The sequence below is a fragment of the Enterobacter cloacae complex sp. R_G8 genome, assembly GCF_024599795.1.
Classification (GTDB): domain Bacteria; phylum Pseudomonadota; class Gammaproteobacteria; order Enterobacterales; family Enterobacteriaceae; genus Enterobacter; species Enterobacter dissolvens.
The window spans coordinates 1,316,834-1,432,176 of the sequence record NZ_CP102246.1 but is presented as its reverse complement, the minus strand read 5'-3'; the positions used below and the strand labels follow the sequence as shown (position 1 = coordinate 1,432,176).

Annotated in this window: 105 protein-coding genes, 1 tRNA gene, 3 rRNA genes, 1 other RNA gene, 1 pseudogene and 1 other annotated feature (2 of these 112 running past the window's edge); of the genes and pseudogenes, 54 read left to right on the top strand and 57 right to left on the bottom strand. The window is 54.8% G+C overall.

The window, feature by feature from the left end:
- The 6 genes from lepA to rseD all read right to left on the bottom strand — a co-directional run.
- Positions 1 to 914, bottom strand: partial view of a translation elongation factor 4 gene (gene lepA / locus NQ842_RS06885; protein WP_063427688.1) — the 5' portion only. Its footprint begins 886 nt before the window's first position; the window shows 914 of its 1,800 coding nt (coding positions 1-914); its start codon is at positions 912 to 914; the stop codon falls past the left edge of the window.
- A 185-nt stretch (positions 915 to 1,099) separates the two neighbouring features.
- The gene (gene rseC / locus NQ842_RS06880; protein ID WP_014832924.1) at positions 1,100 to 1,576 is read right to left on the bottom strand and encodes a SoxR-reducing system protein RseC; all 477 of its coding nucleotides are present in this window, start codon (positions 1,574 to 1,576) and stop codon (positions 1,100 to 1,102) included.
- On the bottom strand, positions 1,573 to 2,526 hold the full coding sequence (rseB, locus tag NQ842_RS06875; RefSeq protein ID WP_046888189.1) for a sigma-E factor regulatory protein RseB: 954 nt from the start codon (positions 2,524 to 2,526) through the stop codon (positions 1,573 to 1,575). Before rseB ends, rseC begins: the two co-directional genes overlap by 4 nt.
- The gene (rseA, locus tag NQ842_RS06870) at positions 2,526 to 3,176 is read right to left on the bottom strand and encodes an anti-sigma-E factor RseA (RefSeq protein WP_257256659.1); all 651 of its coding nucleotides are present in this window, start codon (positions 3,174 to 3,176) and stop codon (positions 2,526 to 2,528) included. Before rseA ends, rseB begins: the two co-directional genes overlap by 1 nt.
- Before the next feature lie 31 nt (positions 3,177 to 3,207).
- A complete protein-coding gene (gene rpoE, locus NQ842_RS06865; protein ID WP_006176728.1) occupies positions 3,208 to 3,783 on the bottom strand; it encodes an RNA polymerase sigma factor RpoE in 576 nt (191 codons plus the stop codon).
- A complete protein-coding gene (rseD, locus tag NQ842_RS06860) occupies positions 3,780 to 3,860 on the bottom strand; it encodes a rpoE leader peptide RseD (RefSeq protein WP_225738807.1) in 81 nt (26 codons plus the stop codon). Before rseD ends, rpoE begins: the two co-directional genes overlap by 4 nt.
- 349 nt (positions 3,861 to 4,209) lie before the next feature.
- Here rseD and nadB point away from each other — a divergent pair, with 349 nt between their 5' ends.
- The gene (nadB, locus tag NQ842_RS06855; protein WP_257256658.1) at positions 4,210 to 5,829 is read left to right on the top strand and encodes an L-aspartate oxidase; all 1,620 of its coding nucleotides are present in this window, start codon (positions 4,210 to 4,212) and stop codon (positions 5,827 to 5,829) included.
- Here the strand turns inward: nadB and NQ842_RS06850 are convergent.
- The gene (locus NQ842_RS06850; RefSeq protein WP_047360372.1) at positions 5,814 to 6,551 is read right to left on the bottom strand and encodes a tRNA1(Val) (adenine(37)-N6)-methyltransferase; all 738 of its coding nucleotides are present in this window, start codon (positions 6,549 to 6,551) and stop codon (positions 5,814 to 5,816) included. The genes nadB and NQ842_RS06850 overlap by 16 nt on opposite strands.
- 132 nt (positions 6,552 to 6,683) lie before the next feature.
- Here NQ842_RS06850 and srmB point away from each other — a divergent pair, with 132 nt between their 5' ends.
- Positions 6,684 to 8,012, top strand: a complete 1,329-nt coding sequence (gene srmB / locus NQ842_RS06845) for an ATP-dependent RNA helicase SrmB (RefSeq protein ID WP_014832929.1) — start codon at positions 6,684 to 6,686, stop codon at positions 8,010 to 8,012.
- Between the two features lie 52 nt (positions 8,013 to 8,064).
- Here srmB and grcA read toward each other — a convergent pair whose 3' ends face one another.
- Positions 8,065 to 8,448 (bottom strand): autonomous glycyl radical cofactor GrcA, encoded by a 384-nt coding sequence (grcA, locus tag NQ842_RS06840; protein WP_013098327.1) that lies wholly within the window; start codon positions 8,446 to 8,448, stop codon positions 8,065 to 8,067.
- Between the two features lie 313 nt (positions 8,449 to 8,761).
- Here grcA and ung point away from each other — a divergent pair, with 313 nt between their 5' ends.
- Positions 8,762 to 9,451, top strand: coding sequence for a uracil-DNA glycosylase (gene ung / locus NQ842_RS06835; RefSeq protein WP_046888187.1), 690 nt, complete (start codon positions 8,762 to 8,764; stop codon positions 9,449 to 9,451).
- Between the two features lie 38 nt (positions 9,452 to 9,489).
- Here the strand turns inward: ung and NQ842_RS06830 are convergent, their stop codons facing one another.
- On the bottom strand, positions 9,490 to 10,575 hold the full coding sequence (locus NQ842_RS06830; protein WP_014832931.1) for a tRNA/rRNA methyltransferase: 1,086 nt from the start codon (positions 10,573 to 10,575) through the stop codon (positions 9,490 to 9,492).
- 204 nt (positions 10,576 to 10,779) lie between these two features.
- Here NQ842_RS06830 and trxC point away from each other — a divergent pair, with 204 nt between their 5' ends.
- From trxC to NQ842_RS06800, 5 genes are all read left to right on the top strand, one after another.
- Positions 10,780 to 11,199, top strand: a complete 420-nt coding sequence (gene trxC / locus NQ842_RS06825; protein WP_013098330.1) for a thioredoxin TrxC — start codon at positions 10,780 to 10,782, stop codon at positions 11,197 to 11,199.
- Positions 11,200 to 11,269: 70 nt separating this feature from the next.
- Positions 11,270 to 11,968, top strand: a complete 699-nt coding sequence (gene tapT, locus NQ842_RS06820; protein ID WP_083045681.1) for a tRNA-uridine aminocarboxypropyltransferase — start codon at positions 11,270 to 11,272, stop codon at positions 11,966 to 11,968.
- A 35-nt stretch (positions 11,969 to 12,003) separates the two neighbouring features.
- Positions 12,004 to 14,667, top strand: a complete 2,664-nt coding sequence (pat, locus tag NQ842_RS06815; protein ID WP_050860375.1) for a protein lysine acetyltransferase — start codon at positions 12,004 to 12,006, stop codon at positions 14,665 to 14,667.
- Positions 14,668 to 14,777: 110 nt separating this feature from the next.
- Positions 14,778 to 16,133 carry a CDP-diacylglycerol--serine O-phosphatidyltransferase gene (gene pssA / locus NQ842_RS06805; protein WP_043951680.1) on the top strand — a complete coding sequence of 452 codons (1,356 nt, stop codon included), beginning with the start codon at positions 14,778 to 14,780 and terminating at the stop codon, positions 16,131 to 16,133.
- 45 nt (positions 16,134 to 16,178) lie between these two features.
- The gene (locus tag NQ842_RS06800; RefSeq protein WP_014832935.1) at positions 16,179 to 16,502 is read left to right on the top strand and encodes a YfiM family lipoprotein; all 324 of its coding nucleotides are present in this window, start codon (positions 16,179 to 16,181) and stop codon (positions 16,500 to 16,502) included.
- On the opposite strand, the gene NQ842_RS06795 is transcribed toward NQ842_RS06800, so the two are convergent.
- From NQ842_RS06795 to rluD, 8 genes are all read right to left on the bottom strand, one after another.
- Positions 16,499 to 17,794, bottom strand: coding sequence for an MFS transporter (locus tag NQ842_RS06795; protein WP_257256657.1), 1,296 nt, complete (start codon positions 17,792 to 17,794; stop codon positions 16,499 to 16,501). The genes NQ842_RS06800 and NQ842_RS06795 overlap by 4 nt on opposite strands.
- 261 nt (positions 17,795 to 18,055) lie before the next feature.
- Positions 18,056 to 18,171 (bottom strand): 5S ribosomal RNA (rrf, locus tag NQ842_RS06790).
- A gap of 69 nt (positions 18,172 to 18,240) precedes the next feature.
- Positions 18,241 to 21,144: ribosomal RNA gene (locus NQ842_RS06785) — 23S ribosomal RNA — on the bottom strand.
- A 182-nt stretch (positions 21,145 to 21,326) separates the two neighbouring features.
- Positions 21,327 to 21,402, bottom strand: a tRNA-Glu gene (locus tag NQ842_RS06780).
- Positions 21,403 to 21,486: 84 nt separating this feature from the next.
- Positions 21,487 to 23,026 (bottom strand): 16S ribosomal RNA (locus NQ842_RS06775).
- Together the 16S, 23S and 5S rRNA genes with 1 tRNA gene alongside form the textbook arrangement of a ribosomal RNA operon.
- Before the next feature lie 429 nt (positions 23,027 to 23,455).
- Entirely contained in the window at positions 23,456 to 26,029 is a 2,574-nt protein-coding gene (clpB, locus tag NQ842_RS06770; protein WP_013098336.1) for an ATP-dependent chaperone ClpB, read from the bottom strand.
- A 129-nt stretch (positions 26,030 to 26,158) separates the two neighbouring features.
- On the bottom strand, positions 26,159 to 26,890 hold the full coding sequence (gene yfiH, locus NQ842_RS06765; RefSeq protein ID WP_257256656.1) for a purine nucleoside phosphorylase YfiH: 732 nt from the start codon (positions 26,888 to 26,890) through the stop codon (positions 26,159 to 26,161).
- Positions 26,887 to 27,867 (bottom strand): 23S rRNA pseudouridine(1911/1915/1917) synthase RluD, encoded by a 981-nt coding sequence (gene rluD / locus NQ842_RS06760; protein ID WP_050861025.1) that lies wholly within the window; start codon positions 27,865 to 27,867, stop codon positions 26,887 to 26,889. The genes yfiH and rluD overlap by 4 nt, the downstream gene beginning before the upstream one ends.
- 131 nt (positions 27,868 to 27,998) lie before the next feature.
- Here rluD and bamD point away from each other — a divergent pair, with 131 nt between their 5' ends.
- The 4 genes from bamD (at position 27,999) to pheA (ending at position 30,767) form a co-directional block, all read left to right on the top strand.
- On the top strand, positions 27,999 to 28,736 hold the full coding sequence (gene bamD / locus NQ842_RS06755; RefSeq protein ID WP_257256655.1) for an outer membrane protein assembly factor BamD: 738 nt from the start codon (positions 27,999 to 28,001) through the stop codon (positions 28,734 to 28,736).
- 269 nt (positions 28,737 to 29,005) lie between these two features.
- The gene (gene raiA / locus NQ842_RS06750) at positions 29,006 to 29,347 is read left to right on the top strand and encodes a ribosome-associated translation inhibitor RaiA (protein WP_008502470.1); all 342 of its coding nucleotides are present in this window, start codon (positions 29,006 to 29,008) and stop codon (positions 29,345 to 29,347) included.
- A 103-nt stretch (positions 29,348 to 29,450) separates the two neighbouring features.
- Positions 29,451 to 29,576: a sequence feature (Phe leader region), on the top strand.
- Entirely contained in the window at positions 29,452 to 29,499 is a 48-nt protein-coding gene (pheL, locus tag NQ842_RS06745) for a pheA operon leader peptide PheL (RefSeq protein WP_100249759.1), read from the top strand. It overlaps the preceding feature by 48 nt.
- Before the next feature lie 30 nt (positions 29,577 to 29,606).
- The gene (gene pheA, locus NQ842_RS06740; protein ID WP_014832939.1) at positions 29,607 to 30,767 is read left to right on the top strand and encodes a bifunctional chorismate mutase/prephenate dehydratase; all 1,161 of its coding nucleotides are present in this window, start codon (positions 29,607 to 29,609) and stop codon (positions 30,765 to 30,767) included.
- Here the strand turns inward: pheA and NQ842_RS06735 are convergent.
- The 3 genes from NQ842_RS06735 to aroF are packed head-to-tail and all read right to left on the bottom strand — an operon-like array spanning position 30,764 to position 33,899.
- On the bottom strand, positions 30,764 to 31,636 hold the full coding sequence (locus tag NQ842_RS06735) for an SMP-30/gluconolactonase/LRE family protein (RefSeq protein ID WP_014832940.1): 873 nt from the start codon (positions 31,634 to 31,636) through the stop codon (positions 30,764 to 30,766). The genes pheA and NQ842_RS06735 overlap by 4 nt on opposite strands.
- 60 nt (positions 31,637 to 31,696) lie before the next feature.
- Positions 31,697 to 32,818 carry a bifunctional chorismate mutase/prephenate dehydrogenase gene (gene tyrA, locus NQ842_RS06730; RefSeq protein WP_063411446.1) on the bottom strand — a complete coding sequence of 374 codons (1,122 nt, stop codon included), beginning with the start codon at positions 32,816 to 32,818 and terminating at the stop codon, positions 31,697 to 31,699.
- A gap of 10 nt (positions 32,819 to 32,828) precedes the next feature.
- Positions 32,829 to 33,899, bottom strand: a complete 1,071-nt coding sequence (aroF, locus tag NQ842_RS06725) for a 3-deoxy-7-phosphoheptulonate synthase AroF (RefSeq protein ID WP_014832942.1) — start codon at positions 33,897 to 33,899, stop codon at positions 32,829 to 32,831.
- A gap of 214 nt (positions 33,900 to 34,113) precedes the next feature.
- On the opposite strand from aroF, the gene NQ842_RS06720 reads away from it, so the two are divergent.
- From NQ842_RS06720 to NQ842_RS06705, 4 genes are all read left to right on the top strand, one after another.
- Entirely contained in the window at positions 34,114 to 34,488 is a 375-nt protein-coding gene (locus NQ842_RS06720; RefSeq protein WP_014832943.1) for a DUF2799 domain-containing protein, read from the top strand.
- Between the two features lie 199 nt (positions 34,489 to 34,687).
- The gene (locus NQ842_RS06715; protein ID WP_074163165.1) at positions 34,688 to 35,176 is read left to right on the top strand and encodes a YfiR family protein; all 489 of its coding nucleotides are present in this window, start codon (positions 34,688 to 34,690) and stop codon (positions 35,174 to 35,176) included.
- Entirely contained in the window at positions 35,169 to 36,389 is a 1,221-nt protein-coding gene (dgcN, locus tag NQ842_RS06710; protein ID WP_257256654.1) for a diguanylate cyclase DgcN, read from the top strand. Before NQ842_RS06715 ends, dgcN begins: the two co-directional genes overlap by 8 nt.
- 12 nt (positions 36,390 to 36,401) lie before the next feature.
- Positions 36,402 to 36,887 (top strand): OmpA family protein, encoded by a 486-nt coding sequence (locus NQ842_RS06705; protein WP_014832946.1) that lies wholly within the window; start codon positions 36,402 to 36,404, stop codon positions 36,885 to 36,887.
- 2 nt (positions 36,888 to 36,889) lie between these two features.
- Here the strand turns inward: NQ842_RS06705 and NQ842_RS06700 are convergent, their stop codons facing one another.
- The 7 genes from NQ842_RS06700 to ffh all read right to left on the bottom strand — a co-directional run bounded on the left by NQ842_RS06700 (position 36,890) and on the right by ffh (position 42,326).
- Entirely contained in the window at positions 36,890 to 38,260 is a 1,371-nt protein-coding gene (locus NQ842_RS06700) for a PepSY domain-containing protein (RefSeq protein ID WP_257256653.1), read from the bottom strand.
- A gap of 37 nt (positions 38,261 to 38,297) precedes the next feature.
- Positions 38,298 to 38,702, bottom strand: coding sequence for a DUF2946 domain-containing protein (locus tag NQ842_RS06695; RefSeq protein WP_257256652.1), 405 nt, complete (start codon positions 38,700 to 38,702; stop codon positions 38,298 to 38,300).
- A gap of 132 nt (positions 38,703 to 38,834) precedes the next feature.
- Positions 38,835 to 39,182 (bottom strand): 50S ribosomal protein L19, encoded by a 348-nt coding sequence (gene rplS / locus NQ842_RS06690; protein WP_002914145.1) that lies wholly within the window; start codon positions 39,180 to 39,182, stop codon positions 38,835 to 38,837.
- Positions 39,183 to 39,225: 43 nt separating this feature from the next.
- Entirely contained in the window at positions 39,226 to 39,993 is a 768-nt protein-coding gene (gene trmD, locus NQ842_RS06685; RefSeq protein WP_010434154.1) for a tRNA (guanosine(37)-N1)-methyltransferase TrmD, read from the bottom strand.
- 31 nt (positions 39,994 to 40,024) lie between these two features.
- Positions 40,025 to 40,564, bottom strand: coding sequence for a ribosome maturation factor RimM (gene rimM, locus NQ842_RS06680; protein ID WP_043951682.1), 540 nt, complete (start codon positions 40,562 to 40,564; stop codon positions 40,025 to 40,027).
- A gap of 15 nt (positions 40,565 to 40,579) precedes the next feature.
- Positions 40,580 to 40,828, bottom strand: coding sequence for a 30S ribosomal protein S16 (rpsP, locus tag NQ842_RS06675; protein WP_003863133.1), 249 nt, complete (start codon positions 40,826 to 40,828; stop codon positions 40,580 to 40,582).
- A gap of 136 nt (positions 40,829 to 40,964) precedes the next feature.
- The gene (gene ffh / locus NQ842_RS06670; RefSeq protein WP_013098351.1) at positions 40,965 to 42,326 is read right to left on the bottom strand and encodes a signal recognition particle protein; all 1,362 of its coding nucleotides are present in this window, start codon (positions 42,324 to 42,326) and stop codon (positions 40,965 to 40,967) included.
- A 166-nt stretch (positions 42,327 to 42,492) separates the two neighbouring features.
- Between ffh and NQ842_RS06665 the strand changes: the two genes are divergently transcribed.
- Together NQ842_RS06665 and NQ842_RS06660 are read left to right on the top strand one after the other, a co-directional pair.
- A complete protein-coding gene (locus tag NQ842_RS06665; RefSeq protein WP_014832951.1) occupies positions 42,493 to 43,284 on the top strand; it encodes an inner membrane protein YpjD in 792 nt (263 codons plus the stop codon).
- Between the two features lie 17 nt (positions 43,285 to 43,301).
- Positions 43,302 to 44,588: an HlyC/CorC family transporter gene (locus tag NQ842_RS06660; protein ID WP_028028086.1), complete on the top strand. Its 1,287-nt coding sequence runs from the start codon at positions 43,302 to 43,304 to the stop codon at positions 44,586 to 44,588.
- A gap of 52 nt (positions 44,589 to 44,640) precedes the next feature.
- On the opposite strand, the gene grpE is transcribed toward NQ842_RS06660, so the two are convergent.
- Positions 44,641 to 45,234, bottom strand: coding sequence for a nucleotide exchange factor GrpE (gene grpE / locus NQ842_RS06655; protein ID WP_014832953.1), 594 nt, complete (start codon positions 45,232 to 45,234; stop codon positions 44,641 to 44,643).
- A gap of 122 nt (positions 45,235 to 45,356) precedes the next feature.
- On the opposite strand from grpE, the gene nadK reads away from it, so the two are divergent.
- From nadK to bamE, 3 genes are all read left to right on the top strand, one after another.
- The gene (gene nadK, locus NQ842_RS06650; RefSeq protein WP_013098356.1) at positions 45,357 to 46,235 is read left to right on the top strand and encodes an NAD(+) kinase; all 879 of its coding nucleotides are present in this window, start codon (positions 45,357 to 45,359) and stop codon (positions 46,233 to 46,235) included.
- Positions 46,236 to 46,320: 85 nt separating this feature from the next.
- Complete coding sequence (gene recN, locus NQ842_RS06645) at positions 46,321 to 47,982, top strand: DNA repair protein RecN (protein ID WP_257256651.1); 1,662 nt, start codon at positions 46,321 to 46,323, stop codon at positions 47,980 to 47,982.
- A gap of 138 nt (positions 47,983 to 48,120) precedes the next feature.
- A complete protein-coding gene (gene bamE, locus NQ842_RS06640) occupies positions 48,121 to 48,459 on the top strand; it encodes an outer membrane protein assembly factor BamE (RefSeq protein WP_003863121.1) in 339 nt (112 codons plus the stop codon).
- Positions 48,460 to 48,567: 108 nt separating this feature from the next.
- Here the strand turns inward: bamE and NQ842_RS06635 are convergent, their stop codons facing one another.
- Positions 48,568 to 48,855, bottom strand: a complete 288-nt coding sequence (locus NQ842_RS06635; RefSeq protein ID WP_003863119.1) for an RnfH family protein — start codon at positions 48,853 to 48,855, stop codon at positions 48,568 to 48,570.
- The gene (locus NQ842_RS06630) at positions 48,845 to 49,282 is read right to left on the bottom strand and encodes a type II toxin-antitoxin system RatA family toxin (RefSeq protein WP_014832955.1); all 438 of its coding nucleotides are present in this window, start codon (positions 49,280 to 49,282) and stop codon (positions 48,845 to 48,847) included. Before NQ842_RS06630 ends, NQ842_RS06635 begins: the two co-directional genes overlap by 11 nt.
- 156 nt (positions 49,283 to 49,438) lie before the next feature.
- Between NQ842_RS06630 and smpB the strand changes: the two genes are divergently transcribed.
- From smpB to NQ842_RS06615, 3 genes are all read left to right on the top strand, one after another.
- The gene (smpB, locus tag NQ842_RS06625; RefSeq protein ID WP_008502505.1) at positions 49,439 to 49,921 is read left to right on the top strand and encodes an SsrA-binding protein SmpB; all 483 of its coding nucleotides are present in this window, start codon (positions 49,439 to 49,441) and stop codon (positions 49,919 to 49,921) included.
- An 89-nt stretch (positions 49,922 to 50,010) separates the two neighbouring features.
- Positions 50,011 to 50,374: a transfer-messenger RNA gene (ssrA, locus tag NQ842_RS06620) on the top strand.
- A 167-nt stretch (positions 50,375 to 50,541) separates the two neighbouring features.
- Positions 50,542 to 51,735 (top strand): integrase domain-containing protein, encoded by a 1,194-nt coding sequence (locus NQ842_RS06615; RefSeq protein WP_257256650.1) that lies wholly within the window; start codon positions 50,542 to 50,544, stop codon positions 51,733 to 51,735.
- A gap of 29 nt (positions 51,736 to 51,764) precedes the next feature.
- Here NQ842_RS06615 and NQ842_RS06610 read toward each other — a convergent pair whose 3' ends face one another.
- The 3 genes and pseudogenes from NQ842_RS06610 to NQ842_RS06600 form a co-directional block, all read right to left on the bottom strand.
- Complete coding sequence (locus tag NQ842_RS06610; RefSeq protein WP_257256649.1) at positions 51,765 to 52,424, bottom strand: hypothetical protein; 660 nt, start codon at positions 52,422 to 52,424, stop codon at positions 51,765 to 51,767.
- Positions 52,424 to 53,281: a hypothetical protein gene (locus tag NQ842_RS06605; RefSeq protein WP_257256648.1), complete on the bottom strand. Its 858-nt coding sequence runs from the start codon at positions 53,279 to 53,281 to the stop codon at positions 52,424 to 52,426. The genes NQ842_RS06610 and NQ842_RS06605 overlap by 1 nt, the downstream gene beginning before the upstream one ends.
- Positions 53,282 to 53,659: 378 nt before the next feature.
- Positions 53,660 to 53,998, bottom strand: a pseudogene (locus tag NQ842_RS06600) (phage polarity suppression protein); the annotation flags it as partial.
- 494 nt (positions 53,999 to 54,492) lie between these two features.
- Between NQ842_RS06600 and NQ842_RS06595 the strand changes: the two are divergent.
- The gene (locus NQ842_RS06595; protein ID WP_125366270.1) at positions 54,493 to 55,293 is read left to right on the top strand and encodes a DUF4225 domain-containing protein; all 801 of its coding nucleotides are present in this window, start codon (positions 54,493 to 54,495) and stop codon (positions 55,291 to 55,293) included.
- On the opposite strand, the gene NQ842_RS06590 is transcribed toward NQ842_RS06595, so the two are convergent.
- Entirely contained in the window at positions 55,274 to 55,585 is a 312-nt protein-coding gene (locus NQ842_RS06590) for a hypothetical protein (protein WP_219280969.1), read from the bottom strand. The two genes, NQ842_RS06595 and NQ842_RS06590, sit on opposite strands and share 20 nt — an antisense overlap.
- A 457-nt stretch (positions 55,586 to 56,042) precedes the next feature.
- Here NQ842_RS06590 and NQ842_RS06585 point away from each other — a divergent pair, with 457 nt between their 5' ends.
- A complete protein-coding gene (locus NQ842_RS06585) occupies positions 56,043 to 56,435 on the top strand; it encodes a hypothetical protein (protein WP_257256647.1) in 393 nt (130 codons plus the stop codon).
- A 146-nt stretch (positions 56,436 to 56,581) separates the two neighbouring features.
- Here NQ842_RS06585 and NQ842_RS06580 read toward each other — a convergent pair whose 3' ends face one another.
- The 3 genes from NQ842_RS06580 to NQ842_RS06570 all read right to left on the bottom strand — a co-directional run bounded on the left by NQ842_RS06580 (position 56,582) and on the right by NQ842_RS06570 (position 59,312).
- The gene (locus tag NQ842_RS06580) at positions 56,582 to 57,628 is read right to left on the bottom strand and encodes a bifunctional transcriptional activator/DNA repair enzyme AdaA (RefSeq protein WP_257256646.1); all 1,047 of its coding nucleotides are present in this window, start codon (positions 57,626 to 57,628) and stop codon (positions 56,582 to 56,584) included.
- Positions 57,612 to 58,388 carry an isocitrate lyase/phosphoenolpyruvate mutase family protein gene (locus tag NQ842_RS06575; RefSeq protein WP_257256645.1) on the bottom strand — a complete coding sequence of 259 codons (777 nt, stop codon included), beginning with the start codon at positions 58,386 to 58,388 and terminating at the stop codon, positions 57,612 to 57,614. The genes NQ842_RS06580 and NQ842_RS06575 overlap by 17 nt, the downstream gene beginning before the upstream one ends.
- 138 nt (positions 58,389 to 58,526) lie before the next feature.
- Positions 58,527 to 59,312, bottom strand: a complete 786-nt coding sequence (locus tag NQ842_RS06570; protein ID WP_257256644.1) for a nucleotidyltransferase domain-containing protein — start codon at positions 59,310 to 59,312, stop codon at positions 58,527 to 58,529.
- A 306-nt stretch (positions 59,313 to 59,618) separates the two neighbouring features.
- Here NQ842_RS06570 and NQ842_RS06565 point away from each other — a divergent pair, with 306 nt between their 5' ends.
- The 5 genes from NQ842_RS06565 (at position 59,619) to NQ842_RS06545 (ending at position 62,981) form a co-directional block, all read left to right on the top strand.
- Positions 59,619 to 59,945: a hypothetical protein gene (locus NQ842_RS06565; protein ID WP_257256643.1), complete on the top strand. Its 327-nt coding sequence runs from the start codon at positions 59,619 to 59,621 to the stop codon at positions 59,943 to 59,945.
- 628 nt (positions 59,946 to 60,573) lie between these two features.
- Positions 60,574 to 61,008, top strand: coding sequence for a hypothetical protein (locus NQ842_RS06560; protein WP_257256642.1), 435 nt, complete (start codon positions 60,574 to 60,576; stop codon positions 61,006 to 61,008).
- Position 61,009: 1 nt separating this feature from the next.
- On the top strand, positions 61,010 to 61,396 hold the full coding sequence (locus NQ842_RS06555) for a hypothetical protein (RefSeq protein WP_257256914.1): 387 nt from the start codon (positions 61,010 to 61,012) through the stop codon (positions 61,394 to 61,396).
- Between the two features lie 411 nt (positions 61,397 to 61,807).
- Positions 61,808 to 62,197: a hypothetical protein gene (locus NQ842_RS06550; RefSeq protein WP_014832970.1), complete on the top strand. Its 390-nt coding sequence runs from the start codon at positions 61,808 to 61,810 to the stop codon at positions 62,195 to 62,197.
- A gap of 226 nt (positions 62,198 to 62,423) precedes the next feature.
- Entirely contained in the window at positions 62,424 to 62,981 is a 558-nt protein-coding gene (locus tag NQ842_RS06545; protein WP_192544551.1) for a YceI family protein, read from the top strand.
- Here NQ842_RS06545 and NQ842_RS06540 read toward each other — a convergent pair.
- Genes NQ842_RS06540 through NQ842_RS06530 form a run of 3 tightly spaced genes read right to left on the bottom strand, consistent with a single transcriptional unit; the run spans position 62,976 to position 64,826 of the window.
- The gene (locus NQ842_RS06540; RefSeq protein ID WP_014832972.1) at positions 62,976 to 63,764 is read right to left on the bottom strand and encodes an anti-sigma factor; all 789 of its coding nucleotides are present in this window, start codon (positions 63,762 to 63,764) and stop codon (positions 62,976 to 62,978) included. The genes NQ842_RS06545 and NQ842_RS06540 overlap by 6 nt on opposite strands.
- Positions 63,761 to 64,291, bottom strand: coding sequence for an RNA polymerase sigma factor (locus NQ842_RS06535; protein WP_014832973.1), 531 nt, complete (start codon positions 64,289 to 64,291; stop codon positions 63,761 to 63,763). The genes NQ842_RS06540 and NQ842_RS06535 overlap by 4 nt, the downstream gene beginning before the upstream one ends.
- 7 nt (positions 64,292 to 64,298) lie before the next feature.
- A complete protein-coding gene (locus NQ842_RS06530) occupies positions 64,299 to 64,826 on the bottom strand; it encodes a tetratricopeptide repeat protein (protein WP_014832974.1) in 528 nt (175 codons plus the stop codon).
- Positions 64,827 to 65,589: 763 nt separating this feature from the next.
- On the opposite strand from NQ842_RS06530, the gene NQ842_RS06525 reads away from it, so the two are divergent.
- The 5 genes from NQ842_RS06525 to NQ842_RS06505 all read left to right on the top strand — a co-directional run bounded on the left by NQ842_RS06525 (position 65,590) and on the right by NQ842_RS06505 (position 81,851).
- Entirely contained in the window at positions 65,590 to 76,230 is a 10,641-nt protein-coding gene (locus NQ842_RS06525; RefSeq protein ID WP_257256641.1) for a BapA/Bap/LapF family large adhesin, read from the top strand.
- Between the two features lie 83 nt (positions 76,231 to 76,313).
- Positions 76,314 to 77,717, top strand: coding sequence for a TolC family outer membrane protein (locus NQ842_RS06520; protein ID WP_257256640.1), 1,404 nt, complete (start codon positions 76,314 to 76,316; stop codon positions 77,715 to 77,717).
- Positions 77,714 to 79,906, top strand: a complete 2,193-nt coding sequence (locus tag NQ842_RS06515; RefSeq protein WP_257256639.1) for a type I secretion system permease/ATPase — start codon at positions 77,714 to 77,716, stop codon at positions 79,904 to 79,906. The genes NQ842_RS06520 and NQ842_RS06515 overlap by 4 nt, the downstream gene beginning before the upstream one ends.
- 10 nt (positions 79,907 to 79,916) lie before the next feature.
- A complete protein-coding gene (locus NQ842_RS06510; protein ID WP_257256913.1) occupies positions 79,917 to 81,086 on the top strand; it encodes an HlyD family efflux transporter periplasmic adaptor subunit in 1,170 nt (389 codons plus the stop codon).
- Positions 81,087 to 81,413: 327 nt separating this feature from the next.
- Positions 81,414 to 81,851 (top strand): hypothetical protein, encoded by a 438-nt coding sequence (locus NQ842_RS06505; RefSeq protein ID WP_047361489.1) that lies wholly within the window; start codon positions 81,414 to 81,416, stop codon positions 81,849 to 81,851.
- A gap of 245 nt (positions 81,852 to 82,096) precedes the next feature.
- On the opposite strand, the gene NQ842_RS06500 is transcribed toward NQ842_RS06505, so the two are convergent.
- On the bottom strand, positions 82,097 to 82,828 hold the full coding sequence (locus NQ842_RS06500) for an AraC family transcriptional regulator (protein WP_257256638.1): 732 nt from the start codon (positions 82,826 to 82,828) through the stop codon (positions 82,097 to 82,099).
- A 98-nt stretch (positions 82,829 to 82,926) separates the two neighbouring features.
- Between NQ842_RS06500 and NQ842_RS06495 the strand changes: the two genes are divergently transcribed.
- Positions 82,927 to 83,346 carry a nuclear transport factor 2 family protein gene (locus NQ842_RS06495; protein WP_257256637.1) on the top strand — a complete coding sequence of 140 codons (420 nt, stop codon included), beginning with the start codon at positions 82,927 to 82,929 and terminating at the stop codon, positions 83,344 to 83,346.
- A gap of 88 nt (positions 83,347 to 83,434) precedes the next feature.
- Here the strand turns inward: NQ842_RS06495 and NQ842_RS06490 are convergent, their stop codons facing one another.
- Together NQ842_RS06490 and NQ842_RS06485 are read right to left on the bottom strand one after the other, a co-directional pair.
- A complete protein-coding gene (locus tag NQ842_RS06490; RefSeq protein WP_014832985.1) occupies positions 83,435 to 84,616 on the bottom strand; it encodes a PLP-dependent aminotransferase family protein in 1,182 nt (393 codons plus the stop codon).
- A gap of 19 nt (positions 84,617 to 84,635) precedes the next feature.
- Positions 84,636 to 85,523: a LysR family transcriptional regulator gene (locus NQ842_RS06485; protein ID WP_096928721.1), complete on the bottom strand. Its 888-nt coding sequence runs from the start codon at positions 85,521 to 85,523 to the stop codon at positions 84,636 to 84,638.
- A gap of 97 nt (positions 85,524 to 85,620) precedes the next feature.
- Between NQ842_RS06485 and NQ842_RS06480 the strand changes: the two genes are divergently transcribed.
- On the top strand, positions 85,621 to 86,223 hold the full coding sequence (locus NQ842_RS06480) for a short chain dehydrogenase (protein WP_046888502.1): 603 nt from the start codon (positions 85,621 to 85,623) through the stop codon (positions 86,221 to 86,223).
- On the opposite strand, the gene NQ842_RS06475 is transcribed toward NQ842_RS06480, so the two are convergent.
- The 5 genes from NQ842_RS06475 to NQ842_RS06455 all read right to left on the bottom strand — a co-directional run bounded on the left by NQ842_RS06475 (position 86,217) and on the right by NQ842_RS06455 (position 90,999).
- Positions 86,217 to 86,951, bottom strand: coding sequence for a bifunctional 2-polyprenyl-6-hydroxyphenol methylase/3-demethylubiquinol 3-O-methyltransferase UbiG (locus tag NQ842_RS06475; protein ID WP_014832988.1), 735 nt, complete (start codon positions 86,949 to 86,951; stop codon positions 86,217 to 86,219). The genes NQ842_RS06480 and NQ842_RS06475 overlap by 7 nt on opposite strands.
- A gap of 74 nt (positions 86,952 to 87,025) precedes the next feature.
- Positions 87,026 to 88,024, bottom strand: coding sequence for a transketolase family protein (locus tag NQ842_RS06470; protein WP_276591039.1), 999 nt, complete (start codon positions 88,022 to 88,024; stop codon positions 87,026 to 87,028).
- Positions 88,024 to 88,869: a transketolase gene (locus NQ842_RS06465; RefSeq protein ID WP_047361484.1), complete on the bottom strand. Its 846-nt coding sequence runs from the start codon at positions 88,867 to 88,869 to the stop codon at positions 88,024 to 88,026. Before NQ842_RS06465 ends, NQ842_RS06470 begins: the two co-directional genes overlap by 1 nt.
- 12 nt (positions 88,870 to 88,881) lie before the next feature.
- Positions 88,882 to 89,631, bottom strand: a complete 750-nt coding sequence (locus tag NQ842_RS06460; RefSeq protein WP_014832991.1) for an SDR family NAD(P)-dependent oxidoreductase — start codon at positions 89,629 to 89,631, stop codon at positions 88,882 to 88,884.
- Between the two features lie 36 nt (positions 89,632 to 89,667).
- A complete protein-coding gene (locus tag NQ842_RS06455; RefSeq protein WP_014832992.1) occupies positions 89,668 to 90,999 on the bottom strand; it encodes an MFS transporter in 1,332 nt (443 codons plus the stop codon).
- A 216-nt stretch (positions 91,000 to 91,215) separates the two neighbouring features.
- Here NQ842_RS06455 and NQ842_RS06450 point away from each other — a divergent pair, with 216 nt between their 5' ends.
- Entirely contained in the window at positions 91,216 to 92,136 is a 921-nt protein-coding gene (locus NQ842_RS06450) for a LysR substrate-binding domain-containing protein (RefSeq protein ID WP_014832993.1), read from the top strand.
- 94 nt (positions 92,137 to 92,230) lie between these two features.
- Here NQ842_RS06450 and NQ842_RS06445 read toward each other — a convergent pair whose 3' ends face one another.
- The 6 genes from NQ842_RS06445 to NQ842_RS06420 form a co-directional block, all read right to left on the bottom strand.
- Entirely contained in the window at positions 92,231 to 93,610 is a 1,380-nt protein-coding gene (locus NQ842_RS06445; protein ID WP_257256636.1) for an amidohydrolase family protein, read from the bottom strand.
- Between the two features lies 1 nt (position 93,611).
- Positions 93,612 to 94,568, bottom strand: a complete 957-nt coding sequence (locus tag NQ842_RS06440) for a carbamate kinase family protein (protein WP_096928716.1) — start codon at positions 94,566 to 94,568, stop codon at positions 93,612 to 93,614.
- Positions 94,565 to 96,118, bottom strand: a complete 1,554-nt coding sequence (locus tag NQ842_RS06435; protein WP_182381160.1) for a xanthine permease — start codon at positions 96,116 to 96,118, stop codon at positions 94,565 to 94,567. Before NQ842_RS06435 ends, NQ842_RS06440 begins: the two co-directional genes overlap by 4 nt.
- Positions 96,119 to 96,129: 11 nt before the next feature.
- On the bottom strand, positions 96,130 to 97,545 hold the full coding sequence (locus tag NQ842_RS06430) for a DUF1116 domain-containing protein (protein ID WP_046889268.1): 1,416 nt from the start codon (positions 97,543 to 97,545) through the stop codon (positions 96,130 to 96,132).
- Complete coding sequence (fdrA, locus tag NQ842_RS06425) at positions 97,545 to 99,086, bottom strand: acyl-CoA synthetase FdrA (protein WP_257256635.1); 1,542 nt, start codon at positions 99,084 to 99,086, stop codon at positions 97,545 to 97,547. Before fdrA ends, NQ842_RS06430 begins: the two co-directional genes overlap by 1 nt.
- Before the next feature lie 106 nt (positions 99,087 to 99,192).
- A complete protein-coding gene (locus tag NQ842_RS06420) occupies positions 99,193 to 99,798 on the bottom strand; it encodes an ankyrin repeat domain-containing protein (protein ID WP_046889270.1) in 606 nt (201 codons plus the stop codon).
- 318 nt (positions 99,799 to 100,116) lie between these two features.
- Between NQ842_RS06420 and NQ842_RS06415 the strand changes: the two genes are divergently transcribed.
- Complete coding sequence (locus NQ842_RS06415; RefSeq protein WP_014833000.1) at positions 100,117 to 101,046, top strand: LysR substrate-binding domain-containing protein; 930 nt, start codon at positions 100,117 to 100,119, stop codon at positions 101,044 to 101,046.
- Here NQ842_RS06415 and NQ842_RS06410 read toward each other — a convergent pair.
- The gene (locus NQ842_RS06410; protein WP_014833001.1) at positions 101,043 to 101,201 is read right to left on the bottom strand and encodes a YqaE/Pmp3 family membrane protein; all 159 of its coding nucleotides are present in this window, start codon (positions 101,199 to 101,201) and stop codon (positions 101,043 to 101,045) included. The genes NQ842_RS06415 and NQ842_RS06410 overlap by 4 nt on opposite strands.
- Positions 101,202 to 101,379: 178 nt before the next feature.
- On the opposite strand from NQ842_RS06410, the gene NQ842_RS06405 reads away from it, so the two are divergent.
- Both NQ842_RS06405 and NQ842_RS06400 read left to right on the top strand, forming a co-directional pair.
- Positions 101,380 to 101,901 (top strand): rhodanese family protein, encoded by a 522-nt coding sequence (locus tag NQ842_RS06405; protein ID WP_014833002.1) that lies wholly within the window; start codon positions 101,380 to 101,382, stop codon positions 101,899 to 101,901.
- Positions 101,902 to 101,980: 79 nt separating this feature from the next.
- Positions 101,981 to 102,160: a hypothetical protein gene (locus NQ842_RS06400; RefSeq protein ID WP_014833003.1), complete on the top strand. Its 180-nt coding sequence runs from the start codon at positions 101,981 to 101,983 to the stop codon at positions 102,158 to 102,160.
- 38 nt (positions 102,161 to 102,198) lie between these two features.
- On the opposite strand, the gene stpA is transcribed toward NQ842_RS06400, so the two are convergent.
- Entirely contained in the window at positions 102,199 to 102,603 is a 405-nt protein-coding gene (gene stpA / locus NQ842_RS06395) for a DNA-binding protein StpA (protein ID WP_014833004.1), read from the bottom strand.
- A gap of 478 nt (positions 102,604 to 103,081) precedes the next feature.
- Here stpA and alaE point away from each other — a divergent pair, with 478 nt between their 5' ends.
- Positions 103,082 to 103,531 (top strand): L-alanine exporter AlaE, encoded by a 450-nt coding sequence (gene alaE / locus NQ842_RS06390; RefSeq protein ID WP_014833005.1) that lies wholly within the window; start codon positions 103,082 to 103,084, stop codon positions 103,529 to 103,531.
- A gap of 32 nt (positions 103,532 to 103,563) precedes the next feature.
- On the opposite strand, the gene NQ842_RS06385 is transcribed toward alaE, so the two are convergent.
- Positions 103,564 to 103,908 carry a DUF2002 family protein gene (locus NQ842_RS06385; RefSeq protein ID WP_013098417.1) on the bottom strand — a complete coding sequence of 115 codons (345 nt, stop codon included), beginning with the start codon at positions 103,906 to 103,908 and terminating at the stop codon, positions 103,564 to 103,566.
- A 160-nt stretch (positions 103,909 to 104,068) separates the two neighbouring features.
- Here NQ842_RS06385 and NQ842_RS06380 point away from each other — a divergent pair, with 160 nt between their 5' ends.
- The 11 genes from NQ842_RS06380 to emrA all read left to right on the top strand — a co-directional run.
- On the top strand, positions 104,069 to 104,395 hold the full coding sequence (locus tag NQ842_RS06380; protein ID WP_014833006.1) for a DUF883 domain-containing protein: 327 nt from the start codon (positions 104,069 to 104,071) through the stop codon (positions 104,393 to 104,395).
- Between the two features lie 245 nt (positions 104,396 to 104,640).
- Entirely contained in the window at positions 104,641 to 104,880 is a 240-nt protein-coding gene (gene nrdH, locus NQ842_RS06375; RefSeq protein ID WP_013098419.1) for a glutaredoxin-like protein NrdH, read from the top strand.
- Positions 104,877 to 105,287: a class Ib ribonucleoside-diphosphate reductase assembly flavoprotein NrdI gene (nrdI, locus tag NQ842_RS06370; protein WP_046889272.1), complete on the top strand. Its 411-nt coding sequence runs from the start codon at positions 104,877 to 104,879 to the stop codon at positions 105,285 to 105,287. Before nrdH ends, nrdI begins: the two co-directional genes overlap by 4 nt.
- Positions 105,260 to 107,404 (top strand): class 1b ribonucleoside-diphosphate reductase subunit alpha, encoded by a 2,145-nt coding sequence (gene nrdE, locus NQ842_RS06365; protein WP_257256634.1) that lies wholly within the window; start codon positions 105,260 to 105,262, stop codon positions 107,402 to 107,404. Before nrdI ends, nrdE begins: the two co-directional genes overlap by 28 nt.
- Before the next feature lie 9 nt (positions 107,405 to 107,413).
- Positions 107,414 to 108,373 carry a class 1b ribonucleoside-diphosphate reductase subunit beta gene (gene nrdF, locus NQ842_RS06360; protein ID WP_257256633.1) on the top strand — a complete coding sequence of 320 codons (960 nt, stop codon included), beginning with the start codon at positions 107,414 to 107,416 and terminating at the stop codon, positions 108,371 to 108,373.
- A 333-nt stretch (positions 108,374 to 108,706) separates the two neighbouring features.
- Complete coding sequence (proV, locus tag NQ842_RS06355; RefSeq protein WP_014833010.1) at positions 108,707 to 109,909, top strand: glycine betaine/L-proline ABC transporter ATP-binding protein ProV; 1,203 nt, start codon at positions 108,707 to 108,709, stop codon at positions 109,907 to 109,909.
- A complete protein-coding gene (gene proW, locus NQ842_RS06350) occupies positions 109,902 to 110,966 on the top strand; it encodes a glycine betaine/L-proline ABC transporter permease ProW (RefSeq protein WP_196372725.1) in 1,065 nt (354 codons plus the stop codon). The genes proV and proW overlap by 8 nt, the downstream gene beginning before the upstream one ends.
- A 12-nt stretch (positions 110,967 to 110,978) precedes the next feature.
- Positions 110,979 to 111,974 (top strand): glycine betaine/L-proline ABC transporter substrate-binding protein ProX, encoded by a 996-nt coding sequence (gene proX / locus NQ842_RS06345; protein ID WP_047361474.1) that lies wholly within the window; start codon positions 110,979 to 110,981, stop codon positions 111,972 to 111,974.
- A 188-nt stretch (positions 111,975 to 112,162) separates the two neighbouring features.
- Positions 112,163 to 113,347, top strand: a complete 1,185-nt coding sequence (locus tag NQ842_RS06340) for an MFS transporter (protein ID WP_050861352.1) — start codon at positions 112,163 to 112,165, stop codon at positions 113,345 to 113,347.
- A gap of 314 nt (positions 113,348 to 113,661) precedes the next feature.
- The gene (gene mprA, locus NQ842_RS06335) at positions 113,662 to 114,192 is read left to right on the top strand and encodes a transcriptional repressor MprA (protein ID WP_014833014.1); all 531 of its coding nucleotides are present in this window, start codon (positions 113,662 to 113,664) and stop codon (positions 114,190 to 114,192) included.
- A 128-nt stretch (positions 114,193 to 114,320) separates the two neighbouring features.
- Positions 114,321 to 115,343: the 5' portion of a multidrug efflux MFS transporter periplasmic adaptor subunit EmrA gene (gene emrA, locus NQ842_RS06330; RefSeq protein ID WP_014833015.1), read on the top strand. Its footprint extends 150 nt past the window's final position; only the first 1,023 of its 1,173 coding nucleotides appear in the window; its start codon is at positions 114,321 to 114,323; its stop codon lies beyond the right edge, outside the window.

Here is a 115,343-nt window from a genome sequence, read left to right as displayed (position 1 = left end):
TCAGAGCTGACCGGGAACAGACCCGCATACACCTGTGGTTTTACCTTTTTGAAGCCAGGCAGCGCTTTATCTGCCGGGTTACGCGCACCGGTCAGGGTATCGCCCACTGGCGCACCGAGAATGTCTTTAATGGCACAAACCAGCCAGCCCACCTCGCCGCATTTCAGCTCGGTACGGTCAACCTGTTTTGGTGTGAAGATCCCGAGACGGTCTGCGTTGTAGACCTGGCCGGTACTCATCACTTTAATTTTGTCGCCTTTACGCATGGTGCCGTTTTTAATACGCACCAGCGAGACCACGCCCAGGTAGTTATCGAACCATGAGTCGATAATCAGTGCCTGCAGTGGGGCATCCGGATCACCTTCTGGTGGCGGAATATCACGCACCAGACGTTCCAGCACATCGGTAACGCCCACACCGGTTTTGGCCGAGCAACGCACGGCATCGGTCGCGTCAATCCCGACGATATCTTCAATCTCTTCCGCCACGCGCTCAGGGTCAGCGGCAGGCAGGTCGATTTTGTTCAGAACCGGCACCACCTCGAGATCCATTTCCATCGCGGTGTAGCAGTTTGCCAGGGTCTGGGCTTCTACGCCCTGCCCCGCATCCACCACCAGCAGTGCGCCTTCACAGGCTGCCAGCGAGCGTGAAACTTCATAGGAGAAGTCAACGTGGCCTGGGGTGTCGATAAAGTTCAGTTGATAGGTTTCACCATCAGCCGCCTTATAATCGAGCGTGACGCTCTGCGCTTTAATGGTGATACCACGTTCGCGTTCCAGGTCCATGGAGTCCAGAACCTGGGCTTCCATTTCACGATCAGACAGGCCACCGCAAATCTGGATAATACGGTCAGACAGCGTCGACTTACCGTGGTCAATGTGAGCAATGATCGAAAAGTTACGTATGTTCTTCATATAGTTAAATAATTATGCCTTACGAATTCCTGGAGGCCGCTGTTCTTAGCCTGACGTTTTTCAGTGCGAAAACGCAGCATTCTACACTACATCCCCGTTACCTGGAAATGCACTTAGCGCCAGGTATAGCGTGAAGAAATGGCGTTTTCTTTTTTAAGATGTAAATAATGATAAAGCCCGATGGATCACCGGGCCTCAGAGGAGAGCGTCTCAACACGAAGTTGGTCTGGTGCCAGCCCTACGCTGAGAATAACAGGCTGCCACGCTTCGCGGGCTGCAAGCCTGGGGGAGAAGCCTTTGGCAAGCCAAAAACCTCCCACACCACCCAATGCGGCTCCGCACATGGCGGCCACATCGGTACCAAACAGTGTCTGAAATACGCCGCCCATCACAAAGAGCCCCACCAGCGGGGAGAGGTAAACCAGCATTGCGGAACCCAGCAGGCTGCCTTCGGCAATGCCCAGCTCCACTTTCTGTCCAGCCACCAGCGGTTGTTCGCTCGGCACGGTAAGGGTGTGCGACGTTTGCGGCCCAAGCTTATTCAGCACACGACTGCCGCAACCGGCTCTGGATGCACAACTATTACATGAGGCTTTCACATCACAGCTTACCAGCGCAATCCCCTCCTGCCATGATACAACCGTAGCCCACTCTTTAATCATTGCGCAGCCCTGAATTTAATGCTGTCGGAAATTCGCTTCGCCGTTTGCGGCGGTAATTCACCGACAATGGTGATCTCTGCGTTGTCACGTACCGTGGTGCTGACAGTCCGACGTCCGGTACGCAGCATTTGTTCTGAACTGTTTGCCGTCGCGCGATTGATGTTCACCGAGAAGCTGAACAACCCATCTGAGTAGAGGCGAGATTCAACCGGTGTTTCAATGGTAGGCAGTTGACGGCGGCTACTTGAGACTTCAGTAAAGCCTTGCGGGATCCAGGAAGGGACCCAGTTGAAATTCACGGAATCTCCGGACGGAACGGAAAGCAATGGCGGCAGGCTGGCTTTCGCCAGATTCTGCATGCTGTTACCCACCTGATTGTTGACGCTAAAGGAGATCACGCGGAACTGTTCCAGCGTCTCACCGTCGCGGTCAAGCAGGTCTACGCGCATAGGGAGCTTGGTTTCAGCATCAACCCAGACAATGTAGCTGTAACGCGTCCCGTCGCGGGCGACAACGCGGATCACTTCACACAGTCTGTCGGCGATGCGCGTCCGCCCTACCGAAATAAAATCGTAGTAAGGGGCCAGACGCTTGAAGTCGGTGTAGATCAGCGATGGCAGGGAATCAACAATATAGTCGCCATTGAGCGTGAAAGGTTCCAGGCCTGGCTCGAAATAGCTAATTTCGTTACCACGCTGGACGACTTCCCGACGCGGGCCATCCATCTGTAAAAGTTGCGCGAGCGGCTGATTATCAAGACGGGCATGGCGATAGCGTAACGACTCGACACCCTGCTTATTGATGCTGATAAATGCCAACTCGTAGTTGAGTGACTGGCTGGCCAGATTCATTTGCTGCAACAACGCCCCGGATGAAACATCAGCCGAGGCGTTGGCAGAGAAGAACAGGCTACCCGCCATCAAAGACATGGCGAACCAAAGTTGCTTCATTACTGCGATTGCGTTCCTAAAGTTTGGTTTCCTGGCACCTGCACAGCAGCCTGCTGGGTTTGTGCCTGCTCAAACTGAAGCTGTTCAGAGTGCAGACGACGCTGCAACTCATAATCCTGCAACATCGCATTAATGCGACGGCGCTGCTCCTGAACCTGCTGTTGCTGACCGCCGCTGGCGGAGGCATCAGCCGGTACACCCAAACTTACCGGGCTGGCTTTGCCCATCATCGGCAGTGTGTTGAACACTGGCGCTTCTGGCTGCTGATTAGTTTCAGACTGAGTATTATAGTGCTGGACGCCAACGATAACTGCAAGCGATACGCATGCGGCCACACCCATTTGGGTAAGTTGACTGGCCCACGGGCGCACCTTCTGCCAGAACGGCATTTTCTGCCACTGGTGAGGCGCGGGTTGAGCTTCAGGAATCAGCGGAGTGGTCTGATGAACAGGCTCATTCTCGATGGCCGCCATCACGCGGGCTGAGATATCGAAATGGAGAACCTCGCCGGTGTCACCGCGAAGGGTGTCACGGATGAGATGGTAGCTCTCCCAGGTCTCTTGCATTTCGGGAGAATGAGACAGCTCGTTGAGCAGCTCACTATCCAGCGTTTCACCATCAATTAAAGCGGAAAGTTTTTCTTTCTGCATGCCTAATACCTTTTCCAGTATCCCGCTATCGTCAACGCCTGATAAGCGGTTGAACTTTATTATCAATAGCTTCTCGCGCACGGAAAATTCGAGAACGTACCGTGCCGACCGGACAATCCATGATAGCGGCTATCTCTTCATAGCTCAGACCATCAAGCTCCCGTAACGTAATTGCCATGCGTAAATCTTCCGGGAGCGACTCGATCGTGCGAAAAACAATTTGTCTCAGTTCTTCTGACAACATTAAGTTCTCAGGGTTCGAAATTTCTTTCAGCGCGCCGCCACTTTCGAAGTTTTCAGCGTCGATTGCGTCCACATCACTTGAAGGCGGACGACGGCCCTGAGCGACCAGATAATTCTTTGCCGTATTGACCGCAATACGGTACAGCCAGGTATAAAAAGCACTATCTCCCCGGAACGAGTCCAGCGCACGATAGGCCTTAATAAAAGACTCTTGTACTACATCAGGCACATCACCTGACGGTACATAGCGGGAAACCAGACTCGCCACCTTATGCTGGTAGCGCACCACCAGTAGGTTAAAGGCTTTCTGATCTCCCTTCTGGACCCGTTCAACCAGGACCTGGTCCGTTAACTGCTCGCTCATCCGAGGTAATGTCTCCCCAAACCTAAATTCCACGCGCTATCGAAACGCCACTCTACAAATCCCGCACTTTTGAGCAAGCACCGAGTTTGAGTGTCTATTCTTCAATAAGTTCCGTAACGCCTTTGTTTTTGTTCATCGCGTCACAGACTGTTTATTTTCTCTCATTATAAGTCTGTTCACGATACACACCCACTTTCTGACTTCAAACATCTCATTTCCGGTCAGAAGAGTATCTCAACCCAGGCTTTATTTCACCACAAAATCTGAAGCTAACGATCTGCTTCGCAAAATATTTTCCTTCTTTTACACGCCAGAAATCTGAACCGCTGCGTTTAGTCATTGCAACGAGGATTAAAAAAAACGTGCGATATCTCGCATTCAAGTGCTATTCTGCCCAGACACTGTTTAGTAAATTAAACAAGAATAATGAATACAACACCTGAACTTCATTGTGATGTACTGATCATCGGCAGCGGCGCTGCGGGTCTCTCGCTGGCGCTGCGTCTGGCTGAGCACCAGAACGTAATTGTTCTGAGTAAAGGGCCGATGAGTGAAGGTTCCACATTTTATGCCCAGGGCGGGATCGCCGCCGTGTTTGATGAAACGGACAGCATTGCGTCACATGTTGAAGACACGTTGGTTGCCGGGGCGGGGATTGTGGATGAACATGCTGCGGAATTCGTCGCCAGCAATGCACGTCACTGCGTTCAGTGGCTTATTGACCAGGGCGTACTGTTTGATACTCAGGTTCAGCCAAACGGTGAAGAGATCTATCACCTGACCCGGGAAGGCGGACACAGTCATCGCCGGATCCTGCACGCTGCGGATGCCACCGGGAAAGCGGTGGAAACGACGCTGGTCAGTAAAGCGCTCAGCCATCCTAATATTCGGGTGCTTGAACGCAGTAATGCCGTTGACCTGATTATTTCCGACAAGATTGGCCTGCCTGGCACACGCCGCGTGGTGGGGGCCTGGGTCTGGAATCGTAATAAAGAGAAGGTGGAAACCTGCCAGGCAAAAGCCGTGGTGCTGGCCACAGGTGGCGCCTCCAAAGTGTATCAGTACACCACCAACCCGGACATCGCCTCCGGTGATGGTATCGCCATGGCCTGGCGCGCCGGCTGTCGTGTCGCCAACCTTGAGTTCAACCAGTTTCACCCGACCGCCCTTTTCCATCCTCAGGCGCGCAACTTCCTGCTGACAGAAGCCCTGCGCGGTGAAGGCGCGTATCTGAAGCGCCCGGACGGCTCACGTTTTATGCCGGACTTTGACCCGAGAGGCGAGCTCGCGCCACGTGATATTGTCGCCCGCGCTATCGATCACGAGATGAAACGCCTTGGCGTAGATTGCATGTATCTGGATATCAGCCACAAACCGGCTGAGTTTATTCGTCAGCATTTCCCGATGATTTATGAAAAGCTGCTCAGCCTGGGGATTGATTTGACGCGTGAGCCGGTACCGATTGTGCCAGCCGCTCACTATACCTGCGGTGGCGTCATGGTTGACGATCATGGCCGTACGGATGTGGATGGTTTGTATGCCATTGGCGAGGTGAGCTATACCGGTCTGCATGGCGCGAACCGCATGGCGTCCAACTCATTGCTGGAGTGTCTGGTTTATGGCTGGTCTGCAGCGGTGGATATCACTAAACGCATGCCGTATGCCCGCCAGGCTGAGCACTTACCGGCCTGGGACGAGAGCCGCGTGGAAAACCCGGATGAGCTGGTTGTTATCCAGCATAACTGGCATGAGCTTCGGCTATTTATGTGGGACTACGTTGGCATTGTACGCACAACGAAACGTCTTGAGCGTGCTCTACGCCGTATCACAATGCTGCAGCAGGAAATTGATGAGTATTATGCCAACTTCCGCGTCTCCAACAATCTGCTGGAGCTGCGGAATCTGGTGCAGGTTGCCGAGTTGATCGTTCGCTGCGCGATGATGCGTAAAGAGAGCCGGGGCTTACACTATACTCTGGACTATCCTGATCCGTTGCCGGAATCCGGTCCGTCGATACTCTCCCCGCAGCGTCACATAAACAGATAAAACGCCTGGGTCAGGGCAGTGTAATCGTCGGAGTAACGCTGGTCTGGCCCACGGATAACCATCCTGTCGTTAAAGCATTCCCCCTCTTTTGGCGAGAGCGCCAGCAGTACCCTGTGCGGCAAACGCCCTTCCGTATCCGAGATATCGGTACGCAGTCGTAAGTTCCAGCCTATCTCGCGGGCAATATCAATAAAGGTATTGCCGGTACTTTCGGGAAGCACCACGCAGAAGAAGCCTTCCTCTGAGATCAACTCCGCCGCGCTGGTCAGCAGTGCTTTATGATCGAGCGAACCGGTATAGCGAGCCTGTTCTCGCTCAGGCGTACCACACTCCACACCGGGTGCGTAGTAGGGAGGATTACTGACGATCAAGTCGTAACGCGCCGTTTGCTCTGGTGCCCAGGCCAGCACGTCTGCGCATTCAACCTTTATCCGGCTTGCCCATGGGGATTCGCGGGCATTTTCACTCGCCTGCCCTGCGGCCTGCGCATCCAGTTCAACCGCATCAATCGTGACAGGCTCTTCCGTGCGCTGCGCCAGCATCAGTGCCAGCAGCCCACTGCCGGTACCAATATCCAGAATACGCTTTACCCCTGCGACAGGCGCCCACGCTCCCAGTAGAATACCGTCTGTACCGACTTTCATTGCACAGCGATCGTGAGCGACAAAAAACTGTTTAAACGTAAAACCATCGCGGCGCAACTGCGCTTTGAGTTGAGACATGTCAGGGCAACCTTCTAAGTGAAACTGGAGTAGCATAGGGGAAAGCGAAGTGGCCGAAAAGCGATATCCATACAAACAGATGAAGATTACAGCCGTAACGTCTATAATCAGCGCCCCACACAGAGGTAGAACATGACTGTAACGACTTTTTCCGAACTTGAACTCGATGAAAGCCTGCTCAATGCACTTGAGAGCAAAGGCTTTACACGCCCGACCGCCATTCAGGCAGCGGCCATTCCGCCTGCGCTTGAGGGCCGCGATGTGCTCGGTTCTGCGCCAACCGGCACGGGGAAGACAGCAGCCTACTTGCTGCCTGTGTTGCAGCATCTGCTCGATTTTCCACGTAAAAAATCAGGCCCGCCGCGTATTTTGATCCTGACGCCTACCCGTGAACTGGCAATGCAGGTTGCCGATCACGCACGCGAGCTGGCAGCGAATACCCATCTGGATATCGCTACGATCACCGGCGGCGTTGCGTATATGAACCACGCCGAAGTGTTCAGCGAAAACCAGGACATCGTCGTTGCAACGACGGGCCGTTTGCTGCAGTACATTAAAGAAGAGAACTTTGACTGCCGTGCGGTAGAAACCCTGATTCTGGACGAAGCCGACCGTATGCTGGACATGGGCTTCGCGCAGGATATCGAACATATCGCCGGTGAAACGCGCTGGCGTAACCAGACAATGCTGTTCTCAGCCACCCTCGAAGGGGATGCGATCAAAGACTTTGCAGAGCGTCTGCTGGAAGATCCGGTGGAAGTGTCAGCAACGCCATCTACCCGTGAGCGCAAGAAGATCCACCAGTGGTATTACCGCGCAGATAATCTTGAGCACAAGGTTGAGTTGCTGAAACACCTGCTTAAGCAGGAAGACGCCACCCGCACCATCGTGTTTGTGCGTAAGCGTGAGCGTGTGCATGAGCTGGCTGAAATGCTGCGTAATGCCGGGATCAACAATTGCTATCTCGAAGGTGAGATGGCGCAGGTGAAACGTACCGAAGGCATTAAGCGTCTGACCGATGGCCGCGTTAACGTGCTGGTCGCAACAGACGTTGCCGCGCGCGGGATCGACATCCCGGACGTGAGCCATGTGATCAACTTCGATATGCCTCGCAGCGGAGATACCTATCTGCACCGCATTGGCCGTACCGGTCGTGCAGGCCGCAAGGGTATTGCCATTTCTCTGGTCGAAGCACATGACTACCTGCTGTTGCAGAAAATTGGCCGCTATGTCGACGAGCCGCTGAAAGCGCGCGTCATTGATGGACTGCGTCCGACCACGCGTGCACCGAGTGAAAAAATGACGGGCAAACCGTCCAAGAAAGCGCTCGCGAAACGGGCGGAGAGAAAAGAGAAAGAAAAAGAGAAGCCGCGCGTGAAGCAGCGTCACCGCGATACCAAAAACATTGGTAAACGTCGCAAGCCAAGCGCTGCAGCGTCAGAAACGAAAACTGAAGAGTAAAAAAAGCCGGGAAATGTCCCGGCTTTTTGTTCCACCCCCGTGGCTAAAAACCTTACAGGCTTTCAGTAAAGGTACGCGCGATAACGTCGCGCTGCTGTTCCGGGGTCAGAGAGTTGAAACGCACCGCATAGCCAGACACGCGGATAGTCAGCTGTGGGTATTTTTCTGGGTGCTTAACCGCATCTTCCAGCGTTTCACGACGCAGTACGTTTACGTTCAGGTGCTGACCACCTTCCACACGCACTTCTGGTTTCACTTCCATCGGGATTTCACGGTATTCAATTTCGCCCAGTTTGTTAACCGGTACAATTTCATCTTCCGCAAAACCTGCTTTTGCTACCACACAGCGTGCTTCGTTTTTCTCGCTGTCCAGCAGCCAGAAAGAGTTGAGCAGATCGTCATTTGCAGCTTTAGTAATCTGGATACCTGTAATCATGTGTTGCCTCCCTTAGGCTACATTAACGGGTGTCGGCCTCTTGCGGCCAATTGGTAAAACCATTGTTTCTTGTGTGTATATATATCATTCACACCAAGGCTATTTATTGATTTAAATCAACAAAAACCCTAACCACACAAAGAGTGTGGTCTGAATTTATTGTTTCAGATCAATTTCACAGCCTACCAATTCAACTCAGCCTGCATATATTCAACATAAATTGAGTGACTTACGTGTATTTTCAACCTGTAATTTTGCACCCGGGAATTTAACGGTTAAGCTAGTCCCAGATTGAGATTCGCAGGAGAGCGAGATGACGACACCTTTAACCTGGCATGACGTGCTGGCAGAAGAAAAGCAACAGCCTTATTTTATCAATACCCTCAGCACCGTTGCGGCTGAACGTCAGTCCGGACAGACGATTTACCCGCCCCAGAAAGATGTGTTCAACGCATTCCGCTACACCGAACTGAGTGATGTGAAAGTGGTCATTCTCGGTCAGGATCCCTATCATGGCCCAGGGCAGGCACATGGACTGGCATTTTCCGTCCGTCCTGGCGTAGCTATCCCCCCTTCTCTGCTCAATATGTATAAAGAGCTTGAGGGAACCGTGCCAGGGTTTACCCGACCAAACCACGGCTATCTGGAAAGCTGGGCGCATCAAGGCGTGCTGTTACTGAATACCGTCCTGACCGTCCGCGCAGGGCAAGCCCACTCTCATGCCAGCCTTGGATGGGAGACCTTCACCGATAAAGTGATCAGTCTGATCAATGAACATCGCGAAGGAGTGGTGTTTTTACTGTGGGGATCGCATGCGCAAAAGAAAGGGGCGATCATCGATCGTCAGCGTCATCACGTGCTGAAAGCGCCGCACCCGTCACCGCTGTCTGCACACCGCGGTTTCTTTGGCTGTAATCACTTTGTTCTGGCGAATGAGTGGCTGGAAAAACGTGGCGAAACGCCGATTGACTGGATGCCCGTGTTACCGGCAGAAAGCGAATAGGATATGAATGTGCCGGGCTGGCCCGGCACATAAAAAGCTTATGCTTTGTTCTGACGCCACCATTCCGCCAGCAGCACGCCGGTCGCGACGGAAACGTTCAGACTTTCCACATTGCCTGTCCCGTCAATAGAGACGCTCAGATCCGCACTCGAGAGTGCCGCGTCTGACAGACCATCGCGTTCCTGACCTAACACCAGCACCATCTTACGCGGCAGTGTCGCTTTAAACAGCGGCGTACCGGCATGGCTGGAGGTCGTCACAATGGAATAGCCCGCTTTACGGAACTGTTCAATGGCATCAAGGACGCTGTCGCCGGTGATCGGCTGAACGTGTTCGGCACCGCCTTCCGCAGTACGGATCGCGGCACCGGATTCCAGCAGCGCAGCATCCTGCAGCAGTACCCCTTTAACGCCGAAGTGCGCGCAGCTGCGCATCATGGCACCCAGGTTATGCGGGTTGCCCACATCTTCCAGCGCCAGCACACAGTCATCGGCTTCCGCCTGGCTGACCCACTGCTGAACGGTAGTACCGTTACGTTTTTTGATCAGGAAGCAGACACCGCCGTGGTGTTCAGTCCCGGACGCTTTCGTCAGCTCAGCATCATCAACCACATGGTAGGCTTTGCGGTTCGCGGCCATCCAGCGCAGCGCTTCTTTAAAGCGCGGGGTGACGCTCTGGATAAACCAGGCACGAACGATACACTCAGGACGGCTCTGGAACAGGGCCTGGCAGGCGTTCTCGCCATACACGCGTGTCTCTTCCGCACGCTGACGGCGCAGCACTTCCGGATCGATAAAGCTTTTACCGCTGATGCCGCCGTGATCGGCTTTTTCCGGCGTCTCATCGCCAGGCGCGCGGGACACGGTACGCCATGGTGACGAACCTTCGCGCACAAAATCATCGCGTTTGCGATCGTCACGCTTGCGGTCATCACGTTTGCGGTCATCACCGCGGTTATTTCTGTCATCGCGGGCGGGGCGACGGCCACCGTCTGCACGAGAGGACGCCGGACGCCCGCCACCTTTTCCGGTACGCGGATTTTGGGTGCGTTTATCAGAGTCATCATCACTGCGGACATACATCACTTTGACCTTGCCGCTTTTATTTTTCATTTCGTCGTTCATGCTTTTCTCCACCAGCGCTGCGCGAAGCGCGCAGATTACCCGATGTGCAAGCGCATAGCCATAATTTCGTACAAAAGCCTGTGACTATTGTTCTCATTGAATAAAACGCATTGTCGTTTCAAACAGGCTCATTGATAATATGTAACATATTAGAAACATTATCGGCATACTGCCGCTGTCCCATGGTTCTATCAGAGGTTAGTTATGAATACCGTATGTGCCAACTGTCAGGCTCTTAACCGCATTCCGGACGATCGGATCGAGGATGGTGCGAAATGCGGGCGTTGTGGCCATGAGTTGTTTGATGGCGATGTGATTAACGCTACAGGTGCTACGCTGGACAAACTCCTCAAGGACGATCTCCCGGTGGTTGTCGATTTCTGGGCACCATGGTGTGGCCCGTGCCGTAACTTCGCGCCAATCTTCGAAGATGTCGCCGAAGAGCGCAGCGGGAAGATGCGTTTTGTGAAGGTGAATACGGAGGCCGAACGCGAGCTCAGCGCCCGTTTTCGTATTCGTAGCATTCCGACCATCATGATTTTCAAAAATGGTGAAGTCATCGACATGCTCAACGGCGCGGTACCCAAAGCGCCGTTCGAGAGCTGGTTGAACGAGTCGCTGTAACATTCACGGGGCACATCTTGTGCCCCGTTCCCGCCTCTGCGAAAATGGGGTTTTTCCTGCCCTTTCGCCCATGACTGATAACGCTGTACTTCAATTACGCGCCGAACGCCTTGCCCGCGCGACTCGCCCTTTTCTCGCTCGTGGCAACCGCATCCGTCGCTGCCAGCGCTGCCTGCTGCCGTTAAAAGTGTGCCTGTGCGACACGCTGGTACCGGCCACGGCGGAAAGCCGTTTTTGCCTGGTCATGTTTGATACCGAACCGATGAAACCCAGCAATACGGGCCGTCTGATCGCCGATATTCTGCCTGACACCGCCGCGTTTCAGTGGTCGCGCACTGAGCCGCCTCAGGCCCTGCTCGACTTAGTGGCAAGCCCGGACTATCAGCCGATGGTCGTTTTCCCCGCTTCTTATGCAGGCGCCGACCGTCAGGTACTTTCAGCTCCGCCATCCGGAAAACCGCCGCTGTTTATTATGCTGGACGGCACCTGGACGGAAGCGCGGAAAATGTTCCGCAAAAGCCCTTACCTTGATGCGCTGCCGGTTATTTCTGTCGACCTCTCTCGCGTGTCGGCCTACCGCTTACGTGAAGCCCATGCCGACGGACAATACTGCACCGCCGAAGTGGCGATTGCCCTGCTGGATCTGGCGGGTGATACCGAGGCGGCTGGGGCATTGGGCAGCCATTTCTCCCGTTTTCGCGAACGCTATCTGGCGGGAAAAACCGTTCATAAGGGCAGTGTCACAGCAACCGGGACAGAAAACGTTTAAAATCATCAGGTCGCTTGCATTCACAGGAGGCCTGCATGAGCCAGCGAGGGTTAGAAGCGCTACTACGTCCTAAATCCATAGCCGTTATCGGCGCATCAATGAAACCGGATCGCGCAGGCTACCTGATGATGCGCAACCTGCTGGCCGGCGGATTTAACGGCCCCGTCATGCCCGTTACACCGACTTATAAGGCCGTTCAGGGGGTGCTTGCGTGGCCTGATGTGCAGAGCCTGCCTTTCGTACCCGATCTGGCCGTACTTTGTACGAATGCGAAACGTAACCCGGAATTGCTGGAATCGCTCGGCAAAAAAGGGTGTAAGACCTGCATTATCCTCTCCTCTCCTCCTGAACAGCAACCCGAGCTTCTGGCGTGCGCCAGCCGCTATCAGATGCGTATTCTTGGGCCGAACAGTCTGGGGCTGCTCGCTCCCTGGCAAGGACTGAATGCCAGCTTTTCTCCAGTGCCGATCCGTAAAGGCAAACTTGCGTTTATTTCGCAGTCGGCTGCGGTATCCAACACGATCCTCGACTGGGCGCAGCAGCGTGAGATGGGGTTCTCCTACTTTATCGCCCTGGGTGACAGCCTGGATATCGACGTGGATGAACTGCTGGATTTTCTGGCGCGCGACAGTAAAACCAGCGCGATCCTGCTGTATCTAGAACACCTCAGTGACGCCCGTCGTTTTGTATCGGCCTCGCGCAGCGCGTCACGTAATAAACCCATCCTGGTCATTAAGAGCGGACGAAGCCCTGCAGCACAGCGCCTGCTGCATTCCCACTCCGGGATGGATCCCGCCTGGGATGCCGCGATCCAGCGTGCAGGTCTGCTGCGGGTACAGGATACGCACGAGCTTTTTTCCGCCGTCGAGACGTTGAGTCATATGCGTCCGTTACGCGGGGAGAAGTTGATGATTGTCAGTAATGGCGCAGCCCCAGCGGCTCTGGCGCTGGACGAACTGTGGTTACGTAATGGCAAGCTGGCCACGCTCGGTGAAGCGACGCTTCAGCGCCTGAGAGAGACCCTGCCCGCAAGCGTAGCTCCCGGCAATCCCCTCGATTTACGCGATGATGCCAGTAGCGATCGCTATATCAAAGCCATCTCCATTTTGCTGGATAGTCAGGATTTTGACGCGCTGATGATTATCCACTCCCCCAGCGCGGTCGCTCCCGGCAGTGAAAGCGCGAGAGCGCTCATTGAGGCGGTGCGTAACCATCCACGTGGTAAATACGTCACTCTGCTCACCAACTGGTGCGGTGAGTTCTCTTCGCAGGAGGCCCGACGCCTGTTCAGCGAAGCCGGGCTGCCAACATACCGTACACCGGAAGGTACCATTACCGCCTTTATGCATATGGTGGAGTACCGCCGTAACCAGAAGCAGTTGCGGGAAACGCCAGCATTACCCGGTAATCTGACGGCGAATTCCGTCGACGTTCACCGGTTGTTGCAACAGGCTATCGATGAAGGTGCAACATCGCTTGATACTCATGAAGTGCAACCCATTCTTGGTAGTTATGGGATGCAGACCCTGCCGACCTGGATCGCCAGCGACAGCGCTGAAGCGGTGCATATTGCCGAACAGATTGGCTATCCGGTCGCGCTTAAGCTTCGCTCACCGGATATTCCACACAAATCCGATGTGCAGGGGGTGATGCTGTACCTTCGAACCGCAGCAGAAGTTCAGCAAGCGGCAGATGCTATTTTCGACCGCGTAAAAATGGCCTGGCCACAGGCAAGGATCCACGGACTGCTGGTGCAAAGCATGGCAAACCGCGCGGGCGCACAGGAACTGCGGGTGGTTGTGGAACACGATCCGGTTTTTGGCCCGCTCATCATGCTGGGCGAAGGTGGCGTTGAATGGCGCCCTGAAGAGCAAGCCGTGGTGGCCTTACCGCCTCTGAACATGAACCTTGCTCGCTATCTGATTATTCAGGCCATCAAAAGCAAAAAAATCCGTGGCCGGAGCGCCCTGCGTCCGCTCGATATTGCGGGGTTAAGCCAGTTCCTGGTGCAGGTCTCTAACCTGATAGTCGATTGCGCGGAGATCCAGCGGCTGGACATTCATCCTCTGCTCGCCTCCGGCAATGAGTTTACGGCGCTGGACGTCACGCTGGATATCGCACCATTCGAAGGCGACAGAGAGAGCCGTCTGGCGATCCGTCCTTATCCTCTGCAGCTGGAAGAGTGGGTGGAGATGAAGAACGGTGAGCGTTCGCTGTTTCGCCCGATTTTGCCGGAAGATGAACCGCAGCTGCGGACGTTTATCTCTCAGGTCACGAAAGAGGATCTTTACTATCGCTACTTCAGCGAAATCAACGAATTTACCCATGATGATTTAGCCAATATGACCCAGATCGACTACGATCGAGAAATGGCCTTTGTCGCCGTTCGTCGTTCCGACAACGGTGATGAGATCCTTGGCGTGACGCGTGCTATTTCAGATCCGGATAACGTCGATGCGGAATTTGCTGTGCTGGTGCGCTCCGATCTTAAAGGCCTGGGCCTTGGGCGGCGGCTACTGGAAAAACTCATCAGTTATACGCGCGATCACGGATTGTTACGCCTGAATGGCATTACTATGCCAAACAATCGCGGTATGGTGACCCTGGCGCGAAAACTCGGTTTTGACGTTGATATTCAGCTGGACGAGGGTATTGTTGCCCTCTCCCTCAGTCTGAAATCGCCGGATAAACCCGAGTAAGCTACTGGAAATGTTACCCACTTTGGACGGGACTGGTGGTATCATTGTCCGCTTATGTTGTTTGCATGGTACAGACAACCCTTCAATGAACAGAGAAGAAACGCACTGTGATGTTGTCAAAATTTAAGCGTAATAAACATCAACAACACCTTGCTCAACTACCGAAGATTTCTCAGTCAGTTGATGATGTAGAGTTCTTTTACGCTCCCGCTCATTTTCGGGAGACGCTTCTGGAAAAGATTGCCAGCGCCACGCGACGCATTTGCATTGTGGCACTCTATCTTGAACAAGATGAAGGTGGGCGCGCGATCCTGAATGCGCTCTACGAAGCCAAACGTCAGCGTCCTGAACTGGATGTTCGCGTGCTGGTTGACTGGCACCGCGCTCAGCGTGGCCGTATTGGCGCTGCCGCCTCAAATACAAACGCAGACTGGTATTGCCGCACAGCGCAGGAAAACCCTGGCGTTGATGTCCCCGTTTACGGGGTGCCGGTGAATACCCGTGAAGCGCTTGGCGTACTGCATTTCAAAGGATTCATCATTGATGACAGCGTCCTTTACAGTGGCGCGAGTCTGAATGATGTTTACCTCCATCAGCTCGATAAGTATCGCTACGACCGCTACCATCTGATTCGTAATCCGCAGATGGCTGACATTATGTTTAACTGGGTCGATAAGCATCTGGTACATGGCCGTGGTGTGAATCGCCTTGACGATCCCCATCGCCCGAAAAGCCCGGAAATCAAAAACGACGTTCGCGCGTTCCGCCAGGAGCTGCGCGATGCGGTGTATCATTTCCAGGGGGATGCAAACAACGAAGAGTTGTCGGTTACGCCTCTGGTGGGGTTAGGCAAATCCAGCCTGTTGAACAAAACGATTTTCCACCTGATGCCATGTGCGGAGCAGAAACTCACTATCTGTACGCCGTACTTTAACCTTCCCGCCGTGCTGGTGCGCAATATCATTCAGCTGCTGCGCGACGGTAAAAAAGTGGAAATTATTGTCGGTGATAAAACGGCTAATGACTTTTTCATTCCTGAAGATCAACCCTTCAAAATCATCGGCGCCCTGCCCTACCTTTATGAGATTAACCTGCGTCGTTTCCTCAGTCGCTTGCAGTATTACGTGAATACCGACCAACTGGTGGTACGTCTCTGGAAAGATGAAGATAACAGCTACCATCTCAAAGGGATGTGGGTTGATGATGAATGGATGCTGCTGACCGGCAACAACCTGAACCCTCGTGCCTGGCGTCTTGATCTGGAAAACGCGATTCTGATCCACGATCCACAGCATGAACTGGCCGCGCAGCGTGAACGTGAGCTGGAACTTATTCGTACACATACGACGGTGGTTCGTCATTACCGCGAGCTACAGAGCATTGCCGATTATCCGGTGAAGGTCCGTAAGCTTATTCGCCGTTTACGTCGTATCCGTATCGACCGTCTTATCAGCCGTATTCTGTAATATCCAGGCCCTGCCACTCGCAGGGCTTTTTTTATGGAGCTGTTGATGCGTCTTCCTTTGTTACTCATGACCCTCTGTTTAACCGGCTGTAGCCATATGGCGAACGATAGTTGGTCCGGCCAGGATAAAGCGCAACACTTCCTCGCATCCGCGATGTTGTCCGCTGCCGGTAATGAGTATGCCCAGCACCAGGGATATAGCCGGGATCGTAGTGCAGCAATCGGCCTGATGTTCTCAGTCAGCCTTGGGGCATCTAAAGAGTTGTGGGATAGCCGCCCCTCAGGGAGCGGCTGGAGCTGGAAAGATTTTGCCTGGGATGTCGCCGGTGCTACGACCGGCTATGCCGTGTGGCAGATGGCGCATTATTAAAGACGAATACCTTTCCCTTTACGATGCAACATCAGGGATACGATAAAGGCCAGCGCCCCCATGATCGTCACATACCAGAAGAATGTCGTTTCGCTTCCCCATGATTTCAGGGACAGCGCAACGTACTCTGCTGATCCACCAAACAGGGCATTGGCGACCGCATAAGAAAGCCCTACCCCCAAAGCACGCACCTGTGCCGGGAACATCTCGGCCTTGAGTATCCCGCTGATCGAGGTATAAAAACTCACAATCACCATCGCCAGCATCACCAGAGCAAATGCGGCATAAGGGGATGAAACATGCTGAAGCGCGGTTAAAATGGGGACGGTACATAAGGCGGACATGCCCCCAAAAATCAGCATCGATGTACGACGGCCAATCTTATCCGAGAGTGCACCGATAATCGGCTGGATCAGCATAAAGACGAACAGCGCGACGGTCATGATGACGCTGGCGACGTTGGCGTGCATACCTGTGGTGTTCACCAGATACTTTTGCATGTAGGTGGTAAAAGTATAAAAACTGAGTGAACCACCGGCGGTGAAACCCAGAACCATCAGGAAGGCTTTGCGATTTCGCCACAGTCCTTTAAACGATCCCGCTTCCTTCAGCGTCCTGACCTCTTTTTGCGAGGTTTCGTCTAACTGACGGCGCAGCCAAAGCGCCACGATCGCCAGTGCAGCCCCCATCGCGAAAGGAATTCGCCATCCCCATTCATGAAGCTGGCTGTCTGAGAGGATCTGCTGCAGGATCACGACAACCAGAATGGCCAGCAGCTGACCACCAATGAGCGTGACGTACTGAAAAGAGGCATAAAAACCCTTCCGACCTTCAAGTGCAATTTCACTCATGTACGTGGCGCTGGTGCCGTACTCTCCCCCAACGGAGAGTCCCTGGAATAAACGAGCCAGCAATAAAAGGGCGGGAGCCCAGGTTCCGATAGCGTCATACCCCGGCAGACAGGCGATGATAAGGGAACCAAAACACATCATGCAGACCGAGATCAGCATGGAGGTTTTACGCCCGCGACGGTCTGCGATACGGCCAAACAACCAGCCGCCAATCGGCCGCATTAAGAATCCTGCTGCAAATACACCTGCCGTTTGCAGTAGCTGCGTTGTGGTGTTTCCTGACGGGAAGAAAATATGTGCGAAGTAAAGTGAACAGAATGAGTAGACGTAAAAGTCGAACCATTCAACCAGGTTACCGGATGAGGCACTAACAATTGCCCATACCCTTCTTCGGGTATCACTGGCAACCAGCGTCCCGTTCGATGTAATGCTTTCGGTCATTATGATTATACTCCTGCCATAAACAACGGCATGTTGAGTTCTGAAGGAACTCAATACCTTGTAAATTAAATGTTATTATTTTGTTATAAATAACATTGCGAGGGAGATCACAAATTTCGTTAGCAAGGTAAGTTCCAGGAGAAAGCCCAGGAGGGGAATAGTGCGGTCTGATGCCCTCACCCCGCTCCTCTTCCGCAGAAAGAGGGAGAAACAAAAGCAAAAAACCCCGCACCTTACGGTACGGGGTTCTTCTTAATTGATGCCTGGCAGTTCCCTACTCTCACATGGGGAGACCCCACACTACCATCGGCGCTACGGCGTTTCACTTCTGAGTTCGGCATGGGGTCAGGTGGGACCACCGCGCTAAAGCCGCCAGGCAAATTCTGTTAATCTGTATCAGGCTGAAAATCTTCTGTCTCTCACCGCCGAAACAGCTTCGGCGTTGTAAGGTTAAGCCTCACGGTTCATTAGTATCGGTTAGCTCAACGCATCGCTGCGCTTACACACCCGACCTATCAACGTCGTCGTCTTCAACGTTCCTTCAGGAGACTTTAAGTCTCAGGGAGAACTCATCTCGGGGCAAGTTTCGTGCTTAGATGCTTTCAGCACTTATCTCTTCCGCATTTAGCTACCGGGCAGTGCCATTGGCATGACAACCCGAACACCAGTGATGCGTCCACTCCGGTCCTCTCGTACTAGGAGCAGCCCCCCTCAATTCTCCAGCGCCCACGGCAGATAGGGACCGAACTGTCTCACGACGTTCTAAACCCAGCTCGCGTACCACTTTAAATGGCGAACAGCCATACCCTTGGGACCTACTTCAGCCCCAGGATGTGATGAGCCGACATCGAGGTGCCAAACACCGCCGTCGATATGAACTCTTGGGCGGTATCAGCCTGTTATCCCCGGAGTACCTTTTATCCGTTGAGCGATGGCCCTTCCATTCAGAACCACCGGATCACTATGACCTGCTTTCGCACCTGCTCGAGCCGTCACTCTCGCAGTCAAGCTAGCTTATGCCATTGCACTAACCTCCTGATGTCCGACCAGGATTAGCTAACCTTCGTGCTCCTCCGTTACTCTTTGGGAGGAGACCGCCCCAGTCAAACTACCCACCAGACACTGTCCGCAACCCGGATTACGGGTCTACGTTAGAACACCAGCCATTAAAGGGTGGTATTTCAAGGTTGGCTCCACGCAGACTGGCGTCCACGCTTCAAAGCCTCCCACCTATCCTACACATCAAGGACCAGTGTTCAGTGTCAAGCTATAGTAAAGGTTCACGGGGTCTTTCCGTCTTGCCGCGGGTACACTGCATCTTCACAGCGAGTTCAATTTCACTGAGTCTCGGGTGGAGACAGCCTGGCCATCATTACGCCATTCGTGCAGGTCGGAACTTACCCGACAAGGAATTTCGCTACCTTAGGACCGTTATAGTTACGGCCGCCGTTTACCGGGGCTTCGATCAAGAGCTTCGCGTTGCCGCTAACCCCATCAATTAACCTTCCGGCACCGGGCAGGCGTCACACCGTATACGTCCACTTTCGTGTTTGCACAGTGCTGTGTTTTTAATAAACAGTTGCAGCCAGCTGGTATCTTCGACTGATTTCAGCTCCACCCGCAGGGGCTTCACCTACATATCAGCGTGCCTTCTCCCGAAGTTACGGCACCATTTTGCCTAGTTCCTTCACCCGAGTTCTCTCAAGCGCCTTGGTATTCTCTACCTGACCACCTGTGTCGGTTTGGGGTACGATTTGATGTTACCTGATGCTTAGAGGCTTTTCCTGGAAGCAGGGCATTTGTTACTTCAGCACCGTAGTGCCTCGTCATCACACCTCAGCGTTAAAAAGGTACCGGATTTACCTGGAACCTCCGCCTACATGCTTAAACCGGGACAACCGTCGCCCGGCTAACATAGCCTTCTCCGTCCCCCCTTCGCAGTAACACCAAGTACAGGAATATTAACCTGTTTCCCATCGACTACGCCTTTCGGCCTCGCCTTAGGGGTCGACTCACCCTGCCCCGATTAACGTTGGACAGGAACCCTTGGTCTTCCGGCGAGCGGGCTTTTCACCCGCTTTATCGTTACTTATGTCAGCATTCGCACTTCTGATACCTCCAGCAACCCTCACAGGCCACCTTCAACGGCTTACAGAACGCTCCCCTACCCAACAACACATAGTGTCGCTGCCGCAGCTTCGGTGCATGGTTTAGCCCCGTTACATCTTCCGCGCAGGCCGACTCGACCAGTGAGCTATTACGCTTTCTTTAAATGATGGCTGCTTCTAAGCCAACATCCTGGCTGTCTGGGCCTTCCCACATCGTTTCCCACTTAACCATGACTTTGGGACCTTAGCTGGCGGTCTGGGTTGTTTCCCTCTTCACGACGGACGTTAGCACCCGCCGTGTGTCTCCCGTGATAACATTCTTCGGTATTCGTAGTTTGCATCGGGTTGGTAAGCCGGGATGGCCCCCTAGCCGAAACAGTGCTCTACCCCCGAAGATGAGTTCACGAGGCGCTACCTAAATAGCTTTCGGGGAGAACCAGCTATCTCCCGGTTTGATTGGCCTTTCACCCCCAGCCACAAGTCATCCGCTAATTTTTCAACATTAGTCGGTTCGGTCCTCCAGTTAGTGTTACCCAACCTTCAACCTGCCCATGGCTAGATCACCGGGTTTCGGGTCTATACCCTGCAACTTAACGCCCAGTTAAGACTCGGTTTCCCTTCGGCTCCCCTATACGGTTAACCTTGCTACAGAATATAAGTCGCTGACCCATTATACAAAAGGTACGCAGTCACACCCGAAGGTGCTCCCACTGCTTGTACGTACACGGTTTCAGGTTCTTTTTCACTCCCCTCGCCGGGGTTCTTTTCGCCTTTCCCTCACGGTACTGGTTCACTATCGGTCAGTCAGGAGTATTTAGCCTTGGAGGATGGTCCCCCCATATTCAGACAGGATACCACGTGTCCCGCCCTACTCTTCGAGTTCACAACCTGTGCATTTTCGTGTACGGGACTTTCACCCTGTACCGTGCGACTTTCCAGACGCTTCCACTAACACACAAGCTGATTCAGACTCTGGGCTGCTCCCCGTTCGCTCGCCGCTACTGGGGGAATCTCGGTTGATTTCTTTTCCTCGGGGTACTTAGATGTTTCAGTTCCCCCGGTTCGCCTCGTTAACCTATGTATTCAGTTAACGATAGTGCAACGAATTGCACTGGGTTTCCCCATTCGGACATCGCCGGGTCAAGGGTTCATATCACCTCGCCGGCGCTTTTCGCAGATTAGCACGTCCTTCATCGCCTCTGACTGCCAGGGCATCCACCGTGTACGCTTAGTCGCTTAACCTCACAACCCGAAGATGTTTCACTTCTGATTGCGAAAATTTGAGAGACTCGAACACACATAACATGTGTGTCGTTTCAATTTTCAGCTTGATCCAGATTTTTAAAGAGCAAATATCTCAAACATGACTCGCAAGTCAGTTTTGAGATATGACGGCAGGTGACTTTCACTCACGAACCAGCAAGTGGCGTCCCCTAGGGGATTCGAACCCCTGTTACCGCCGTGAAAGGGCGGTGTCCTGGGCCTCTAGACGAAGGGGACGTACAGTCTCAATCGCAAGACGCCTTGCTATTTACTTTTCATCAGACAATCTGTGTGAGCACTTCAAAGGCAGGTTCTTTAAGGTAAGGAGGTGATCCAACCGCAGGTTCCCCTACGGTTACCTTGTTACGACTTCACCCCAGTCATGAATCACAAAGTGGTAAGCGCCCTCCCGAAGGTTAAGCTACCTACTTCTTTTGCAACCCACTCCCATGGTGTGACGGGCGGTGTGTACAAGGCCCGGGAACGTATTCACCGTAGCATTCTGATCTACGATTACTAGCGATTCCGACTTCATGGAGTCGAGTTGCAGACTCCAATCCGGACTACGACGCACTTTATGAGGTCCGCTTGCTCTCGCGAGGTCGCTTCTCTTTGTATGCGCCATTGTAGCACGTGTGTAGCCCTGGTCGTAAGGGCCATGATGACTTGACGTCATCCCCACCTTCCTCCAGTTTATCACTGGCAGTCTCCTTTGAGTTCCCGGCCTAACCGCTGGCAACAAAGGATAAGGGTTGCGCTCGTTGCGGGACTTAACCCAACATTTCACAACACGAGCTGACGACAGCCATGCAGCACCTGTCTCACAGTTCCCGAAGGCACCAATCCATCTCTGGAAAGTTCTGTGGATGTCAAGACCAGGTAAGGTTCTTCGCGTTGCATCGAATTAAACCACATGCTCCACCGCTTGTGCGGGCCCCCGTCAATTCATTTGAGTTTTAACCTTGCGGCCGTACTCCCCAGGCGGTCGATTTAACGCGTTAGCTCCGGAAGCCACGCCTCAAGGGCACAACCTCCAAATCGACATCGTTTACGGCGTGGACTACCAGGGTATCTAATCCTGTTTGCTCCCCACGCTTTCGCACCTGAGCGTCAGTCTTTGTCCAGGGGGCCGCCTTCGCCACCGGTATTCCTCCAGATCTCTACGCATTTCACCGCTACACCTGGAATTCTACCCCCCTCTACAAGACTCTAGCCTGCCAGTTTCGAATGCAGTTCCCAGGTTGAGCCCGGGGATTTCACATCCGACTTGACAGACCGCCTGCGTGCGCTTTACGCCCAGTAATTCCGATTAACGCTTGCACCCTCCGTATTACCGCGGCTGCTGGCACGGAGTTAGCCGGTGCTTCTTCTGCGGGTAACGTCAATTGCTGTGGTTATTAACCACAACACCTTCCTCCCCGCTGAAAGTACTTTACAACCCGAAGGCCTTCTTCATACACGCGGCATGGCTGCATCAGGCTTGCGCCCATTGTGCAATATTCCCCACTGCTGCCTCCCGTAGGAGTCTGGACCGTGTCTCAGTTCCAGTGTGGCTGGTCATCCTCTCAGACCAGCTAGGGATCGTCGCCTAGGTGAGCCGTTACCCCACCTACTAGCTAATCCCATCTGGGCACATCTGATGGCAAGAGGCCCGAAGGTCCCCCTCTTTGGTCTTGCGACGTTATGCGGTATTAGCTACCGTTTCCAGTAGTTATCCCCCTCCATCAGGCAGTTTCCCAGACATTACTCACCCGTCCGCCACTCGTCACCCGAGAGCAAGCTCTCTGTGCTACCGTTCGACTTGCATGTGTTAGGCCTGCCGCCAGCGTTCAATCTGAGCCATGATCAAACTCTTCAATTTAAAAGTTTGATGCTCAATGAATTAAACTTCGTAATGAATTACGTGTTCACTCGTTGAGACTTGGTATTCATTTAGTGTCCGAAGACATTAAGAATCCATGTCACTTTGAGTGCCCACACAGATTGTCTGATAAATTGTTAAAGAGCAGTGCCGCTTCGTTTTCGCTGCGGCGCGGGGTGTGCATATTACGCTTTCCCGCTTCAGAGTCAAGCGTTTAATTTGCTTTTCTCTGCTGACCCGGCGGCGTGTGTGCCGTTGTTCCGTGTCAGTGGAGGCGCATTATAGGGAGTAATTCTGAAGCTGCAAGGATAAAGTGAAAATTATTTACTGACTGCTCATTTTCCAGGCAAATCACATCCCAGACCTCAATTCTGGCCTGGTTTTTAAACAAAAACGAGCCGCAAGCGGCTCGTTTTTGCGTTTTGTGACTTACTGCACTGCCACAATTCGATCGTCGTTGGCTTCCAGACGGATAACTTTGCCCGGAACCAGTTCACCAGACAGTATCTGCTGCGCCAGCGGGTTTTCGATCTGCTGCTGGATAGCACGTTTCAGCGGACGCGCCCCGTAAACCGGATCGTAACCATTTTCGCTCAGCAGTTTCAGCGCATCGTCAGAGATGTGAATTTCATATCCACGCTCTTCCAGACGTTTGTACAGACGCTGCAGCTGGATCTGTGCAATCGACGCAATGTGTTTCTCACCCAGAGGGTGGAATACCACCACTTCATCAATACGGTTGATGAACTCCGGACGGAAGTTATGGCTAACCACACCCAGAACCAGATCCTTCATATGGCTGTAATCCAGTTCACCGAAACGTTCCTGAATCAGATCGGAACCCAGGTTCGATGTCATGATCACGACCGTATTACGGAAATCCACCGTTCTCCCCTGCCCGTCGGTCAGACGACCGTCATCCAGGACCTGCAGGAGAATGTTGAACACATCCGGGTGCGCTTTTTCCACTTCATCCAACAGGATGACGGAATAAGGGCGACGGCGTACGGCTTCTGTCAGGTAACCACCTTCTTCATAACCGACATATCCCGGAGGCGCACCCACCAGACGTGAAACGGAGTGTTTCTCCATAAACTCGGACATGTCGATACGCACCATCGCATCGTCGCTGTCGAACATAAAGTTAGCCAGCGCCTTACATAGCTCGGTTTTCCCCACCCCGGTAGGGCCCAGGAACAGGAACGAACCAATCGGACGATTAGGATCGGACAATCCGGCGCGGCTACGACGGATGGCGTTAGAAACCGCTTCAACCGCTTCGTCCTGGCCAATCACGCGCTGATGCAGATCCTGCTCCATGCGCAGCAGTTTATCGCGTTCACTTTCCATCATGCGTGCCACCGGAATACCGGTCCAGCGCGCCAGCACTTCAGCAATTTCCGCATCCGTCACTTTGTTACGTAACAGACGCATCGTTTTGCCTTCTGACTGCGTCGCAATCTCAAGCTGTTTCTCCAGCTCAGGGATTTTGCCGTACTGCAGCTCCGACATTCGCGCCAGGTCACCCACACGACGCGCCTGTTCGATGGCAATTTTTGCCTGTTCGAGTTCAGCCTTAATGGTCTGAGTACCAGAGAGTGACGCTTTCTCTGCCTTCCACTCCTCTTCTAACTCAGAATACTGGCGCTCTTTATCGTCCAGTTCCTCATTGAGCATATCGAGGCGTTTTTTACTGGCTTCATCAGACTCTTTCTTGAGTGCCTGCTGTTCCAGTTTGAGCTGAATGATACGACGGTCGAGTCTGTCGAGTTCTTCCGGTTTCGAGTCTATCTGCATACGAATGCTCGAAGCAGCTTCATCAATCAGGTCAATGGCTTTATCCGGCAACTGACGGTCGGCAATATAACGGTGCGAAAGCGTCGCTGCCGCAACAATGGCCGGGTCAGTAATCTGCACATGGTGGTGCAGTTCATAACGCTCTTTCAGACCACGCAGGATCGCGATGGTATCTTCAACGCTCGGTTCCGCGACAAACACTTTCTGGAAACGACGTTCAAGAGCGGCATCTTTTTCAATGTACTGGCGGTACTCGTCCAGCGTCGTGGCACCGACACAGTGAAGTTCACCGCGTGCCAGCGCCGGTTTCAGCATGTTCCCGGCATCCATCGCGCCGTCGGCTTTACCGGCACCAACCATGGTGTGCAACTCATCGATAAACAGAATGACGTTGCCTTCCTGTTTTGCCAGATCGTTAAGCACCCCTTTCAGACGCTCTTCGAATTCACCGCGATACTTCGCCCCGGCCACCAGCGCACCCATATCCAGCGCCAGTACACGGCGGCCTTTCAGCCCTTCCGGCACTTCACCGTTCACAATACGCTGCGCCAGACCTTCAACGATGGCGGTTTTACCGACACCCGGTTCACCAATCAGTACTGGGTTGTTTTTGGTACGGCGCTGCAGAACCTGAATAGTACGGCGAATTTCTTCATCACGGCCGATCACCGGGTCAAGTTTGCCCTGCTCAGCACGTTCAGTCAGATCGACCGTAAATTTTTTCAAAGCCTGACGTTGGTCTTCGGCTCCCTGATCGTTCACGCTTTCACCCCCACGCATTTTCTCAATCGCCTGAGTCACATTGGCCGTGGTTGCGCCGGCAGTTTTCAGCAGGTCGGTCAAGGTACCGCGTGATTCAAGCGCCGCCAGAACAAACAGTTCCGACGAAATAAAGTTGTCCCCACGTTTTTGCGCCAGCTTGTCGCAAAGGTTCAGCACCCGCACCAGATCCTGGGACGGCTGAACGTCGCCGCCGGTACCTTCTACCTGCGGTAAACGGCTCAGCGCCTGATCGATGGCGGTGCGTAACTGGCCAGCATTAATGCCAGCAGACGTTAATAATGGACGTACCGATCCCCCTTCCTGATTCAGCAAGGCGCTCATTAAATGAAGAGGTTCGATGAATTGGTTGTCGTGCCCCAGTGCAAGGGACTGGGCATCGGCGAGAGCAAGCTGGAATTTATTAGTAAGACGATCCAGACGCATAACTCCTCCCATAACAGGTCAAATTTGCTACTGGAGATTAAATGAGGTCATCCCTCAATTATTCAAGGTTAATGACCTGAATTATGTGAAAAGAAAACAGCACGTGCCGGATCGTCTTGATTCTTTAGGTTATATCAGCCAAATAAAACTTGCCATACGCCCCGTGGTCTTGTCACGGCGATAAGAGAAGAAATCACCCTTTTCGGTGAACGTACAGCGGTCACCGCCGAAGATCTGCGTCACATTGACATTATTCAGACGCTGACGGGCAAGCTGATAAATATCGGCCAGATATTTTTCCCCCACGGGTTCGAAAGAATTAACGGCTTGCGGATCTTTCGCCATAAACGCTTCACGAACCTCCGGGCCCACCTCAAATGCCTGAGGACCAATTGCCGGGCCAAGCCAGGCAATTATATTGTCAGGGGAATCTTTGAAACAGGCGACGGTCTCTTCGAGCACACCTTCACAGAGACCACGCCACCCCGCGTGAGCTGCCGCAACCTCTGTCCCCGCACGGTTACAAAACAGCACCGGCAGACAATCGGCTGTCATCACGGCACATACTGTTCCCGGCGTATCGCTGTAGGAGGCATCGGCACGTTTAGACGCGTAGGGTTCTCCCGTCAACTTCAGCACAGCTTTACCGTGAACCTGCTCAAGCCACACCGGTTTAGACGGTAAGTTGCCCGCAGCAAACAGCCGCGAGCGGTTTTCTTCAACGTGTTCCAGGTTGTCGCCGCAGTGTGCACCAAGGTTCAAAGACGCCCACGCCCCCTGGCTTACCCCGCCAACGCGGGTTGAACTGCAGGCAGCCACGCCTTCAGGCAGTGGCCACTCCGGAACAATCAGTTTGGTCATAACCAGTCCACTTGATCTTTGTGTTCTTCAAAATCCGCGCGCATGGCGTCAATAAGCTCCACCATATCCTGCGGGATCGGCGCATGCCATTCCATTTGAATACCCGAGATAGGGTGATAAAGACGCAGCATCGTGGCGTGCAGCGCCTGACGATCAAACTTGCGCAGTACGCTGATGAACGCATCCGATGCCCCTTTTGGCGGACGCGGACGACCACCGTACACCTGATCCCCCACCAGTGGATGAGTAATGTGCGCCATGTGAACGCGGATCTGGTGAGTACGGCCGGTTTCCAGACGCAGACGCAGACGCGTATGAATGCGGAAATGTTCCATAATGCGATAGTGCGTCACCGCCGGTTTACCCATCGGATGCACCGACATATGGGTACGTTTGGTGGGATGACGGCTGATCGGCTCTTCCACCGTACCGCCGGCGGTCATGTGGCCAATGGCCACGGCTTCATATTCGCGGGTGATCTCACGCAGCTGCAGAGACTCTACCAGACGAGTCTGAGCAGGCACGGTCTTTGCCACCACCATCAGACCGGTGGTGTCTTTATCCAGACGATGCACGATACCGGCGCGCGGTACATCAGCGATCGGCGGGTAATAATGCAGAAGTGCGTTAAGTACCGTACCGTCAGGATTCCCCGCCCCCGGATGAACAACCAGGTCGCGCGGCTTGTTGATCACCAGAATGTCATCATCTTCGTAGACGATGTCCAGTGGGATATCCTGCGGCTCGAAGCGCATTTCCTCTTCGATTTCAGCATTGATGGCGACAGCTTCCCCACCTAACACTTTCTCTTTTGGTTTGTCCCAGATCTTGCCGTTTACCAGCACGCGCTGGTCAAGGATCCATTCTTTTATGCGTGAACGCGAATAATCAGGGAACAATTCGGCCAAAGCCTGATCTAAGCGTTGACCGAGCTGATTTTCGGAGACTGTTGCGGTGAGTTCTACTCGTTGTGCCATAAACTGCTTCTTCGTTTAACGTTGGGTTTTACGGCTTTGCCGTTTAATATAGTGTGCTATTGTAGCTGGTCTTAATCGGGAGCAGGAACAGAGTTTCTCCCGGACAAACATTTGAGGAAAGTCAAAACGTCATGACGCGCATGAAATATCTGGTGGCAGCGGCCACGTTGAGCCTGGCTTTGGTGGGCTGCTCCGGTTCAAATGAACAGGTCCCTGACAATCCGCCGAATGAAATCTATGCGACTGCACAACAAAAGTTGCAGGACGGTAACTGGAAACAGGCGATAACGCAACTGGAAGCGTTGGATAATCGCTATCCATTTGGTCCGTATTCGCAGCAGGTACAGTTAGATCTCATCTACGCATACTATAAAAATGCCGATCTGCCGCTGGCTCAGGCAACCATCGATCGTTTCATGCGTCTGAACCCGACTCATCCTAACATCGACTATGTAATGTACATGCGCGGCCTGACCAACATGGCGCTGGATGACAGTGCCCTGCAGGGCTTCTTCGGTGTGGATCGCTCCGACCGTGACCCGCAGCATGCGCGCGATGCGTTCAACGACTTTTCCAAACTGGTGCGCGGCTATCCGAACAGTCAGTACGTGACCGATGCCACCAAACGTCTGGTGTTCCTGAAAGATCGTCTGGCGAAATACGAATACTCGGTTGCTGAATACTACACCCGCCGTGGCGCATGGGTAGCCGTGGTTAACCGTGTAGAAGGGATGCTGCGTGATTATCCGGATACGCAGGCGACGCGCGACGGCCTGAAGCTGATGGAGAATGCTTACCGTCAGATGCAGATGACCGCACAGGCTGATAAGGTGGCGAAAATCATCGCCGCCAACAGCAGCAACATCTGATAGTGACGTCAATGCAAAACGGCAGCCCGCGGGCTGCCGTTTTTTTATTCATTTCAGAGACAAGCTGAAGCGGTTTAGCTTCAACACATCCTATCAACTATGACCGCAATTTTTGCCTTCGACAAGGTAAATCTCGCCTCTTCCTGCCCTGCCTCACAAAAAAGATTCCCTGACAAAAACCGACAAAATAACGTGATCTAAATCACACATTTTGACATTAGGACAGGTATGCTGGAATCACCAAGACGGAAAGACAAGAGGTAAAATTTATGACAATGAACATTACCAGCAAACAAATGGAAATTACCCCGGCAATTCGCCAGCACGTCGCAGACCGTCTCGCCAAACTGGATAAATGGCAAACACACTTGATTAATCCACATATCATCCTGTCTAAGGAGCCGCAGGGTTTCATCGCTGACGCAACTATCAATACTCCAAACGGCCATCTGGTCGCCAGCGCAAAACACGAGGATATGTACACCGCTATTAACGATTTGATCAACAAGCTGGAACGGCAGCTCAATAAAGTGCAGCACAAAGGTGAAGCCCGTCGCGCCACGACCTCGGTGAAAGACGCCAGCTTCGCGGAAGAAGTTGAAGAAGAGTAATCCTTTAAATTGAGTTTACCGCCAACGCGCCTTCGGGCGCGTTTTTTATTGACAGGGTGAAAACAGTACAGGTACTTTAAGGTTATCAACCACAGGATGATTTCATGAAACTGACGCCGTTCTTCTTCGCATTCTTTTTTACCTTCCCCTGAACGGGAGGCGTTTCGTCGTGTGATAAAGAATGCGAAGACGAACAACAAGGCCTCCCACTCCGGGAGGCCTTTTTTATTGATAACGATAAAACGAGACAGACAACACTATGACACCGGAAAACCCGTTACTGGATTTGCGAGTAAAAATCAGCGCACTGGATGAAAAATTACTGGCGCTTCTGGCAGAACGCCGCGCGCTCGCCATCGAAGTGGGTAAAGCCAAACTGGACTCGCATCGTCCGGTACGTGATATTGACCGCGAACGCGATCTGCTGGAACGTCTGATTCAACTCGGTAAAGCACATCACCTTGATGCTCATTACATCACCCGTTTGTTCCAGCTCATCATCGAAGATTCCGTTCTGACCCAGCAAGCGCTTTTGCAGCAGCATCTGAATAAAACCAACCCGCACTCTGCCCGCATCGCGTTTCTTGGCCCTAAAGGCTCTTATTCCCATCTGGCTGCCCGCCAGTACGCTGCACGCCATTTTGAAGAGTTCATTGAAAGCGGCTGTGCGAAGTTCGCCGATATTTTCAATCAGGTGGAAACCGGTCAGGCAGATTACGCCGTCGTACCGATTGAAAACACCAGCTCCGGTGCCATTAACGACGTCTACGATTTGCTGCAACACACCAGCCTGTCGCTGGTGGGTGAGCTGACGATCCCTATCGATCACTGCGTGCTGGTCTCTGGCTCTACCGATTTGAGCACCATCGAGACGGTCTACAGCCATCCGCAGCCATTCCAGCAGTGCAGCCAGTTCCTGAATCACTACCCGAACTGGAAAATTGAGTACACCGAAAGCACCTCAGCGGCGATGGAAAAAGTCGCCCAGGCGAACTCCCCTACTGTCGCGGCGCTGGGCAGCGAAGCGGGCGGTGCGCTGTATGGTCTTCAGGTTCTGGAACGCAATCTGGCAAACCAGACGCAAAACATCACCCGCTTCATCGTACTGGCGCGTAAAGCCATCAATGTCTCTGATCAGGTGCCAGCCAAAACCACCCTGTTGATGGCAACCGGGCAGCAGGCAGGGGCGCTGGTTGAAGCGCTACTGGTACTGCGTAACCACAATCTGATCATGACCCGCCTTGAATCACGCCCGATTCACGGCAATCCGTGGGAAGAGATGTTCTATCTCGACATTCAGGCCAACCTGGAATCGCCATCCATGCAGAAAGCCCTGCGTGAACTGGGTGAAATCACCCGTTCAATGAAAGTGCTGGGCTGTTATCCGAGCGAAAACGTGGTTCCTGTCGACCCGGCCTAACGTTCGATAAAGCGGCTTTTCTTCATCCCTGCCACATTCACCGGCAGGGTGAAGATAGCGCCGGAGAGCGGATACTTCGCCACCTCCTCCGCATCCATATTTTCCCGCGTGGTGGTAATAAACAGTGTTTTCATATCATCGCCGCCAAAACAGACCATCGTCGGGCAACGTACCGGCATGCGGTACTCTTCCAGTTGCTCCCCTTGCGGAGAAAAACGCGCAATACGCCAGCCGTCAAACAGCGCACTCCAGTAGCAGCCTTCCACATCCATCGCGGCACCGTCCGGTATCCCTTCGCCGTCTTTAAACTGGCGGAATACCTCACGTTTACCGGGTTCCCCCTGCTCATCCAGCGGGGTACGGTAGATAACGCCGTTTGGTGTATCAGAAGTAAACATCCACCGATGGTCGGGGCTGAATGCCAGACCATTGTGGCCATGAATGTCGCACTGGATAACTTTTGGCGTCAGATCGTTATCAATGCGCATCAGCAGCGCCCCGTTGTAATCACCCGGCGCCCAGAAGGTACCGGCGTAAAACCGGCCCCTATGATCGGTTCCCCCGTCATTGAAACGCGCAAGCTGCGGGTTAGACGGGTTATCACAGACTTTGCGCTGCAGCAGACCGTGTTTATCGGAAAGCCAGATGCCGCTTCGCATCGCGACGATAAAGCCGCCACGTTCGCGCAGGGCGAAACACCCCACCTCTTCGTGGAAAGAGAGCACGGTGTGCTCCGCTGTGGGTAAATGATAACGGTGGATCTCACCTTCAAGAATATCCGCCCAGTAAAGCGCATTTTCCTCTGCACTCCACGTCGGGCATTCGGGCAGATGCCCGGTGTAGTTCAACAGCAGCTGCGGTTCGGCCATGACAGTTCCCCAAAATGAAAAAAGCCAGCAATGCTGGCTTTTAGTATATACATCATCGCATTACTGGCGACTGTCATTTGCCTGACGCAACAGGGTGCGGCTCTCGCTCTGGAAACGTTGTGCGTAATCGCCAAACCAGTGCTCAACCTTACGGAAACTGTCGATAAACGCCTGCTTGTCTCCGTGTTCCAGCAGCGTGATGGCTTCGCCAAATCGCTGGTAGTAACGCTTAATCAGGGCCAGGTTGTTCTCAGACGACATAATAATGTCGGCGTAAAGCTGGGGATCCTGAGCAAACAGACGCCCGACCATCGCCAGCTCCAGACGATAGATAGGCGAAGAGAGTGCCAGTAACTGCTCAAGCTGCACATTCTCTTCCGCCAGATGCAGCCCATAGGCAAAGGTCGCGAAGTGGCGCAGCGCCTGAATGAACGCCATGTTCTGATCGTGTTCAACCGCGCTAATGCGGTGCAGCCGCGCGCCCCAAACCTGAATCTGTTCCAGGAACCACTGGTAGGCTTCCGGCTGACGACCATCGCAGTAGACCACCACCTGTTTCGCCAGGCTGCCGCTGTCCGGGCCAAACATAGGATGCAGCCCCAACACCGGCCCTGTGTGCGCGGCCAGCATTGCCTGCAGCGGGCCATTTTTCACGGACGCTAAGTCCACCAGGATGCAATCTGCCGGCAGCGGAGGAAGCTTCGCAATGATCTGCTCCGTCACGTGAATCGGCACGCTGACGATGACCATTCCGGCATCTTTCATCAGCTCCGGCGCATTTGCCCAGTCCTCTTTTTCCAGAATGCGCACCTGATAGCCAGACAGGGTCAGCATTTTTTCAAACAGCCGCCCCATCTGCCCTGCCCCGCCCACAATCACGACCGGGCGCAGGGACGGACACAGGGTCTTGAAGCCTTTATCATTTTCACTGGAGTAGGACTCCCGCATCACACGACGCAGGACATCTTCAATCAAATCCGGCGAGACGCCCAGCATCTGGGCCTCTTTACGACGGGAAGCCAGCATGGAGGCCTCGCGCTCCGGAACGTAAATCGGCAGGCCGTATTTGCTTTTGACCTCACCGACTTCAGCAACCAGCGCCATGCGGCGCGCTAACAGATCCAGCAGCGCCTTATCCACTTCATCAATTTGATCGCGTAATGCGGTCAATTCAGCAACCATAACTACCCTCTTAAGCCAGACGCGTCGCCAGCTGGCCGTTCAAATCTTTGTGGATCTCACGCAGCAGCGCATCGGTGGTTTCCCAGCTGATGCAGGCATCCGTCACGGATACACCGTGCTTCATTGCACTGCGCGGTTGTTCAGAAGATTGATTGCCTTCATGAATATTGCTCTCAATCATCAGACCGATAATAGAACGGTTGCCGTCTTTGATCTGTGCGACCACCGATTCCGCCACCGCAGGCTGACGACGGTAATCTTTATTCGAATTACCATGACTGCAATCTACCATCAGTGCCGGACGCAGTCCCGCCTGCTCCATCTCTTTTTCACACTGTGCCACATCTGCCGGGCTGTAGTTCGGCGCTTTACCGCCGCGAAGGATCACATGGCCATCCGGATTACCCTGCGTCTGCAGGAGACAAACCTGGCCCGCCTGGTTAATACCCACAAAGCGGTGCGGCATCGCCGCGGCGCGCATGGCGTTGATCGCCGTGGCGAGGCTACCGTCGGTCCCGTTTTTGAAACCCACCGGCATCGACAGACCAGACGCCATTTCACGGTGGGTTTGTGATTCCGTGGTACGCGCACCAATCGCAGACCAGCTAAACAGATCGCCCAGGTACTGCGGGCTGTTCGGATCCAGCGCTTCGGTTGCCAGCGGCAGCCCCATGCTGACCAGCTCCACCAGCAGGCGACGCGCAATCTTCAGACCGGCTTCCACATCAAACGAGCCATCCATGTGCGGATCGTTAATCAACCCTTTCCAGCCAACGGTGGTACGTGGCTTCTCAAAATAGACGCGCATCACCAGGTAGAGGCTATCGCTGACCTCCTCCGCTAATGCTTTAAATCGACGAGCGTATTCAATGGCGGTTTCAGGATCGTGAATGGAGCAAGGACCACATACCACCAGCAGGCGCGGATCGCGGCCAGCGATAATGTCAGAAATGGTCTGGCGCGAGTGCTCAATTTGAGCCTCCTGCGCGACACTCAACGGGAACTCCGCTTTCAGTTGATCCGGAGTAATCAAAACCTGTTCGTCAGTGATATGTACGTTGTTCAGCGCGTCTTTTTGCATGATGGCGATCCTGTAAAGCTCGTTTGCGATAGTTGTTTTCCTCGAAGAGGTGAAACAACGATACCACAACAAGTAAAGATTTCAATCCAAAATACGTACACTTTACTTTACAAAAGCCATTTTACTGCAAAAATCAGCCGTTGAAGTCGTAAAGATAAAATTACAGTCATATTTTCTTTGGCCAGGCTATGCTGAAGAAAAAAGGAGAATGGCTATGCGTTCAATCGCTCTTATGCTGTTGTCGCTGTGTTTATCGGGCTGCCAGATCAATCCTTACACCTTCCAGCCCGACTGGACCAGTCCCAGTTGGTTCGACGCGGGTAAAGAAGACGCCATGAATGGCCTGCCGGTTAAAGATAATCAGACGCTGGCCGATAGTTTTAACGACCCGCATGTTGATCGTAGTGAATATCTTCGTGGCTACGCCGACGGTCAGAAGAAAGTGTGTGAAGAAGGTTTTATTCACGCCTGGGGATTAGCAGGCAAATCTTTCCCTGCCAGTTGTGATACCGCCGAAAATGCAGCAAAGCTGCATGAATCATGGCAACAAGGAATGGATGAAAGTATGCGCGCCAGCAGGCTAAATTAAGCCGGTTCTCTGTGCCGGAATAGAGTCACTGTAGGATTTAGCTTAGGTCGAACGCAGGATATTTCTGACATAATGACGGCTTTGATAAACAATGGTATTCTGCCGACAACTCTTAAGGACATCTATTTCCAGAGCGGTGTGGCGGATTCTGGTGAGAAATTCATTCTTGATCTCTTTGTTCCGACTCACTCTGGTGCTAATGCTGTTCTTTATGGTGGGCCCAGCGACGGCAGGCACGTTCACAGAAACCGATAAATCGGTGCGTTCGATTGTGTCGGGTATTGTGAGCTACACCCGATGGCCGTCACTTTCCGGGCAACCTAAACTCTGTGTTTATGCCTCATCTCACTACACGCAAGCACTTAGCCGTGAAGAGGGGCAAAGCGAGTTACCTTATACTCCCGTTATTGTGCATAACGATCAGGAAGCCCTGTCCGCGACGTGCGATGCTATTTATTTCGGGACTGAATCGCCGGCAAAACAACTTGAATTAATAAGCCAGTATCAGGGCAGAGCATTGCTATTAATCTCAGAGCAGAATCCGGAATGTGTTATTGGCAGTGCATTTTGCCTGATAATCGATCACAACCAAGTCAGATTTTCCGTCAATCTGGATGCATTAACGCGCAGTGGTGTACGCGTCAATCCGGATGTATTAATGCTCGCACGGAATAAGCAGCATGGATAAAGAATTCACTTCAACACCACGTCCAACGTTTAAAAGCACGTTACGACGAATCAGCATGATAAGCGTCATCATCACCATGACGTTAATTTGGCTGCTGCTCTGTTTTGCTTCCGTGGTGACATTAAAGCAATACGCGCAAAAAAACCTCGAATTAACCGGCGCAACAATGAGCCACAGTCTTGAAGCCTCACTGGTCTTTAACGATGCGCTGGCAGCCAACGAAACGCTTGCGACCTTGGGTAAACAGGGCCAGTTTGCCGTAGCTGAGGTTATCAACGTACATAAAAAGCGATTTGCTTACTGGTCCTGGAACCCGGAGGATAATAACGACACGCTGGGCGCGCTGGTTAGCCGCTGGCTGTTCCCCAATCCGGTTGCACAGCCCATCATGCATAACGGCAATGCGATCGGCGAAATCCGCCTCACCGCGCGCGACAATCTGATCAGTCATTTCATCTGGCTGTCGTTCGCCGTTCTCACCGGCTGTATTCTTTTTGCTACCGCCGTTGCGCTCACGATTACCCACTCCCTGCACCAGGGCATGGTGACGGCGTTGCAAAATATCACCGACGTCGTTCATGACGTACGCACCAACCGCAACTTCTCCCGCCGGGTGAAGGATGGCCGTATCGAAGAATTCCACCAGTTCGGCGAGGACTTCAACAGCCTGCTGGATGAGATGGAAGAGTGGCAGCTGAAGCTGCAGGCTAAAAACGCCCAACTGCTGCGTACCGCCATGCACGATCCGCTGACCGGCCTTGCCAATCGGGCTGCGTTTCGTAGCAGCATCGCGGCATTAATGAACGACACCTCCGCGAAAACCAACTCTGCCCTTCTGTTCCTCGACGGCGATAATTTCAAGTTTATTAATGATACCTGGGGACATGCGGCAGGCGATTGCGTGCTGATTGAAGTCGCCAGCAGGATGGTCGAATTTGGCGATAAGCGTCATCAGTCATACCGCCTTGGCGGTGACGAGTTTGCGATGGTGCTGTACGGCGTTCAGTCTGCCGCAGAGGTTCAACAGATTTGTGCTGCGCTGTCGCAGCAGTTTATACGCCCGTTCGATCTGCATAACGGGCAGACAGCAACGATGTCACTTAGCATTGGCTTTGCTCTGGCGTGGGAAAGTGCCTCTGTGGAAGCATTACTGGAGCAAGCCGACCGCAACATGTACCAGGATAAAAACCAGCGTACAAAAGCAATAACTTAGAAAGGATACGACATGTTAAAACGATACTTCGCGCCGTTATTTCTCGCTTCGATAGTGCTGGCAGGTTGCCAGTCACCGCCTGAAGGTAAATTCACCCCTGAGCAAATTGCGGCGATGAAGTCATACGGTTTTAACGAGCTGAATGGCGACTGGTCTCTGGGCCTGTCAGATACAATCCTGTTTGATAAAAATGACGCCAGACTGCGCCCGGAAAGTGAAGCGCAGATCCGCACCATGGCATCTCGCCTGGCGGCTACCGGCCTGAAACACGCGCGCATGGATGGCCACACCGATAATTACGGTGAAGAGAGCTACAACGAAGCGCTGTCGTTAAAACGTGCCAATGCAGTGGCTGACGTCTGGGCCAAAGGCGCCAATATCCCGCGCAGCAACCTCACCACGCAGGGATTAGGTAAAAAATATCCGGTTTCCAGCAACAGTACGGCGCAAGGGCGTGCTGAAAACCGTCGGGTCGCGGTGGTCATCAGCACGCCATAGCCTTATTTAACAGATGATTGTGCGAGCGACACGCCGGCTGCCGCTCGCCAGCGCAGCCAGTCGACCAGAATAAACAGCGCCAGGCTCGCACCCATCACCGGCAATGCCAGCCCCAGCACTACGCTGGCTACCACCGTAGTGGTTCTCCCCCATCCCGGGAGCGCCAGCCAGCACTGACAAAGCGTCTGAAGCGGATCCGCCGTCGATTGCGCCGGGCGACGCATCCACCACATCCGGTATCCCCAGACAATCAGCACACACAGCGCCAGGCCAAATGCGATAAGCAGCAACTGGTTCGCCAGGCCGAACAAGATCCCCATATGGAAATCCACGCCCCAGCGGGTCAGCTTTGCCATTAGCGGGAAATTCTCAAAGCGGGTTCTGTCCAGAATTTGCATGGAATTCGGATCCACCGCAACGGCATCCACCTGGGTCGGCCAGCTGCGGTCAATTTCCGTCACGGTCCATGCCTGGTCAGCGCTTTTCGCCGGGCGGATTTCGAGTTTATTCGCATCAATCCCTGCCCGACGGGCAGCGTGCAATACGCCATCAAACCGGGTCAGATCTATCGTCACGTCGGGCATCATCATGCCACCATGATGTCCGCGATGTTCAGCATGTTCATCCATCGTGACGGGGGCACCCGAAAGCGTGGTGTTCACCTGTGGGGTTAGCCAGTTCATCTGCGCACGAAGTTTATCCACGTTGCCGCCCGCCCACTGAGACCACGTCAGGCCCGTCGCAGAGAACAGCAACATTCCCCCCAGCAGCACCCAGCCCAGCGTGACATGCAGGCGACGCCGGTTCTGAAAACGATTGTTGATCCGACGTTTTGGCCGGGTATAAAACCACAGCGCAATCCCGCCCAGCGCGGCGACCCACATCCACGAGGCGGCCAGCTCGCTGTAGATCCGACCAACGTTACCCAGCATCAGGGAGGTATGCAGATAATCAATGGTCTGGCGTAACGGTAAAATTCCGCTGGTACCATACACCGTCATATCGCCACGCACCGCAAGAGTGACGGGATCGATAAAAACAGCGCGGGTTTCCGATGGGCCAAGCGACGGGTCGGCAAACATCACACGGGTGGTTTCACCCGCAACCAGACCAGGACGCACGGCGTGTAAACGCAGACTGGTGCCGATGTTTTTTTCCGCCACGGCGATCTGTTCCGCCAGCGGTTGTAGTTCCCCCACCGAATCCGTGTGGAGCGCGTGCCGGTACAGAATATTTTCCAGCTGCGGTGTCGCCACATACAGCGTACCGGTCAGCGCGGCGAAGAAGATAAACGGGCCGACAAACAGCCCGACATAGAAATGGAGTCGACGCAGCAGGTTTCCCCATGCCGCGCGCGGAGTGCAGGTAGTCATACTTTTCCTTTTTAAGGCAAAAAGTTATCGATATTTTTTAAAGGGAAAAAGCAGACTGCCGCGGCGGCGCGCGGGTATCGGGATAAAGCCAGGGGAAAAAATGCCAGTGGCTGACCGCCTGACGCGGCGGCTTCACACGCAGCCTTTGCAGCACGACACTGAGCAGCACAATCAGCGCAAGTATCATGCCCGGCACGTGGGCTAATAGCACGCAGTAGCCACAGGCTTCCGCATGGTCAACCGGCATGCTGTGCTGCATATCGCCGTGGTGCTCATCCATCGACATCATGCTCATGTCATGGTGCATCCCCGGCATGGCACTCATGGGATCTTTTTGCAGCGAGACGGAGATAAGCGGTGCGATCACGATCAGCAGGATCGCAAACAGCGCGGTCCATGCCGCTGCGCGTTTCCAGTTATGCTGATGCAGTACGTTAATCACTTACCCTCCACGGAAGAGGCCAGCATTGTAAATGATTTATGACGAAAGGGTTAACACGAGAGATGCGATGGGATAAAAAAAGGGCCAGCCTTTCGGCCAGCCCTTTCTAACAGGATGTCGCTTAAGCGAATCTTAGTTCAGACGCTCTTTAATACGAGCAGACTTACCAGTACGCTCACGCAGGTAGTACAGTTTAGCTTTACGTACAGCACCACGACGTTTAACAGCAATGCTGTCAACTACCGGAGAGTGAGTCTGGAAGACACGCTCAACGCCTTCGCCGTTGGAAATTTTACGAACAGTGAATGCAGAGTGCAGACCGCGGTTACGAATAGCGATAACCACGCCCTCGAATGCCTGCAGACGTTTTTTGGAACCTTCAACAACCCATACTTTCACTTCCACGGTGTCACCTGGACGGAAGGAAGGTACGTCCTGCTTCATCTGCTCTTGTTCAAGTTGCTTAATAATATTGCTCATAATTTAATCTCTTATCCTGGGTAAACTGATATTCGGGAGCGTATTACGCATTCCCATCATGTTCATGCTGCTGGTGCGCGTGTTCAGTTTTGAACTCGGCCAGCAACTTTGCTTGCTCTTCAGTCAGAGCCAGGTTTTCCAGAAGTTCAGGTCTTCTAAGCCAGGTTCGGCCCAGCGACTGCTTCAAACGCCAGCGACGTATCTCAGCATGGTTTCCAGACAGTAACACTGCCGGGACGTCCATCCCTTCTAACACTTCAGGACGGGTATAGTGTGGACAGTCCAGCAACCCATCGGCAAAGGAATCTTCCGTTGCCGAAGCTTCATGGCCCAGTACACCCGGAATGAACCGGGCGACGGAGTCAATCAGCGTCATCGCTGGTAACTCACCACCGCTGAGAACGTAATCGCCGATAGACCATTCTTCGTCAATCTCGGTTTGAATTACGCGCTCATCTATCCCTTCGTAGCGACCACAGACCAGAATCAGTTTTTGATTCGTCGCCAGTTCGCTGACGCCCGCTTGATCAAGCTTGCGTCCCTGAGGTGACAGATAAATCACCTTTGCGCCTTCACCTGCCGCGGCTTTTGCTGTGTGAATGGCGTCCCGTAAGGGTTGCACCATCATTAGCATCCCCGGTCCGCCGCCGTAAGGACGATCGTCCACGGTACGGTGCCGGTCATGCGTGAAGTCACGAGGACTCCAGCTTTGGATGCTCAGCAGGCCATTCTTTACTGCCCGGCCAGTTACCCCGTAATCGGTAATCGCGCGGAACATTTCAGGAAACAGGCTAATTATGCCAATCCACATAGCGCCGTCTTTTACCGTTTATCCGGAGAATTTAAAAACCAGGATCCCAATCTACTTCAATCGTTTGAGTAGCGAGATCGACTTTCTTGATAACCTGTCCATCGAGGAACGGAACCAACCGCTCCTTGATGCCAAATGCATCTTTCAGGTTTGCCTTAATGACGAGAACGTCATTGGACCCGGTTTCCATCATGTCGATGACTTTCCCCAGGCTGTAGCCTTCAGTGGTGACTACCTGGCAACCCATAAGGTCTTTCCAGTAATAGTCGCCTTCTTCAAGCTCCGGCAACTGCGACGAATCCACGACAATTTCACAATTAGTCAGCGCATTCGCGGCATCTCGATCATCAACGCCTTTCAGCTTGATGATGATGTCCTGATTGTGGTGACGCCAGCTTTCCAGCTCGACCTCTTCCCACTTACCGGCTTTCTGGATAAACCAGGGCTGGTAATTAAAAATGCTATCAGCGTCTTCAGTGGAGGAAAACACTCTGAGCCAACCACGGATACCGTAGCAAGAACCCATTTTGCCCAATACGATCGGTTCAACAGGTGCTTTATTGCTCATCATGACCACCGTGACAGATTAAGCTGCTTTGTTTGCTGCTTTGATCAGCGTAGCAACGCGATCGGAAACAGTAGCGCCCTGGCCAACCCAGTGAGCGATACGATCCAGATCCAGACGAGTTTCTTCTTCTGCGCCAGCGGCCAGTGGGTTGAAGAAACCAACGCGCTCGATGAAGCGACCGTTGCGTGCATTACGGCTGTCAGTCACAACAACCTGGTAGAACGGACGCTTTTTAGCGCCGTGACGTGCTAAACGAATAGTTACCATAACATCCTCTTGTGTGAATAAAACAACCGGGCCCCATCGAGGAACGGAGCCCGGGTGTCATATTAAAAGCCCGAAAATTTTACTGATTTCTGGGGAAAATGCAATCAGCATCTTGATACTGAGCATTAAACACGATTTATCGGCCAGGGAATCCTGGCGGCATCATCCCTTTCATGCCACGCATCATCTTGGCCATGCCGCCCTTCTTCATTTTCTTCATCATGCGCTGCATGTCGTCGAACTGTTTCAGAAGGCGGTTAACGTCCTGCACCTGCATGCCGCAACCGGCTGCGATACGGCGCTTACGGGAACCTTTGATGATGTCAGGGTTAGCACGCTCTTTGAGGGTCATCGAGTTGATGATCGCCTCCATACGCACCAGCACCTTGTCATCCATCTGCGCTTTTACGTTGTCTGGGATTTGGCCCATGCCCGGCAGTTTGCCCATCAGGCTTGCCATGCCGCCCATGTTTTTCATCTGACGCAGCTGCTCAAGGAAGTCGGTCAGATCGAAACCGTCGCCTTTTTTCAGCTTGCTGGCCAGCTTCTCGGCCTGGGCGCGGTCAACTTTACTCTCGATATCTTCAATCAGCGACAGCACGTCACCCATGCCGAGGATACGGGAGGCAATACGGTCCGGGTGGAACGGCTCCAGCGCTTCGGTTTTTTCGCCCACGCCGAGGAACTTGATCGGCTTACCGGTGATATGACGAATAGAAAGCGCCGCACCGCCGCGGGCGTCACCGTCCACTTTGGTCAACACCACGCCGGTTAACGGCAGGGCTTCGTTAAACGCTTTCGCGGTGTTCGCCGCATCCTGACCGGTCATGGCGTCAACCACAAACAGGGTCTCTACCGGGTTGATAGAGGCATGCACCTGTTTGATCTCGTCCATCATCGCTTCATCAACGTGCAGACGACCGGCGGTATCCACCAGCAGCACGTCGTAGAATTTAAGCTTCGCTTCTTTCAGCGCGGCATTGACGATGTCGACAGGTTTCTGGGCCACGTCGGACGGGAAGAAATCGACGCCAACCTGCTGCGCCAGGGTCTCCAGCTGTTTGATTGCCGCCGGGCGATAAACGTCCGCAGAAACCACCAGCACCTTTTTCTTGTGCTTCTCGCGCAGGAATTTACCCAGCTTACCAACGCTGGTGGTTTTACCCGCACCCTGCAGGCCCGCCATCAGCACCACGGCCGGAGGCTGAGCCGCCAGGTTCAGAACCTGGTTCTCTTCGCCCATCGCCGAAACCAGTTCGTTACGAACGATTTTGACGAACTCCTGACCCGGGGTCAGGCTCTTGTTAACTTCATGACCAACCGCCTTCTCTTTAACGCGGTTGATAAAATCACGAACAACCGGCAACGCGACGTCTGCTTCCAGCAGCGCCATGCGCACTTCGCGCAGCGTTTCCTTGATGTTGTCTTCGGTAAGGCGTCCGCGGCCGCTGATGTTGCGCAGCGTGCGCGACAAACGATCGGTTAAATTATCAAACATTGTCTCTCGCCTGAGTAGAAACGTTGGGCCGCCATGAGCGACACATACACAGAATTTTGCCGGAGTATAACATGAAGGCGCCTTTGTTGTTATGCAACGGTTGGAGCAGGCGTCACGTAACGTTATACTGCTTCTCTTTCTTATTAAGACAACTGTCGATGCCTATATGCCTGTTTTCGCACTGATCGCCCTTGTTGCCTACTCTGTCAGCCTTGCGCTGATCATTCCCGGACTGCTGCAAAAAAACAGCGGCTGGCGGCGCATGGCTATTCTGTCGGCGGTGATCGCACTGATTAGTCACGCTTTTGCGCTGGAATCACGCATCATTCCCGGTGACGGCAGCGTGCAAAACCTGAGCGTGCTGAATGTCGGCTCGCTGGTCAGCCTGATGATCTGTACGGTGATGACAATTGTTGCCTCGAAGAATCGCGGCTGGCTGTTGCTGCCCATTGTTTATGCCTTCGCGCTGATCAATCTGGCCTTAGCCACCTTTATGCCCAATGAGTTCATTACGCATCTGGAAGCCACGCCGGGCATGCTGGTACACATCGGCCTGTCGCTGTTCTCTTACGCAACGCTGATCATTGCCGCGCTCTACGCCATGCAGCTTGCCTGGATTGACTACCAGCTGAAAAATAAAAAGCTGGCGTTTAACCATGAGATGCCGCCGCTGATGGTCATTGAGCGTAAGATGTTCCACATCACCCAGGTGGGTGTCGTGCTGCTGACCTTAACGCTCTGCACCGGCCTGTTTTATATGAAAAACCTGTTCAGCGTGGAGAATATCGACAAAGCGGTGCTCTCCATCATCGCGTGGTTTGTCTATATTGTCCTGTTATGGGGCCATTATCATGAAGGCTGGCGCGGTCGTCGCGTGGTCTGGTTCAACGTCGCGGGTGCGGGCATTCTCACCCTTGCCTATTTCGGTAGCCGCTTCATACAGCAATTTGCTGGCTAAGTAACAAAGGAGTTCCCCTGGAACACATCTCTACCACCACGCTGATCGTTACGCTGATCGTCATGGTGGTCATCTCCGCCTATTTCTCTGGCTCGGAAACCGGCATGATGACCTTAAACCGCTACCGGTTACGTCATCGTGCTAAACAGGGTAACCGTGCCGCACGTCGCGTTGAAAAGCTGCTCCGTAAACCGGATCGCCTGATAAGCCTGGTGCTTATCGGTAACAACCTCGTCAATATCCTCGCCTCTGCGCTGGGCACCATCGTTGGGATGCGCCTGTACGGCAATGCCGGGGTCGCGATTGCCACCGGCGTCCTGACCTTTGTGGTGCTGGTGTTTGCGGAAGTGCTCCCCAAAACCATCGCCGCGCTTTACCCGGAAAAAGTGGCTTACCCGAGCAGCTTCCTGCTGGCACCGCTGCTGATCCTGATGATGCCGCTGGTCTGGCTGTTGAATATGGTCACCCGCATCCTGATGCGCATGGTCGGCATCAAGGCCGACGTCGCCATCAGCAGTGCGCTCAGCAAGGATGAGCTGCGCACCATCGTGAACGAATCCCGCTCGCAAATTTCACGTCGTAATCAGGACATGCTCCTGTCGGTGCTGGATCTGGAAAAGGTCAGCGTTAACGACATCATGGTGCCGCGTAATGAAATCGTCGGGATTGATATTAACGACGACTGGAAGGCCATCGTCCGCCAGCTGACTCACTCCCCGCACGGACGCATTGTGCTGTATCGCGACTCCCTGGACGACGCCATCAGCATGCTGCGCGTGCGGGAAGCGTATCGCCTGATGACCGAGAAAAAAGAGTTCACCAAAGAGGTGATGCTGCGCGCCGCCGACGAGATTTACTACGTACCGGAAGGGACGCCGCTCAGCACGCAGCTGGTGAAATTCCAGCGTAACAAGAAGAAAGTCGGCCTGGTGGTCGATGAGTATGGCGATATTCAGGGGCTGGTGACGGTCGAAGATATTCTGGAAGAGATTGTCGGAGACTTTACCACCTCCATGTCCCCTTCTCTTGCGGAAGAGGTCACGCCGCAAAACGACGGTTCGGTGCTGATTGACGGCAGCGCGAACATCCGCGAACTCAATAAAGCCTTTAACTGGCATCTGCCGGAAGATGAGGCTCGCACCATGAACGGGATGATTCTGGAAGCGCTGGAAGAGATCCCGGCGGCGGGCACACGCGTGCGTATTGAGCAGTACGATATTGATATCCTGGACGTGCAGGACAATATGATTAAGCAGGTGAAGGTCCTGCCTGTTAAACCACTGCGCGAAAGTATCGCGGAATGATGTTGTAGGCCGGGCAAGGCGAAGCCGCCGCCCGGCACTACGGGACGGCAAATTACGCTTTCGCTTTCGCCACGGTCACCATCGCAGCACGGATGGTACGGCCGTTCAGGGTATACCCTTTCTGCATCACGCCCAGCACTTTACCGGCTTCAACGTCTTCTGATTCCACCATCGCAATCGCCTGGTGTACGTTAGGATCCAGCGGGACGTCGGTATCGGCAATCACTTCCACGCCGAACTTACGCACCACGTCCAGCATGGATTTCAGCGTCAGTTCGATACCTTCGATCATTGCCGCGTTGTCCGGATTCGCTTTATCAGCCACTTCCAGCGCGCGATCGAGGCTGTCGATTACCGGCAGCAGTTCGTTGACGAATTTCTCCAGCGCAAACTTATGCGCCTTCTCAACGTCCTGTTCGGTACGACGACGCAGGTTTTCCATTTCCGCCTTGATGCGCAGAACACTGTCGCGTTCGCGATTCTGTGCTTCTACCAGTTGGGCTTCCAGATTCGCAATTTTTTCATCGCGCGGGTCCACCTGCTCAGCAGATGCGTCTGGCTCTACAGCCTCAACGTCATCGTGCTGTTCCGTGATAATTTCTTCAGGGGCTTGCCCCTCAGGCGTTTTCTGTTCTTTACTACTCATGAATTTCTCCGCGTTTTTCTGCATTCATCTCGCTAACTTCGCTTATTATGGGGATCAGTTTCCTGGATTCAAGGGAACAAGAGAGATTGTCATCATTCATCAGGCACAAGGACCTCCAGAAAATGAATAATCATTTCAGGTGTATTGGGATCGTCGGGCACCCGCGTCACCCTACGGCATTGACGACACATGAAATGTTGTATCGCTGGCTGTGTAGCAAAGGCTATGAGGTGATGGTTGAGCAGCAGATCGCTCAGGAGCTGCAGCTTAAGAGCGTCAAAACCGGCACGCTGGCAGAGATTGGACAGCAGGCGGATCTCGCCGTGGTGGTCGGCGGCGACGGCAACATGCTCGGCGCGGCCCGCACGCTGGCGCGCTACGACATAAAAGTCATCGGCATCAACCGTGGCAATCTCGGTTTTCTGACCGACCTTGACCCGGACAACGCGCAGCAGCAGCTGGCCGATGTGCTGGAAGGACACTACATCAGCGAAAAACGTTTTTTACTGGAAGCGCAGGTGTGTCAGCAGGACTGCCAGAAACGCATCAGTACCGCCATTAACGAGGTGGTGCTTCACCCCGGTAAAGTGGCGCATATGATTGAGTTCGAAGTGTATATCGATGAAATCTTCGCGTTCTCCCAGCGCTCTGACGGGCTGATTATCTCCACGCCGACGGGCTCGACCGCCTATTCGCTTTCCGCGGGAGGACCAATCCTCACGCCTTCGCTGGATGCCATTACGCTGGTGCCGATGTTCCCGCACACCCTTTCTGCCCGCCCGCTGGTGATTAACGGCAGCAGCACCATCCGCCTGCGTTTCTCGCACCGCCGTAATGACCTGGAGATCAGCTGCGACAGCCAGATCGCACTGCCTATTCAGGAAGGTGAAGATGTACTGATTCGTCGGTGTGATTACCACCTGAACCTTATTCACCCGAAAGATTACAGCTATTTCAATACATTAAGCTCGAAGCTTGGCTGGTCAAAAAAATTGTTCTGATTTTGCATCCAGCACTTTACTGTATAAAAAACCAGTTTATACTGTATGAAAACACAGTTATGGTTTTTCATACAGGAAAACAATTATGCTGGCACAACTGACCATCAGCAACTTTGCCATTGTTCGTGAGCTTGAGATCGATTTCCACAGCGGCATGACGGCGATCACCGGGGAAACCGGTGCGGGTAAATCCATTGCCATAGATGCCCTCGGCTTGTGCCTTGGTGGGCGTGCTGAGGGTGACATGGTGCGCATGGGCGCCAACCGTGCTGACCTCTGCGCTCGCTTCTCCCTGAAAGACACCCCTGCAGCCCTACGCTGGCTCGAAGAAAACCAGCTTGAAGATGGACGTGAGTGTTTACTTCGTCGCGTTATCAGCAGCGACGGTCGTTCACGCGGTTTTATCAACGGTACGGCGGTACCGCTTTCTCAGCTTCGCGAGCTGGGCCAGTTGCTTATTCAGATCCATGGTCAGCACGCGCATCAGCAGCTGGTTAAGCCGGAGCAGCAAAAATCGCTGCTCGATGGCTATGCAGGTGAGTATGCACTTACTCAGTTGATGGCAGAACACTATCACCAGTGGCACCAGAGCTGCCGCGAGCTGGCTCAGCACCAGCAGCAAAGCCAGGAGCGTGCCGCACGCGCCGAACTGCTGGAGTATCAGCTCAAAGAACTGAACGAGTTTAATCCGCAGGCGGGTGAGTTCGAACTCATTGACGAAGAGTACAAGCGTCTGGCCAACAGTGGCCATCTGCTCTCTACCAGCCAGAACGCCCTCACCTTACTGGCAGATGGCGAAGACGTTAATCTGCAAAGCCAGCTGTATAACGTGCGTCAGCTTGTTACCGAGCTGGCGGGCATGGACAGCAAACTGTCTGGCGTACTGGATATGCTGGAAGAAGCGGCGATTCAAATCTCTGAAGCCGGTGATGAACTGCGCCACTACTGTGAACGTCTGGATCTCGACCCCAACCGTCTGTTTGAGCTGGAACAGCGCATTTCCCGTCAGATTTCGCTGGCGCGCAAGCACCACGTCACGCCGGAAGAGTTGCCTGCGTTCTATCAGTCTCTCCTTGATGAACAGCAGCAACTCGACGATCAGGCTGATTCACTGGAAACGCTGACTCTGGCGGTAAACCAGCATCATCAGCAGGCGCTGACTACGGCGAAACAGCTGCATGATGTTCGTCTGCATTATGCTCAGGAACTCAGCCAGCACATCACCGACAGCATGCATACGCTGGCGATGCCACACGGCGTATTCACGATTGATGTTCGCTTCGAAGAGAACTCCCTGACGGCGGAAGGCGCGGATCGCATCGAGTTCCGTGTCACCACCAACCCAGGCCAGCCGTTACAGCCTATTTCCAAAGTGGCATCCGGCGGTGAGCTCTCCCGTATTGCTCTGGCGATTCAGGTTATCACCGCCCGTAAAATGGAAACCCCGGCGCTGATTTTCGATGAAGTGGATGTGGGGATCAGCGGCCCGACAGCCGCGGTGGTGGGTAAACTGCTGCGCCAGCTGGGCGAATCAACGCAGGTGATGTGCGTCACCCACCTGCCGCAGGTGGCGGGCTGTGGTCATCATCATTTTATCGTGAGCAAAGAAACGGACGGTGAAATGACCGAAACGCACATGAAACCGCTGGATAAACGCTCGCGTCTGCAGGAGCTGGCTCGTCTGCTGGGAGGCAGCGAAGTCACCCGCAACACGCTCGCGAATGCGAAAGAACTGCTGGCGGCATAAACTTTTTCGGGATCTCAGGGTCATACAGAACAACAAAAACGCCGCCAGACCGGTTTCAAAGTGGGGCAAGGTCTATTATCATCGGCATATTACATATGAGCCGCGTACTGCTCGGGCCCGAAAAGGAATCAAATCACTATGCGCTGTAAAACGCTGACCGCTGCCGCTGCGGTTCTTCTGATGTTGACCGCAGGCTGTTCCACTCTGGAGAAAGTGGTTTACCGTCCTGACATCAACCAGGGGAACTACCTTACCCCTAACGATGTGTCTAAAATCCGTGTAGGGATGACACAACAGCAGGTCGCTTATGCACTGGGAACCCCGATGATGTCCGATCCGTTCGGCACCAACACCTGGTTCTATGTATTCCGTCAGCAGCCAGGCCACGAAGATGTGACCCAGCAGACCCTGACGCTGACCTTCAGCAGCGCCGGTGTGTTGACCAACATCGACAACAAGCCTGCCCTGACCAAATAATCCGGCGTCAGAAATGCAAAAAGGTGCTCATTGAGCACCTTTTTTGTATCGACATTTCGCACTGGATCGTAGCCCCGGTAAGCGCAGCGCCACCGGGGGAAGAAAGCACTACTTACCTGATTTCTCCGCACGCTGGCGACGCAGCTCTTTCGGGTCGGCAATCAGCGGACGATAAATCTCCACCCGGTCGCCCTCTTTCAGCACATCACCCAACTTCACTGGACGGCTGTAAATGCCGACTTTATTTTTTGCCAGATCGATATCGCGACGAAGCTCCAGAATGCCGGAGGCGCGGATAGCCGCCTCAACGGTTGCGCCCTCTTCCAGCGTCACGCGCTGCAGATACTGCTTCTCCGGCAACGCATAGACCACTTCCACCGCTATCTTATGCGACACTGTAGACCTCTTTGGCGCGGGTCGTGAACGCCTGAACCATATTGGACGCCAGCTCTTTGAAGATGCGGCCAAACGCCAGCTCAATCAGCTTATTGGTAAACTCAAAGTCCAGATGGAACTCGATGCGGCAGGCATCAGCGCTCAGCGGCGTAAACTTCCAGCCTCCCATCAGGGTCTTAAACGGACCATCCACCAGATGCATCAAAATACTCTGATTGCTCGTCAGCGTATTGCGGGTGGTGAACGTCTTGCTGATCCCCGCTTTGGAGACATCCACCGCCGCCGTCATCTGCGTCGGGCCTGACTCCAGAACGCGGCTCCCGGTGCATCCCGGAATAAATTCTGGATAGGACTGAACATCGTTCACTAACTGATACATTTGTTCCGCGCTGTAAGGTACAAGCGCAGTACGGCTAATCTGAGGCATAGCATTTCCCATGGTCACACAACGGACAAATAATAACATTTATCACCTGTTAAAAAAACGCTAAGCCTCATCTCGTGCTAAGATAGCGCGTTAGACCTCACAGGACGCAATGAGGTGACTTTTTGAAATCAGATTACCGACGGCTTTACGACACTTATGACGAAGAAAAAAGCACATAAACCAGGCTCGGCGACCATTGCGCTCAACAAGCGTGCTCGCCATGAGTATTTCATTGAAGAAGAATTTGAAGCTGGCCTTGCCCTGCAGGGCTGGGAAGTAAAATCGCTGCGCGCCGGGAAAGCCAACATCGGCGATAGCTATGTGATCCTAAAAGATGGCGAAGCCTTCCTGTTCGGTGCCAACTTTACGCCGCTGACCGTCGCCTCTTCGCACTACGTGTGTGACCCAACGCGCACCCGTAAGCTGCTGCTGAACAAGCGTGAGCTGGAATCCCTTTACGGGCGCATTAACCGTGAAGGGTTTACCGTGGTCGCACTGTCGCTGTACTGGAAAAACGCCTGGTGCAAAGTGAAAGTGGGCGTCGCTAAAGGTAAAAAACAGCACGACAAACGTACTGATCTGAAAGAGCGCGAATGGCAGCTCGACAAAGCACGTATTATGAAAAACGCAGGACGTTGATTCTGCACACTTATTGTACTATTCAATAAGTTAGCGTTCCGGGCTGGTATCCAGGAAGTGAAATCTGGTATACTGAGTTCAACACTATTGGGGCTGATTCTGGATTCGACGGGATTTGCGAAACCCAAGGTGCATGCCGAGGGGCGGTTTGCCTCGTTAAAAGCCGCAAAAAAATAGTCGCAAACGACGAAAACTACGCTTTAGCAGCTTAATAACCTGCTCTGAGCCCTCTCTCCCTAGCTTCCGCTCTTAAGACGGGGATCAAAGAGAGGTCAAACCCAAAAGAGATCGCGTGGAAGCCCTGCCTGGGGTTGAAGCGTTAAAACTAATCAGGCTAGTTCGTTAGTGGCGTGTCTGTCCGCAGCTGGCGTGCGAATGTAAAGACAAACTAAGCATGTAGTACCGAGGATGTAGAAATTTCGGACGCGGGTTCAACTCCCGCCAGCTCCACCAAAATTCTCCATCGGCGATCACCAGAGTCGACTGATGAAGTCCTGAAAGCCCGCACGGCGCAAGCCCTGCGGGCTTTTTTGTGCCTGTCGTTGTCCGAGAACATCCGGCTAAATCCGGTGATTATTGATATACGTTTAGGTATACCAATTCATGAGGGAGCGGCCATAGTGCCACGGACTACACGCCCGCTGACCAACACCGAAGTTCTGCGCGCTAAAGCGTTAGAGAAGGATCTAACGCTGCATGATGGCGATGGGCTTTTCCTTATAGTGAAAACCAGCAGGAAAAAACTCTGGCGTTTCCGTTATCAACGTCCGGCAACAAAGCAGCGGACAATGATGGGGCTCGGTGCCTTCCCTGCTCTTTCGCTTGCTGATGCCCGAGGGTTAAGAGCTGATTACCTTGCATTATTAGCCAACGGAATCGACCCGCAAATTCAAGCTGAAGTTGCAGAGGAACAGCAGCAAATCGCACTGGACAGTATCTTTTCAACGGTCGCCTCTAACTGGTTCCAGCTAAAAAGCAAAAGCGTTACCCCCGATTACGCAAAAGATATATGGCGCTCACTGGAAAAAGACGTATTCCCAGCCATCGGGGAGATCCCAGTCCAAAAAATCAACGCCCGAACATTGGTTGAAGCACTTGAGCCAATCAAAGCACGAGGGGCACTGGAAACAGTTCGCCGCCTAGTACAGCGTATTAACGAAATAATGATTTATGCGGTAAACACTGGTTTGATTGATGCCAATCCAGCATCCGGTGTTGGGATGGCCTTTGAGAAGCCCAAAAAACAAAATATGCCGACACTGCGACCGGAAGAATTACCGAAGCTTATGCGTTCTCTCGTAATGTCAAATCTGTCTGTCCCGACGCGCTGTCTCATTGAATGGCAGCTCCTGACCCTTGTGCGCCCTTCTGAAGCCTCCGGTACACGGTGGGCAGAGATCGATCTCGAAGCAAAGCTCTGGACAATTCCAGCCGAACGAATGAAGGCTAAGCGTGAACACATTGTTCCTTTGTCACCACAAGCATTGGAAATGCTGGATGTGATGAAGCCTATTAGCGCACATCGAGAACATGTTTTTCCCAGCAGAAATGATCCAAAACAGCTTATGAATAGTCAAACGGCCAATGCTGCACTTAAGCGAATAGGTTATGGTGGGAAATTAGTTGCTCATGGGTTACGTTCTATCGCAAGTACAGCTCTAAATGAGGCCGGTTTTAATCCCGATGTTATTGAGGCTGCCCTTTCCCACGTTGATAAGGATGAAGTAAGAAGAGCCTATAATCGAGCCTTGTACCTCGAACAGCGTAGAGAAATTCTATCATGGTGGGGATTATTGATAGAAGGATACAAATAAATTAAAATTTTGAAAAAGTAAAATGGCTTTCAATCATGAAAGCCATCTGCAATAACTATCGGCTCATCTAATAAGTATTTCTTTGCCACATATAGTGGGAAGAAATCAATTATATAAAACTTATAACTCGCCCACTGCATATAAACCCAAAGAGTCAATAATGAAAATACTAAAATGATGTTAAAAATAGAACCATGAAAACTCCAAAACACACAAAACAAAAAAGAAAAAACCAGCTCTGAATTAATCAAAGAAATGCGAAACTGCGATTTTTTTTCACTTATTTTTTTATCTACTTCTTTGACAAGGAAGAGATCATATGCGTCATTTCTTTTTAAGGATTTATATTTGTCATGAATGTCGGATGTGTATTTTTTAAAATCACAAAACGAAACCAACAAGTTAAATATTGAAATATTTATTTTTTTATGTGAGTAATTCAAAAAACACGAGATCATTAGACATTGAATCAACTGGAGCATAGATAATTTTGAAAGCAAACCACCTTGAAAATCAAAGAGTTCCTTAACATTTGTTTCATCCATAATATTGTAAATATCAGCGTTACCAGTTTGATAAGTTAGCATAAAGAAAATAACAATAAACAATACCAAAAACCGATGAAGCGGATACTTATTAGTAAGATCCTCGATATATTTTTCTTGGACTTTCTTTGCTAACTCATCCATTAATACACCTGTATAAAATATACATCTCCGCAAGATGGGTCAAAAGCGCCATATTCAATGTAAGGTGCGCCTAAAAAAATCATTTCTTCTTCATTTTGAAAATAAGGAAGCACCTCTTGAAAGTCTTCCTTTGAAGCGAATCTGAGTGTGCTCACTGCATCATTGAAAGTGTTTCTCATTTTAGCAGAAAGATAGTCCAAATCCATTTCTGATACCTTCACACGATAAATTACAGGGTCTCCCAGTTTTTTCCTAGTGACAACTCTATGAAAAGCATTAGCTTTAGATCTGTTAAATTCATAAACTTGCGTGCGATCAGCTGTCAACGAAATTTCTAAAGTGCTATCACCAGAGTGTTGAGATCTAATAACTGCTAACATTTGGTCTATTTCTCTCACAATGGCTCTATCCCCATAACGGCGATTAACAGCAGCGTCAGGTCTCTCTAAAAGCTCTTGATACTCACGAGGCTCAATTAAATCATCGGAAATTTGTGCCCGTTTTGTTTCTAAACTTTTACTGATAGTATCAGCATTTTCTAAACCATCTTGCTGTGCTTCGCTTATGGCATTACTTATTGCATTTGAGACCCTAGCAACAACATTCTTAGTAATTTCTTTTTTCGAAAAGAAATCGATAATATATCCGCCTTCCCTAGGAGGCTGCACCAACATTTCAACATCTTTATAATATTCATGGTGCATCTTTGCATATTTCCAAAGATTACCATATTTAATATCCAGATATGCTCTATCTAGGGCACTCTGCAAGTGTCCTAAGCTTTTTGAAAGAGTCCTTAAAGAAACCTGGTGATCTTGTGCAATGTCACCATCAAAGTGCAATTCAACTATAGCCACTTCATTTTGCTCCGTGCGCATAATAGACCAGTAAGGATACCATCTTATGTTTAGATGAAGCCCGGATCCACCTCTTAAAAATGAGTGTTACAAGAGCTCCATGGACATTATTTTAATGTCGAATGCAATTTAATCCGCCTTGTGTAATCACAACGGGGACTTGTTGGTATACACGATTATGCTCGCAATGCTGTCCCCGCCTCGCCTGCCCGCTTAAGGGGGCGCTTTTAATGCAGGTGCATGACCGGCCTCAGGGCGCGCCAGTGCTGGCGCTGGCGGGGGATCCAGTGTCGGCAAAACGCATGCAAAACCATGCACCTTTTGCATGCATGGCTTTTTAGGGGAAAAAGGCGGGTTTTTCGGGAATTTTTGAAAGGACTACTGCGCGGCCAGCTCTGCGCGTCGGCGGGTGTAATTCAGGTTCTGTGCAGGTGTGAATTTTTCACGATTATCATCGCGCGAAGCCGCGTCAGGCCTGTATCCGATGGCCGTTAAAATGTCATTATCCTGCGCCGAATAATTAATTTTTTCACCGGCGGCCAGCCAGACCTGCAGCGCCTCAGGCAGATAGTCGATCGAGTGCTGCATGGCACAGCGCTGAATGGCGGAATGCTGCCCGGAATAATTCATCAGCTCCGGGGCAAGGGCGGCGGCCAGCTCCGCGCCGTTCGCCTGCATAAAATCATTCAGACGGTTACGGATGCTGATGCACTGCACCTATTCATGCGAGTGAAGCAAGCTTTTCGCGGTATGCCTTTTAGACCTACGTTAGTTCATCCCTGAGTTGCAGCCGGGTGGAAATGCTTGCCTGACTCCTCATACCTTTGAGTAGTGTCAGTATGATCACTTTAGTCTCTTCGGATGGCTGTCCATACTTGTGCGCCAGCCCATTAAACGGCTACCGCCCATTTAGATATAGCAGCACTATTATTGCCCAAAAGATAGTGAGAATCAGCATCGAGTACTATTTCAGAAAGTATCTATTCCGGCATCAGTTAATAATACACCGTCAGAGATATGCCGTTCTTTATTACTTGTATTACTAATTGAATACACTTCGGCTGGGGTGTTACAGCATGTCGTAACGGTAGCAAAGAGGTCTTTTCTGGATTATGAAAATTGCTCCTTGCATAGCAAGAATATATACAAACGAATATAGATTGTTATATGCTCTTGGCCGGTGCTACCGTAAATCGTACATGAGGGTAATAATGGATATTTCGCTTCTTACAGGACAACGGACTAACGCATGGTCAGCGACCATGATTAATCTTGAAGCTCGAAAACTCATTAATACAGCAAACATGGTAGCGGCTAGCCACCTCAAAGATGGGCTCACCAGAATTCAGTTCATGGAAGACATTAAGTCTTTCATCACTGAGCAATTTTCTCTTGCTCGCAAAGCGAAGTCTGACGAAGAAGGGATTTCCTATATAAAAAATCTAAGGGCAGAGAACGAAAATCTTCTTGAACAGGATCGTCTACTCAGGACGAGATCTGCACAGATTTATGCCAAAGTTGAATTCATCAAGGAAAACAACAAAATTGTTGGCTATGTGATCTCCGCTGTGCAGGTTGTTTTTGCGGGATTGCAAGCCGCAGGTGGATTGATCCTTGCGAGCTCAATGACACCTGTCGGTGTATTGTTAGGTGCCACACTGGTGATAGATGCGGCGAATACCGTATCCAGAGAAGTAAATAATCAATTACTGAACAAGCCTGGGTCACAAGGGTTTGTCGCTGACACAGCGATGTCAGTAGCGGAGTTTATGGGATTTCGCGGTGAAACAGGTCTGGCAGCCTATAAAACGGTGAGCCTTGCTGCAAATGCGTACAGCGTATTCGGTTTACTTCGAAAACCAGGCTCCTGGCGCCTGTTTTATTTTATGCGCTCAGATTTTTACAGAAAAATGGACTCAATGAGTCGGCCAAAACTTACCATGAAAATCATCGGATACGGCATAAACGCAAAAATCGTTTTCGACTTACTGGCTATTGATAATCCCTCTTAAACCGCCAGGCTTTATAAGTTAATTTGAGAGGGGTCATCCAGCAGAAGACACCAAAGATGAACAGTACAGCTACACCTGATGAGATGATATTTTCTGGGGAAGCGAAGCATACTGCCAGGATGAACAAAACGGTGAGTATGGCTGAAAGTATGACAATCCCTTTAAATCGATTTGAAAGGGCAGGAAGCAAAATATCCAATGTAGTACTTTGAGTATCCACATAGCGTTTAAGCTTTTGAAGCTCTTCTTTTGTAAAACCAGATTTAAGTAACACTTCTTCAGATATCGCCACGTCATTCCCCTTCCCTCTACGCAAAGCCAGTATACCGATATCTTAGAAAAAAAAAACTGGCCAACTGACCTGAAGTTTATGCTGCCCCCTGACAAGCCTAATTCTTGCTAAATCGTTCGGACAATTCATTAAGCTGATGCAAGAGCTGTAATATCTTAATTGGATACAGTACGGGGCCCTGCCATCGCGAGTGGTCATGCTCCAAAAACATGAACTACAACACCCGAATGCGGCTCTCCATTGATAAATTCAGAAACATGAACAACTATAGCCGGGCAAATTTGTTTGCCAGTAAACCATCAAAAGCTTATGTTTTCTTCTTAGCACACCCACAGCCATATAACGCTTCCAGTCCAGACATGGAAACATACCCGGAATTAATGATGCAGCAGGTTCAATCACTTTCTCGATATTAACCCGCGAAGCGAACGAGTTAACCCAGGCTCAGTGTGAGGTCGTGCTCAATGGCAAAAGCACAGGTATTCTCGTTCCCGGGCACGTACTGGAAACAGCGGTTCAGGTGAATGACCAGCGCTACATCCTGTTTCTGACAGACGATGTAATTTTCGAGGAATCGTTGACCATTGCCCTTATCGACGTGCATGACGGGCTTAAAGAAATTGTTCGTTTGGGAAATGAGTACTCGACAGGGAGTTTTGCGGATCTCCAGGTCACTGACGATAGCGTGGGCTTCAGGTTTATTGGGGATTATATCTGGACACTGAAAGTATCCGACTCACCTCGTCTGCGGCTTCCTTTTGCTTCCGATCCAAAAGGGGTTAAACGGGAGTCAGGTCTGAAAAAGTACATAACGATATCTGCCGCACCGGCGTCGGAAAACGTAAGCTGAAGTCACTATTTATCAGAATGAAAAGGCTTCCGCTGAGCTGGATTAATGCTCCTGAGAAGTATCCAGACTCCGCGTCTGATAAAGTCCTGAAAGCCCGCACGGTGCAAGCTCTGCGGGCTTTTTTGTACCCTCAAAATGTTCCACCATTAAACATTCCTCCTCTCATGCTCAATGAGCCATTCTTTTCGAGAAATACCGCCTCCATAACCTGTCATCGCGCCATCTTTTCCAATTATCCTGTGGCAAGGGATCACAATCGCAATTCGGTTTGCACCATTAGCAGCAGCGACGGCGCGTATAGCATTTGGCTTATTCATCCGCAGTGAGATGGCCTGATAGTGTGAGGTCTGTCCATAGGGAACTGCACGCAGCTCGCGCCAGACGGATTGTTGAAAATCACTTCCCGGGGCATCCACAGAGAGATCAAACTGTCGGCGCGTTCCGGCAAAATACTCGCTGATTTCCTTTACTGTCTGCCGGGTATGGCTGTTTTCTCCGGTGACGATTCTGGCATTAAATAAACGCTGAATATCGCGAAACTCTGTTTCTAACATCCTGCGATCGGTAAACTCCAGCAGACAGACTCCCCGCTCTGTCGCACAGACAAACATTGGCCCAAGCGTCGTGGTAAAACGGTGAATGACAATCACCTGGGTTGCCTGAGTCGGCGCTGCACCAGTAAGTCGCTTGTAGGTATAACCAAACCCGCTCAGGGATTCATAGCCGTTGTCCAGCGCAACGTCAGTCGCCGTTCGTCCGCTTTTGAGCTCCTGCAGGGCAACGTTCACCCGCTGCATTCGTTGGAAAGCCTGAAAAGTGATGCCGTGATGTTGCAGGAACCAGCGTCTTACCCGCTCCGGACTGATTCCATGCTGGCGAAGCTCCGCGTCTGCAACACGGGATTTAATATCGCGCCTGACAAGCGCAAGCGCCTGTTCAACAAATAATGGCGCGCTGTGCGCATTCTCAGCGGGTCTGCAGACCTTACAGGGTCGAAAGCCGGCCGCAAGGGCAGATTTGGCATCTTTATAAAATTCGACATTTTCACGTTTGGGCTTTCGCGCCCGACATACCGAAATGCAGAACACGCCAGTGGTTTTGACGCCGACAAAAAACACGCCAGTATATTCTGAAGCACGTTCAAGTAATGCCTGATACCAGATATCACATAAATTCTTATCGGTTATTTTCATCACCAAAAAGTCCTTCAAACGTCTGACGAGATCGGATCGCATACATGACATCAGTCAGCGTTGACTGCATGGCTGAATGCACAAAATTGCCCATGGAAATGCGGCTTACTCCGGCCAGCTTCAGCCTGTCGAATGACGAAAGGTCGGGCATACACATGACATTAAGAGGCAGACCCGTTGCCTCTGCAATGAGGCTGATGTCTTTCTCTGACGTCAGACAGGGCACAAAAAGGCCGTCAGCACCTGCAGCTTTATAGCTTTGACCCCGTAATATCGTCTCCTGCAACGCTTCTGCATGCCCGAGCAGGTACGTGTCAGTCCGGATGTTCAGAAACAGGCTATGATTTTCGCTTCTCAGCACATCGCTTACTGTTCTCAGGGTACCGGAAAAATCAGAAGCATCGTCAAGCTGACGCACCCCATTTATGACGCTGCTGTCTTCAAGATTAACGCCTGCGACGCCTGTCTGAGCAAGGCGCCTGAGATTGGCTGTTATCTCTTCGGCTGAATCACCGTACCCAGCTTCCATGTCAACGCTCAATGGCAGCTTGCTGACAGCCTGGATACGAGTGACCATATAAAATAGCGCATCAAATGGCATTCCCTGCCCGTCTTCATATCCCAGTGTGGACGCGATTGCTGCGCTGGACGTTCCCAATGCCTGATAACCTGCTTCTTGCGCTGCGACAGCACTGGCGGCATCCCAGACATTAGCGATAAGAAGCGGCTCATGCTGGTTGTGGAGTTCTGCAAAGTTCATATCCATATCCTCTCGATAGATTGAAAATGAATCTAAGCAGTCAGCAAGAACGTCACAACCGAAATTCAGACGACCATTTTTTTAGCAAACGTCGTCTGAACCCGGGGCGAATCAGACCGAAACCTTTCGAGGTCGGGTTCAGGCTTTCAGCATGGCAAGAACCGCCCACCGCGCCGCATCGTCTGCGATATTTTTCGGCAGCGCATCAGCCCGCAGATTGATATAAGCGTCAATAGACTTTCTGATGGCAATGCTGACGGAGTCACGATCGTGCGTTGCCAGCGTGGATGCAAGCAGGCCATCACGATCAAGGCCATGGAATTCAATGCGGCGAACCCCACGTTGCGGCAGATTTGCACGACGGCACAGCATAGGTCCCAACACTTGCTCGCGGAAGAATGACAGCATGCCAATCGCTTCAAAGAGTTCGCCCCTTCCCAGTTTCACCGCCGCATAATGAAGCCAGATCCAGGCTCGGGACTCAAACCACTCCGGCGTCATGTCAGGCCATTGAGCACGATATTTTGCCAGTTGTTGTTCCAGAGCCAGGTGATCGCGGGTAAATAACACTGCAGGCTCCTCTACGCGTTGAGTGAGCATGTCCAGTGTGACAAATTTCAGATCGACATGGAGGAGTTCAGGACCATACAGGCATATAAGCAGACGTGGCTCTCCGACATGTTCCCCGGTAAAGGCATGCAGCAGATGCCCCAGTGTTCCGGCGAACTCAATACGCTGCGCCATGATTTCGTCATAGCAGAGAGGGTCTACCACAACGACAAAATCGAGATCGGAGTAATTATCGAACCCGCCATGAACAAGCGAGCCGCCAGCGAGAAGAGAGTGAATTCGCGAATCAGCCTGAAATTTAAGCTTGAGTTGCTCTGCAAAACTTCTGTGTAAATCGGGTAATGTACTTAGCATACTTTTTCCTGTTCACAAAAAAGACAAAGCATTACAGAATATCGAGCTCTTTAAATAAGGGCCAGATATTTTTTTGCAGGAACAGTCTTGACCCTGAGGAGTTTGCTCGCGTAGCCATAAAGCAATCTCTTAGATATGAAGGGTATAGTTATGTTCTGGCTGCCAGGCACGCAGTGAGCTTTGTCTGACTGCAGGCACGATATCGTGATTCATCACTTCAGCGAGTGTTGAATCTGTTTTTGCTCAGCCATGACTGTTATTGTTTATATAGTTTAAGCAGGAGCATTCAACGTTCAGGAGTGGAGGGTGATAGACGCGCAACAGGAAACGAAACTTCGTTCATACGGGTTTACTGATAAAAATATTACGGCTTTGCGTGCCGTACTTGAAGATCCGAAACGTAAAGATCGGACTCTGCATTCACTTTTAGTTGAGCTAAAAAGACGCTTCTACACGTCCTGGTTTATTGTCATTGGTTTACTGTTTTTTGCTACCTATGCCACTATCACTAATGATTATGGTAATGGTTGGATTTATTTCGCAATAATTCTCGTTTTATCTTTTTTTATACTGGCAATGGCACCGCTGTCTGTCTCATGGAAGGCGGTGAAGTTTTTGCACAAGGAGGGGTAACCCTCCTTTCTGCCTGGCGAGCAAACACTTGTTCATCGGTATTATACGTTTTGTCCATCGTATAAATTTTATGGGCTGATTTTTTCACCTTCAGTAGCCAATGTCGGCCCTGTCATTAAATACGATGAGGCGTTACATTAAAAACTATTTTCATGCGTTCAATATCAAAAATCCTAAAAACATTGCTGTAATTACAGGGACGACTAATGAATATTGCATTCAAAAAATTGTATAATGTTTATATAGGGAGAAAATTAGCCAGAGATATTATCTCTACCACGTTGTTCGTGATGATGAGGTGCTGAATGGGATTCACATACCCCGCCATTGCTGGAGCAATGCAGAATGATCAGAGAGCCTTTTCTGCTACTCTTGCTTCGCTGCAAGGAACGGCTTCAAACTTTGCTGCACATTGTATACAGGACTCGCGTGTCAGAGAGCAATATTTGCGCGATATTCAGAAAATGTCTGCTGAGTTTGTGCAAGCAGTCGAGAGCGGAAATATGTCTCCCCGAGAAGCAGCAACTTTAGCCTCCCAGACTAGTAACGAAATACTCGATCTTTCTCGGCTAAGAAACAGCCCGTAGGTAAAGCCTATGCGAAAAAGCTAAAACCATCGGGACGCACGATGGCTGACCTCACCGAACATTATGCGACTAAAATGTTTCAGCAATCTTTTGAGTCTTTATCGGAAAGGCAGCAGGCCACTGTATTCAAGGAAATGATCCAGTCGGCCGGACGTGACAGGGGCGCGGTATCAGGTATCGCCAAAATGTTGGGTAAGGCAGGTAAGCGGGTTATTTTCGTTTCTTTAGCGGTCGCCGCGTATGAAATTTATCAGGCAGAAGATAAAACCACCGAAACAATGCATCAGGGCGCTATAGTTACTGCGGGCATTGCTGGCGGATGGGGAGCGGGTGCAGCGGTGGTTGCAACGGGGGTGTGCGCAGCAACTGCACCCGTTTGTATTGGTGTTGCGGCATTAGTGGGCGGCATTCTTGCGTCGGTAGGTACAGACCTCCTGTTCGGAACCGTGTATGTTTTACCGCAAGGGAGAAATTAATATGCATTTGACTGAAACCCAGCTGATCGCCCGCGTCCCCGTCTGGCACGCCTTATCAGAACTTTTTACCGGGCGCGAACTCCAGGACTATGACTATCAATGGATGGCGGAGGTGCTGAAGAGATCCGGATTAAACCGGGAAGCGATCTTCAGAATTGTGGATGAGGAAGTCGCCCCTGCCCTACAGGCTAATCTGCTGTACAACCCAACGCCGGTGATGGACGGTTGGTCAGAGGAAGACATCACACGGCTTGTGACAGCGTATTTGAACAGAAAGCCGACAATTATCGAGCGCATCATTCCGGCCCGGGTACTGTTAAAACAACGGCGCAAACATATCAGTAACGAACTTAACAGGCTATCCGCTGAGCTGGATAAAGGCTTGTAAGAAGTCTTTAAATTCCCCCCACCAAAATCTCCCTCGGATAAAATCCTGAACGCCCATACAGCGCAATCCCGGCGTTATTCTGTATTCTTATTTCCCCATCACATTGACAAACATCAACGACACCGTCCCTCCCCTATGAAAAATTAAAAAGCACTCCCCCCAGCGCTATGGAATAGCCGCTCAACCCGGAAGGAACCCAAACATGTACAGACCCATCGTCGTCATTCTCTTTATTCTCCTGACCCTCGCCGCCCTCGCTGAAACAGGCTTTTTATCGTTTGGATAATCCTCAATCCATTGACCCTACGTTTAGGTACGTTGATCTCATTACAGTTTTTTCCTAAAGCCACCCCGCTTCGTCTGTGACATGCTGAATCACGCTCATAACCGATAACGTTAAATGAGGATATTATGAAAAAAACAATTATCGCTTTATCTGCCGTTCTGCTGGCTTCTCCAGTATTTGCTGCGACCACACATGCAACTGATGATACCGTCGCCGCGGCGAAGGCTAACGCCAACGAGGCGAAGCAAAAACTGCACGAAGAGCAGAACAAAGGTGAAGAGCTGAAGCTGAAACAGAAACATGCTGCGGAAGGTAAAAGCGAAAGCTTTGGCAGCAAGGTCAGCGAAGACTCCCAGAAAGCGTGGCATAAAACCAAAGAAGGCACTGAAAAAGGGTGGAATGCCACCAAAGAAGGCGCTGAGAAAGGCTGGAATGCCACCAAAGAAGGCACCGAGAAAGGCTGGAACAAAGCCAAAGAAGGCGCCAACGAGCTGGAAAAGAAAGTCACTGAGTAATCCCTTCGAAAGGCCGCACACGCGGCCTTTTTTATTCCCCTCCGCTCAACCTCCTGAAGACTAAACTTGTTACAGGGGGGACCTATCATGAACCACGTAGAAATCGCACCAGAAAGCCACGGCGTTGAAATCTCGGTGAATATCGTGAAAACAACCTGACGCATAACGCCGAATAGATCTTCAGGGTGGCGCGTTTACTCCCTGCCACCCTAAAAGAGATCCTGAAATGCTACGACGCCTGGCAATACTGCTTGTTTTAGTCTGCCCGTGGGCTTTGGCCGCCCCACAGCGCTATACCATCGACACCGACAACACCGCCATCCGGCTATCGTGGCATGCTTTCGGTGGCATCCTCTCGTGGGCCAGATTCAGCGGCGTCACGGGTGACGTTACCCTTAACCCGGATAATGACCTTGACGATCGTATTCACGTCACCGTCCCGGTAGCGACCCTTGTGGCCTCAAACAGCCTGCTCACCTGGCAGTTGAAAAGCGATATGTTCTTTGAAGCTGAGCGCTATCCCACCATCGATTTTACCAGCTCTCGCGTGGTCGCTCAGGGATCGGGACGGTACAGGGTATTTGGCACGCTGACCGTCAGAGCCCTTTCCCGGCCAGTGATTCTGGAGGCCGTCGTCAAGGATGCGCACGCGCACCTCCTCACGCTGGATGCCACAACGACTATCTCCCGTGCCGCCTACGGCATGGATAAATTTGCGCTGGTCGTTGATGATCGCATTGCCATCGCCATTGCGATCCAGGCCAGCGCGGTTCCGTCGTTATGACAGCTGGCGTTGCAGTTGCTCAGCGTTTATTTGCAACTGCGACGGCGGATTGCGGCCAATCAGGACAAACTGATACCCCGCGTGATGCCACCACGCCAGGTTCATATCGTGCCGTTGCTCCTGTTGAAGCGCGGCCGTCGTCGCCTGTCCTGTCGGGGAGATGCAAAGCGCCATCGGGCCGAAGTCGGCATGGATCCAGGCGATTTGTGCAATCGAGGTGGTTTCATAGCGCAGCATACGCACCATCTTAAGCTCAGCCCCGCGCAGGATAAGCTGTGATGCCTGCAGCTGCAGGCCAATATCCTGTGCTGCCCGCTGCAGCCCGCGTTGAAGCACAGGCAGAGCGCTGTCCATATCCAGCAGCGTCTCGGCACTGTAAAGGGACATGTATTGTGCTTCGAGGTCGCGAATATGGGCATTCTCATCCACAGCGCCGGTGGCCGGGCTCAGCCAGCGCCCGACTCCTGCGCCCACCAGCAGAAAACTGAGCGACGCCGCAATCAGAGCTCGTCTGCTCACCCCCGCTGACGTGACGGATGGCGGTTCGGGAAGGGCATCCAGCCGGGCCTGCATCTTCGCCAGCGGAGCGTCGTCCAGCATGGCGGTAAACGCCCGGGCATAGTCCTGGTTGCTTTTCATCAGCTCAGCAGTGCGCGCTGAGAGCCGGGCATCGCTTTTGAGCCGGGCGGCAAATTGCTGTGCGTCGGCAGGAGACATCTCGCCATCTATCCATGCCACGATAGCCTCGTCATTATAGGGCGGTGTAAAACGGTGCGCGTTCAAGAGCGTTTCTCCTTCGCCGGGGGCGGTGCGTCATTCGACTTTGCCAGCGTCGCCCGCGCCGTTGCCAGACGGCTCATCACGGTACCAACCGGCACCGCCAGGGTGTCCGCTGCTTCCTGATAGGTAAAGCCTTCGACATAAACCAAAAAAACGGTGTTGCGCTGGGCTTCGGGGAGCGCATTGACGCGCTGCATCACCTTCAGGTAGTGCAGACGCGTCTCATCCTGTTCACGGGTGTCCGGAGCGATAAGTTCATCACTGGCGACAAATCCCTGCCCCTGACGGACGTGCCGCGCCCGCAACTCGGAGATCCAGATGGAGTGCAGGATCGCGAACAGCCACCTGTCGATACGCGTGCCAGGGGTGTACTGACGGCTCTTTTCCAGCGCACGTACGCAGGTGGACTGAACCAGCTCTTCAGCGATATCCCGGTTTCGCGACAACACCAGCCCATAGCGCCAGAGGCGCGACAGATGCGCGGCTAACTGCTGGCGAACCTCACTGGTAGCGATATGTTTTCCCTCCACGAGAACGTCAGGATCCCGGTTGCCCGTTAATGGCGGCCTGCAGATCGCGGTACTCCTCGCAGGTCTGGCCGCAAATACCGGCAATCACCTTCAACTGCTCTTTTGCCAGATCGGGCCGTCCTTTCACCATCCACGCCTCGCCGAGATACTCCCGGGCTTGCGCATAATCGGGGGCGATAGCGAGCGCACGCTGGTAATAACCAATCCCTTCGTCCGTGCGGCCAAGTTTACGGGTGGCATACCCGCGATAATTCCATGCTTCCGCGGTATTGCCGTTTTTCAGCGAATCAAGAAGATTCAGCGCCGCCTGGTACTCGCCTTTTTTAGCGAGATGATACGCATAGTCAGTTTTGTCCTTATCGCTGAGGCTGCTGCTCTTGTCGGGCACGCATTTCTGGGTTGCGCTGTCATACACCTGTCCGGAAGGACAGTCGGGTGTTTTGCTCTCGGTACTATTATCGCCCATGGCCAACGCCAGCGGCGCGTACAGTGAAAAAAGTAGCACCGGGATCAGACGAAGAGAGGGGGTGTTCATACAACGCTCCTGGGTATGAGAGATTACGTGAGTAAACGCGTGGGCGGCGCTTTTTATTCACTCTCCCGCTGATTTTTTTTACAGCAACAAAATCATGCCTGTGGCGTATTTCTTAGCAATATAAATGTGGTTATTTTACAACCCTCCCGTCCTGGAATTATTTTTCTCATTAGCAGAAAATGACGCATATAAAAGAATATTTTTAAACCCTGTAAAAATATAATATATCTTACATCAAAAACGTTACCCTATCTTAAACCGCAATTAAGCCGCCATAAACAACACCCGTTGAAATAAGATAACAAAATTCACCTACCAATTTTTTATCAGCATTATTGACGCTTAAAAATCACGTTCTTCAAAATCAAAACAATCCATTTAAAACAAATAGTTATACACCAAAAACTCTATTCATCATCTATAAACCAATACCTACATCACATTCTCCATCCGTATTTACAGAAGCTTAATTTGCATATCCAGACTTTTCTGACTATATCATTTTCATACCGTCCCGGATTAATTCCTCTATTAATTACAAGGTTATATAAAAGACAAAATCACATTGTTGATAATTTTTCTTAAATAAATAGATCCGCTCTGATGTTGCCACTCTCTATTCTGGCGGGCATCGTTCGCGCTGAAAAAAATACGGTTAGTACTGTTTAAATAACAGTCACTCCGCCGGGGGCGCGCTTTACCCTTCACAGAGATGGCTCGTCTTGCTCGCCGTTAACGACAACTCTGCTGGAGTCATCACTAAATGAGCCAAATCTCTGTTATATCGAAACTTACGGGCGTTGAAACCACATCAGAAGGCACCCAGGTTACGCTGAGCCACACCTCTATCGTTGAGCTTAAGGTTGAGCGAGCCAATGTCGCCGATTTCGCCCGCAGCGGTAACGATCTGGTGATCACGCTCCACTCCGGCGAGGTGATTACCATTAAAAATTTCTACGTCACCGATGCTCAGGGGGCGAGCCAACTGGTCCTGCAGGACAGCGAAGGGGCGCTATGGTGGATTCAGGATCCCGCCGGGGCCGCCACCTATGAATCCATCGCCTCCACGGACGTCCTGCTTGCCGCATCCGGCAGTGATGCCGGTGGCGCCGCCATTTGGCCGTGGGTACTGGGTGGCATTGTCGCCGCTGGTGGCATCGCGGCGGCGGCAAGCACCGGAGGCGGCGGCGGTGGGGATGACGATGATGACAACGGCAGCAACCCCGGCACGCCGACAAACCCTTCCGATCCGGATACCACTCCGCCGAATGCGCCGTCCGGCCTTCAGTTCTCGCCGGATGGTAAAACCGTCTCCGGTACCGCCGAGCCTGGCAGTACCATCACGCTGAAAGACGCCGACGGCAACGTCATCGGCACCGGCAAAACCGGCAGCGACGGTAAATTCACCATCGACCTGGGCACGCCGCTGACCAACGGCGAACAAATCACCGCCACCGCAACGGATCCCTCGGGGAATACCAGTCCGGGCACAACCGTGACCGCACCGGACATCACCGTCCCGGATGCTCCAGATATTCTGCTGGTGAATGACGATGTCGGCAGTAAGGCTGGCCCGCTGGAAAACGGCGAGCGTACCGATGATCCCCGCCCGACCTTCAGCGGCATCGGCGAGCCAGGCAGCACCATCACCTTTTACGATAACGGCAAGCCGATTGGCACCACCCAGGTAGATGCCAAAGGTAGCTGGAGCTTTACCCCCACCACCGATCTTGCCAACGGCAGCCACACCATTACCACAACCGCGACCGACGCGGCAGGCAATACCAGCCCGGCATCCGCAGCCGTCAGTTTTGTTGTCGATACGGTTGCGCCCGGAGCCCCAACCATCACCAGCGCAACGGACGATATTGACCCCGGTAAAGGGACGGTAAACAGCGGGGGCAGCACTAACGATCCGCGTCCTCAGCTCTCGGGTACCGCAGAAGCCGGCTCCACCGTAACCATTTACGATGGCTCTGTCGCTATTGGCACTGCGGTGGTGTCCAGTAACGGCACATGGTCCTTCACCCCACCGGTCAATCTTGGTGAAAGCACCCACCAGTTTACCGTTCGGGCAACCGATGCCGCCGGCAACACCGGGCCAGCCTCTCCGGTCTTCACCCTCACCGTGGATCTCACCCCTCCGGCAGCGCCAACGGCGATTGTACTGAGCGATGAGACCGGGGCCATTAAAGGGGCGATTACCGCTGGCCAGTTCACCGACTCCTCTGAACCACTTCTGGCGGGACGAGGAGAGCCTGGCGGCACAATCCTGGTCTATGACAACGGCGTGCTGATAGGGAAAACCACCGTACTGCCCAACGGCACCTGGAGCCTCCGGCCAGACAACCCGCTCGCGGAAGGCCCGCACTCGATCACCATTAAACAAACCGATGCGGCGGGTAACCAGAGCGCAGAATCGCAGCCGGTGAACTTTACCGTGGATACCACGCCACCGGCGCTGCCCGTTATTGCCATTAACCCGGTGGGAACCCAGGTTACCGGCACCGCCGAGCCAGGCAGCAAAATCGTCATCACCAACAGCAACGGCGACGTGATTGGCCGCGCCACCACTGACGGCAACGGTAACTTTGTTGCGACCCTTTCGCCTGCCCAAACAAACGGCGAGCAGCTTTCGGTGGTAGCCACTGACGCGGCGGGCAACCAGAGTCCAGCGGCGACCCTCACCGCACCGGACACGACACCGGATATCCTCTCTGTGGTGGATGATGAACCCGGCGTCACAGGCCCCATCAGCCAGAATGGGATCACCAATGACCGCACCCCTACCCTGAACGGCACGGCGGAGCCCGGCTCGACCATCACCATCCATAGCGGCGGCGACGTCCTCGGCACGGTTGTTGTTCCATCATCCGGCCAGTGGACCTTTACGCCATCCACCCCGCTGGCCGAAGGTGCCCATGTACTGACGGCGACATCAAGCAACGGTAACGTATCAAATGCCTGGACCATTACCATTGATGGAACGGCGCCTGATGCGCCCGCCATCACCCAGCTTGTGGATAATGTGCCTGGGCGCACCGGCCCGCTGGATGTCAACGAAACCACTAATGACGCAACGCCGACGCTCAACGGTACCGGCGAACCCGGCTCAACGATCACCATCCGTCTGGATGGCGTCGATATCGGCACGGCGGTAGTCGGTAACAGCGGCGCATGGACCTTTACGCCCACCACACCGGTTGGCGACGGCACGCATACCCTGACCGCGATCGCCACCGACGTCGCCGGTAACACCAGCCCGATATCCGGTGGATTTACCTTTACCGTTGATACCACCCCACCGCCGGTCGCGACGCTGGCAACCGTCACCGACGATGCCGGAGACGTTAAAGGCCCGCTCAACAGCGGCGATACCACGGATGACACCCAGCCGTTACTTCAGGGCAGCGCCCCGGATGGCACGGTCATCACCGTGTATGACGGCACCACGCTGCTCGGCACCGCAACGCTCGACGGCAGCGGCGGCTGGAGCTTTACCCCTACCACGCCGCTCACCGACGGCCCGCATTCGCTGACGATCCATGCCACAGATGCCGCCGGGAATACCTCGATTTCGGATCCGTTCGAGCTGGTGATTGATACCGTCGCACCGGCCACACCAGACACGCCAGCCATCACCGTTAACCCGGATGGCTCAGCACCTACGTCGCTGAACCCGGGGGAAACCACCCGTGATACCACGCCGACGCTGAGCGGTACCGGTAACCCGGGCGATACGGTGACGATTTACAACGGCACCGACAAAATCGGTGACGCCGTGGTGGACGGCGACGGCAACTGGAGCTGGACACCCTCCACCGACCTGCCCAACGGCACCTACGACATTACCCTGACCGTCACCAACAAGGACGGCGCGGGCAACGAAAGCGCCCCGTCCCAGCCGGTGACCATCACCATCGACACCGACGCACCGGCTGCGCCAGCGGTCCCGGTGATTACCGACAGCGTCAGCCAGATAACCGGCCCGGTGGCCGATGGCGAAACCATCAACGATCCGCGTCCGGTACTGAGTGGCACCGGCACGCCGAATGACGTGATTACCATTTACGACAGCGTTGATGGCGGCACGCCAACCGCCGTGGGTACGGTCACGGTAGACGGCAACGGTAACTGGAGCTGGCGTCCTGAAAGCGCCATTGACGAGGGCAGCCACGAATTTACCGCTACCGCCACCGACGAGGCGGGTAACGTCTCTGACCCTTCTACGGGGATCACCATCACTGTCGATACCCTCGCACCGGATACCCCGGTGATTAGCGCCGTCGCCGGTGAGCCGAATGGCGGTTTTACTACCGATACCACGCCAACCGTCGGCGGAACCGGTGTGACGGGTGAAACGGTGATCGTCTACAACAACGGCGTCGAGCTTGGACGCGTGGTAGTGGTTAACGGCGAATGGTCTTTGACCCTGCCCACGCAGACGGATGGCCCGCTGAACATCACCGTTGCGGCAGTTGACGCAGCGGGTAACGTCAGCGCACTCAGCCCGGTCTATACCGTCACCGTCGATACCACTGATCCTGAGATCCCGCTGATTAACAGCGTTACAGACAGCCAGCTCACCAACGGGACGCTCTACACCCGCGACGGTACGCCAACCCTCAACGGCACCGGCGAGCCGGGCACCACCGTGATTGTCAGCGTGGACGGTACGCCATCCACAGTCCAGGTCACCGTCCAGCCGGACGGTACCTGGAGCTGGACCGCCGACACCACGCTGGGGGAAGGCCCACACAGCTTTACCGTCTCGTCGGTCGACCCGGCGGGTAACGCTTCAGGAAGCTCTGCACCGCTTGCCGTTACGGTGGATACCGTGCTTCCGGCGGCGCCGGACAATATCAACGTGGCCGCACAGGGGACGCCGCTGACCGGTACCGGCGAAGAGGGCGCCACCATTATCGTCAAAGACGCCAGCGGTAACGTGATCGGTACCGGGGTAGTCTCAGGCGGCAACTTCTCCGTGGCGCTCAGCCCGGCCCAGCAGGACGGCGCGGCGCTGACCATCACCGCCACGGATGCCGCAGGTAATCTCAGTCCTGAAGCCTCCTATACCGTCACTGGTACGCTGCCGAATCTCCCGGACGTGCCCGTCATTACGGTCATCAACGACGATACGGCCCCGGTCACGGGCGATGTGAAAGACAAAACCACCAACGACACGACGCCGACCCTTGTTGGGACGGCAGAGCCAGGCAGCATAATTACCGTCTACCAGGACGGTGTGCAGGTTCTGCTGCCAACCGTAACCGCCGATGCAAACGGCAACTGGACCTATACGCCAGCTCTGCCGCTGGGTGAAGGACCGCACACCTTTGAGGTCACCGCCACGCTGAATGGCGAAACCAGCGGACGTTCACCGGCGGCGACCGTCACCGTTGATCTCACCGCGCCCGACGCGCCTGTTATTGGCGCGGTTATCGATGATGTCAGCCCTGGCATCGGCCCACTGACAAACGGGCAGACCACCAATGACAACCGCCCAACCCTTACCGGTAGCGGCACGGCGGGCGATACCATCTCCATTTACAGCAACGGCACCCTGCTGGGCACCACCGTGGTCGGCCAGACGGGTAACTGGAGCTTCACGCCGTCCGCGCTGGCGGAGGGCAATAACGTCCTCACCATCCGTGAGACCGATCCGGCGGGCAACCAGAGTGCACCATCGGCAGGCTTCACCATCGTGGTTGACACCAGCTCCACCACCCCGGTGATTGTTAACGTCACCGATGATGTCGGCAACACCGCCACAACCGTGGTCAGCGGCAATACCACCAACGATGCAACGCCAACCCTCTCCGGTACGGCGGAAGCGAACAGCGTGGTGACCATCTTTGATGGCAATACGCAGATTGGCATCGTCACGGCGGACGGTACCGGCGCGTGGAGCTTTACGCCTGAGACCGCCCTCGTCGAAGGGCCACACAGCTTCACCGTCAAGGCCACCGATCCGCAGGGTAACATCAGCCTGTCGTCAAACGCCTGGAGCGTGGTGGTTGACCTCACGGCGCCAGCGGTCCCCGTGCTGGAAACCGTCAGCGACAACGTGGCGGGCGGGATTGTCGGTAACCTCACCACCGGCCAGGTCACCAATGACACGACGCCAACGCTCAGCGGGACAGGCGCCGTCGGCAGTACCATCCACATTCTGAACAATGGCGTGGAGATCGGTACCGCACCGGTAGACAGCAACGGCAACTGGAGCTTTACCCCTAATCCGGCGCTGGGAGATGGCAGCTATAACATTCGCATCAACGCCAGCGATGCCGCCGGTAACGTCTCAGCCAACTCGCCGGTCTTCGTCTTCACGGTTGATACCGCCGGTCCTTCCGCGCCGGTAGTCACCAGCGTGATTGACGATGTCGGTCCGGTCACCGGGACGCTCACCAGCGGCAGCAGCACCAACGACACGAAACCCACCTTCAACGGCACGGGCGAAGTCGGTGCCACGGTGCACATCATTGTCGATGGCAGCGAGATTGGCACCGCGGTCGTCAATGCTCAGGGGAACTGGACCTTCACCCCGGGCACGGCGCTCACCGAAGGACCACATGCCATTACCTTCAACGCCACCGATGCAGCAGGCAATACCGGCAGCACGTCGGCACCGATTAACCTGACGGTGGATACCTCCGCCCCGACAGCGCCGTCCATTTTGACCGCGAGCGATAACGTGGGCAGCGTTCAGACACCGCTCTCCTCCGGGCAGAGCACGGACGACACCACCCCAACCCTTAACGGCACAGCCGCGGCCAACGCGACCATCACGGTCTATCAGGACGGCCAGCAGGTCGGTACCGCCCAGGCTGACGGCAGCGGCGCGTGGAGCTTTACCCCGTCCACCGCGCTGGCGAATGGTAGCCACACCTGGACCGTCACGGCCACCGATGCGGCGGGCAACGTCAGCCCCGCATCGCCTGACTTTACGCTGGTGGTGGATACCACTGCGCCTAACGCGCCGGTTATCAGCCAGGCGGTTGATGACGTGGGCACGATCACCGGCCCGGTCAGCTCCGGACAAAGCACCGACGACACCATTCCGCGTCTCGTTGGTACCAGCGAGCCGTTTGCCACGGTGAATATTTATGAAGGAACGACGCTGGTGGGCACCGGTACCGCGGATGCCAGCGGAAACTGGAGCATTCTGCTGACCACCACGCTGGCAACCGGTCCACATAGCTTCACGGCTCAGGCGACGGATGCGGCAGGTAACACCAGCGCGCCGTCAGCAACCTTCAACCTGACCATCGACACCACGCCGCCTGCGCAGCCGGTGCTGAGCAGCATTGTGGATGATGTCGGCAATGCCGCTACGCCTGTCGCCAATGGCGGATTGACCAACGACGCGCAGCCAACCCTCACCGGGACGGCGGAAGCGGGCGCGACGGTGAAAATCTTCGATAATGGCGTGCAGATTGGCAGCGTTGTCGCCACCGGCGGTAACTGGAGCTTTACTCCGTCACCGGCGCTCAGCGATGGTCAGCACAGCCTGACGTTCACCGCCACCGATGCGGCGGGCAACGCCAGCGCACCTACCACCGGGTATGTGATCAACGTGGATGCCACCGCGCCAGCCGCGCCGGTCATCAGCGCGATTGTAGACGACGTGGGCAGCGTTACCGGGCCGGTGACGGGCAATAACCCGACCAACGACACCCGACCAGCGTTGAGCGGTACCGCCGAAGCCAATGCGACGGTGCGTATCTACGACGGTACCACGCTGGTGGGCACGGTCACCGCCGATGCCAACGGCAACTGGACGCTGGCGCAGACCACCACCACGTTGACGGAAGGTTCGCACAGCTTCACCGCCACCGCCACCGATGCCGCGGGCAATACCAGCGCGCCATCAACCGTGACCACAATCCTGGTTGACCTGACGGCACCGGGTGCACCGACCAGCCTGAAGGTGATCGCTAACGGAACCCAGGTCACCGGTACCGCGGAAGCGGGCAGCACCGTCACCATCACCAGCGGTACCGGCACGGTGCTCGGTACCGCGACGGCAGACGGTAACGGCAACTTTAGCGCTACCCTCACCCCGGCGCAGACCAACGGTGAAGCGCTGCTGGTCTACGCGACCGATAAGGCCGGTAACGCTGGCGTCAGCGCCTCGGTGGTTGCGCCATCAACCAACATTCCGAACGCTCCGGTTATCGCCAACATTGACGATAACGTCGGTAGCGTTACCGGAGGGCTGACCAACGGTAAAACCACCGATGACACCACGCCAACCCTGAGCGGCACCGCACAGCCGAACGCCACCGTCACGCTGTATAACAACGGCGTGTCGATGGGTACGGTTGTGGCCGATGCCAGCGGTAACTGGAGTTTTACGACCCCGGCATTAAGCGAGGGCTCACACGCCTTTACCGCCACGGCAACCAACTCAGCCGGCACCAGCCCGATCTCGCTTCCGACAACCGTTATCGTCGACGTGACGGCGCCAACCGCGCCTGCCGGGACCTTTAACGCTGACGGCAGCGTATTGACCGGTACGGCCGAAGCGGGCAGCACCGTCACCATCCGCCTCGCGGACGGGTCAACGGTGACCACCACCGCAGACAGCAATGGCGCCTACAGCTACACCTTCCTCAACAAGCAGACCGAAGGCCAGACCCTGCAGATCACGGCTACCGATGCGGCGGGTAACACCTCGCAGCCGGGCTCGGTCCTTGCGCCGGTGGTGCCGCTCTCTGCCAGCAATAACGTTGAAGAGCTGGAGCTCAGCACCACCGCCACCGTCACCAACAGCCAGTACAGCGACTACGGCTTCCTGCTGGTGGGTGCCGTGGGCAACGTGCTGACCCTGCTGGGCAACGATACTGCCCAGGTTGAGTTCAACGTGGGCAGCGGCGGCAGTGCGGATATTGTGGTGAATGCCAACGCCACGGGGGCCGTGCTTTCGCTGCTCAACACCCTGGAGCTGGTGGTGCAGCGTTTCGACAGCGTCAACGGCACCTGGACCACCGTCGTGGATACCGGACAACCGCAGTTCGCCGACCTGCTGACCCTTGGGGCCACCGGCGTGTCGCTGAACCTGACCGGGCTGGCTGATGGCCAGTATCGCGTGCTGAGCTACAACACCAACCTGCTGGCAACCGGCTCGTACACCAGCCTGGATGTGGCGGTGAAAGAGACCAGCGCCGGGACCGTCACGGGCGACACCAGCCTGGACGGTAACGTGATCCTGGATACCGATCCTACCGCAGGCAGCGATAATGCCCCGGCAGGTACGACCGTCTCCGCCGTGACCAACGCGCTGGGGGTCACCACCAGCGTCAACGCCGACGGCACGGTGATTCAGGGGCAGTACGGTACGCTAACCATCAACCGCGACGGCAGCTACACCTACAACCTCACCGACACCAGTGCAGCCGTCATTGGCCGCACGGAGAGCTTCACCTACACCATCACCCATAACGGTGTCAGCGCGTCGGCGAACCTCGTGCTGTCGCTCGGTGCGGGCAGCGTGGCGAATGGCATTGTCGCCGTAGACGACGCGGCTTCCCTGACCTTCGACACCACCGTCCAGGCCATCGACAACGGCACCTCGTCGCAAAGCGGCTTTACCCTGGTGGGGATCAATCTCGGCAACACGCTGGGGCTGAACCTGCTGGACGATATGACCAACCCGATCATCTACACCGTGGAGGAAGGGACGACCCGCACCATGACGATTCAGGCCTCCGTGGGGGGCGTAGCCCTGGCCTCGGTGTTCGACCTGTACGTCTATAAGTTCAACAATGCGACCCAGACCTTCGAGCAGATGCGCGTTGAGCCGGGCTGGCTGCGTGCGCCGCTGCTGGGCGGCACCTCCTCCCAGCTGACGCTGAACCTGCCTGGCGGGGAGTACTTGTTCCTGCTCAATACGGCGGCAGGGATCACCGCGCTGACGGCCTACACCCTGAGCGTGCTGGAGGATCATGTCTACAGCGTCTCCAGTATCGGAGAGAGCACCACGGGGGATGTGCTGGCGAACGATCCGGTGCCGGATGGCACGGTGGTGACGGCAGTGAACGGTGTGGCGGTTAACAGCAGTGGAACAACCGACATTCAGGGAGAATACGGCACGCTGACCATTGATTCGTCCGGTCAGTACACCTACACCCTGCGAAACGGCGTGGGTGCGGACCATATCAGCACGCCGGACACCTTCGTCTATACCATTACGGCACCAAACGGCGCGAAAGATACGGGCTCGCTCAACATTACCCCAACCGCGCGGGCAATGGATGCGGTGAACGATGTCAGCACCGAGATGAGTGTCACGTCGGTACACCATACCTCGGCCTACGCTGACACCACCGTCGGCAGCGCCAGCTGGACCACCTCGTTGTTAGGTACCACCACGGGCAGCGGAAGCGGGACCTTTGTGGTGGATCCGAACACCGCCCTGCATAGCGCGTCGCTGCACTTTGACGTCGCGTCGCTGCTGGCGCTGGGCGGACTGACGGTGAACTGGACGATCAGTGATGCCAACGGTGTTATCCGCACCGGCTCCTTCAGCGGTGGCTCTCTGCTGGGCGGCAGTATTGACGTTCCCCTGACCGGGCTGGATCTGAATGCCGGGACCTATACGCTGAGCTATACCGGCAGCGTACCGGGGCTGAGCGTGGGCAACATCACCATCACCCCGAGCGTGAACGGTACCACCTACTCGCTGACCCAGTTCGACTCCACCAGCGGCCACACCGTTGACGGCAATATCTTCGACGGCACGGATTCCGCCGGGGCGATGGATCAGCTGCAGTCGGTCGATACCCGCGTCACCATTACCGGCTACGACGGCACCACCACCACGCTGGATCCTTACACCGGCAGCACGCTGGTCAACGTCACGGGTCATTACGGCACGCTGGCGATTGGCGCAGACGGCCACTACACCTACACCCTCAACAGCGGGGTGTCGCTCTCAACCATCACGTCGAAGGAGGTCTTCAACTACACCCTCACCGATGCCAACGGCAATACGGACAACGCCACGCTGACCATCAATATGGCGCCGCAGTTCGTCAGTTCTGAGCATAACGATGTCATTACCGGCACCGCGTACGGCGATACGCTGATTTATCAGGTGCTGAACAGCACCGCAGGCAACGCCACCGCGGGTAACGTCAGCAGTACCGCCGGCGATCACTGGACCAACTTCTCGCTGGCCCAGGGAGACAAAATTGACATCGGCGATCTGCTGGTGGGCTGGAACGGCAGTGCGTCAACGCTTGGTAATTACCTGCATGTGACGAACAGCAATGGCAGTACCGTGATCTCCATCGACCGTGACGGTACAGGAAGCACCTATACCAATACCACGCTCGTGACGCTGGATAACGTCCAGACCACCTACGACGAGTTAGTTAACCAGCAACACATCGTGACCTGATAGCACCTGCAGTACCTGACCCGGGCGCACTGCGCCCGGGCATAAACAATAAAGCTGTACTTATTTTTTATTAGGGACATGACATGGGAAAGATGATGCCTTACTGGTGGCTCTCGTGCTGCCTGATATCTGTGCCCGCACTCTCCGCTAATCCGGCGGCGATGATCAATACCGGACAACTTCGCGAAACGCAGGAACTCCCCGCCCTGAATGGCCGCGTGGCGCCTGTGGTGGGCAATGCCGCCCCCGGCACGCTGCAGCTTGGCGACGCCGTCAACCGCGCCGTCACCTGGCACCCGGCCATCAGTGAAGCGGTGGGAAAGCTCTACCAGCAGAGCGAAGAGGTGGACGTCGCCAAATCGAAATACTACCCGCAAATTAACGCCGGAATGGACAACGGCTATACCCATGACGGCGATGATAACGGCTTCACGCCATCGCTGGTGCTCTCCCTCTCCCAGATGCTGTACGACTTTGGCAAGGTGGCAAGCCAGGTGCGTGCCGAAAACGCCGGGGTTGCCCAGCAGCAGGCCAACGTGCTGGTGAGCATCGACACCATCGCCCACGATACCGCCATCGCCATGGTGGAAGTGCAAACCTGGCAGCAGATGGTCGATACCGCCAAAGAGCAGCTCGACGCCCTCTCCTCGATTGGCAAGCTGACCCGACTGCGTAACGACGAAGGGGCCACCTCGCTCTCTGACGTGGTGCAGACCGATGCCCGTATCGAAGGCGCCCGCGCCCAGCTGATGCAGTACCAGGCCAGCCTCGACAGCGCCCGCGCCACGCTGATGAGTTTTCTCGGCTGGAACTCCCTCAACGAGGTGGGGAACGATTTTCCGCAAAAGCTGGCCCGCAGCTGTGACATCGCCGAGCCGGACGATCGTCTGGTGCCTGCGGTGTTAGCGGCCTGGGCGCAGGCAAACGTCGCCCAGGCCAACCTCGACTACGCCAACGCCCAGATGACCCCGACCGTCTCACTGGAGCCGGAAGTGCGTCACTACCTCAACGACCGCTATGCGGGTAACGAAACGCGGGATCGCACGCAATACTCCGCGTGGGTGAAAGTGCAGATGCCGCTCTATCAGGGCGGCGGCCTCACCGCCCGGCGCAACGCCGCCGGGCACGCGGTGGAAGCGGCGCAATCCACCATTCAGCGCACCCGCCTTGAGGTTCGCCAGAAGCTGCTGGAGGCACGCAGCCAGGTGATGAGCCTGCTCAGCACCCTGCAGATCCAGGGTCGCCAGGAGGCGCTCAGCGCCCGCACCCGCGAACTGTACCAGCAGCAGTATCTTGATTTGGGCTCACGCCCGCTGCTCGATGTGCTCAACGCCGAGCAGGAGGTCTACCAGGCGCGTTTTACCCAGCAACAGACCCTTGGCCAGCTGCATCAGCTGCAGCTCAACTGCCTCTACAACACCGGGCAGTTGAGCCATGCGTTCGATCTTGATAACCGCACCATCCAGACCGTGGAGATCCAGCCATGAAAGAGCGTGATATGCCGCAAGCTGAACCCATGACGGATGACGCCCTGGCCCAGTGGGCGCAGGCCTTTGGCTTTATCGCCACGCGCTACCGCGTCGCCTGCTCTCCCGGCGCGCTGCTGGCGGGTGCGCCGTGGCTGAAAGGTAAACCGATGGTGCCCGCCCTCACCCAGCTCGCCCGCGAGGCGGGGCTGTCGTTTCAGCTGCTTACCGCCAGCCAGCAGTCGATCAACAGCTGGCGTCTGCCGGTGGTGGTGGCGCTAAACGACGGCAGGGTCGGGGTAATCGAACATTTCGACGGCGACGATACGCTGGAGGTCAGCTTCTTTGACGACCAGGCCTACACCAACCGTTTGTCGATGACGGCGATGCTGCCCGCCATCCGCCACGTCATCGCCCTGCGTCCGCTGGCGGCGCTGAAGGACAGTCGGGTGGACGCCTATATCTCAAAATACCGCCCGGACTGGCTCTACCGGCTGGTGATGCGCGACCTGCGCCCCTACAGCTGGGTGATGCTCGCCGCGCTGTTTATCAACGTGCTGTCGCTCTCCGGGATTGTCTTTTCCATGCAGGTGTACGACCGGGTCATCCCCGCCCAGTCCTACCCGACGCTGTACGTGCTGACCATCGGGGTGCTGATCGCCACCCTGTTTGGCTTCGTGCTGCGCGTGGCGCGCGGGCACATTATGGATCTGCTGGGCAAGCGCTCGGATCTGCGCGTCTCGGATCGCGTGTTCGGCCACGCCCTGCGGCTGCGCAACAGCGCCATCCCGCGCTCTACCGGGAGCTTTATCTCCCAGCTGCGCGAGCTGGAGCAGATCCGCGAGATGGTCACCTCCTCCACCATCTCGACGATTGTCGATCTGCCCTTCTTCTTACTGTTTGTGGTGGTGCTGGCGATTATCGCCCCGCAGCTGGCGTGGATCGCCCCGGTGGCGGCGGTGATCATGGTTCTGCCCGGTCTGCTGCTGCAGAAGAAGCTGGCGGAGCTGGCGAAACAATCCGCCCATGAATCGACCCTGCGCAACGCGGTGCTGGTGGAGAGCGTGCAGGGGCTGGAAGACATCAAGCTGATGCAGGCGGAAAACCGCTTTTTGCAGCAGTGGAACAGCTATATCCAGATCACCGCGGAATCTGGCCTGCGCACCCGCGAGCTGACACAGAACCTGATCAGCTGGGGGATGACCATCCAGAGCCTGGTTTACGCCGCCGTGATCGTGGTCGGCGCGCCGATGGTGATCGACGGCACGCTGACCACCGGTTCGGTGGTCGCCGCCTCGATGCTGGCCTCGCGCATGATCGCCCCCATGGCGACGCTGTGCGGCGTGCTGGCCCGCTGGCAGCAGGTGAAAGCGGCAAAAGAGGGGCTGGACAGCATTATGCAATTGCCGACCGAGAACCAGCGCGAGGAGACGCCGATCCGCCAGGATGTGCTGCGCGGTCACTACCTGTTCGAGCAGGCGCAGTTTCGCTATCACCCGGAGGATCCGCGCATGGCGCTGCGCATCAACCGTCTGGAGATCAAGCCCGGTGAGAAAGTGGCGATCCTCGGGCGTAACGGCGCGGGCAAATCAACCCTGCTGCAGGCGATGGCGGGCGGGATGGATCTGGCCGGCGGCGAACTGCGGCTCGACAACCTCAGCCTGCCGCACCTCGATGTCGCCGACGTCCGGCGCAACGTCGGCTTTATGACCCAGAACGCGCGGCTGTTTTACGGCACCCTGCGGGAAAACATCACCCTCGGCATGCCGCGCGCCACCGACGACGAGATTTTCGCCGCGCTGGAGTTAACCGGCGCGGCGAGCTTTGTGCAGAAGCTGCCGAAGGGGCTGGACTATCCGATCATGGAGAACGGCGTGGGGCTCTCCGGCGGCCAGCGGCAGTCGATTTTGCTGGCGCGCATGCTGCTGCGCGACCCGAATATCGTGCTGATGGACGAACCCACCGCCTCGCTGGATGAGCATACCGAACGGGAATTTATCCAGCGTCTGAGCGCCTGGCTCGGCCACCGTACGCTGATCGTCGCCACCCATCGCGTGCCGGTGCTGGAACTGGTCGAGCGGGTAGTGGTGCTCAAGGAGGGCATGCTGGTGATGGATGCCCCGAAAGCGCAGGCGCTGAACAACAGCCGCATGCAACAACAGCAGGCAGCCGCCGCAAGGGAGTGGAAAAATGAAAATCAGTCAGCGTGATGCCGCGGCAATGGACGATCTGGATAATGCGCTCGGTTCTGAAAGCGGCTACACCGGCGCGCGACGAATCGTGATCCTCTCTCTGCTGCTGTTTATCGTCCTCGGGATCTGGGCCTGGTTTGGCATGCTGGATGAGGTCTCAACCGGTACCGGCAAAGTGATCCCCAGCTCGCGCGAGCAGGTTTTACAGTCGCTGGACGGGGGGATCCTCACCGAGCTGAACGTCCACGAGGGCGATCAGGTGCAGGCTGGACAAGTGCTGGCGCGCCTTGATCCCACGCGTTCAGAATCAAACGTCGGCGAAAGTGCGGCACGCTACCGTGCCTCGCTGGCCTCCAGCGCGCGCCTGTATGCCGAGGTGAACGATCTGCCGTTGAAGTTCCCCCCTTCGCTGAAGGAATGGCCGGAGCTGATTGCCGACGAAACGCGGCTCTACAACTCCCGCCGCGCGCAGCTTGAGGATACCCAGCGGGAGCTGCGCGCCGCGCTCGATCTCGCCAATAAGGAGCTGGCGATCACCCAGCGGCTGGTTAAAACCGGGGCCGCCAGCCACGTAGAGGTGCTGCGCCTGCAGCGGCAGAAAAGTGACCTGGAGCTGAAGCTCACCGACTTGCGTTCGCAGTATTACGTTCAGGCGCGCGAGGCGCTCTCGAAAGCCAACGCGGAGGTGGATATGGTCTCGGCGATCCTGAAAGGCCGTCAGGATTCCGTCACGCGCCTGACGGTGAAATCGCCGGTGCGCGGGATCGTGAAAAACATCAAGGTCACCACCATCGGCGGCGTGATCCCGCCCAACGGCGAGCTGATGGAGATCGTGCCGGTGGACGATCACCTGCTGATCGAAACCCGCCTCTCGCCGCGCGATATCGCCTTTATCCATCCGAACCAGGAGGCGCTGGTCAAAATCACCGCCTACGACTACGCCATTTACGGCGGGCTGCACGGGGTGGTGGAGACGATTTCCCCGGACACCATCCAGGACGAAGCCAAGCCGGAAGTGTTCTATTACCGGGTGTTTATCCGCACCAGCCAGGATTACCTGGTGAATAAAGCAGGCAGGCACTTCTCAATTGTGCCGGGGATGATTGCGACGGTGGATATCAAGACCGGGGAGAAAACGGTGCTGGATTATATGATTAAGCCGTTTAACCGGGCGAAGGAAGCGCTGAGGGAGCGTTGATGAAACGCCTTACATCATTTCCTGAAGCCGCCTCACAGGATTGGATTTTTCCTGGATAACCTTCTTCTTTTTATGGTTAACCGGGCGTATGTTCCTCCCACGCCAGCAAAATCTGGCGTCGGGATTGGCATCCCGGTTAAACTTAATGGCGGCGTCAGCTCTTGTTGCGCCGTGCGTCTGGCTACATTCCAATGGTGGGCTGGGCGGGGGCGTCGCAAGACGCGCCGGTGTCCATTAAGGCCGGTAATGCCAACTCCGTTCAGTCCTGCCACCCGGGAAATTGGCATTTCTCTGGCAGTGTCATAATCACTTAATGGAAACTTTCATATGACCACCAGTAACGCACTTTTCACGACCCCTTTCGACTGCAACACCGACTTCATCGAACTTGCCGACAATTGCCAACGCTATTGCGAAGCGCTGGTGGAAGAGACCAATCCCGCGAGAAAAATAGCCCTCTGCGGTCGTCTTGCCTCGACGTTTGCCCTGCTCCGCCCAATGCTGCTGGAGCCTATCCCTGAGCACCTACAGGAACGTCTCACCGTCGATCGGTTTCCCGAACGTGAGCCTGTATTCAACACCGAATCCGACCAGCTCTGCCGCTACTGCGAGGAAATTACCCAACTGTTGATTAGTGGCGCGCTTACGCCCGAATCCGCACGCGTGATGGGGGATTTGCTCTTTGAACTTACTGGATATTTTGCCGACCAGCTAAAAGCCCCGCGCTGGCTGAGGACGGAGGCTGGAATCGCGTTGCTGGGTTGAGGTAGTTTTCTCCCTCTCCCTGTGGGAGAGGGTCGGGATGAGGGCATCATACCGCATCTATTTTATATTTATAAACAGAACGTTAATGATGAATAACCAGGAAAAATTACGTATCTCTGAACTGGCAGAGAGAATAAACACCGATCACACCACTACCAGCACTGAATGCTGGATGAATCTACAACAAAACGTAGAAATCGGGAGAAGGAGAATCGAATATCCCTGACAAAGCCTCGCCACGCGCATTACCTTCGCCCAAAAGGGACTTCTTTAACCGCCCACTGCCCCGGCGTTTTACCGGTCCATGCTCTGAAAACCTCAATAAATGCGCTGACGCTGCTGTAGCCACAGGACAGCGCAATCCACCCCACCGGCTTCCCCGCGGCCAGCCACTCCATTGCCTGCATCACGCGTGCCAGCTGCCGCCAGTTAACGAAGTTCATTCCGGTCTGGGCACGAAAACGACGGTTGAACGTACGCACGCTCATCCCCGCCTGGCGGGCATGGCTCTCAACCGTCTGATTATCATCGACAAACTGCAGCAAATGCCTGACCACGTCCTTCAGACGCGGATCCGTCGGCACGGGCAGAGTAAAGTGCACCTGGGGTGCCACGGCAAGCTCATCCAGCAGCAGGGTGAGCTTTCGCGGATCGTACTCGCTTTCAGCAACGCTTAAGCGGGAAAACAGTGCATGGGTAAGATCGTCGGGCTCGAACAGGGCGGGCACATCGGGAAGCCTTGTGCAGCAGGCGGGGTCAAGATAGATGGCGCTGCCTTCTATCGCGCTTTCAGAAAAGGCGGCGTGCTGATTACCTGGCGGGATCCAGCCGATGTGTTTTGCCGGTACGACCGAGCGCCCCCGCTGTGACTCAATCACCAGCAGACCCGTTGCAATGCGCCACAGCTGCCCAGCGCGATGGCTGTGCCAGGGGGTTCGGTACCCGCCAGGATGAAGGAGCGTCTCAGTACTGACCATGTCATGTTGACCGAAAATCGTTATTCATCGGCGTATTACAGAAACTGCGTCTTCGGCTGTCAAGGATAATGGCGACTAAACCACATAAGGAGCCCTTAATGAGCATAATCACATCCCTGATAGCCGATACCGACAACGCCGCACAGCGCGAAAAGATGGCGTGCCTGTTAACCCGCTTATTCAACGGCGATATCGATCCGGCAGAGGTCTTTACGCCCGATTACCAGCAGGTTACGGACGGTCACACGCTTGATTACCGGGGATTTATCCAGCACCTGAGCCACGTCAGCTCGCAGACTCGCACGATCGCCTTCACCGTGGTGGAGATAGCCTGTCATGACAAACTTCTGGCTGACCGGCATATCGTGACGGTCACGTATCCTGACGGTCGTCAGGCAGAGATCGAGGTTTACCTGTTTGCGACGCTGCGTGAAGGGAAAATCTGGCGGATCCATGAAGTCACGCGGGCTCTCAGCGGCGATGCTTCAGATCGCACGCTGGCCCATGCGACGGAATAACGTCACTCCGCCGGGCCCGGTACGGTTATACACCTCAACAAAACGTGTATTGCGCATAACGGCAGGAACGCCATTATGCGCAGGTCTTTTACAGCGATTTTTTCAGGCGACGAACCGCTTCTTTCAGCTCTTCATCCGTTGGCGTGACAAACGACATACGCAGCGTCGAGTGGTCTGGCTCACTGCAGTAGAAAAATTCACCCGGCACAAATACTACGCCGTTGCTTAACGTCTTTTCCAGCCAGCGCGTGGTATTACTACCCTTTTTCATATTCGCCCACAGGAACATGCCGCCCTTCGGCTTGTGGAACGACATCACATCGCCCAGTTCGGCTTCCAGTTCGTTGGCGAACGTCTGATACTTCTGACGGTAGGCTTCGCGGATCATTTTGATCTGCCCGGCCAGACGCCCGGTTTTCAGGTATTCGTAAGTCATCAGCTGCGACAGCGTGCTGGTGTGCAGATCGGTGGTTTGCTTCAGATTCACCACCGCACGCTTCAGCCACTCTGGTACCAGCACCCAGCCCACACGGGTGCCCGGCGCGAGAATTTTAGAGAAGGTTGAGGTATACACCACGTTCTCTTCGTTGCCGATATCGTTGGCATGGGCAATTAACGGGCGGAAAACTTCGTCGGTGTAATTAATTTCACTGTACGGATCGTCTTCGATAATCACGAAGTCATAGCGCTTCGAGAGTTCCACCAGCTGTTTACGGCGCGCCTCAGACAGCGTAACGCCACCCGGGTTACCGAATGTCGGCACAATATAAACCGCTTTGATGGGTTTATTTGCCACCAGGGCTTCGAGTTCATCCACTTTCATGCCGTCGCCATCGGTGCCAACCGATTCAAAATTCGCCTGCGCCAGACCAAAGACCTGCAGCGCGGCAAGATAGGTTGGGCGTTCGACGACGACGGTATCGCCCGGATTAATTAACGCGCGCGCCAGCACGTCGAGGGATTGTTGTGAACCGGAGGTCACGACCACATCATCCGCTTTGCAGCGGATCCCGCGCCCTTCGCAGATGCGCTGGATCTCGTCCCGCAGTCCCGGCACACCTTCGGTCAGACCATACTGGAAGGCTTCACCAAAATGCTGCGACAGTACGGCATCAGCGGCCATTTTCAGACCTTCGTGATCGAACAAGGCCGGGTTAGGAATACCCCCACCCAGCGAAATGACGCCTGCCATTTTGCTATGTTTTAATAATTCACGGATGGCGGAAGATTGCAGGCCCTGCGCACTGCTGGCGAGTTTGTTTGCAGACATTCTTTGATTACCTTCTTTTTTATATTGTGCCCAATCTTAGCAGAATATGAGCAATAAATTCCGTTAGCTTCGGGAGGGGACGTAAATCCTGACGCCACAGTAAATGCACCGGCCTTGGCGCGGGTGTAAACGGCTCCAGAACCCGAACCAGTCTGCCGCTTGCCAGCTCTTCCGCCACCAGCACCTCCGGCTGCAGCAGCAGCCCCGCCCCGGCGCGCGCCGCCATGCGTAAGCCGTAGCCGTCGTTGCAGCGTAAAACGGCATCGCGCTTCCAGCGCACCTCGCCCTCCACACCCGGCAGCCGCCATTCGTTACGCGCGGTCCATACCGTGTGGGAAAGACAGAGATGGTCCACCAGATCGGCAGGCGTTTGCGGCGTACCGTGGCGCGCCAGATAATCCGGCGACGCGCAGATCACCATGTTGTAAGGGCACAGGTATTTCGCCACCAAATCGTCATTGCGGATATCACCAATGCGAATGGCCAGATCGACCCCCTCTTCCACCAGATCCACCATCCGGTTGGTGAGATCCAGTTCGATACGCACTGCCGGGTAGCGCTGCAAAAAGGTGGCGGTCAGCGGCGCGATAACGCAACCGCCAAACGACGTAGGCGCCGTCACGCGCAGGGTGCCCGCCGGTGCGGCGCGCAGACGTTCCACCGCGCTTTCGGCAATGGCCACCTGCTCCAGCACCCGCTTCGCCTCGTCATAATAGACCCGCCCGGCGTCGGTCAGGCTTTGACGTCGCGTATTGCGCTCCAGCAGACGGGTGCCAAGCTGTGATTCCAGCAGCGCAATGTACTTCCCCACCATCACCGACGACATATCCAGCCGGGACGCCGCACCGGTGAAGCTGCCGCTTTCCACCACGGCGATAAACGTTTCCATGCCGCGAAGCTTATCCATATTACAAACCTCTGGTTAGCAATCTTCTAACTTTAGCCCAGTTTATCCGACTTTTAATTTATTAAAGAATGAAGGCTCACAACATGAGGAGTCGGCTATGAAAATCATCATTATTGGTGCCAGCGGTACGGTCGGTCGTGCAGTCACGGAGGCGCTCGGTCACCGCCACGAGGTGATCCGCGTGGGCCGCACGCAGGGCGATGAGCAGGTGGATATTACGTCGCAGGCGAGCGTGCAGGCGCTGTTTGAAAAGGTTGGCCCGGTGGATGCGATTGTCTCCGCCAGCGGCGGGTTGTACTTTGGCCCCCTCGCCACCATGAAGGACAGCGATTTCAATCAGGGGTTACAGGATAAACTGCTCGGACAGGTGCGCCTGGCGCTGACCGGCCAGCACTACCTGAACGATGGCGGCTCCATTACCCTGATTAGCGGGATTGTGGCGCACGAGCCCATCGCGCAGGGCGTCAATGCCACCACGGTGAATGCCGCGCTGGAAGGGTTTGTTCGCGCTGCCGCCTGCGAGCTGCCGCGTGGGATCCGCATCAACCTGATAAGCCCGACGGTTCTCACCGAATCGGTCGAAACGTACGACGGCTTCTTCCCGGGCTTTGAAAGCGTGCCGGCCGCCACCGTGGCGCAAGCCTATCGCCGCAGCGTGGAAGGCGTGCAGAGCGGCCGCGTTTACAAGGTCGGTTACTGATCCTTACGGGCGGAAATCAGCACCAGCATCGGGCGGTCTGCCTCTTCGGCCAGCGCGGGCCAGGCGTCAATCTGTGCCTGCGTTGGTCCCCATTCGTTCACTTCGCTTACCGTTAACCCGGCGGTGATCAGCGCGTTAAGCGTGCTGCCCAGCGTGCGGTGATACTTGATCACGCCGTCTGCCAGCCAGTTGCTGACGCGCTGGCCTTCGTCCTGATAGTGGTTCACGCCCCAGAAACGCACGCCGGCGTCATCGGTCAGCCAGCCCTGACGCGTCGCGCAGGTGTAAATCGGGTGCTCCATGGAAAAGACCAGGCTGCCGCCAGGTTTCAGCGCACGCTGAACGTTGCCAAACAGGGTGTTCAGCTCGGGCAGATAGTGCAGCGCCAGCGAGCTGTAGACCAGATCGAAACTGTTCGCTTTCATCGCCAGCGATTCCAGATCGCTACGTTGATACACAATCCCGTCATCGTGGGTCAGCTCTGCCGCACGGGCGAGCATTTTTTCGGAGATATCAACGCCGGTTACCGCAGAAGCGCCCAGCTCACGCGCTGCGCGGCAGAACCAGCCATAGCCACAGCCGAGATCGATAACCGATTTGCCGTGTAGATCCGGCAGCATGCTTTTCAGCGCAGGCCACTCCGGCGCGCCATTCAGGCCGTCTACCGAGCGCGGCAACTGGGCGTAACCTTCAAAAAAGGCAGGGTTGTCGTAGATATTTTGTGCCATCACGGACTCCTTCATTGCAACAGAGGCGAGGGTAAAACACCCCTCGCCCGTTGACAACTAAACCGTCTGGCGAATCAAAGCCTGCGCCGGATCTTCTCCACCATGGCTGCCGTTGAGATCCCGTAGCGTTCGTGAAGCGTCGGGAGCGCACCTGCATCCAGGAAAGCATCTGGTAGCGCAACGGTATCAAAGTCGACATGCACGCGATGACGCATCAGCAGCGACGCCACGGCCTCACAAAGCCCCCCTACGGTGCTGTGGTTTTCGGCGACCACCACCAGCCGCCCAGGTTTCGCGGTCTGCGCCAGGATAGTCTCCTCATCCAGCGGTTTAATGGTGGGCGAATGCAGTACCGCCACGCTGACGTTATCCTTACGCAGTTGCTTTGCGGCCTCCAGCGCGCGCATGGTCATCAGCCCTGAAGCGATGATCAGGACGTCGCTCCCCTCTTCCAGCAGCGCGGCTTTGCCCAGCGTAAACCGGTAATTGTACTGGTCCAGCACCACCGGCACCTTGCCACGCAGCAGTCGCATATACACCGGCCCATTGTGCGCCGCGATCGCCGGTACTGCCTGTTCGGTGTCTATCGCATCGCAGGGATCGATGATGGTCATCCCCGGAATACCGCGCATAATCGCAATATCTTCCGTCGCCTGGTGGCTCGGACCGTAGCCCGTGGTTAATCCCGGCAGCGCAGCGCATATCTTCACGTTGAGATGCTCTTCGGCGATAACCTGATGAATAAAATCGTAGGCACGACGTGTGGCAAAGACCGCATACGTCGTGGCAAAGGGAATAAACCCCTCTTTTGCCATTCCCCCGGCCGCGCCCATTAAGAGTTGCTCCGCCATCCCCATCTGGAAGAAACGTTCCGGATACGCCTGGGCAAAGATATGCAGATCGGTATATTTCGACAAATCCGCCGTCATACCGACAACTTCCGGGCGCTGTTCCGCCAGCTTCACCAGCGCATGGCCGAACGGTGCAGAGCGCGTCTCCTGGCCGTCTTCCGCAATAGAGGCAATCATGGCCGACGTGGTTAAACGCGGTTTTTTCTCCGTTATCTGGCTCATTACAGCACTCCTTCAGGTTTGTTGGCATCCAGCACGGCGAGTGCCTTTTGCCACTCGTCAGCATCCACGCGAATAAAATGGTTCTTGTCACGTTGTTCGAGGAAAGGCACACCTTTGCCCATCAGCGTGTCGCACAAAATGACGCGTGGCTGGTTTTCGGGATAGCGTCTGGCGTTATCAAACGCCGCAACCAGCGCAGGGACATCGTTGCCATTTACGCGCTGCACGTACCAGCCGAACGAGGTCCATTTATCCTCCAGCGGCTCAAAGCCAAGAATTTTGTGCGAGTTGCCGTCTGCCTGCTGGCGGTTAATGTCCACCAGCACGATCAGGTTCGACAGGCCATGGTGCGCTGCAGACATAGCCGCTTCCCAGGTTGATCCTTCGTCAAGCTCACCGTCCGACATGGAGTTAACGACCCATGCCGGGCTCTGCTTGTGCTTCAGCCCCAGCGCCATGCCGACCCCAATACTTAACCCCTGCCCCAGCGACCCACCGGAGATCTCCATGCCCGGCGTGTAAGTTGCCATACCGGACATTGGCAGGCGACTGTCGTCCGAGCCGTAGGTCTCCAGTTCCTCTTCAGGAATGATCCCCGCTTCAATCAGGGCGGCATAACAGGCAATGGCGTAATGACCGTGAGAAAGCAGAAAACGGTCACGGCCTTCCCACTCCGGCTCGTCCGGCTTGAGGTTCATACCGTGGGTAAACGCGGTGGCCAGTACGTCGGCATAGCCCAGCGCCTGCCCGATGTACCCCTGCCCCTGCACTTCGCCCATGCGCAGTGCATAGCGGCGAATACGCCATGCCGCCGCGGTAACCTGTTGAACTGTAGTATCCGTCATCGTCGGGTCTCCTTAATGGATCAGCATGCCGCCGTTCACGTCGAGCGTGATACCGGTGGAGTAAGACGAAAGGTCGCTGCCAAGGAACAGCGCGGCGCGGGCTATATCCTGCGCGTCGCCGAGGCGGTTAAGCGGAATGCCCGCCAGGATGGTGGTTTTCATCTCATCGCTGAGCTTGCCTGCGGTGATGTCCGTCTGGATAAGGCCGGGAGTGATGCAGTTGACGCGTACGTTATCCGGTCCCAGCTCGCGGGCCATCGCTTTCGCCAGGCCCAGCACACCGGCTTTAGCCGCGCTGTAATGGGGGCCACCGAAAATACCGCCGCCGCGCTGGGCTGATACCGATGAAATGCAGACAATGCTGCCCGACTTCTGCGCACGCATGGTGGGGATCACCGCCTGGGACATCAGCAGCGTGCCGCGAAGGCTGACGTCCAGCACCGCGTCGTAATTCTCGCGTTTAATCTCCATCAGCTTGATCGGCTGAGTAATACCGGCGTTATTCACCAAAATATCGATACGCCCGTATTTTCCCAGCACCTGCTCAATGGCGGCGTTGACCTGTAATTCATTGCTGACGTTCGCCGCCAGGCCCAGATGCTCTTCACCCAGATTCGCCGCGGCAGCCCGACTGGCTTCGGCATCTAAATCGATAATCACCACCTTCGCACCCTGCCCGGCAAATAATTTAGCCGTGGCAAAACCCAAACCGCGTACAGAAGCCGCGCCGGTAATAACGGCGACTTTATCTTTCAGTAGCATATATTTACTCCATTCTGATAAAAGGGATTTATTTTTTTATTTCGGCTCATCCAGCAACATAATCATAAATAAGCCAATCGCTGCACAAATACCGAAATAAATAAAGACAGAGTTAAAACTTCCTGTTTTATCCAGCAGATAACCCGCCAGCATCGGGGAAACAAATCCGCCGAGATTCCCGCCGCTATTGATAATTGACGCGGCAATGGGATAAGTTTTACTGTCTGCAACCGCCATACCGTAAGCCGTAAAAGCAGGCCAGCCGATATTCAGACAGAGGCCGACAAAAAACAGCCCCACACAAACCGCAACGGTGCTTTGCGGGATATTCAGCATGATGACCATCATTAACACGGTGCTGATGGCGGTAAACATCATGGTCGGTTTACGCCGGCGGCCGAGCAGTTTGTCGGATACGTAACCGCCAAAGATCGCCCCGATAAACCCGCCGATGCACGGCATACTGGCGACCAGCCCCATGCTCATAAACGTAAAGCCTTTCTCTTTCACCAGATAGAGCGGGATCCACGTCAACAGGCCATACAGCACGCTGACCATCATGAAATAGGCCAGACAGTCGCCGAGGATATTCTTCGAGGTAAACAGCCCTTTCACTGTGCTCACCGGGGCTAAGTCCCGCACGCGGATCAGGCGGTCAAGACGTGCAAAGCCCGGTGAAATCACGATGTTTTCCCGCCTGGCGTCCGGCGTCTCCTGGCCCGCAGTAATGGTCTCCAGTTCGGCTTTAGAGACAAATGTGCTCTCCGATGGTCTGGTACGCACCAGCAGATACCACAGAACGGCAATGACCAGACCGGGGATCGCGAAGGAGAAGAAGACCCAACGCCAGCCCCAGGTCATGGCGATCCACACCGCCAGCGGCGGCACGAGGATCGGCGCGAACATGGTGGCCGCGATGTAGACCCCCGTGGCCGTCGCCTTCTCCCTGGGGGGAAACCAGTTATTGATGGTGGAGGCCAGTCCGACGGGGCACGGCCCCTCCGTTAGCCCCAGGCCCAGCCGAATACACTTCAGACCCAGAACAGAGGTCGCCGTACCCATCAGCCAGGTAAACGCCGAGAAACCGAATATCGACAGCGCCACCATGCCGCGAATACCCTTTTTGGCGATAAAAAAGCCCGCCGGAATTTGGCTCAATGCGTATCCCAAAAAGAACATACTGGCGATGGCACCGGCTTCGAAATTATTGATATGAAACTCATCAATGATAAAGGGCAGTACTGCACCAATATTTGTCCGGTCAGCATAGTTAATGGCATACACAATAAAAATTAATGCCAGCACAACGAAACGGTAATTGGTTTTTTTCGTGTTTATGTAGGGGACAGCTTGTTCTATACGAGACATAACTTACCTCATTATTCGAACAACGTGAGTCGTTTTATTTTTACGTTCAAGGTCAATATATCGGCTCATAAATGAAACACCATTCAATAAACCTCATTTATTGCTGAGATAAATTTGATTCGCGATACAGCTCAAAAAAAATAACATCGGGATAAAATTGCCCGCATGCCGTCTCAATGTTATGTTTTTTATCAATAAACATGACAGGAGTAGGCTATGTCCGCGCAGGATCGCCAGACGTTATCACTGCCCTCGCTCAGAAATTTGCAGGCATTCATCGCCGTCGCTAACGCATTGAGCATCCATCAGGCGGCCGAACAGCTCAATGTCACCCCCTCCGCGGTCAGCCATCAGATCGCGTCGCTGGAGTCGTGGATGGGCAAGAAATTATTCATCCGCAGTGGCAAAGGGGTTCAGCTCACCCCGACGGGAGAAAAATATCTGCGGGAGGTCTCGGCGGCGATGAGCGCCATCGGACGCGCCACCGATCAGATCGTCAAAGAGAAAGATAACGCCGTGCTTCGGGTGCACTCCTCGCCCACCTTCGGGTTGTCATGGCTGTTACGCCGCCTGGGTAAGTTTCGCGCCGAATATCCCGATATCACCATCAATCTCACCTGCTCCTATGAGAATCTGCAATTCGCCAGAGATAATATTGATATTGATATCCGCCACGGTATCCCGGACTGGGATGCTTACCGGGTGATGACCATTAAAAACGACACGCTGGTGGTGCTGGCCTCGCCGGAGTATGCACAAAAACACCCCATCAGCACCCCCACCGATCTGCTGCAACAGTCACTCATCTCGTCCACCAGCACGCTGGTGAACTGGGAAAAATGGTTCGCCTGGCACAATATCGACAGGCCCTGGCTCAACTTCAGCCTCAGCTTTGACCGCTCCTATATGAGCTTTGAAGCGGCGCGCATGGGGCTGGGATTTATTCTTGAGAGCAAAATGATGGCGACAGACCACCTGAAAGATGGCTCACTGGTGCAGGTACTGCCGGATGAGATGGGGATCGCCATTAATGCGCACCATCTGGTGATGCCGCATATGAATGAACGCGCGTGGAAGATCCAGCAGTTCGTTGAGTGGATTGACCGGGAGTTGCGATTGTCGGGGTATCACCTGTAACGTCGGGTGGCGGCGTCGCCTTACCCGACGTACAAAAGTGCGGCCTGATGCCCTCACCCCAACCCTCTCCCACAGGGAGAGGGAGAAATGCACGTCAACCCACAGAGCCCCACACAAGGTTCCCCTTATGGAAGGTCGCGGTGCGTGGAGATATGCGCGCCACCGCCTCGGCGGAACAGGAGGCGTCCACCAGCACAAAGCTGGCGTCGTCCTGCACTTTCGGCCAGACGCATTCACCTTTGTCGTTCAGCGGCAGCACGTCACCGGTCGCGATACCTAAAGCGCGGGACAGCGTCTGCTCATTAGGGCGGATATAGAGCTGGGCGTAGAGATTCGCTTTTTCCAGCATGTCCCCTAAACCGTACGGTGACCAGTGGTCGATCACGCTGTCGGTCCCCGTCATCACGAACACGCCCTTCTCACGCAGTTGCTTCAGCGGCATATGCAGAGTGCCGATGGGTACGGTGGAGGCGATAGTCACCTGCTGCGCCGCCATGCGGGTGGCAATCTCATCCACCTGTTGCTCGTTGAGCGTGGCCAGCGCAAAGGCGTGGCTGATGGTCAGTTTGCCCTTCAGTTGCGGGGTTTTCTCCACGGTTTCGACCATGTAGTTCACCGCCGCCACACCCGCCGGGCTGGTTTCGTGCAGGTGAATATCCACCCCTTTGTCGTAATCCAGCGCAATCTGGAACATGGTGTCGAGAGATTTCTCCATCGCCCCGTCAACGTTGGTGGGATCCAGCCCGCCCACGTAGTGCGCCCCGGCCTGCATCGCCTCGCGCATCAGCTGTTCGGAATTCGACAGCAGCAGGCCGTGCTGTGGAAACGCCACGATCTCGCAGTCAAATCCGGGCTTGCGGCGCGCCAGCACCGCCTGCAGGTTCTCCAGATTCTTCAGGCCCGAGACCGGCTCAATATTGCAGTGGCTGCGGGCGATGGTGGAGCCTTTCGACTGGATCAGATCGATCAGCTTTTCGGCGCGCTCCTGGGTATAAGGCTGGAGTTCGGGGAGCAGCTTCTGCTCAAGGCGGATCATATCCTGAATGGTGGTACCCGCCGGGCGGTTGAGCGAACGCCACGGACCGCCGTAGAAGGTTTTATCCAGGTGAATGTGCATATCGCGCATCGCCGGGAGCATCAGCTTGCCGCCCGCGTCATAGTGCGGCAGGGTGGCGTCCGCGTGATTTTTGTTATCACGCAGGGCGACAATTTTCCCGTCTTTGATCTCCAGCGTTTTCAGCTCGGTGCGGGTGCTCGTCGCCACGCCGCCGTCGACGTTAAATCCGGCCTCCAGCAGCACGTTGTCCAGGTAGTAGTGTTTAGCGGTGATGTTCATCGGTTTGCCCGTCTCGCAGGTTGGCTTTGCGGAATCGGCAGCATACGCGACGGAACCGGTCGCGCCAAACAGCGCACAGGCGGTGACCATTTTGCCGCTCTGGCTGATGAATTCACGGCGGCTTTTATTTTCACTCATCTTATCTTCCTTCATTAACAATATGGGTACCGGTTTCCCCGCGCAGCGCGGCGGGCAGGCAGTCTGGCGAGGTGATGATCACGCGCTTGCCGCCGTGGTGTAAAAACGCCAGCGAGGCGACGATTTTGGGCAGCATGCTGCCCGCCGGGAAATGGCCCTCGTCTTTGTAACGGGTCATCTGCGCCACGCTCACCGTGTCCAGCGCCTGCTGGTTCGGCTTGCCAAAGTGGATGCACACTTTTTCGACCCCGGTGGTGATCACCAGCACGTCGGCACGGATCTCGCGCGCCAGCAGCGCGGTGGAGAGATCTTTATCAATCACCGCATCAACGCTCTGGTAATCGCCCTGCGCCGAGCGCACAACGGGGATCCCGCCGCCACCCGCGCCGATCACCACAAAGCCTTTTTGTGTCAGGGTTTTGATGGCCTCCGATTCGACAATCCGCAGCGGCTGGGGTGAGGCCACCACGCGGCGATAGCCCCGACCGGAGTCTTCTACGAAATGCCAGTCCGGATGGGCGATTTGTAGTTCATCCCGCTGCGCCTCGCTGAAGAACGCGCCGATCGGTTTCGTCGGGTGCGTAAAGCCGGGATCGTTTTTATCCACCTCTACCTGCGTGACGACCGTGACCGCTTTTTGCTCACCGCGCGCGGCCAGGCGGTTGTTAAGCGCCTGCTGGATCAGGTAGCCGATACCACCCTGCGTATCCGCCACGCAGTTGGCCAGCGGCGTGAGCGGCAGTCCCTCCCGCTCGTGGGCAATTTCGGCGCGGCGCAGATCCAGCCCCACCTGGGGGCCGTTGCCGTGCGTGAGCACAATGTCATAGTCGGATGCCAGCATCTCCAGCACCGACTCTGCCACCGCTTTAACCGCCTGCGCCTGATGCTCTACCGACTGGCTGGCGTTGTCTTTGATAATGCTATTGCCGCCAATGGCGACGACCATAAGCTCTTTCATACGTTTTCCTTCGCAACAGTACCCGGCTCAGCGCTCGCCACTTCCCGGCTGTCGAGAACATGCTTCACCACAAACATGCCGCCCATCATCAGATACGCGGTCACGAACATCAGCGAACTGCCTTCGGCAAAGCCCACCACCGGGGCGTGGATCACGCCAAACAGCGCCAGCAGCGCGCCACCGGCGGCGGCAACGGCCCCGCGCAGCGGTTTGTTGATGATGGCGAAGATGGCGATACACCCCCACAGCATGCTGGCGAGCGGTGCGCCGCTGCCCAGATGCACCAACCCTTCGTAGTAGATCCCTTTACTGTGCAGCACGTCAGTGCCGATTTTCGTCGCGTTAGTGCCCGCCGCGCCCATCACGCTGTTCATCATGGTCAGCGCCCAGTTGGCGATCCACGGGAACAGGCAGATGAAAATCACGGGCACCTCCACTTTGGGCGTTTCCCTCACCACCTGGTTGGCGGTGACAACGCCGATAAACACCAGGATCGGCACGATGGCGGTCATCGGAATGATGGCCAGCATAAACGCCCCCAGTCCGAACAGCGGCACGATAAACATGGTCACGCCGGAGGCCAGCGTGTAGCCGATGCTGGCGCCCATCGCTTTCCAGCCTGCATGACCCACGTAGACCGTCACCGGGAACGGATTGCCCATCAGGCAGCCGAGCATGGAGGCCAGGCCGTTCGCCAGCATTACCTTGCGGGTCGGGTACTCGTCCCCCGCCGCGTGGGCGCTTTCAATGTTTTCCAGGTCAAAGATGTAGTTCGCCAGCCCCAGCGGCACGGCAGACGCCAGATACGGCAGCGCGTGCGGCAAGCCCTGCAGGAAACCTTCTACATGGACTTCGGGCGGGTTAAAGCCGAAAGAGGACATCGAGGCTTTAATTGCCTCCGGGCTTTGCAGGCCGGAGATCCACGCTAACACCGTGCCAGCAATCAACAACAGCAGACCGGTCGGGATCCTGGCGAAGATCGGTTTTTTGCCAAACCAGTTAATGAAGATCAGCAGCAGCACGATGAACGACACGGTGGGCGCTTCAAACGCCTGCAGCATCGGGTTCATCGCCAGCAGCAGCAGGCCCAGGCCCGACAGACACGAGAGCAGCACGGTTCGCGGGATCATCTTGCGGATGGTCTCCCCGAGGAAGGAGCCGCCCGCCAGAATCATCGCCTCGACAAAGCACCACACCAGACCAATCTGGATGGCAAAATCCGCGTCACCGGTTTGCTGGTAGACCGGCATTAAGACCAGAAAGGTGACGGTAAAAATCGACGGCGCGCTCGGGCCAGACGGTAGCGCAGTCACGTCCGTTCGTCCGGTGGCACGCGCCATTTGCAGGCCAAACCACGCGTAGCAGACGCTCGCCACCAGCACCGCCAGCCCGAAGGCCGGCGCGATGCGTCCATAAACAATCTCCTTCGGGATGCCGACGACAAAAATGAGCAACCCCATCATGGTCAGCAAATTGGTCAGGTTGTTGGTCATCAACCCGAAATATGCCGCCCAGTCACCTCTTTTCCACTCCAGTTTCATGTTTTTCATGGATGCTTGCCTTATAAAAAGTAGCGATCGCGGAAGGTCAACAGCGCCTTTTCAAAACAGCTAAACGGCGGGTGAACGATGCCCGCCCCAATCATGCCGATGCCCGCGTCTTTGTGGGCAATGGCGGTGTTAATCACCGGCAGAATGCCGCTGCCCGCGACTTTGGTGATGTCGATGGCGGTTGGAATCCCCATAAACGACAGCAGCGGAATGGTGACGTTCGGGTTTTCACCGAGGGTGATTTCGCGCATCTGGCGGGAGAAGTCGATGGCCTCTTCCACCGTGCCGCCCACCAGCGCGACAATCGCCGGGGCCGTCGCCATCGCAAAGCCGCCGATACCGTAGGTTTCCGTGATGGCGCTGTCGCCGATATCCAGCCCGGAGTCTTCCGGCTTGTAACCCGCGAACATCGGGCCAATCACCTGCTGCGCCGGGCCGGTGAACCACTGTCCTGGCAGGCCAGAGACGCGCAGACCAAACTCATAGCCATTACGCGCCATGGTGGTGACCACCGTGCTGTACTCAATGCCGTGGGCGGCGTCCAGCGCGGCTTTACACATCGCCATCCACGTCGGGCCGGAGAAGTAGTCGCTGCTGGCGACAAACTCAAACACCTCGCGCTGCTGCGCCACCGGGTAACCCGCCTGAATCAGCCCCGGCGTCAGTGCCTGGATCAGCAGCGTGGTGCCCGCGTTGTTGCGGTTGTGGCATTCGTCACCCATGTGCAGCGCCTGGGCCAGCATCAGGCGCAGATCGATTTCGCCGATAATCTTCATAGCGTCGCGCAGCATTGGGCCGAGCACGTCGCGCATCCAGTTCAGACGGTCGATAACACTCTGATCGTTGGCGCCCATGCGCAGGATCTTCGCCATCTGCTCGCTGAGGTTGGTATAGGCACGGTTGCCGTAGGTTTTGTTCTCAACGATATGCATAAACATCGACGCGGAGGTGACGCCTGCCATCGAGCCCACGCAGTCGTGCTCGTGGCACGGCGAGAAGGTGATGTCGCCTGAAGCCGCCAGCTTTGCCGCCGCCTCCAGATCGTCCGCCAGCCCTTCAAACACCAGCGCGCCGGTGACAGCGCCTTTCATCGCGCCACACATATTTTCCCAGCTCACCGGAGGACCGGCATGCAGAATGGTGGTACGGGTCATCCCCGGCACAACGTTAATCGCCTGGTCGTACCCCACCAGCACCGGGTGGGACTGAATGATGCGCTCCAGCGCAATCTTGTTGGCGGCGGCGATCTTCGCTGCCAGCGGCTCCGCGGCCAGCTGGTCGAGCGCGTCGACGACCTGCATATTGCCCTGCCCCGGCGGTGCCCAGTCGAGTTGGGTAACGGGGACGTGCTGTTTTTTAAGATCATCACTGAACAGCGCAATACCGACGTTAATGACGTTCAGCGGTTGGTTGAATAAGGTGGTCATCAGGCGTTCTCCCCTTTGCAGACAAATTCGCGTGCCAGTAATCCGGTGTTGGTACTGCTGCTGGCCCAGATCACGCCGGCATCGGTCAGAAGCTGACACTGCTGCGCCAGTGACTGGGGATCCTGGTCGGTACCCAGCACGTAGCCGAGAATTTCCAGCGGACGGTTGTCGGCTTTCGCAATCGCCTGCGCCTCTTTAATGGCATCGAGCATCACGCCGACCGGATCCTCATGCGCACCAAAGCCCAGCACGAAGTCCATAACAATCACGCCCACTTCCGGATCGCGCGCCTCCTGCAGCAGGCGGCTGATGCGGTTGGTTGGGTCGATCATCGGGTGCGGCTTGCCGTTGGTGAAATCGTCATCCCCAAAATCGAGGAAGGTGTGAGCCTGACTGACGTTAATGTCGCGCAGGCGTTTCGCCGGATCGGGCTGAATGTTGCTGTAGACGTCGTCGTACTTCTCAAGCGCGGCGAACATGGCTTCATCACACAGAGTGCCGCCACAGAACAGACCGCGAATGTATTTCTGCTGCGGAGTGAGACGGGCGCGCACCGCTTCAATCAGGGGCCAGTTGAGCGGATGCAGGTCAAGGGACGCTTTGTTGATACCGGTGAGCAGCACGGCCTTCAGGGCCGCCTCTTTGGTGCCGCGGGCAAACTGCAGGCCGTCTTCATCGGCGGGCGGTTCGTTGCGGCCAAGGAAACAGGCGATGACCGGTTTGCGGCAGGCCCGGGCGCGCGCCAGCACTTTTTCTGCCACCGCGGGTGCAGGCGGTTTGGAGATCAGCACGATGACCTGGGTGGCATCGTCGGCCTCCAGCATGTCGATGGCGTCGAGCATCATCAGACCGCCGATCTTTTCACTGAGATCGCGCCCGCCGGTGCCTATCAGCTGCGACACGCCGCCACCAAATTCATGAATGCGCACGCTCAGCTCCTGGCTGCCGGTGCCGGAAGCGCCGACGATGCCAATCGAGCCGCGGCGCACCGCGTTAGCAAAGCACAGTCCTGCGCCGTTGATAATGGCAGTGCCGCAGTCTGGCCCCATCATCAGCAGCCCTTTCTGGTGCGCCAGCTGCTTGAGCGCCAGCTCATCGTCGAGGGATACGTTATCGGAAAAGAGCATCACGTTGAGATCGTTTTCCAGCGCCTTGCGCGCTTCGCGTGCCGCAAACATGCCGTTTACTGAAATCACCGCCAGGTTGCTGTCGGGACGGTGGGCTTTCGCGCTGGCCAGAGTCGCGTAGCGTGCTTCATGGTTGCCCTCGCGCTCTTTTCGGGTGAATAACGCTTCAATCGCCGCCAGGGTTTCATCATTAGCCGCGTCGCCTTTAATGACGATCATCAGATCGCCGTTTTTCGCATCCTCTAATTCTGGCGTTAACAACCCGAGATTTTTTAATACACCTTTATTCATCTCCGTCGCCATCGCCACAAACGCCTGCTCAACGCCTGGCAATTTATTGGCTTTGGTGGAAACGGACATTAATGAGACGGAGTCAAAATACGTGTTCTTTTTAATCACGATTTTTGTGGGCATTATTTTCTCCTGAATGCGGATAAAAGGGGGCCGCCGTCGTGCAAAATGCACGTCGGAAAAATACGTTTGAAATGAGGGCCAGCCGGAAACAGGCTGGCCGAATAAATTACGCACCCGCCGCCAGCAGCAGGTCAGCTATCGCGTGGTAGCCTTTTTCCCGCGCCAGTTCGAGCGGGGTTTTACCGTATTTATCGGTCATGTGCGGATTCGCACCGTGGTCCAGCAGCAGCTTCACGATCGCCTGCTGTTTCGGGCCGCCGTCATTCAGGACGATAGCTTCCAGCAGCGGCGTCCAGCCGACAAAGTTGGTGTGATTAACGTTGATATCGGTCTTTTCCAGCAGCTCGCGGACAATCTCCACATGCCCTTTCTCACTGGCGGGCGTAATTCCCACCCCGCCGAAGCGCGTCAGACGCTCAAGATCCGGGTTGGCGGGCAGAACAAGCCGCAGCAGGGTTAAATCATTGGTCAGGCAGCTGATCAGGAAGGGGTTAAAACAGGTCTGGTCCTGTTTATCGATATCCGCACCGGCGTCAATTAATAACGCGACACAGGGGTAATGTTTTTTCAGGCTGGCAATAACAATGGCGGTTCTTTTCTGACGATTGGTGGCATTAATATCGACACCTTTCTCAAGGCAGGCTTTTAGCGCGTCGACATTACCCTGCTCTGCCGCCAGTAAAAATTCCGTCACGAGTTCATTCGCAGACATACAGACTCCCGATGGTGTGTTGCTGATGACCTGAGAATAGCAACAGCCCTTTCAGAAAAGAATCCGCTTAAAAATCATTCATCGACAGTCAATTCATTGTTGAGTTAAATTCAACGGTTCAGCTAAAACGTGCGTCTGTGCAACCTTTTTCTTATGGGTAAGCGTTATTTCAGGCCATTCACGGCATTTTGCTTATGACCAAAGAAGCCTTGCATAACAAGGCCTGTAGCTAAACATCAGAACTGTGACCGCCGTCAAATGCGTTGTTGCGCCGCTGTTAAAATATGTTCAAAACTGATGGCAACCCGGAGCCGTAATATGAATTCCATCTTTACTGAAGAGAATCTGCTGGCCTTCACCACGGCGGCGCGTTTTGGCAGTTTCAGCAAAGCCGCCGCCGAGCTGGGTGTGACCACGTCGGCCATCAGTTACACCATCAAACGAATGGAGACCGGGCTGGATGTGGTGCTGTTTGTGCGTAACACCCGCAGCATTGAGTTGACCGAGTCCGGCTTTTACTTTTACCGCAAGGCCACCGATCTGCTGAATGATTTCTATGCCATCAGGCGTGGGATAGACACCATCTCTCAGGGCATCGAGGCGCGGGTACGCATCTGCATCAATCAGCTTTTGTATACCCCACGCCATACCGCGCGGCTGCTGCAGGTGCTGAAAAAGCAGTTTCCCACCTGCCAGATCACCGTCACCACGGAGGTCTATAACGGCGTCTGGGACTCAATCATCAATAACCAGGCCAATATCGCGATTGGCGCGCCGGATACGCTTCTTGACGGCGGCGGCATTGATTACACGGAGATTGGCGCTATCCGCTGGGTATTCGCCATCGCGCCGGAACACCCGCTGGCGTTTGTCCCGGAACCGATCGCGGAAAGCCAGCTGCGCCTGTACCCGAACATCATGGTGGAGGACACCGCGCACACCATTAATAAGAAGGTGGGCTGGCTGCTGCACGGGCAGGAGGCGATTCTGGTGCCGGATTTTAACACTAAGTGCCAGTGTCAGATTCTGGGGGAAGGGATCGGCTTTTTGCCGGAATACATGGCCCGGGAGGCCGTGGCAGACGGGATGCTGGTGACGCGACGCATTAATAACCCACGTCAGGATTCGCGCATGCTGCTTGCCACACAGCATGCGGCGACCGGCCAGGTTACGCGCTGGATCAAACAGCAGTTCGGCCCGCAGGGCGTACTGACCGGGATCTACAGCGACTTACTGTGGCGTACCTAGCTTCTCGTCTGAACCCAAAACGCGTGGATAAGTCCTGGGAAGTAGCCCAGTATGGTCAGAAGGATGTTCAGGATAAATGCCCAGCCCAGGCCCTTGCCAAGCAGTACGCCCAGCGGCGGGAGAATAATCGTAAAAACAACACGCCAAAAACCCATAAAGACTCCGTGCAAGCTAACCAATTGAAAATTATAAAAGACACTTCTTTAAGCGTAGCCAGTTTACGGGTAACTGCCATTCGACTGGCGCGCTTTTACCTGCCTTTACCCTCTTTACACTGGCTTAAATCCTTCCTTAAATGCTCTACTACACAAAACACGACCGTAAGGAAACACCATGTCTCTTCCTCTGATTACGCCACAGCAGGCAAACGCGCTTATTAATGACGGCGCAAAACTGATTGATATTCGCGATCCTGACGAATATGCCCGCGAGCATATTCCCGCCGCACAGTCCGTGCCGCTGGACACCTTACCCGGCGCACTGAACGCCGGGGCGGGTGAAACGGTGATTTTTCACTGCCAGTCCGGGGCCAGAACATCTAACAACGCCGCACGGCTTGCCCAGGCGGCGTCGCCTGCTCAGGCCTTGGTGGTCGAGGGCGGTATTCAGGGCTGGAAACAGGCCGGGCTGCCGACCGTGGAAGATAAATCCCAGCCGCTGCCGCTGATGCGTCAGGTGCAGATTGCTGCCGGGCTGCTGATACTGTGCGGCGTGGTGCTGGGCTATACGCTCTCCAGCGGCTTTTTCCTGCTGAGCGGTTTTGTCGGTGCCGGGCTCCTGTTTGCTGGCCTGACCGGTTTTTGCGGCATGGCAAGACTGCTCAAGGTAATGCCGTGGAACAGGCATACTTCATAAGCAGTAATCGATGAACCAGACTGTACCCGGCGTGTGACGTGGGCTACAGTGAAGATCGCTAAAACGATGAGGAGGTTCTATGTTTTCTGTCGGTGATTATGTGCAACCGCGTCAGGGCGGCCCGAAACTGAAAGTGCTCGAAGTGAATGGAGATAGCATTGTGGCCGTTCAGGCCAGCAATGAGCAGGGCGAGAAATATACCCTGAAAGCAGCGGATGTTGCGCTGTACACCGAAGAAGGGGATTTCGGCGTCTGCTAAACAGACAACCGGGCGGAGTCTTCCGCCCGGCTCACGCATTAAATCAGAAAATCATCCAGTGATTTACCGTTTTCCAGCGCGTTGGCAATAGGCTTCGGCGTACGGCCCTGGCCGGTCCACGTTTTCTCTTCGCCATTCTGGTCAATAAAGCGATATTTCGCTTCACGGGCTTTACGTTTTTTCGCGGTCTTACCTGCGTGCGCCAGCTCTGAACCCAGCAGATCGGACGGTGAAATACCATCGGCTTTCATCCGTTCCAGCAGAGCATTAATTTTCTCCTGCTGCTCAGCACGCTGTTGCTCTAATTCCGCCTGCTCACTACGTTTCTCTTCAGCAACGACCCTGACTTTTTCCAGCATTTCCTCAAGAACGTCCAGGGATAATTCACGCGCCATCGCACGCAGAGTTCGGATATTATTAAGATTCTGTAACGTCAAAGACATATTATTTGAAAACCTTTTAAGTGGTGAGTCGTATAATCAAAGGGAAGAATAATTCATTTCTCACGCAATATCCACCCATCGACGCTTTTTGTCATTATTGTAAATATCTTAAAAGACGCCATTTATATATCCGCTAAAAGCGTTGCCAGCGTGTGTGAAATAAATCATTACACCAATATAAACGGTCAGTTTTAAGACAAATCACAGGACGGTGTACTGCACACGGAGCTCCGCGTTATCGCCTCTGTAACAAACCAATCAACTGATTGATTTTTCTCGACAAAAAGACATACGAGAAACAAAATAACGAAGCGAGCAAAAAACAACCAACTTAAGAGGATTTTGTGGATAAAACGCGCATAAATAAAAATTTATCACTAGTTGTTAGTTTAAAGACAGAGAGATACGCTATACACGTCAAACAAACCAACCCAAACCACTAAGAACATCACTTTTGTGCGTCTCAAGGAGTTCAGCCATGTTCTCACCGCAATCTCGCCTGCGCCACGCGGTAGCGGATACTTTCGCGATGGTTGTCTACTGTTCCGTCGTGAACATGCTGATTGAAATATTCCTCTCCGGGATGACCTTTGAGCAGTCACTTTCATCTCGTCTGGTGGCGATCCCGGTCAACATTATTATCGCATGGCCTTATGGTTTATACCGTGATGCCGTGATGCGCTTCGCCCGCCGCATCAGCCCGTCTGGCTGGATGAAAAACCTGGCGGATGTGCTGGCTTATGTGACGTTTCAGTCGCCGGTGTATGTGGCAATCCTGTTGACGGTAGGTGCAGACTGGCATCAGATTGCCGCGGCGGTGAGCTCGAATATCGTGGTTTCGATGTTGATGGGCGCGGTGTACGGCTATTTCCTCGACTACTGTCGTCGCCTTTTCAGGGTCAGCCAGTACAGCCAGGCAAAAGCATAATATGAAGCGACTGGCGTATGCCAGTCGCAGAGTTATTGTGCGTCGCCAAACAGCCCTTTCAGAAACCGCTCCAGCGCCATACGCGAGCTAAAACCATGCGGAATACCATAATGCTCATGCGTCTCGCCGCCTAAATAGAGCGGAAATTGCTGGTAGTGATCGCAGGTTTTAATATCCGAGGCAGGCTCAGCAAATGACAGACTTCTGTCTTTCAGCGTCGGGTGAATAATGAGAGCGGTACGCCCCATTCTGGCTTCACGATTCACGTAAACATAATTCTCGCCACGGCGATAGCCATACGCTTTTGGCGTCACTTCATCCATGGTGAATCCCGCTTTTTCAAGAACGCGTGCCACCTCATCCGGTCGTAAATACATATCTTTTCCTCGTTATCTTTTCCTGCCCGGCAACCTTACAGTATTCAGCATTAGCAGGGCTTTCAGAATATTCCATAAACGACCTGATGAGTCGTGACTCGCTTCAGATATTAAATTTCTGAACTAAACTAAACCGGAAGACAAAATTATGGAGGATCGTATGTTTAACAGACCGAACCGAAACGATATTAACGACGACGCTCAGGATATTCGTAATGATGTCAGCAAATTAGCGGACACGCTGGAAGAGGTGCTGAAATCCTGGGGCTCCGATGCGAAGGACGATGCGGAGGCCGCAAAACGTAAGGCTCAGTCTCTGCTGCGTGAAACCCGTGCCCGTATACATGGCCGTTCACGCGCCACCCAGGCTGCCTGCGACATGGCGAGTTGCGCGACTACCTTCGTCCGTGAAAAACCGCTGTGTACGCTCGGCACGGTCGCGGCGGTCGGCATTTTTGTTGGCGCCCTGCTTAGCCTGCGTAAGTAAGCGCGCGCGTTATCAGCTCCGGTTGCCTCTGGTGCCGGGGCTTTTCTTTGCCTGAAAGCCTGAAAAATCCGTACAGCCCGCCCTGCCCCGCTGTGCTCAACATTGGGGCGTCATCAATCTAAATTTCCCATATCTTGTATGGTTGAAACTTATCACAACTACATCTAGTATTCCTTTTAGCAAGACACACACAACCTGACGCGATGCTTCGCGCCGTTCTCTCATTTTAAATGGAAATACGAATCATGAGCATTATTATTTACACTCGTAACGATTGTGTTCAGTGCCACGCGACCAAACGCGCTATGGAAAGCCGCGGGGTGGATTTTGAGATGGTGAATATCGATCTGGTGCCCGAGGCGGCCGATACCCTGCGCGCCCAGGGATTTCGCCAGCTGCCGGTGGTAGTGGCCGGGGAAACCAGCTGGTCTGGCTTCCGCCCGGATATGATTAATCGCCTCGCCGCGCAGGCCGCAAGGGCATGAGCGGGCTGGTCTACTTCTCCAGCAGCTCGGAAAACACGCTTCGCTTTATCGAGCGCGTCGGGCTGCCTGCGGTACGCATTCCGCTCAACGAGCGGGAGCGTATTCGGGTAGACGACCCTTACATCCTGGTGGTTCCCAGCTATGGCGGCGGCGGTACGGCAGGCGCAGTACCGCGTCAGGTGATCCGCTTTCTCAACGATCCCCACAACCGCGCGCTTATCCGCGGCGTGATTGCGGCGGGCAATCGTAATTTCGGCGACGCCTTCGGTCGCGCCGGGGATGTCATCTCTCAAAAATGCGGCGTGCCGTATCTCTATCGCTTTGAACTGATGGGGACACAGCAGGACGTAGAGAACGTGCGTAAAGGAGTAAACGAATTTTGGCAACGACAACCGCAGAACGCGTAATGCAGGCGACACCGGATTACCACGCCTTAAACGCGATGCTTAACCTCTACGATCGCGAGGGGCGCATCCAGTTTGGTAAAGATCATGACGCCGTGGACGCCTTTTTTGTCGCCCACGTCCGTCCCAACAGCATGACGTTCGCCAGCCAGAACGCGCGTCTCGACTATCTGGTCAACGAAGGGTATTACGAAGAACGCGTGCTCGCCCGCTACGACCGCGCCTTTGTGGTCAGGTTATTTGAGCGGGCCCACGCCAGCGGTTTTCGGTTCCAGACGTTTCTTGGCGCCTGGAAGTACTACACCAGCTACACCCTGAAAACCTTCGACGGCAAACGCTATCTTGAAAGCTTTGAAGATCGCGTGGTGATGGTGGCGCTGACGCTGGCCCAGGGCGACGAATCCCTGGCTGAACAACTGACGGATGAGATCCTCTCCGGGCGCTTCCAGCCGGCCACGCCAACCTTCCTTAACTGCGGCAAGGCCCAGCGCGGCGAGCTGGTCTCCTGCTTCCTGCTGCGAATTGAAGACAATATGGAGTCGATTGGCCGCGCGGTGAACTCGGCGTTGCAGCTCTCAAAGCGCGGCGGTGGCGTGGCGTTTTTGCTGTCTAACCTGCGTGAAGCGGGTGCGCCGATTAAGCGCATTGAGAACCAGTCGTCCGGCGTGATCCCGGTGATGAAGATGCTGGAAGATGCCTTCTCCTATGCCAACCAGCTTGGCGCGCGTCAGGGGGCCGGGGCGGTCTACCTGCACGCCCACCACCCGGACATTCTGCGTTTTCTGGATACCAAACGTGAAAACGCCGACGAAAAAATCCGTATCAAAACCCTGTCGCTTGGGGTGGTGATCCCGGATATCACCTTTAAACTGGCCAAAGAGAATGCCGACATGGCGCTCTTCTCGCCGTATGACATTGAACGCCTCTACGGCAAGGCATTTGGCGACGTGGCCATCAGCGAGCTGTACGACGAACTGGTTGCCGACGATCGCATTCGCAAAAAATACATCAACGCCCGCGATTTCTTCCAGCGGCTTGCCGAAATTCAGTTTGAGTCCGGCTATCCGTACATCATGTACGAGGACACGGTGAACCGCGCGAATCCAATCGCCGGGCGCATCAATATGAGCAACCTCTGTTCGGAGATTTTGCAGGTCAACAGTGCGTCTGCCTATGACGAGAATCTGGACTACGCCGACATCGGCAAAGATATCTCCTGCAACCTCGGATCGCTGAATATCGCCCACACCATGGATTCACCGGATTTTGGCCGCACGGTAGAAACGGCCATTCGCGGGCTGACGGCGGTGTCCGACATGAGCCACATCCGTAGCGTGCCATCCATTGAGGCGGGTAACGCCGCATCGCACGCCATCGGTCTTGGGCAGATGAACCTGCACGGCTATCTGGCGCGGGAAGGCATCGCCTACGGTAGCCCGGAAGGGCTGGATTTCACCAATCTCTATTTTTACACCATCACCTGGCATGCGCTGCATACCTCAATGATGCTGGCGCGCGAGCGCAACCAGCGCTTCGCGGGCTTTGAACAGTCGCGCTATGCCAGCGGGGAATATTTCAGTCAGTATCTGGAGGGTGACTGGCAGCCGAAAACCGAACAAGTGCGCAAACTGTTTGCCCGTGCAGGGATTACCCTGCCGACGCGGGAAATGTGGCAGCAGCTGCGTGACGATGTCATGCGCCACGGCATCTATAACCAGAACCTGCAGGCGGTACCGCCCACCGGCTCTATCTCCTACATCAACCACGCCACGTCGAGCATCCACCCGATTGTGTCAAAAATTGAGATCCGCAAGGAGGGCAAAACCGGGCGCGTTTACTATCCTGCCCCGTTTATGACCAACGAGAACCTGGCGCTGTATCAGGACGCGTATGAGATTGGCCCGGAAAAAATCATCGATACCTACGCCGAGGCGACCCGACACGTGGATCAGGGTCTGTCGCTGACGCTCTTCTTCCCGGACACGGCCACCACGCGGGATATCAACAAAGCGCAGATTTATGCCTGGAAGAAAGGCATTAAAACGCTCTATTACATTCGCCTGCGCCAGCTTGCGCTGGAAGGCACCGAAATCGAAGGCTGCGTGTCCTGCGCGCTGTAAGGAGAAAGGATGAAACTGTCACGCGTGAGTGCGATTAACTGGAACCACATTCAGGATGATAAGGACCTGGAGGTGTGGAACCGCCTGACCAGCAACTTCTGGCTGCCGGAAAAAGTGCCGCTCTCCAACGATATTCCGGCCTGGCAAACCCTGAGTCACGCCGAGCAACAGCTGACCATCCGCGTCTTTACCGGCCTGACGCTGCTGGACACCATTCAGAATACCGTCGGTGCCCCCGCGCTGATGGCCGATGCGCTGACGCCGCATGAAGAGGCGGTGATGTCGAACATCAGCTTTATGGAAGCGGTGCACGCCCGCTCCTACAGTTCGATCTTCTCGACGCTGTGCCAGACCAAAGATGTGGATGCGGCCTACAGCTGGAGTGAAGAGAGCGAGTCATTGCAGCGTAAAGCCAACCTGGTGCTGGATTATTATCAGGCCGATGAGCCGCTGAAGAAGAAAATCGCCAGCGTGTTTCTGGAATCATTCCTCTTCTACTCCGGCTTCTGGCTGCCGATGTACTGGTCGAGCCGCGGCAAACTCACCAACACCGCCGATCTCATTCGTCTCATCATCCGGGATGAAGCGGTGCACGGGTATTACATCGGCTATAAGTACCAGAAAGGGCTGGAGAAAGTCAGTGATGCCAGACGCGAGGAACTGAAAGGGTTTGCCCTTGATTTGCTGATGGAACTCTATGATAACGAGCTCAGCTATACCGAAGAACTGTACGCCGGAACCGGCTGGGAAGAGGAGGTAAAAGCCTTCCTCTGCTACAACGCCAACAAAGCGCTGATGAACCTCGGCTACGAGGCGTTATTCCCACCGGAAATGGCCGACGTGAACCCGGCAATTCTGGCGGCCCTTTCCCCTAACGCTGATGAAAACCACGACTTCTTCTCCGGGTCCGGTTCATCGTATGTGATGGGCAAAGCGGTGGAAACGGAAGATGAGGACTGGGATTTTTAATGAGCGCCTTAACGTTCATTAATTAAATATAACTATTCCAGTTTCCTTCCGGATATTTCTCCTTCAGCTACACTGTCATCTCCACGACATATTCGCCTGAATCACTCCGATCCAGGCGAATTCTCCCGATGCCGCAGCAAAAAATTCAGAAAAATGCAGATCGCGCTCAGCCCTTTACTCATGGGAAATTCAGCCGTTTCGCTTACCGCAAAATTCCACCCATAAGCAAACCCAGGGTTGCCTCAGAATCTGAGTATGTTAGGGTTATGCCCGTTAACAATTTACCATGGTAATCATATCGACATAAACAAATAACAGGACACTCTCTATTGCATGGCAATTAAATTAGAAGTGAAGAATCTTTATAAAATATTTGGCGAGCATCCGCAGCGCGCATTCAAATATATTGAGAAAGGCCTTTCGAAAGAGCAAATTCTGGAAAAAACCGGGCTGTCGCTTGGCGTTAAAGACGCCAGTCTGGCCATTGAAGAAGGCGAGATTTTTGTCATCATGGGGTTATCCGGTTCGGGTAAATCCACTATGGTTCGCCTTCTCAATCGCCTGATTGAACCCACCCGTGGGCAGGTCCTGATTGATGGTGTAGACATTGCCAAAATATCAGAGGCCGAACTCCGCGAGGTGCGCAGAAAAAAGATTGCGATGGTCTTTCAGTCGTTCGCCCTGATGCCGCATATGACGGTACTGGATAATACCGCCTTTGGTATGGAATTAGCGGGCGTTGCCGCCAGTGAACGGCAGGAAAAAGCGCTGGATGCATTGCGCCAGGTAGGGCTGGAAAATTATGCCCATGCGTATCCGGATGAGCTTTCCGGCGGTATGCGTCAGCGTGTGGGTTTAGCCCGCGCATTAGCCATTAATCCCGATATTTTATTAATGGATGAAGCCTTCTCGGCGCTTGATCCTTTAATTCGCACCGAGATGCAGGATGAGCTGGTAAAATTACAGGCCAGACACCAGCGCACCATTGTCTTTATTTCTCACGATCTCGATGAGGCCATGCGTATTGGTGACCGCATTGCCATTATGCAAAATGGCGAAGTGGTGCAGGTCGGTACACCGGATGAAATTCTGAATAATCCGGCAAATGATTATGTGCGGACCTTCTTCCGCGGCGTGGATATTAGCCAGGTGTTTAGCGCCAAAGATATTGCCCGCCGTACCCCGAACGGCATTATTCGTAAAACGCCAGGCTTCGGTCCGCGCTCTGCCCTTAAGCTTCTGCAGGACGAAGACCGTGAATACGGTTATCTGGTTGAACGCGGCAATAAATTTGTCGGCGTTGTCTCCATCGATTCTCTCAAAACCGCGCTCAGCGAAAACCAGGGAATTGATGCGGCGTTAATTGACGCTCCGCTCGCCGTGGATGCCGAAACGCCGCTCAGCGAGTTGCTCTCTCACGTCGGCCAGGCACCGTGTGCCGTGCCGGTTATTGGGGAAGAACAACAGTACGTCGGCATCATTTCAAAACGAATGTTGCTGCAGGCTTTAGATCGCGAGGGGGCAAACAATGGCTGATCAATCTAACCCGTGGGGCACCACAGAGGCAGCAGACAGTGCTGCACAATCTGCCGATGCGTGGGGTTCCACGCCAGCACCGACCGATGGCGGTGGCGCGGCAGACTGGCTCAATAATGCGCCAGCACCGGCGCCAGAGCACTTCAATATTATGGATCCGTTCCACAAAACGCTGATCCCCCTGGACAGCTGGGTGACGGAAGGGATCGACTGGGTGGTCACCCATTTCCGTCCGGTCTTCCAGGGGATCCGCGTCCCGGTGGATTACATTCTCAACGGCTTCCAGCAGCTAATGCTGGGCATGCCCGCGCCGGTGGCGATTGTGCTGTTCTCGCTGATCGCCTGGCAGTTTGGTAGCGCAGGCATGGGGATCGCCACGCTGATCTCGTTGATTGCAATTGGTGCCATTGGCGCATGGTCGCAGGCGATGATCACCCTGGCGCTGGTGCTGACCGCCCTGCTCTTCTGCATTGTTATCGGTTTGCCGATGGGGATCTGGCTGGCGCGCAGTCCACGGGCGGCGAAGATCGTTCGGCCGCTGCTGGATGCGATGCAGACCACCCCAGCGTTCGTCTATCTGGTGCCGATCGTGATGCTGTTCGGTATCGGCAACGTGCCGGGCGTGGTGGTGACCATTATCTTCGCCCTGCCGCCGATTATTCGTCTGACAATACTCGGGATTAATCAGGTACCTGCGGATCTGATCGAGGCCTCCCGTTCGTTCGGTGCCAGCCCGCGGCAGATGCTGTTTAAAGTTCAGCTCCCGCTGGCGATGCCCACCATCATGGCGGGGGTTAACCAGACGCTGATGCTGGCGCTGTCGATGGTGGTGATTGCCTCAATGATTGCCGTTGGCGGGCTGGGCCAGATGGTGCTGCGCGGGATTGGCCGCCTCGATATGGGGCTGGCGACCGTCGGCGGCGTCGGCATTGTGATCCTCGCCATTATTCTTGACCGCCTGACCCAGGCTGTCGGTCGTGATTCACGCAGTCGCGGCAACCGTCGCTGGTATACCACCGGCCCTGTCGGGTTACTCACCCGTCCATTCATCAGATAATAAGGAACAACGATGCGACATAAGGTACTTTTTGCCACAGCGTTTGCCACCCTTGTCTCCACCAGTGCATTCGCCGCGGACCTGCCGGGTAAAGGCATTACCGTACAGCCGGTGCAGAGCACCATTTCGGAAGAGAGCTTCCAGACGCTGATCGTCAGCCGCGCGCTGGAGAAGCTGGGTTATACGGTCAATACGCCGAGCGAAGTGGATTACAACGTCGGCTACACCTCGATTGCCTCCGGTGATGCGACCTTCACTGCCGTCAACTGGCAGCCGCTGCACGACGATATGTACGCCGCGGCTGGCGGTGATAAGAAGTTCTACCGTGAAGGCACCTTCGTGACCGGTGCGGCGCAGGGTTATCTGATCGACAAGAAAACCGCCGACCAGTACCACATCACCAATATTGAGCAGCTAAAAGATCCGAAGATCGCCAGATTGTTCGACACTAACGGCGACGGCAAAGCCGATATGATGGGCTGCTCGCCGGGCTGGGGTTGTGAAGCGGTGATTAACCACCAGAACAAGGCGTACGGCCTGGCGAAAACCGTCGATGTGAGCCACGGCAACTACTCGGCGATGATGGCCGACACCATCGCCCGCTTTAAAGAGGGCAAACCGGTGATCTACTACACCTGGACCCCGTACTGGGTGAGCGACGTGCTGAAGCCAGGTAAAGATGTGGTGTGGCTGCAGGTGCCGTTCTCCTCCCTGCCGGGCGAGCAGAAAGATATCGACACCAAACTGCCGAACGGCATGAACTACGGCTTCCCGGTGAATACGATGCATATCGTCGCCAACAAAGCCTGGGCGGAGAAAAACCCGGCCGCGGCAAAACTGTTCTCGGTAATGAAGCTGCCGCTGGCGGACATCAACGCCCAGAATGCGATGATGCACGCGGGCAAATCGTCTGAGGCGGATGTGAAGGGCCATGTTGACGGCTGGATTAAAGCCCACCAGCAGCAGTTTGATGGCTGGGTGAAGGAAGCGCTTGAGGCGCAGAAGTAAGTTTTTCCCCTCACCCCGTCCCTCTTAATCGTTCCCTCTCCCTGTGGGAGAGGGTTAGGGTGAGGGCACCAGACCGCACCATCCCCAAAACCGCACAATCCATCACCCGACAATCCCCCATCCTTCACAATCATTGGTTATTATTGTTTCCGGAAAAATAATCACTTAACTAATGATTTCTTAAACTCATGACAAAAACATCTCAGGGGCTTAGCCCCGCGCTTATTCTTTTAATGTCCGTGGCAACGGGTCTGGCGGTCGCCAGCAACTACTACGCGCAACCTCTGCTCGATACCATCGCCCGGGCGTTCAACCTTTCAGCCAGCTCGGCCGGCTTTATTGTCACCGCCGCGCAGCTCGGCTATGCCGCCGGGTTGCTGTTCCTGGTGCCGCTCGGGGATATGTTTGAGCGCAGGATGCTGATTGTCTCCATGACCCTGCTGGCCGCAGGCGGCATGCTGATCACCGCCAGCAGTCACTCTTTAACAATGATGATTATCGGCACCGCGCTGACGGGTCTGTTCTCCGTGGTGGCGCAAATTCTGGTCCCACTGGCCGCCACCCTCGCCGCACCGGAAAAGCGTGGCAAAGTGGTGGGCACTATTATGAGCGGCCTGCTGCTGGGGATTTTGCTGGCGCGTACCGTCGCAGGATTACTGGCAAGCCTTGGCGGCTGGCGCACCGTCTACTGGGTAGCAAGCGTGCTGATGGTGGTGATGGCGCTGGCGCTCTGGCGTGGCCTGCCAAAGGTGAAGCAGGAGAACCACCTGAACTATCCTCAGCTTCTGGCCTCCGTGTTCAGCCTCTTTACCCGGGATAAACTCCTGCGTACCCGCGCGCTGCTGGGCTGCTTCACCTTCGCCAACTTCAGCATCTTATGGACGTCGATGGCGTTTCTGCTGGCCGCACCGCCGTTTAACTATTCCGAAGGGGTGATTGGTCTGTTTGGTCTGGCCGGTGCGGCGGGGGCGCTCGGCGCACGTCCGGCTGGCGGGCTGGCCGATAAGGGCAAATCCCACATGACCACCAGCGCCGGGCTGGTGCTGCTTCTGCTCTCATGGGCGGCCATCTGGTACGGTCATACCTCCGTGCTGGCGCTGATTATCGGCATCCTGGTGCTCGATCTCACCGTGCAGGGGGTGCATATCACAAACCAGACCGTTATCTACCGCGTGAAGCCGGAGGCGCGAAATCGCCTCACCGCCGGTTACATGACCAGCTACTTCATCGGCGGTGCGGCAGGCTCGTTAATTTCCGCCTCGGCGTGGCAGCATGGCGGGTGGACAGGCGTGTGCGCGACAGGGGCCGTTGTCGCCGCGCTAAACCTGGTAGTATGGTGGCGTGGATACCATCGTCAGGAAGCCATTCACTAAGTTTTACATAGCTTTGGGCCTCTTAGGGTGTAAAGGGGCCCCTCAGTCTGTTAATGTAAACGTAATCATTTATCCCAGAAATTTTAATGTGGGTGACATATTTTCAAACGGCATGAATAGTTCAGACCCCTGTCCTCACATCCTCTCTTTCGCGGGTTCACCCCCCTCTCTTTCTGTGCTCACCGGGTCACGGACTTACCCGGCGCTTTCTGATAGTGGCATAAGTTTGGCGGATTTAACCGCACAAATAATTCATTTACATTATTTGTCACTATCGTTACTATATCGGCTGTAATTAATGAGGTTATGCCCAAATGGATAGTTCGTTTACGCCCATTGAACAAATGCTTAAATTCCGCGCCAGTCGTCATGAGGACTTCCCGTATCAGGAAATCCTGCTGACCCGCCTGTGCATGCACATGCAGGGGAAACTGCTGGATAACCGTAATAAGATGCTGAAAGCTCAAGGGATTAACGAGACGTTGTTTATGGCGTTGATTACGCTGGAGTCTCAGGAAAATCACAGTATTCAGCCGTCTGAGTTGAGCTGCGCGCTGGGTTCGTCCCGTACTAACGCCACCCGTATCGCTGATGAGCTGGAAAAACGCGGCTGGATTGAGCGCCGTGAAAGCGACAACGACCGCCGTTGTCTGCATCTGCAACTGACCGACAAAGGTCACCAATTCCTGCGTGAGGTGCTGCCACCTCAGCATAACTGCCTGCACAAACTCTGGTCTGTCCTCAGCACCGCCGAGCGCGACCAGCTTGAGCACATCACTCGCAAGCTGCTCACCCGTCTGGATCAGATGGATGAAGACGGCGCTATCCTTGAGGCGCTGCGCTAACGCGACGACACGCTCGAATATCCAGATTTAAAAAAGAAAACTGACAGGCCAGCACGTGACACTGCTGGCCTTTCTGACAACAGGTCGGCGCAGCCGATGTGAAAATAAGAAGATCGTGGAGAACAACAATGAGCGCAAATGCGGAGAACACAACCCCGCAGCAACCGGCCAACAAGAAAGGCAAACGTAAGGGCGCCCTTCTTCTGTTGACCTTGCTCTTTATCATTATTGCCGTGGCATATGGGATCTATTGGTTTTTAGTATTGCGTCATGCTGAAGAGACTGACGACGCATACGTGGCAGGGAACCAGGTACAAATTATGGCGCAGGTGTCGGGCAGCGTGACGAAAGTCTGGGCTGATAATACCGACTTTGTGCAAAAAGGGGATGTGCTGGTCACGCTGGATCCGACCGACGCCCAACAGGCGTTTGAAAAAGCACAGACCGCGCTGGCCTCCAGCGTGCGTCAGACCCGTCAGCTGATGATCAACAGTAAGCAGCTGCAGGCCAACATCGACGTGCAGAAAACCGCACTCGCCCAGGCACAGAGCGACCTTAACCGCCGTGTGCCGCTCGGCACCGCCAACCTGATTGGCCGTGAAGAGCTGCAGCACGCCCGCGACGCCGTGGCCAGCGCCCAGGCGCAGCTGGATGTGGCCATTCAGCAGTACAACGCCAACCAGGCGATGATTCTCGGCACCAGCCTTGAAAACCAGCCTGCGGTACAACAGGCGGCGACCGAAGTCCGTAACGCATGGCTTGCCCTGCAGCGTACCAAAATCGTCAGCCCGATGACCGGCTATGTCTCCCGTCGTTCCGTACAGCCCGGCGCGCAGATTAGCCCAACCACGCCGCTGATGGCGGTCGTGCCGGCGGACAATCTGTGGGTTGATGCGAACTTCAAAGAGACGCAGCTCGCCCATATGCGTATCGGCCAGACGGCGACCGTTATCAGCGACATTTACGGTGATGACGTGAAGTACACCGGTAAAGTGGTGGGTCTGGATATGGGTACCGGCAGCGCCTTCTCGCTACTCCCTGCGCAGAACGCCACCGGTAACTGGATCAAAGTGGTTCAGCGTCTGCCTGTGCGTATCGAGCTGGATGCCAAACAGCTGGCTGACCATCCGCTGCGTATTGGCCTCTCCACG

Coding starts and splice junctions, on each gene's coding strand:
- rpsP (WP_003863133.1), bottom strand. CDS start 40,828: ATGGTAACTATTCGTTTAGCACGTCACGGCGCTAAAAAGCGTCCGTTC.
- NQ842_RS06515 (WP_257256639.1), top strand. CDS start 77,714: ATGAAAGAGCGTGATATGCCGCAAGCTGAACCCATGACGGATGACGCC.
- NQ842_RS06490 (WP_014832985.1), bottom strand. CDS start 84,616: ATGTCTGCAAACAAACTCGCCAGCAGTGCGCAGGGCCTGCAATCTTCC.
- ung (WP_046888187.1), top strand. CDS start 8,762: ATGACGACACCTTTAACCTGGCATGACGTGCTGGCAGAAGAAAAGCAA.
- NQ842_RS06510 (WP_257256913.1), top strand. CDS start 79,917: ATGGACGATCTGGATAATGCGCTCGGTTCTGAAAGCGGCTACACCGGC.
- proV (WP_014833010.1), top strand. CDS start 108,707: ATGGCAATTAAATTAGAAGTGAAGAATCTTTATAAAATATTTGGCGAG.
- rluD (WP_050861025.1), bottom strand. CDS start 27,867: ATGGCACAACGAGTAGAACTCACCGCAACAGTCTCCGAAAATCAGCTC.
- nrdI (WP_046889272.1), top strand. CDS start 104,877: ATGAGCGGGCTGGTCTACTTCTCCAGCAGCTCGGAAAACACGCTTCGC.
- NQ842_RS06715 (WP_074163165.1), top strand. CDS start 34,688: ATGCTGTTCTTTATGGTGGGCCCAGCGACGGCAGGCACGTTCACAGAA.
- mprA (WP_014833014.1), top strand. CDS start 113,662: ATGGATAGTTCGTTTACGCCCATTGAACAAATGCTTAAATTCCGCGCC.
- NQ842_RS06550 (WP_014832970.1), top strand. CDS start 61,808: ATGAAAAAAACAATTATCGCTTTATCTGCCGTTCTGCTGGCTTCTCCA.
- NQ842_RS06795 (WP_257256657.1), bottom strand. CDS start 17,794: ATGACCGAAAGCATTACATCGAACGGGACGCTGGTTGCCAGTGATACC.
- tapT (WP_083045681.1), top strand. CDS start 11,270: ATGACTGATAACGCTGTACTTCAATTACGCGCCGAACGCCTTGCCCGC.
- nrdF (WP_257256633.1), top strand. CDS start 107,414: ATGAAACTGTCACGCGTGAGTGCGATTAACTGGAACCACATTCAGGAT.
- NQ842_RS06480 (WP_046888502.1), top strand. CDS start 85,621: ATGAAAATCATCATTATTGGTGCCAGCGGTACGGTCGGTCGTGCAGTC.
- NQ842_RS06400 (WP_014833003.1), top strand. CDS start 101,981: ATGTTTTCTGTCGGTGATTATGTGCAACCGCGTCAGGGCGGCCCGAAA.
- NQ842_RS06720 (WP_014832943.1), top strand. CDS start 34,114: ATGCGTTCAATCGCTCTTATGCTGTTGTCGCTGTGTTTATCGGGCTGC.
- NQ842_RS06415 (WP_014833000.1), top strand. CDS start 100,117: ATGAATTCCATCTTTACTGAAGAGAATCTGCTGGCCTTCACCACGGCG.
- NQ842_RS06455 (WP_014832992.1), bottom strand. CDS start 90,999: ATGTCTCGTATAGAACAAGCTGTCCCCTACATAAACACGAAAAAAACC.
- nadK (WP_013098356.1), top strand. CDS start 45,357: ATGAATAATCATTTCAGGTGTATTGGGATCGTCGGGCACCCGCGTCAC.
- stpA (WP_014833004.1), bottom strand. CDS start 102,603: ATGTCTTTGACGTTACAGAATCTTAATAATATCCGAACTCTGCGTGCG.
- NQ842_RS06475 (WP_014832988.1), bottom strand. CDS start 86,951: ATGGCACAAAATATCTACGACAACCCTGCCTTTTTTGAAGGTTACGCC.
- tyrA (WP_063411446.1), bottom strand. CDS start 32,818: ATGGTTGCTGAATTGACCGCATTACGCGATCAAATTGATGAAGTGGAT.
- NQ842_RS06495 (WP_257256637.1), top strand. CDS start 82,927: ATGAGCATAATCACATCCCTGATAGCCGATACCGACAACGCCGCACAG.
- rseB (WP_046888189.1), bottom strand. CDS start 2,526: ATGAAGCAACTTTGGTTCGCCATGTCTTTGATGGCGGGTAGCCTGTTC.
- pat (WP_050860375.1), top strand. CDS start 12,004: ATGAGCCAGCGAGGGTTAGAAGCGCTACTACGTCCTAAATCCATAGCC.
- NQ842_RS06470 (WP_276591039.1), bottom strand. CDS start 88,024: ATGAGCCAGATAACGGAGAAAAAACCGCGTTTAACCACGTCGGCCATG.
- NQ842_RS06420 (WP_046889270.1), bottom strand. CDS start 99,798: ATGTCTGCGAATGAACTCGTGACGGAATTTTTACTGGCGGCAGAGCAG.
- grpE (WP_014832953.1), bottom strand. CDS start 45,234: ATGAGTAGTAAAGAACAGAAAACGCCTGAGGGGCAAGCCCCTGAAGAA.
- NQ842_RS06705 (WP_014832946.1), top strand. CDS start 36,402: ATGTTAAAACGATACTTCGCGCCGTTATTTCTCGCTTCGATAGTGCTG.
- NQ842_RS06440 (WP_096928716.1), bottom strand. CDS start 94,568: ATGAAAGAGCTTATGGTCGTCGCCATTGGCGGCAATAGCATTATCAAA.
- pssA (WP_043951680.1), top strand. CDS start 14,778: ATGTTGTCAAAATTTAAGCGTAATAAACATCAACAACACCTTGCTCAA.
- NQ842_RS06800 (WP_014832935.1), top strand. CDS start 16,179: ATGCGTCTTCCTTTGTTACTCATGACCCTCTGTTTAACCGGCTGTAGC.
- NQ842_RS06570 (WP_257256644.1), bottom strand. CDS start 59,312: ATGCTAAGTACATTACCCGATTTACACAGAAGTTTTGCAGAGCAACTC.
- pheA (WP_014832939.1), top strand. CDS start 29,607: ATGACACCGGAAAACCCGTTACTGGATTTGCGAGTAAAAATCAGCGCA.
- trmD (WP_010434154.1), bottom strand. CDS start 39,993: ATGTGGATTGGCATAATTAGCCTGTTTCCTGAAATGTTCCGCGCGATT.
- rpoE (WP_006176728.1), bottom strand. CDS start 3,783: ATGAGCGAGCAGTTAACGGACCAGGTCCTGGTTGAACGGGTCCAGAAG.
- grcA (WP_013098327.1), bottom strand. CDS start 8,448: ATGATTACAGGTATCCAGATTACTAAAGCTGCAAATGACGATCTGCTC.
- NQ842_RS06630 (WP_014832955.1), bottom strand. CDS start 49,282: ATGCCTCAGATTAGCCGTACTGCGCTTGTACCTTACAGCGCGGAACAA.
- NQ842_RS06610 (WP_257256649.1), bottom strand. CDS start 52,424: ATGGATGAGTTAGCAAAGAAAGTCCAAGAAAAATATATCGAGGATCTT.
- ffh (WP_013098351.1), bottom strand. CDS start 42,326: ATGTTTGATAATTTAACCGATCGTTTGTCGCGCACGCTGCGCAACATC.
- NQ842_RS06410 (WP_014833001.1), bottom strand. CDS start 101,201: ATGGGTTTTTGGCGTGTTGTTTTTACGATTATTCTCCCGCCGCTGGGC.
- NQ842_RS06830 (WP_014832931.1), bottom strand. CDS start 10,575: ATGAACGACGAAATGAAAAATAAAAGCGGCAAGGTCAAAGTGATGTAT.
- smpB (WP_008502505.1), top strand. CDS start 49,439: ATGACGAAGAAAAAAGCACATAAACCAGGCTCGGCGACCATTGCGCTC.
- bamD (WP_257256655.1), top strand. CDS start 27,999: ATGACGCGCATGAAATATCTGGTGGCAGCGGCCACGTTGAGCCTGGCT.
- fdrA (WP_257256635.1), bottom strand. CDS start 99,086: ATGCCCACAAAAATCGTGATTAAAAAGAACACGTATTTTGACTCCGTC.
- rimM (WP_043951682.1), bottom strand. CDS start 40,564: ATGATGAGCAATAAAGCACCTGTTGAACCGATCGTATTGGGCAAAATG.
- dgcN (WP_257256654.1), top strand. CDS start 35,169: ATGGATAAAGAATTCACTTCAACACCACGTCCAACGTTTAAAAGCACG.
- NQ842_RS06385 (WP_013098417.1), bottom strand. CDS start 103,908: ATGTATTTACGACCGGATGAGGTGGCACGCGTTCTTGAAAAAGCGGGA.
- trxC (WP_013098330.1), top strand. CDS start 10,780: ATGAATACCGTATGTGCCAACTGTCAGGCTCTTAACCGCATTCCGGAC.
- yfiH (WP_257256656.1), bottom strand. CDS start 26,890: ATGACCAAACTGATTGTTCCGGAGTGGCCACTGCCTGAAGGCGTGGCT.
- rplS (WP_002914145.1), bottom strand. CDS start 39,182: ATGAGCAATATTATTAAGCAACTTGAACAAGAGCAGATGAAGCAGGAC.
- NQ842_RS06525 (WP_257256641.1), top strand. CDS start 65,590: ATGAGCCAAATCTCTGTTATATCGAAACTTACGGGCGTTGAAACCACA.
- NQ842_RS06545 (WP_192544551.1), top strand. CDS start 62,424: ATGCTACGACGCCTGGCAATACTGCTTGTTTTAGTCTGCCCGTGGGCT.
- nrdH (WP_013098419.1), top strand. CDS start 104,641: ATGAGCATTATTATTTACACTCGTAACGATTGTGTTCAGTGCCACGCG.
- nadB (WP_257256658.1), top strand. CDS start 4,210: ATGAATACAACACCTGAACTTCATTGTGATGTACTGATCATCGGCAGC.
- NQ842_RS06530 (WP_014832974.1), bottom strand. CDS start 64,826: ATGAACACCCCCTCTCTTCGTCTGATCCCGGTGCTACTTTTTTCACTG.
- proX (WP_047361474.1), top strand. CDS start 110,979: ATGCGACATAAGGTACTTTTTGCCACAGCGTTTGCCACCCTTGTCTCC.
- NQ842_RS06505 (WP_047361489.1), top strand. CDS start 81,414: ATGACCACCAGTAACGCACTTTTCACGACCCCTTTCGACTGCAACACC.
- NQ842_RS06700 (WP_257256653.1), bottom strand. CDS start 38,260: ATGACTACCTGCACTCCGCGCGCGGCATGGGGAAACCTGCTGCGTCGA.
- NQ842_RS06595 (WP_125366270.1), top strand. CDS start 54,493: ATGGATATTTCGCTTCTTACAGGACAACGGACTAACGCATGGTCAGCG.
- NQ842_RS06380 (WP_014833006.1), top strand. CDS start 104,069: ATGTTTAACAGACCGAACCGAAACGATATTAACGACGACGCTCAGGAT.
- bamE (WP_003863121.1), top strand. CDS start 48,121: ATGCGCTGTAAAACGCTGACCGCTGCCGCTGCGGTTCTTCTGATGTTG.
- alaE (WP_014833005.1), top strand. CDS start 103,082: ATGTTCTCACCGCAATCTCGCCTGCGCCACGCGGTAGCGGATACTTTC.
- NQ842_RS06430 (WP_046889268.1), bottom strand. CDS start 97,545: ATGACCACCTTATTCAACCAACCGCTGAACGTCATTAACGTCGGTATT.
- NQ842_RS06850 (WP_047360372.1), bottom strand. CDS start 6,551: ATGTCTCAACTCAAAGCGCAGTTGCGCCGCGATGGTTTTACGTTTAAA.
- NQ842_RS06465 (WP_047361484.1), bottom strand. CDS start 88,869: ATGACGGATACTACAGTTCAACAGGTTACCGCGGCGGCATGGCGTATT.
- NQ842_RS06575 (WP_257256645.1), bottom strand. CDS start 58,388: ATGAACTTTGCAGAACTCCACAACCAGCATGAGCCGCTTCTTATCGCT.
- NQ842_RS06445 (WP_257256636.1), bottom strand. CDS start 93,610: ATGAGTGAAAATAAAAGCCGCCGTGAATTCATCAGCCAGAGCGGCAAA.
- raiA (WP_008502470.1), top strand. CDS start 29,006: ATGACAATGAACATTACCAGCAAACAAATGGAAATTACCCCGGCAATT.
- NQ842_RS06460 (WP_014832991.1), bottom strand. CDS start 89,631: ATGCTACTGAAAGATAAAGTCGCCGTTATTACCGGCGCGGCTTCTGTA.
- NQ842_RS06555 (WP_257256914.1), top strand. CDS start 61,010: ATGCATTTGACTGAAACCCAGCTGATCGCCCGCGTCCCCGTCTGGCAC.
- NQ842_RS06340 (WP_050861352.1), top strand. CDS start 112,163: ATGACAAAAACATCTCAGGGGCTTAGCCCCGCGCTTATTCTTTTAATG.
- NQ842_RS06735 (WP_014832940.1), bottom strand. CDS start 31,636: ATGGCCGAACCGCAGCTGCTGTTGAACTACACCGGGCATCTGCCCGAA.
- clpB (WP_013098336.1), bottom strand. CDS start 26,029: ATGCGTCTGGATCGTCTTACTAATAAATTCCAGCTTGCTCTCGCCGAT.
- recN (WP_257256651.1), top strand. CDS start 46,321: ATGCTGGCACAACTGACCATCAGCAACTTTGCCATTGTTCGTGAGCTT.
- srmB (WP_014832929.1), top strand. CDS start 6,684: ATGACTGTAACGACTTTTTCCGAACTTGAACTCGATGAAAGCCTGCTC.
- NQ842_RS06560 (WP_257256642.1), top strand. CDS start 60,574: ATGGCTGACCTCACCGAACATTATGCGACTAAAATGTTTCAGCAATCT.
- NQ842_RS06520 (WP_257256640.1), top strand. CDS start 76,314: ATGGGAAAGATGATGCCTTACTGGTGGCTCTCGTGCTGCCTGATATCT.
- rseA (WP_257256659.1), bottom strand. CDS start 3,176: ATGCAGAAAGAAAAACTTTCCGCTTTAATTGATGGTGAAACGCTGGAT.
- NQ842_RS06435 (WP_182381160.1), bottom strand. CDS start 96,118: ATGAAAAACATGAAACTGGAGTGGAAAAGAGGTGACTGGGCGGCATAT.
- NQ842_RS06500 (WP_257256638.1), bottom strand. CDS start 82,828: ATGGTCAGTACTGAGACGCTCCTTCATCCTGGCGGGTACCGAACCCCC.
- NQ842_RS06580 (WP_257256646.1), bottom strand. CDS start 57,628: ATGAAAATAACCGATAAGAATTTATGTGATATCTGGTATCAGGCATTA.
- aroF (WP_014832942.1), bottom strand. CDS start 33,899: ATGCAAAAAGACGCGCTGAACAACGTACATATCACTGACGAACAGGTT.
- proW (WP_196372725.1), top strand. CDS start 109,902: ATGGCTGATCAATCTAACCCGTGGGGCACCACAGAGGCAGCAGACAGT.
- NQ842_RS06405 (WP_014833002.1), top strand. CDS start 101,380: ATGTCTCTTCCTCTGATTACGCCACAGCAGGCAAACGCGCTTATTAAT.
- NQ842_RS06665 (WP_014832951.1), top strand. CDS start 42,493: ATGCCTGTTTTCGCACTGATCGCCCTTGTTGCCTACTCTGTCAGCCTT.
- rseC (WP_014832924.1), bottom strand. CDS start 1,576: ATGATTAAAGAGTGGGCTACGGTTGTATCATGGCAGGAGGGGATTGCG.
- NQ842_RS06485 (WP_096928721.1), bottom strand. CDS start 85,523: ATGGATAAGCTTCGCGGCATGGAAACGTTTATCGCCGTGGTGGAAAGC.
- NQ842_RS06450 (WP_014832993.1), top strand. CDS start 91,216: ATGTCCGCGCAGGATCGCCAGACGTTATCACTGCCCTCGCTCAGAAAT.